Source organism: Vibrio anguillarum (assembly GCF_003390515.1).
In the GTDB taxonomy this organism is placed as follows: domain Bacteria; phylum Pseudomonadota; class Gammaproteobacteria; order Enterobacterales; family Vibrionaceae; genus Vibrio; species Vibrio anguillarum.
Map to the genome: position 1 here is coordinate 1,979,695 of NZ_CP031479.1, position 115,343 is coordinate 2,095,037.

Annotated in this window: 98 protein-coding genes, 1 tRNA gene and 1 other annotated feature (1 of these 100 running past the window's edge); of the genes, 44 read left to right on the forward strand and 55 right to left on the reverse strand. The window is 44.8% G+C overall.

What is annotated here, in order from left to right:
* Window positions 1-64 precede the first annotated feature (64 nt).
* On the reverse strand, window positions 65-1,162 hold the full coding sequence (gene serC / locus DD616_RS12535) for a 3-phosphoserine/phosphohydroxythreonine transaminase (RefSeq protein ID WP_208871745.1): 1,098 nt from the start codon (window positions 1,160-1,162) through the stop codon (window positions 65-67).
* A gap of 143 nt (window positions 1,163-1,305) precedes the next feature.
* Entirely contained in the window at window positions 1,306-2,565 is a 1,260-nt protein-coding gene (locus DD616_RS12540; RefSeq protein WP_208871746.1) for a DUF945 family protein, read from the reverse strand.
* Between the two features lie 174 nt (window positions 2,566-2,739).
* On the opposite strand from DD616_RS12540, the gene DD616_RS12545 reads away from it, so the two are divergent.
* The 3 genes from DD616_RS12545 (at window position 2,740) to DD616_RS12555 (ending at window position 5,924) form a co-directional block, all read left to right on the forward strand.
* A complete protein-coding gene (locus DD616_RS12545; protein ID WP_208871747.1) occupies window positions 2,740-4,665 on the forward strand; it encodes an ATP-binding protein in 1,926 nt (641 codons plus the stop codon).
* A gap of 30 nt (window positions 4,666-4,695) precedes the next feature.
* Entirely contained in the window at window positions 4,696-5,193 is a 498-nt protein-coding gene (locus DD616_RS12550; RefSeq protein ID WP_026027604.1) for a response regulator, read from the forward strand.
* 182 nt (window positions 5,194-5,375) lie between these two features.
* Complete coding sequence (locus DD616_RS12555; protein WP_026027603.1) at window positions 5,376-5,924, forward strand: hypothetical protein; 549 nt, start codon at window positions 5,376-5,378, stop codon at window positions 5,922-5,924.
* A gap of 100 nt (window positions 5,925-6,024) precedes the next feature.
* On the opposite strand, the gene DD616_RS12560 is transcribed toward DD616_RS12555, so the two are convergent.
* Window positions 6,025-6,612, reverse strand: a complete 588-nt coding sequence (locus DD616_RS12560; RefSeq protein ID WP_094129391.1) for a TfoX/Sxy family DNA transformation protein — start codon at window positions 6,610-6,612, stop codon at window positions 6,025-6,027.
* Between the two features lie 370 nt (window positions 6,613-6,982).
* Here DD616_RS12560 and DD616_RS12565 point away from each other — a divergent pair, with 370 nt between their 5' ends.
* The 5 genes from DD616_RS12565 (at window position 6,983) to DD616_RS12585 (ending at window position 12,340) form a co-directional block, all read left to right on the forward strand.
* A complete protein-coding gene (locus DD616_RS12565; RefSeq protein ID WP_026028035.1) occupies window positions 6,983-7,903 on the forward strand; it encodes an HDOD domain-containing protein in 921 nt (306 codons plus the stop codon).
* A gap of 23 nt (window positions 7,904-7,926) precedes the next feature.
* Window positions 7,927-8,832 (forward strand): LysO family transporter, encoded by a 906-nt coding sequence (locus DD616_RS12570; protein WP_017047741.1) that lies wholly within the window; start codon window positions 7,927-7,929, stop codon window positions 8,830-8,832.
* A gap of 86 nt (window positions 8,833-8,918) precedes the next feature.
* The gene (locus DD616_RS12575; protein WP_017044636.1) at window positions 8,919-9,431 is read left to right on the forward strand and encodes a hypothetical protein; all 513 of its coding nucleotides are present in this window, start codon (window positions 8,919-8,921) and stop codon (window positions 9,429-9,431) included.
* A gap of 99 nt (window positions 9,432-9,530) precedes the next feature.
* Entirely contained in the window at window positions 9,531-11,174 is a 1,644-nt protein-coding gene (panP, locus tag DD616_RS12580; protein WP_088721145.1) for a pyridoxal-dependent aspartate 1-decarboxylase PanP, read from the forward strand.
* A gap of 311 nt (window positions 11,175-11,485) precedes the next feature.
* Window positions 11,486-12,340: a MurR/RpiR family transcriptional regulator gene (locus tag DD616_RS12585; protein WP_010320194.1), complete on the forward strand. Its 855-nt coding sequence runs from the start codon at window positions 11,486-11,488 to the stop codon at window positions 12,338-12,340.
* A 57-nt stretch (window positions 12,341-12,397) separates the two neighbouring features.
* Here DD616_RS12585 and DD616_RS12590 read toward each other — a convergent pair whose 3' ends face one another.
* A complete protein-coding gene (locus DD616_RS12590) occupies window positions 12,398-13,639 on the reverse strand; it encodes an iron-containing alcohol dehydrogenase (protein ID WP_017049895.1) in 1,242 nt (413 codons plus the stop codon).
* A gap of 294 nt (window positions 13,640-13,933) precedes the next feature.
* Between DD616_RS12590 and DD616_RS12595 the strand changes: the two genes are divergently transcribed.
* The 3 genes from DD616_RS12595 (at window position 13,934) to DD616_RS12605 (ending at window position 17,474) form a co-directional block, all read left to right on the forward strand.
* On the forward strand, window positions 13,934-14,200 hold the full coding sequence (locus DD616_RS12595) for a GrxA family glutaredoxin (protein ID WP_010320195.1): 267 nt from the start codon (window positions 13,934-13,936) through the stop codon (window positions 14,198-14,200).
* 185 nt (window positions 14,201-14,385) lie between these two features.
* Window positions 14,386-16,068 carry an aspartate:alanine antiporter gene (locus DD616_RS12600; RefSeq protein WP_013857120.1) on the forward strand — a complete coding sequence of 561 codons (1,683 nt, stop codon included), beginning with the start codon at window positions 14,386-14,388 and terminating at the stop codon, window positions 16,066-16,068.
* Window positions 16,069-16,370: 302 nt separating this feature from the next.
* Entirely contained in the window at window positions 16,371-17,474 is a 1,104-nt protein-coding gene (locus DD616_RS12605; RefSeq protein ID WP_017044633.1) for a phosphoribosylaminoimidazolesuccinocarboxamide synthase, read from the forward strand.
* A gap of 50 nt (window positions 17,475-17,524) precedes the next feature.
* Here the strand turns inward: DD616_RS12605 and DD616_RS12610 are convergent, their stop codons facing one another.
* Window positions 17,525-17,902 (reverse strand): hypothetical protein, encoded by a 378-nt coding sequence (locus DD616_RS12610; protein ID WP_026028036.1) that lies wholly within the window; start codon window positions 17,900-17,902, stop codon window positions 17,525-17,527.
* 438 nt (window positions 17,903-18,340) lie between these two features.
* On the opposite strand from DD616_RS12610, the gene DD616_RS12615 reads away from it, so the two are divergent.
* The 3 genes from DD616_RS12615 (at window position 18,341) to DD616_RS12625 (ending at window position 21,137) form a co-directional block, all read left to right on the forward strand.
* Window positions 18,341-20,029, forward strand: a complete 1,689-nt coding sequence (locus DD616_RS12615) for an NAD-dependent malic enzyme (protein WP_013857124.1) — start codon at window positions 18,341-18,343, stop codon at window positions 20,027-20,029.
* 62 nt (window positions 20,030-20,091) lie between these two features.
* On the forward strand, window positions 20,092-20,415 hold the full coding sequence (locus DD616_RS12620) for a DUF3392 domain-containing protein (protein ID WP_208871748.1): 324 nt from the start codon (window positions 20,092-20,094) through the stop codon (window positions 20,413-20,415).
* Window positions 20,388-21,137, forward strand: coding sequence for a SanA/YdcF family protein (locus DD616_RS12625; protein WP_026028037.1), 750 nt, complete (start codon window positions 20,388-20,390; stop codon window positions 21,135-21,137). Before DD616_RS12620 ends, DD616_RS12625 begins: the two co-directional genes overlap by 28 nt.
* A gap of 55 nt (window positions 21,138-21,192) precedes the next feature.
* Here the strand turns inward: DD616_RS12625 and DD616_RS12630 are convergent, their stop codons facing one another.
* Together DD616_RS12630 and DD616_RS12635 are read right to left on the reverse strand one after the other, a co-directional pair.
* Window positions 21,193-22,431, reverse strand: coding sequence for a cysteine desulfurase-like protein (locus DD616_RS12630; RefSeq protein WP_088732229.1), 1,239 nt, complete (start codon window positions 22,429-22,431; stop codon window positions 21,193-21,195).
* On the reverse strand, window positions 22,406-23,062 hold the full coding sequence (locus tag DD616_RS12635) for a 2OG-Fe dioxygenase family protein (protein ID WP_208871749.1): 657 nt from the start codon (window positions 23,060-23,062) through the stop codon (window positions 22,406-22,408). Before DD616_RS12635 ends, DD616_RS12630 begins: the two co-directional genes overlap by 26 nt.
* A 520-nt stretch (window positions 23,063-23,582) precedes the next feature.
* On the opposite strand from DD616_RS12635, the gene DD616_RS12640 reads away from it, so the two are divergent.
* From DD616_RS12640 to cydC, 4 genes are all read left to right on the forward strand, one after another.
* A complete protein-coding gene (locus tag DD616_RS12640) occupies window positions 23,583-25,613 on the forward strand; it encodes a GGDEF domain-containing protein (protein ID WP_088732225.1) in 2,031 nt (676 codons plus the stop codon).
* 133 nt (window positions 25,614-25,746) lie between these two features.
* On the forward strand, window positions 25,747-26,706 hold the full coding sequence (gene trxB, locus DD616_RS12645; protein ID WP_029189734.1) for a thioredoxin-disulfide reductase: 960 nt from the start codon (window positions 25,747-25,749) through the stop codon (window positions 26,704-26,706).
* A 137-nt stretch (window positions 26,707-26,843) separates the two neighbouring features.
* Complete coding sequence (gene cydD, locus DD616_RS12650; RefSeq protein ID WP_208871750.1) at window positions 26,844-28,631, forward strand: heme ABC transporter permease/ATP-binding protein CydD; 1,788 nt, start codon at window positions 26,844-26,846, stop codon at window positions 28,629-28,631.
* A complete protein-coding gene (gene cydC, locus DD616_RS12655) occupies window positions 28,624-30,345 on the forward strand; it encodes a heme ABC transporter ATP-binding protein/permease CydC (RefSeq protein ID WP_208871751.1) in 1,722 nt (573 codons plus the stop codon). The genes cydD and cydC overlap by 8 nt, the downstream gene beginning before the upstream one ends.
* A gap of 230 nt (window positions 30,346-30,575) precedes the next feature.
* Here the strand turns inward: cydC and DD616_RS12660 are convergent, their stop codons facing one another.
* From DD616_RS12660 to rnm, 4 genes are all read right to left on the reverse strand, one after another.
* Window positions 30,576-32,066, reverse strand: a complete 1,491-nt coding sequence (locus DD616_RS12660; RefSeq protein ID WP_094147831.1) for a putative bifunctional diguanylate cyclase/phosphodiesterase — start codon at window positions 32,064-32,066, stop codon at window positions 30,576-30,578.
* Window positions 32,067-32,342: 276 nt separating this feature from the next.
* Window positions 32,343-33,386, reverse strand: coding sequence for a 23S rRNA pseudouridine(2605) synthase RluB (gene rluB / locus DD616_RS12665; protein WP_013857138.1), 1,044 nt, complete (start codon window positions 33,384-33,386; stop codon window positions 32,343-32,345).
* Between the two features lie 121 nt (window positions 33,387-33,507).
* The gene (locus DD616_RS12670) at window positions 33,508-34,128 is read right to left on the reverse strand and encodes an L-threonylcarbamoyladenylate synthase (protein ID WP_094124084.1); all 621 of its coding nucleotides are present in this window, start codon (window positions 34,126-34,128) and stop codon (window positions 33,508-33,510) included.
* Window positions 34,125-34,994, reverse strand: a complete 870-nt coding sequence (gene rnm / locus DD616_RS12675) for an RNase RNM (protein WP_017042022.1) — start codon at window positions 34,992-34,994, stop codon at window positions 34,125-34,127. The genes DD616_RS12670 and rnm overlap by 4 nt, the downstream gene beginning before the upstream one ends.
* Before the next feature lie 64 nt (window positions 34,995-35,058).
* Here rnm and trpL2 point away from each other — a divergent pair, with 64 nt between their 5' ends.
* The 13 genes from trpL2 to DD616_RS12740 all read left to right on the forward strand — a co-directional run bounded on the left by trpL2 (window position 35,059) and on the right by DD616_RS12740 (window position 46,139).
* Window positions 35,059-35,196 (forward strand): tryptophan operon leader peptide, encoded by a 138-nt coding sequence (gene trpL2, locus DD616_RS12680; protein ID WP_010318233.1) that lies wholly within the window; start codon window positions 35,059-35,061, stop codon window positions 35,194-35,196.
* Window positions 35,143-35,245, forward strand: a sequence feature (Trp leader region). (Overlaps the previous gene by 54 nt.)
* 124 nt (window positions 35,246-35,369) lie before the next feature.
* A complete protein-coding gene (locus tag DD616_RS12685; protein ID WP_208871752.1) occupies window positions 35,370-36,935 on the forward strand; it encodes an anthranilate synthase component 1 in 1,566 nt (521 codons plus the stop codon).
* 5 nt (window positions 36,936-36,940) lie between these two features.
* Complete coding sequence (locus DD616_RS12690) at window positions 36,941-37,531, forward strand: aminodeoxychorismate/anthranilate synthase component II (protein ID WP_013857142.1); 591 nt, start codon at window positions 36,941-36,943, stop codon at window positions 37,529-37,531.
* Window positions 37,532-37,551: 20 nt separating this feature from the next.
* Window positions 37,552-38,550: an anthranilate phosphoribosyltransferase gene (trpD, locus tag DD616_RS12695; protein WP_013857143.1), complete on the forward strand. Its 999-nt coding sequence runs from the start codon at window positions 37,552-37,554 to the stop codon at window positions 38,548-38,550.
* Between the two features lie 5 nt (window positions 38,551-38,555).
* Entirely contained in the window at window positions 38,556-39,965 is a 1,410-nt protein-coding gene (gene trpCF / locus DD616_RS12700; protein ID WP_208871753.1) for a bifunctional indole-3-glycerol-phosphate synthase TrpC/phosphoribosylanthranilate isomerase TrpF, read from the forward strand.
* A gap of 131 nt (window positions 39,966-40,096) precedes the next feature.
* Complete coding sequence (gene trpB, locus DD616_RS12705) at window positions 40,097-41,287, forward strand: tryptophan synthase subunit beta (RefSeq protein WP_013857145.1); 1,191 nt, start codon at window positions 40,097-40,099, stop codon at window positions 41,285-41,287.
* On the forward strand, window positions 41,287-42,093 hold the full coding sequence (trpA, locus tag DD616_RS12710; RefSeq protein ID WP_088732213.1) for a tryptophan synthase subunit alpha: 807 nt from the start codon (window positions 41,287-41,289) through the stop codon (window positions 42,091-42,093). The genes trpB and trpA overlap by 1 nt, the downstream gene beginning before the upstream one ends.
* A 326-nt stretch (window positions 42,094-42,419) precedes the next feature.
* Window positions 42,420-43,679, forward strand: a complete 1,260-nt coding sequence (locus DD616_RS12715; protein WP_038171785.1) for a dicarboxylate/amino acid:cation symporter — start codon at window positions 42,420-42,422, stop codon at window positions 43,677-43,679.
* A 228-nt stretch (window positions 43,680-43,907) separates the two neighbouring features.
* Window positions 43,908-44,159, forward strand: a complete 252-nt coding sequence (locus DD616_RS12720; RefSeq protein WP_017044617.1) for a hypothetical protein — start codon at window positions 43,908-43,910, stop codon at window positions 44,157-44,159.
* Between the two features lie 102 nt (window positions 44,160-44,261).
* On the forward strand, window positions 44,262-44,828 hold the full coding sequence (locus DD616_RS12725; protein ID WP_017042013.1) for a septation protein A: 567 nt from the start codon (window positions 44,262-44,264) through the stop codon (window positions 44,826-44,828).
* A gap of 131 nt (window positions 44,829-44,959) precedes the next feature.
* Window positions 44,960-45,361 (forward strand): acyl-CoA thioester hydrolase YciA, encoded by a 402-nt coding sequence (gene yciA, locus DD616_RS12730; RefSeq protein WP_013857152.1) that lies wholly within the window; start codon window positions 44,960-44,962, stop codon window positions 45,359-45,361.
* Between the two features lie 90 nt (window positions 45,362-45,451).
* Window positions 45,452-45,748, forward strand: a complete 297-nt coding sequence (locus DD616_RS12735; protein WP_208871754.1) for a YciI family protein — start codon at window positions 45,452-45,454, stop codon at window positions 45,746-45,748.
* A gap of 1 nt (window position 45,749) precedes the next feature.
* On the forward strand, window positions 45,750-46,139 hold the full coding sequence (locus tag DD616_RS12740; protein WP_017047758.1) for a GspS/AspS pilotin family protein: 390 nt from the start codon (window positions 45,750-45,752) through the stop codon (window positions 46,137-46,139).
* Between the two features lie 90 nt (window positions 46,140-46,229).
* Here DD616_RS12740 and metE read toward each other — a convergent pair whose 3' ends face one another.
* On the reverse strand, window positions 46,230-48,524 hold the full coding sequence (gene metE / locus DD616_RS12745; RefSeq protein WP_208871755.1) for a 5-methyltetrahydropteroyltriglutamate--homocysteine S-methyltransferase: 2,295 nt from the start codon (window positions 48,522-48,524) through the stop codon (window positions 46,230-46,232).
* Between the two features lie 311 nt (window positions 48,525-48,835).
* Here metE and metR point away from each other — a divergent pair, with 311 nt between their 5' ends.
* Window positions 48,836-49,747: an HTH-type transcriptional regulator MetR gene (gene metR / locus DD616_RS12750; protein WP_038148387.1), complete on the forward strand. Its 912-nt coding sequence runs from the start codon at window positions 48,836-48,838 to the stop codon at window positions 49,745-49,747.
* A 73-nt stretch (window positions 49,748-49,820) separates the two neighbouring features.
* On the opposite strand, the gene DD616_RS12755 is transcribed toward metR, so the two are convergent.
* The 3 genes from DD616_RS12755 to DD616_RS12765 form a co-directional block, all read right to left on the reverse strand.
* The gene (locus DD616_RS12755) at window positions 49,821-50,021 is read right to left on the reverse strand and encodes a DUF4250 domain-containing protein (protein WP_010316942.1); all 201 of its coding nucleotides are present in this window, start codon (window positions 50,019-50,021) and stop codon (window positions 49,821-49,823) included.
* Window positions 50,022-50,090: 69 nt separating this feature from the next.
* Complete coding sequence (locus DD616_RS12760) at window positions 50,091-50,771, reverse strand: HI_1241 family integral membrane domain (protein ID WP_017047761.1); 681 nt, start codon at window positions 50,769-50,771, stop codon at window positions 50,091-50,093.
* Window positions 50,772-50,841: 70 nt separating this feature from the next.
* Window positions 50,842-53,316, reverse strand: a complete 2,475-nt coding sequence (locus tag DD616_RS12765) for a sensor domain-containing phosphodiesterase (RefSeq protein ID WP_208871756.1) — start codon at window positions 53,314-53,316, stop codon at window positions 50,842-50,844.
* A gap of 380 nt (window positions 53,317-53,696) precedes the next feature.
* Here DD616_RS12765 and DD616_RS12770 point away from each other — a divergent pair, with 380 nt between their 5' ends.
* Both DD616_RS12770 and DD616_RS12775 read left to right on the forward strand, forming a co-directional pair.
* The gene (locus DD616_RS12770) at window positions 53,697-55,334 is read left to right on the forward strand and encodes a S1 family peptidase (protein WP_231140390.1); all 1,638 of its coding nucleotides are present in this window, start codon (window positions 53,697-53,699) and stop codon (window positions 55,332-55,334) included.
* 213 nt (window positions 55,335-55,547) lie between these two features.
* A complete protein-coding gene (locus DD616_RS12775; protein ID WP_208871757.1) occupies window positions 55,548-57,854 on the forward strand; it encodes a YgiQ family radical SAM protein in 2,307 nt (768 codons plus the stop codon).
* A 44-nt stretch (window positions 57,855-57,898) separates the two neighbouring features.
* Here the strand turns inward: DD616_RS12775 and DD616_RS12780 are convergent, their stop codons facing one another.
* The 9 genes from DD616_RS12780 to htpX all read right to left on the reverse strand — a co-directional run bounded on the left by DD616_RS12780 (window position 57,899) and on the right by htpX (window position 65,048).
* A complete protein-coding gene (locus DD616_RS12780) occupies window positions 57,899-58,426 on the reverse strand; it encodes a DUF3833 domain-containing protein (protein ID WP_208871758.1) in 528 nt (175 codons plus the stop codon).
* Entirely contained in the window at window positions 58,423-59,001 is a 579-nt protein-coding gene (locus tag DD616_RS12785; protein ID WP_017047766.1) for a chalcone isomerase family protein, read from the reverse strand. The genes DD616_RS12780 and DD616_RS12785 overlap by 4 nt, the downstream gene beginning before the upstream one ends.
* Window positions 58,979-59,476, reverse strand: a complete 498-nt coding sequence (locus tag DD616_RS12790) for a DUF2878 domain-containing protein (RefSeq protein ID WP_208871759.1) — start codon at window positions 59,474-59,476, stop codon at window positions 58,979-58,981. The genes DD616_RS12785 and DD616_RS12790 overlap by 23 nt, the downstream gene beginning before the upstream one ends.
* Window positions 59,476-60,723 carry an SAM-dependent methyltransferase gene (locus tag DD616_RS12795; protein WP_208871760.1) on the reverse strand — a complete coding sequence of 416 codons (1,248 nt, stop codon included), beginning with the start codon at window positions 60,721-60,723 and terminating at the stop codon, window positions 59,476-59,478. Before DD616_RS12795 ends, DD616_RS12790 begins: the two co-directional genes overlap by 1 nt.
* A 57-nt stretch (window positions 60,724-60,780) precedes the next feature.
* A complete protein-coding gene (locus DD616_RS12800) occupies window positions 60,781-61,521 on the reverse strand; it encodes a DUF1365 domain-containing protein (RefSeq protein ID WP_208871761.1) in 741 nt (246 codons plus the stop codon).
* Window positions 61,521-62,795, reverse strand: a complete 1,275-nt coding sequence (locus DD616_RS12805; protein ID WP_208871762.1) for an NAD(P)/FAD-dependent oxidoreductase — start codon at window positions 62,793-62,795, stop codon at window positions 61,521-61,523. Before DD616_RS12805 ends, DD616_RS12800 begins: the two co-directional genes overlap by 1 nt.
* Before the next feature lie 30 nt (window positions 62,796-62,825).
* Window positions 62,826-63,548 (reverse strand): SDR family NAD(P)-dependent oxidoreductase, encoded by a 723-nt coding sequence (locus DD616_RS12810; RefSeq protein ID WP_208871763.1) that lies wholly within the window; start codon window positions 63,546-63,548, stop codon window positions 62,826-62,828.
* Window positions 63,545-63,964, reverse strand: coding sequence for a nuclear transport factor 2 family protein (locus tag DD616_RS12815; RefSeq protein WP_026028585.1), 420 nt, complete (start codon window positions 63,962-63,964; stop codon window positions 63,545-63,547). Before DD616_RS12815 ends, DD616_RS12810 begins: the two co-directional genes overlap by 4 nt.
* Before the next feature lie 220 nt (window positions 63,965-64,184).
* Entirely contained in the window at window positions 64,185-65,048 is an 864-nt protein-coding gene (gene htpX / locus DD616_RS12820) for a protease HtpX (RefSeq protein WP_013857168.1), read from the reverse strand.
* A 306-nt stretch (window positions 65,049-65,354) separates the two neighbouring features.
* Here htpX and DD616_RS12825 point away from each other — a divergent pair, with 306 nt between their 5' ends.
* Window positions 65,355-65,522, forward strand: a complete 168-nt coding sequence (locus DD616_RS12825; RefSeq protein ID WP_017041998.1) for a hypothetical protein — start codon at window positions 65,355-65,357, stop codon at window positions 65,520-65,522.
* Window positions 65,523-65,626: 104 nt separating this feature from the next.
* Here the strand turns inward: DD616_RS12825 and DD616_RS12830 are convergent, their stop codons facing one another.
* Window positions 65,627-68,521, reverse strand: coding sequence for a DNA translocase FtsK (locus DD616_RS12830; protein WP_017044601.1), 2,895 nt, complete (start codon window positions 68,519-68,521; stop codon window positions 65,627-65,629).
* Window positions 68,522-68,708: 187 nt separating this feature from the next.
* On the reverse strand, window positions 68,709-69,203 hold the full coding sequence (lrp, locus tag DD616_RS12835; RefSeq protein WP_010317439.1) for a leucine-responsive transcriptional regulator Lrp: 495 nt from the start codon (window positions 69,201-69,203) through the stop codon (window positions 68,709-68,711).
* A gap of 156 nt (window positions 69,204-69,359) precedes the next feature.
* Here lrp and ald point away from each other — a divergent pair, with 156 nt between their 5' ends.
* Window positions 69,360-70,484: an alanine dehydrogenase gene (gene ald, locus DD616_RS12840; protein WP_017041996.1), complete on the forward strand. Its 1,125-nt coding sequence runs from the start codon at window positions 69,360-69,362 to the stop codon at window positions 70,482-70,484.
* Between the two features lie 59 nt (window positions 70,485-70,543).
* Here the strand turns inward: ald and DD616_RS12845 are convergent, their stop codons facing one another.
* Together DD616_RS12845 and cysB are read right to left on the reverse strand one after the other, a co-directional pair.
* A complete protein-coding gene (locus DD616_RS12845) occupies window positions 70,544-71,740 on the reverse strand; it encodes a methyltransferase (RefSeq protein WP_208871764.1) in 1,197 nt (398 codons plus the stop codon).
* A gap of 79 nt (window positions 71,741-71,819) precedes the next feature.
* The gene (cysB, locus tag DD616_RS12850; protein WP_010317444.1) at window positions 71,820-72,794 is read right to left on the reverse strand and encodes an HTH-type transcriptional regulator CysB; all 975 of its coding nucleotides are present in this window, start codon (window positions 72,792-72,794) and stop codon (window positions 71,820-71,822) included.
* Window positions 72,795-73,093: 299 nt separating this feature from the next.
* Here cysB and DD616_RS12855 point away from each other — a divergent pair, with 299 nt between their 5' ends.
* Window positions 73,094-73,858, forward strand: a complete 765-nt coding sequence (locus DD616_RS12855; protein WP_013857174.1) for a hypothetical protein — start codon at window positions 73,094-73,096, stop codon at window positions 73,856-73,858.
* A gap of 80 nt (window positions 73,859-73,938) precedes the next feature.
* On the opposite strand, the gene pyrF is transcribed toward DD616_RS12855, so the two are convergent.
* The 13 genes from pyrF to tig form a co-directional block, all read right to left on the reverse strand.
* Window positions 73,939-74,634, reverse strand: coding sequence for an orotidine-5'-phosphate decarboxylase (gene pyrF / locus DD616_RS12860; RefSeq protein WP_038170096.1), 696 nt, complete (start codon window positions 74,632-74,634; stop codon window positions 73,939-73,941).
* A gap of 87 nt (window positions 74,635-74,721) precedes the next feature.
* On the reverse strand, window positions 74,722-75,891 hold the full coding sequence (gene lapB, locus DD616_RS12865; RefSeq protein WP_026028046.1) for a lipopolysaccharide assembly protein LapB: 1,170 nt from the start codon (window positions 75,889-75,891) through the stop codon (window positions 74,722-74,724).
* A gap of 19 nt (window positions 75,892-75,910) precedes the next feature.
* Window positions 75,911-76,186 (reverse strand): LapA family protein, encoded by a 276-nt coding sequence (locus DD616_RS12870; protein ID WP_013857177.1) that lies wholly within the window; start codon window positions 76,184-76,186, stop codon window positions 75,911-75,913.
* Window positions 76,187-76,327: 141 nt separating this feature from the next.
* The gene (gene ihfB / locus DD616_RS12875) at window positions 76,328-76,612 is read right to left on the reverse strand and encodes an integration host factor subunit beta (protein WP_010317449.1); all 285 of its coding nucleotides are present in this window, start codon (window positions 76,610-76,612) and stop codon (window positions 76,328-76,330) included.
* A gap of 76 nt (window positions 76,613-76,688) precedes the next feature.
* Window positions 76,689-78,359 (reverse strand): 30S ribosomal protein S1, encoded by a 1,671-nt coding sequence (gene rpsA / locus DD616_RS12880; protein WP_013857179.1) that lies wholly within the window; start codon window positions 78,357-78,359, stop codon window positions 76,689-76,691.
* A gap of 103 nt (window positions 78,360-78,462) precedes the next feature.
* A complete protein-coding gene (cmk, locus tag DD616_RS12885) occupies window positions 78,463-79,143 on the reverse strand; it encodes a (d)CMP kinase (RefSeq protein ID WP_013857180.1) in 681 nt (226 codons plus the stop codon).
* 163 nt (window positions 79,144-79,306) lie between these two features.
* On the reverse strand, window positions 79,307-79,606 hold the full coding sequence (locus DD616_RS12890) for a ComEA family DNA-binding protein (protein WP_017044597.1): 300 nt from the start codon (window positions 79,604-79,606) through the stop codon (window positions 79,307-79,309).
* A 136-nt stretch (window positions 79,607-79,742) separates the two neighbouring features.
* Window positions 79,743-81,602, reverse strand: a complete 1,860-nt coding sequence (gene ppiD, locus DD616_RS12895; RefSeq protein ID WP_208871765.1) for a peptidylprolyl isomerase — start codon at window positions 81,600-81,602, stop codon at window positions 79,743-79,745.
* Between the two features lie 158 nt (window positions 81,603-81,760).
* A complete protein-coding gene (gene hbs, locus DD616_RS12900) occupies window positions 81,761-82,033 on the reverse strand; it encodes a non-specific DNA-binding protein Hbs (protein WP_026027116.1) in 273 nt (90 codons plus the stop codon).
* 195 nt (window positions 82,034-82,228) lie between these two features.
* On the reverse strand, window positions 82,229-84,580 hold the full coding sequence (gene lon / locus DD616_RS12905; protein WP_088728763.1) for an endopeptidase La: 2,352 nt from the start codon (window positions 84,578-84,580) through the stop codon (window positions 82,229-82,231).
* Window positions 84,581-84,700: 120 nt separating this feature from the next.
* Window positions 84,701-85,981, reverse strand: a complete 1,281-nt coding sequence (clpX, locus tag DD616_RS12910; RefSeq protein WP_013857185.1) for an ATP-dependent protease ATP-binding subunit ClpX — start codon at window positions 85,979-85,981, stop codon at window positions 84,701-84,703.
* Between the two features lie 83 nt (window positions 85,982-86,064).
* The gene (clpP, locus tag DD616_RS12915; protein WP_010317461.1) at window positions 86,065-86,691 is read right to left on the reverse strand and encodes an ATP-dependent Clp endopeptidase proteolytic subunit ClpP; all 627 of its coding nucleotides are present in this window, start codon (window positions 86,689-86,691) and stop codon (window positions 86,065-86,067) included.
* A gap of 105 nt (window positions 86,692-86,796) precedes the next feature.
* Window positions 86,797-88,098 (reverse strand): trigger factor, encoded by a 1,302-nt coding sequence (gene tig / locus DD616_RS12920; protein WP_013857186.1) that lies wholly within the window; start codon window positions 88,096-88,098, stop codon window positions 86,797-86,799.
* A 581-nt stretch (window positions 88,099-88,679) separates the two neighbouring features.
* On the opposite strand from tig, the gene DD616_RS12925 reads away from it, so the two are divergent.
* On the forward strand, window positions 88,680-90,467 hold the full coding sequence (locus DD616_RS12925; RefSeq protein ID WP_208871766.1) for a sensor histidine kinase: 1,788 nt from the start codon (window positions 88,680-88,682) through the stop codon (window positions 90,465-90,467).
* A gap of 49 nt (window positions 90,468-90,516) precedes the next feature.
* Complete coding sequence (locus tag DD616_RS12930) at window positions 90,517-91,857, forward strand: sigma-54-dependent transcriptional regulator (RefSeq protein WP_208871767.1); 1,341 nt, start codon at window positions 90,517-90,519, stop codon at window positions 91,855-91,857.
* Between the two features lie 49 nt (window positions 91,858-91,906).
* Here the strand turns inward: DD616_RS12930 and DD616_RS12935 are convergent, their stop codons facing one another.
* The 7 genes from DD616_RS12935 to DD616_RS12965 all read right to left on the reverse strand — a co-directional run bounded on the left by DD616_RS12935 (window position 91,907) and on the right by DD616_RS12965 (window position 100,718).
* A complete protein-coding gene (locus DD616_RS12935) occupies window positions 91,907-93,268 on the reverse strand; it encodes a TRAP transporter large permease (protein ID WP_013857190.1) in 1,362 nt (453 codons plus the stop codon).
* Window positions 93,269-93,271: 3 nt separating this feature from the next.
* Window positions 93,272-93,958 carry a TRAP transporter small permease gene (locus tag DD616_RS12940; protein WP_026028632.1) on the reverse strand — a complete coding sequence of 229 codons (687 nt, stop codon included), beginning with the start codon at window positions 93,956-93,958 and terminating at the stop codon, window positions 93,272-93,274.
* A gap of 133 nt (window positions 93,959-94,091) precedes the next feature.
* Window positions 94,092-95,087, reverse strand: coding sequence for a TRAP transporter substrate-binding protein (locus DD616_RS12945; protein WP_017044592.1), 996 nt, complete (start codon window positions 95,085-95,087; stop codon window positions 94,092-94,094).
* A 458-nt stretch (window positions 95,088-95,545) separates the two neighbouring features.
* Window positions 95,546-96,799, reverse strand: coding sequence for an ABC transporter substrate-binding protein (locus DD616_RS12950; RefSeq protein WP_026027514.1), 1,254 nt, complete (start codon window positions 96,797-96,799; stop codon window positions 95,546-95,548).
* A 146-nt stretch (window positions 96,800-96,945) separates the two neighbouring features.
* On the reverse strand, window positions 96,946-98,400 hold the full coding sequence (locus tag DD616_RS12955; RefSeq protein ID WP_170888657.1) for an ATP-binding protein: 1,455 nt from the start codon (window positions 98,398-98,400) through the stop codon (window positions 96,946-96,948).
* A 2-nt stretch (window positions 98,401-98,402) separates the two neighbouring features.
* A complete protein-coding gene (locus DD616_RS12960; RefSeq protein WP_026028047.1) occupies window positions 98,403-99,131 on the reverse strand; it encodes a response regulator in 729 nt (242 codons plus the stop codon).
* 117 nt (window positions 99,132-99,248) lie between these two features.
* Entirely contained in the window at window positions 99,249-100,718 is a 1,470-nt protein-coding gene (locus DD616_RS12965) for a protein adenylyltransferase SelO (RefSeq protein ID WP_170907098.1), read from the reverse strand.
* A 123-nt stretch (window positions 100,719-100,841) separates the two neighbouring features.
* On the opposite strand from DD616_RS12965, the gene DD616_RS12970 reads away from it, so the two are divergent.
* Entirely contained in the window at window positions 100,842-102,209 is a 1,368-nt protein-coding gene (locus DD616_RS12970) for an L-serine ammonia-lyase (protein WP_064624912.1), read from the forward strand.
* 47 nt (window positions 102,210-102,256) lie between these two features.
* Here the strand turns inward: DD616_RS12970 and DD616_RS12975 are convergent, their stop codons facing one another.
* Window positions 102,257-103,030 (reverse strand): hypothetical protein, encoded by a 774-nt coding sequence (locus tag DD616_RS12975; RefSeq protein WP_208871768.1) that lies wholly within the window; start codon window positions 103,028-103,030, stop codon window positions 102,257-102,259.
* Window positions 103,031-103,354: 324 nt separating this feature from the next.
* On the opposite strand from DD616_RS12975, the gene DD616_RS12980 reads away from it, so the two are divergent.
* Both DD616_RS12980 and DD616_RS12985 read left to right on the forward strand, forming a co-directional pair.
* Complete coding sequence (locus DD616_RS12980; protein WP_026028635.1) at window positions 103,355-104,593, forward strand: DEAD/DEAH box helicase; 1,239 nt, start codon at window positions 103,355-103,357, stop codon at window positions 104,591-104,593.
* A gap of 197 nt (window positions 104,594-104,790) precedes the next feature.
* Window positions 104,791-106,572, forward strand: a complete 1,782-nt coding sequence (locus tag DD616_RS12985) for an alpha-amylase family protein (RefSeq protein ID WP_208871769.1) — start codon at window positions 104,791-104,793, stop codon at window positions 106,570-106,572.
* 97 nt (window positions 106,573-106,669) lie between these two features.
* Here DD616_RS12985 and DD616_RS12990 read toward each other — a convergent pair whose 3' ends face one another.
* The 3 genes from DD616_RS12990 to DD616_RS13000 form a co-directional block, all read right to left on the reverse strand.
* On the reverse strand, window positions 106,670-108,205 hold the full coding sequence (locus DD616_RS12990; protein ID WP_019280837.1) for a BCCT family transporter: 1,536 nt from the start codon (window positions 108,203-108,205) through the stop codon (window positions 106,670-106,672).
* Window positions 108,192-109,091, reverse strand: coding sequence for a homocysteine S-methyltransferase family protein (locus DD616_RS12995; RefSeq protein WP_094125702.1), 900 nt, complete (start codon window positions 109,089-109,091; stop codon window positions 108,192-108,194). Before DD616_RS12995 ends, DD616_RS12990 begins: the two co-directional genes overlap by 14 nt.
* Window positions 109,092-109,305: 214 nt before the next feature.
* Window positions 109,306-110,637: a ferredoxin reductase family protein gene (locus DD616_RS13000; RefSeq protein WP_208871770.1), complete on the reverse strand. Its 1,332-nt coding sequence runs from the start codon at window positions 110,635-110,637 to the stop codon at window positions 109,306-109,308.
* A 332-nt stretch (window positions 110,638-110,969) separates the two neighbouring features.
* On the opposite strand from DD616_RS13000, the gene DD616_RS13005 reads away from it, so the two are divergent.
* Window positions 110,970-111,383 carry a VF530 family protein gene (locus DD616_RS13005; protein ID WP_013857204.1) on the forward strand — a complete coding sequence of 138 codons (414 nt, stop codon included), beginning with the start codon at window positions 110,970-110,972 and terminating at the stop codon, window positions 111,381-111,383.
* A 116-nt stretch (window positions 111,384-111,499) separates the two neighbouring features.
* On the opposite strand, the gene DD616_RS13010 is transcribed toward DD616_RS13005, so the two are convergent.
* The gene (locus tag DD616_RS13010) at window positions 111,500-112,606 is read right to left on the reverse strand and encodes a M23 family metallopeptidase (protein WP_094163476.1); all 1,107 of its coding nucleotides are present in this window, start codon (window positions 112,604-112,606) and stop codon (window positions 111,500-111,502) included.
* A gap of 233 nt (window positions 112,607-112,839) precedes the next feature.
* Window positions 112,840-112,916: transfer RNA gene (locus DD616_RS13015), tRNA-Arg, on the reverse strand.
* 201 nt (window positions 112,917-113,117) lie between these two features.
* Between DD616_RS13015 and folD the strand changes: the two genes are divergently transcribed.
* Window positions 113,118-113,978, forward strand: coding sequence for a bifunctional methylenetetrahydrofolate dehydrogenase/methenyltetrahydrofolate cyclohydrolase FolD (gene folD, locus DD616_RS13020; protein WP_106439501.1), 861 nt, complete (start codon window positions 113,118-113,120; stop codon window positions 113,976-113,978).
* A 105-nt stretch (window positions 113,979-114,083) separates the two neighbouring features.
* On the opposite strand, the gene DD616_RS13025 is transcribed toward folD, so the two are convergent.
* Window positions 114,084-115,343 carry the 3' portion of an Ig-like domain-containing protein gene (locus tag DD616_RS13025; protein WP_208871771.1) on the reverse strand. It continues 1,281 nt past the right edge of the window, so 1,260 of the gene's 2,541 nt are visible here — the last part of the coding sequence; its start codon lies beyond the right edge, outside the window; the stop codon is at window positions 114,084-114,086.

The following is a 115,343-nucleotide window of genomic DNA, read 5'->3' on the forward strand; positions in this document are numbered from 1 at the left end:
TTAGTGGGCTTTGTTTTTTAAGGTCGTATTTTATGTTATATCGTTTTTGATACCATAAAAAACGTTAGGCGTATTGCTGTTCAAACTCTTGCATAAAATCAACTAAGGCTTGAACGCCTTCCAGTGTCATCGCATTGTAAATCGAGGCACGCATACCACCCGCGACTCGGTGACCTTGCAGCGAGACTAAACCACGTGCTTCAGCCAACTCTAAAAACGTACTATCCAACTCTGGTTTCACTAATTGGAAAGGCACATTCATCAGTGAACGGTTGTTTGGGTGAATGGTATTGCGATAGAAAGGTGACTCATCAATTGCGTTATAAAGCAGCGCTGCTTTCTCGCGGTTGATTTTCTCAATCGCAGCGACACCACCCTGCCCTTTTAGCCACTTGAACACGAGACCCGACAAATACCACGCAAACGTAGGCGGCGTGTTGAACATAGAATCTTGTTCAGCTTGCACTTTATAATTCAATATAGTCGGTAGCACATCACTGGCTAAATCAAGCAAATCATCACGAACAATCGCAATACAGATCCCCGCTGGCCCAATGTTTTTCTGCGCTCCCGCATAAATGACTCCGTACTTTGAGACGTCTATTTGGCGCGACAAAATCGTAGATGACATATCAGCTACAATCGGTTTGTCTGTATCTGGTAAATCATTAATCTCAATACCATCTATCGTTTCATTCGGACAAAAATGCACGTAAGCCGACTCAGGATCGATTTTCCATTCGCTGGCTGGTAATACCGCTGTTTTGCCCTCTTTAGTCACTTTGGCGTTGAAAACATCGATTTCACAATATTTCTTCGCTTCTTTGACCGCACTTTCAGCCCAGTAACCCGCATCAATATAGGTCGCTTTAGTCGCATCGCCTAATAAGTTTAAAGGCACCGCCGCAAACTGAGCGCGCGCTCCACCCTGACAAAATAATACTTTGTAATTACTCGGGATATTAAGCAAATCTCGCAGATCTTGCTCCGCTTCTTGAGCAACGCGAATAAAAGGTTTACTGCGATGACTAATTTCCATAACGGACGTGCCAAGCTCGTTCCAGTTAATAAACTCGGCTTGCGCTTTTTCCATCACGGCTTTAGGTAAGGCTGCTGGGCCTGCGCTGAAATTATAGACTGGGCCCGCTTGATTTGATTCCATGAGTTCCTTGCTCCTGCTATCGACAATTAATGTGATTAATACCACTTTTTGATGTGGATAAAAAGCGAGAAAAGAGCTTCTATCGGCTCTTTTCTCTTACTGATTGCTAAAACTCGCGAAATCGTTTGCTTGAGCGCCGTTCGCTATCGCATCAATGCCGGAAGTAATAGTGTCAATAGCGGCATTTGGTTGCCATTTTCAAATTCCAAGTTGCCCTCTTTAAGTTCAGCTTGGAGTCGATATCCTTGATCGGTTTGCTGCATAATTTCCATCACAACAAGCTCATCAATACCTTGCTGGATAAAAGGAAAATCTTCAACCAGCTGGTCAGAAATGAAGGTATCAATGTGGCCGGTTAAGGCTGGTAAAATGGTACTCGGATCTTGCACCACATTATTTGTCCCTTCAGGAACCGCTATCTTCCAGTTTGATTCAAACTCACCTTGGCCAACTTTTAGCGCCATTTTATTCATCGATAGATAAAAACCTTTCTCGAATAATGATTGCACATAAGGTAGTGCTTGCTGAATGTCCTCATCAGAAAGTTCTGGGCTGTTTTGGTAAAGCGTTGAGAGCTTCTCAAAAGCGTCACCATCTAAATCACCCAAGGTAAAATCAAGATTGAGGTCCTTCACCTCGCCTTCGCTATAAGTTAATTTATCCATCTCAATCAAGTGATTACTATCAAAACGAGAAGGCTCTCCTTTTAATACCGAATCAAAGGAATAACGCATGTTGTCCATACTCAGCGTATTTTCACCTAGGCCATCGACAAGATTAATTTTTGCTAACGCCAATGACTGTTGTCCTAGCCAGAAGCCTTTATCTTGTTTACCTATACCTTGACCAGTTAGCTGTGAAAGCATCATTTTTTCACCACTGGTAAAATCCAACTCAACAGAAGGAACATTCAGTTGATAAGTGATTTCACCTAGCACCGAAATATCACCTTTCAATGTGGCGGGCGTTGTCGAGAACGTCATCTCGCCATCTTCACTTTGGTAGTGCCAACTGTCTAGCGCCACAGTGTATTGAGTATTGCCATTCAACTGCGTGATACTGGTCATCGTCAATGGTAGATTTTCTTGATCAGCAATAACGGATGTTGCTGTTAAACTCAACAGGCCATGCTTAACTTCGCTATTGACTAAAACTTGGGTCGGTAAACCATCGGCAACAAACTGTTGTTTGAGCGTTTTATCTGCAATCTGATAGCGGGTTTGCACGGTTGATGAAAAGTAACCACGCTTATAACTGACAATGTCCGCCTCGATTGAACCTGAAGAGATATTTGCAATACCGTTAGTGATCACCTTTTCACCGATTTGCCCGACAGCCAACGGCCAACATGCTGCTAAGAAGATAGCACCACCAACCGCACCAATGATTTTTAACTGTTTCATAGTGTTCCATTCCTGAAGATTTTACCCAGTCTACCGTAAACAATTGAAAACCAAAACATGGAGTTAGGTCAGAGTATTGCTAAGATGTGATGAGAAATTCTAAAACCTAGCTCTCAAACCCACTGCGTAATACTTGCTACAGTAGTCAAAACAGCGATGACAGTAGAGGCTTGTGTGAACCATTACGCACTACTTTGTTTAGACAATAACCCAATCAGCACAGAACAGTTGCGAGCTGAGTTAGCTCCGTTCGCCACTAAATTTGATCTTCATACAGCGGACACCATAGATGAAGCTGAGCAAGCCCTAGAATATTTGCACGAACAGCAACAAACGATTGCATTGGTCATTGCCAGTCACCATGAGCAGTTTGATGGTGCGGATTTTTTGACTCAACTCGATAAATCAATCCACACGCGTTCAGCGCGGAAAGTGCTGATAAGCTGCGGACAAGATATTCAAGCCATTCTCACCGCCGTCAATGAGGGGCGATTAGATCACTGCCTCACTAAGCCACTACAAAATAACGTGCTCTATAAAACCGTCCAAAAAGAGCTCACGACCTACATCTTAGATCACGATAAAGACAACATTCTCAACTACAGCACCGTACTTGATCAACAGCGCATCTTACGCGCGCACATCGATAATAAGATGCGCAGTTATCGAGATGGTTTTATCTCCGATTACCACAAGCTTTCTGATACAGAACTGGCTGAACAAGTAATTGGTGCTTTACACCAATTTTTTGAAAATGAAGATGAAACTCGCGCCTGCCGTACATACTCCACTAATCACTTTCTTACCAAAGAGGGAGAAGAGAACCGCTTTCTTTGGTTCATCACTGAAGGTGAAGTGGCCCTGTATAAAAAAGATGATTTAGGGCAACAAAGAGAAGTGGTTCGCCACAAAAAAGGCAACATTGTCGGTGGTATGTCTTTTGTGACTGGTGAGAAATCTTTTTCTACTGCCGTCACCCTGACTAAAACCGATGTGATTAAACTAGACCGAGATGTGTTTGCAAAAGTCATGCATTCGGATACTCGGCTATTGCCCCTATTTACTAACTTGCTGCTCCGCCATTTTAACCGCCGCTTACAACGCAGTATTAACACTAAATTGCAACTACAAAAAACGCTCGAATCACTTGAGTCAGCTCATCAGCAATTAATCGAGCGGGAAAAAATGGCCATGCTCGGTCAGCTTGTTGCAGGCGTAGCTCATGAACTAAACAATCCTGTCGCCGCAATTTTACGTGGAACCGAAACATTGTCAGACAAGATTGAGCACTTAGTCCAAGAGACTGAACATAAAAATCTGCAACATAAAGGCAGCCAACTATTAAGGAATGCACTTTCAGCCAAACCTACTTCTACATCAGAAGAGCGGGCACGCGCTAAAGCCATAGAAAATGAAATTCATCATCGTTTGATCGCGAAAAAATTGGTCAAACTCAATCTAGATGATGATCTTGCGCTCCGACAATCGGCTAAGCACGATCCTGAGAAAACGTTAGAAACACTGGAACAATTAGAAAACTATTTCCTAACAGGTAGTACACTTCGTTCTATCAATGTTTGTGCACAACGCATCGCCGATATGGTACGAAGCCTTAAAGGGTATGCTCGCCCTGATGATGAAGCGCTGCACAAGGTCAATATTCATGAAGGTATTGAAGACACTCTGGTTATTTTCGAAAATCGTCTTAAGCGCCACAAAGTTGAGAAAGAGTATGCCGACTTACCTTTGATTACCTGTCAGCCGATTGCATTACAACAAGTATGGACAAACCTCATTTCCAACGCTATTGATGCCTTCCCAGCCAATGGCGTACTGCACATTGCAACCACATTAGCAAAACAGGGTAATCAATCTTTTGTAACCATCAGTTTCACGGATAATGGTTGTGGGATCCCGTACGAGCAGAAAGAGCGTATCTTCACATTAAATTACACGACGAAAAAAGAAGGTAACTTTGGGCTCGGTATTGGGCTTTCTGTCTGCCAACAAATAGTCCACCAGCATCAAGGTTGGATCGATGTTCAATCTGAACAGGATAAATACACGACAATGACGGTATGGCTGCCAGTTAGTCGATAACTTGTCGTGCTGATGATTAAGGAGAATATCATGAACAAATTTTTGATCTTATGCGTGGACGATGAACGTGAAGTATTGGACAGCGTCATACAAGACCTCGACGAATTTGAAGAGTTTTTTATCTTAGAAGCCGCAGAATCTGTTGCAGAGGCAAAAGAAGTGATTGCCGATCACCAAGCTCAAAATATCAAGCTGGCTTTAATTTTGTGCGATCACATTATGCCCGAACAAACAGGCATTAGTTTCTTAATTGAATTAAGCCACAATGAAGAGACGCAACATACACGCAAAGTACTACTAACAGGCCAAGCAGGGCTAGAAGACACCGTAGAAGCGGTGAATCATGCCAGCCTACATTTTTATGTAGCCAAACCTTGGGATGGGAACAAACTTCGCGATGTTATCAAAGATCAATTAACACAATATATGATTGAAAACGAATCAGATTTAATGCCTTGGGCCAGAGTCTTGGATGCCGAGAAAATCTTCAATGCGATCGCACAAAACCGCATCAGTTTTGGTGAATAAAATATCCTAACGAAGAAATGGCACTCTCTTTGCTTATTTTTTGCGAAGACAACAAAAGAATGACACTTTTTAATGGCGACAATGTCAATCTATGCACTATGATGTCTAAATTCTTTAATGTCACCGCGGGTATTCCGCGACTGACCATGGAAATAAACTAAAAATATAGGTTTATAGTGACTATGCGTAAAACAATCATTGCAGCCGCTTTGCTGCTAGCATCAGGCCAAACACTGGCAGAAATAGACCGAAATAGCCCATCCGTCATGAGCAATTTTAGTTACGACTATATCGAAGCTCGTATTGGAGCAAGTCCAGTCACCTTTGGTGCTGCGATGAGCAAATCAATTCACCCAAATGCACATGTTATTGGTCGTATAGACTCTGAGTTTGAAGGTGATTTTGACGCAGCCGCAGGTTTTGGCTTTCATGCTCCTATTAACAACTGGGCTGACTTCACGGGTGAAATGCTATTACGCGTCGTAGATACCCGCGATAATAAAAGCGCCGATACAGGAATGGAATTAAACCTTGGCGTACGTCAATGGCTTGGACCACAGTTGGAAGTTGGTGGCAAAGGTGGCTTTGTCTCTATCGATGACAATGATGACTGGATTGCGTCTGTTTATGCCCGTTTTCATTCTACAGAACTGTTCTCTCTCGGTGCCGAAGCTCGTATCAATGATGCTTACGGCGATCAGCTGATGTTTACGACTCGTTTTAAGTTCTAGGTGTAAGCTAAATACAATAAAAAGCCGAGTCTTACGTCTCGGCTTTTTATTTGATAACTATCTTTATTTATTTAATAACAGTGCTACAAAACTGTCAGCGTCATGAGCAGCTTTCTAATAATTGACGCTTGCGAGGCTCTTGCAGCAATTTCCAATGAATGCCTTCGATCGCACCAGCAAACTTCCACAGTAGTTTTACATCGACGTCACTACCGTACGTTTTTCTCACTTTAGAAAATATCGTAGGAGCACCTAAGCGCATGAACGTTTCCACATCATTAATGCCCGCTTTTTTAACCATACGCTCTAACGTTAACTGCATGTTTGGTAAGTCACGTAGTCGACGGCTTGCAGAGGATTTTTGAAAGCTACGTTGCTCAACAGAATAGCGAATGGAACGTTCAATGATCGTATCTAGGCTCTCATGATTGCTCACAAAAAGCTCAGTAATATCATAATAATTAACGGTTGCTGTGGTCTGCTTTTTAACGTGTTTGTATTTTTCGCAGCCTAATTTTGTGAGTGCATCATCGAGCTCTTCACCTCCACGAATAAAAACAGACTCTTCACTAATCAGTGAATACATCGCTTCTTTTTGGAAAAGCCCAACACCGCCAAACATTGAACGCTTTTGAAATGCGCCAAATTTAATAACGTAATTGAAAAATGCATGCTCAATCATATCCATTGATCCTTAATCAAGTTCCCCGATTAATAGTGATCACCAGATAGCAGCGTATTTTTGCGAATAAAAAGAGTAAGTTAGCAACAAGCTTGTAGTAGTTTAGTATTAGCTTGCTTAATATGGGTACTATCATAGTTAACGATACAAAATAAGTCTGGGCATACATCACATCAATAGACATATCTCAGCAGAGTTATGAGATAGAAATCACATCATTGTGTTTATGAATAAATTTTTTTGACACATACGCTTTCCATTAACGTATTAAGATTAATACATCAAGAAAACAAATTAATGCGATTGACGGTGAATTGATTGCTTATTTGGGTTAGCAGACGGTAAAATGCCTTCAGTACAGATCGAGCACAAAATTATGAATCATCTATCTTTTTACTGGCTTCCAGATCATCATCAAATGCTCATCCAAGGGTTAGAAAGTGAATTTTCTCAATTGGTTGAACACTCACTCAGCACAGGAAAAATTTCACTTCCTCCTATTCCTGATGTTGTTCTAAAAATACAGCGCTTATGTACATTAGAATCTACTGAAATTTCAGATGTCGCCGATTGTCTACTTGAAGATCCCGGACTGACTGCAATTGTAGTACGCGTAGCAAACTCTGTTGTCTTTAATCGTCGAAATATTACCTGTACGGATTTAGTCACGGCTGTATCACGCTTAGGCATACTACGAGTACGCGACATTGTAACAGCCCAAGCGATTGAGCAGTTAAAGCACTCTGTAAACTTAAGCAAAGAATGCAATAAAATATTGGTTAATAGCGCCACCATATCGCGAGAGCTTGGCGCAACCATGGTGATGGTAACTCACGCATTTAAACAACTAGAACCAAGCCGATATCAACATTTAGAGCAGGAAAAAGCCTTACTTGTCGGTCTACTTGCGGATATTGGCTTGTTTTGTCTGGTACACGAATATCATTTATATCTTGAGAAAGGCAACTATCTCGATCAAGACATCGCCCTACAGATTTTTCAGTCGCGATGTTCAAAAACCAGTCAGCTTGTGTTAAGAAGTTGGGGGTTCGACTCAGATTTCCTTGAAGTAGCAGGAAATCAATCTTTAGTCGCATCTTCTCACGAAGTCAGTTACCTTGATGTGGCACGTATTGCTCACCATCTTTTACTGTTTCGTCGTCAAGATGAAGAGATTGAAGAGCATGACGTCGAAATAAATGCGACCGGAGCTGAGGTGCTATACAACTTAAGTAACCTTAGTGAGCTTGAATTCAAATCAAAACTCAATGATGTGATCAACGCAAGCGGCTTCTAAACCCAAAATAATCAGAGGATGAGATGTTCTCAGGGATGTTATTTATTTTTGCCCCACTAATAGTGGGGTATCTATTTTCTATTGCCAATCAACAGTGGCTAGCAGCATTAAATAAAGCCACGTCTTGGTTAGTTTACGTCATTCTGTTTCTGATGGGTTTAAGCTTGGCAGCCCTCGATAACTTGGGCAGTAACCTACAGTTGATACTCAAATTTACCACCGTATTTTTCTTGATGATCGGTGCTTGCAACTTGTTGGTCTTGCCTTTTATTGACAAATTCCTACCCATAAAAACCGATGCGAACCATTCAAAACTGCCACTATCTAGCATGGCGTTAGAATCCGTAAAGCTGATTGTGGTTGTCGGTGGAGGATTGGCGCTTGGGGTTGTATTAGGATTCGATTTAAGTTGGGTGAGCACTGCCAGTGAATGGATCTTGTTCGTATTACTTTTCTTTATTGGTATTCAGTTGAGAAATAGTGGTTTAACTCTACGACAAATTTTGCTCAATAAATACGGAATGGTCATCGCATTAGTCATTATATTGACCTCTTGGATTGGGGGGATCATTGCGGCCATGATTCTTGATATCCCAATTTATCGAGGACTAGCCATGGCTTCCGGTTTTGGATGGTATTCACTTGCCGGGATTTTAATGGGTGATGCTTTCGGCCCCGTCTATGGTGGTGCCTCTTTCATGATAGAGCTACTTAGAGAACTGGTTGCTTTAGTGATGATCCCCATGCTAATCCGAACCAAACCTTGCTCTGCCATCGGCTATGCTGGGGCAACCGCGATGGATTTCACCTTGCCCGTGATCCAGACAACTGGCGGGGTTCGTTGCGTACCGATCGCGATTGTCAGTGGGTTTATTCTCAGCCTACTGGTGCCTATTCTTATGCTGTTCTTTGTATCACTTGCAGGCTAGATCTCAGGAATCACTTTAGCCTTCATTTAAACTAACAATAGGGAGTAGAAAACTCCCACACAATAACAAAGCCCAAAGGAAGATTTATGAAACGTGTTATCGTTGCCCTACTGCTCTCAACTTCAGCGAATGTTGCTCTCGCTGCTGATAACCAATGCTTATCCGAAAAATATGACGCTTATGTCGACGCGTCTCTCCATTGGTATAGTGATCTCGCAGACTTAACGACCGCGCAATATCCTGAACTTACTGAAGTTAGCCAATGGTTTCTGCAAGGACGCCAGCATCACTTTGAATTAAGCCGTGCGGCAGTCCACTATTACCTAAGCAACGATCCTTCTAAAGTCGCCACCTCGCAACCTGTAGAAGCTTGGTTAAAACTAGAACAGCACGACATTAAAGTATTGGCCTCACGCAGTGATGATCTCGGCCACATTGCTAAAATCACCTATGAAGATCGCCAAGCAAAGCCTAACGAAAAAAACTATGAATTACGTTCAGCTTTAGCCGAATTGCTCAGTCATCCGAAGCAGATCGAAGCTGCGTTGAATAAATATAACGATGCCATCGCCTTGATCGAAAAGAAAGTCTGTAACTAGTCGCCGCCTCTACTCTAGCCGAATTAAGACGGGACAACTGTCCCGTTTTCGTTTAGATTGTGCCGCCCGCATTCCATAAAATCAAAATAACGAAGCTGTATGGTATCAGAACAAAAAACTGCAAATGTGAGTTTCGAGAGCTTGTTACGGATCTTCACTGTGCCCGAAGGCCCCGACTCAACACTGACAAAAATAGACCAAGAGCTATCGCGCAATTTGAACCTCTTCTTGCGTGAACATATTGTCGCTGAAGAAAAACCACTCAAAGAGATCGAAAAAGATTTCTCTAATCCGCAAATTCCAGAGTCACCGGAGTTCGTTTCAGAACATACTCAGCATTTGTTGGATAATTTAGTCGCTCATTCAGTGCATACCTCGGCTCCTAGCTTTATTGGTCATATGACATCTGCACTGCCATATTTCTTGATGCCGTTATCAAAGATCATGATTGCGCTGAATCAAAACTTAGTCAAAATTGAAACGTCAAAAGCGTTTACACCGCTAGAACGGCAGGTTTTGGGTATGTTGCATCGTTTGATCTATCAAAAAAACGACGCTTTTTACAGCCAATGGATGCATAGCGCTAATCATTCGCTCGGTGCATTTTGCTCTGGCGGAACAATTGCCAATATCACGGCATTGTGGGTGGCTCGTAATAATGCTTTGAAAGCCGATGGTGATTTCCAAGGCGTCGAAAAAGAGGGGCTGTTTAAAGCCATGCGTCATTATGGTTACCACGGGTTAGCCATTTTAGTGTCTGATCGTGGCCATTACTCTTTAAAGAAAGCCGCTGACGTATTGGGTATCGGCCAAGAAGGCTTGGTTTGTGTAAAAACCGACCACAACAACCGCTTATGCCCACAAGATTTGAAAGCCAAAATGGCACACCTAAAAAGCCAGAAAATTAAACCTTTTGCGGTTGTTGGCGTCGCCGGAACGACAGAAACGGGCAACATTGATCCCTTAAGAGATATCGCCAATATTTGCCAGCAAGAAGGTTGTCATTTTCACGTAGACGCCGCTTGGGGCGGTGCAACATTAATGTCGAATAATCACCGACACTTACTCAATGGTATTGAGTTGGCTGACTCCGTCACGATTGATGCACATAAACAGCTCTACATCCCTATGGGTGCAGGCATGGTACTATTCAAAAAGCCTGATGCTATGCATTCAATTGAGCACCATGCACAGTATATTTTGCGGAAAGGTTCAAAAGATCTGGGTAGTCATACGTTAGAAGGTTCTCGCTCAGGTATGGCCATGTTGGTGTACGCTAGCATGCACATTATTAGTCGCCCTGGCTACGAATTATTGATTGACCAAAGCCTAGCTAAAGCTCGCTATTTCGCCGATCTAATTAAAGAACAAGACGATTTTGAGCTGATTTCTGAACCCGAACTGTGTCTTTTAACCTATCGCTATATTCCTGCTTTCGTTCGCCAAGCACTGCAACAAGCCTTGCCCAATCAAAAAGCAGAACTGAACGAGTTGCTAAATGAAATCACCCAGTTTGTGCAGAAAAAACAAAGGGAAACGGGGCGTTCATTTGTCTCTCGAACCCGTTTAAACCCAGAACGCTGGGACAAGCTTGATACCATCGTATTCCGCGTGGTACTAGCCAACCCGCTAACGACACATGCTATCTTGCACTCGATATTAGATGAGCAGCGACATATTGCCACGCTAGCCCCTAATTTGATGGCCAAAATTGAGCGGCTTGCTCAAAGAATCATCAGCTAGAATCCCTGTAAGTTACAGCGAATTGAAAATTTATTTCTTTTTGCTGTAACTAATACATCATTAATGAGCTGGAAATTTCCATTAATCATCGATTTAAATCTAAATTCTGTAGTTTTCATGAAATTTTGTTTGAGGCTTGTCATGTTCTCATCAATTGTTAACTTGAATTGTTACGGAAATCTACATCCTAGGTTTATACTCATTGCATGGCGTTGGTTTAACTTACCTTTTTGGAAATGTGTTATTTCCAATCCCCCCAAAGGGCGACCGGGTAAAACCAACGAGTTGTTCTCTTCGCCCGCGTGAACACTATGAATACATTAGAAAAAATTCAAAAAAATCTGGAAAACTTTAGCAAGTCGGAACGTAAAGTCGCCGAAGTAATTATGGCTTCGCCCCAAACCGCGATTCACTCAAGTATTGCGACGCTCGCCAAAATGGCCGATGTCAGTGAACCAACGGTAAACCGCTTTTGTCGACGACTCGACACCAAAGGCTTTCCCGACTTTAAGCTTCATTTAGCGCAAAGCCTTGCTAACGGAACTCCGTATGTAAACCGAAATGTTGAAGAAGATGATGGTCCAGACGCCTACACCCATAAGATTTTCGAATCGACTATGGCGTGTTTGGATGTGGCTAAAAACAGCTTGGATCCAATGCAAATTAACCGTGCAGTTGACTTACTCACACAAGCAAAACGGATCTCTTTCTTCGGTTTAGGAGCATCTTCTGCTGTAGCAAAAGATGCCCAAAACAAATTTATTCGCTTTAACATTCCGATCACTTGCTTTGAAGATATCGTGATGCAACGCATGAGTTGTATCAACTGTACCGATAATGACGTAATTGTTTTAATTTCGCATACAGGTCGTACTAAAAGCCAAGTGGAAATCGCCAATCTTGCGCGCGAAAATGGTGCGACTGTCATTGCGATTACGGCAAAAGATTCACCGCTGGACAAAGCAAGCTCGTTGTCGATCTCTCTTGACGTACCTGAAGATACTGACGTCTATATGCCCATGGCAAGCCGTGTGGTGCAAATGACGGTAATTGATGTACTGGCTACTGGTTTCACCCTGCGCCGTGGCTCTGGTTTTCGTGAAAATCTTAAACGCGTCAAGGATGTACTAAAAGACTCGCGCTACGATAAGCTGTCACAGTTCTAAGATAATCGCGATCCTAAAATAATCGTTAGAACGGAGCTCAATTGCTCCGTTTTTTTATCAACTTTGCTTGCTACTTTCAGGCGCGACTGGATCATGCCTAACTTCTACCTGATTGGATGAATTCGGTTGCCACTCCTCACACTCACCTTGGCACTCGCAAACTTGATTTAATATATGGATTAACCTTTCTTGTGTTAAAGGCAAAGGGTTACCTTTAATCGCGACCGACTTTAAAGCATCTAACGCCACGCGCTCAAACGACGTATTGCACACACCAAACTGGTTGAGTTTAGGCAGTTGCAATTTATCTAACATCATTTTCACCCACAGCACGCCATCTTCAACGTGAACATTTGTTCTGCCAGTCACGATTTGAGCGATTTTTTTATAACGTGTAAGTACATCATTTCGCCCTGCTTTTTGCGCTGCTCGAATGTTTTCTCGCATAACATGAGGGGCTAAACGCGCCGTGATCACGCTGTGTGGGGCATCAAGTTTTCCTCCCAATGCCGATGCCAAGCCATGTGCAGCGCCAAGCTTTGCATTGGTAATTGCCATTCCTCCAAGCATTGCTGCAAAAGAGAGATCCGCTCGCGCTTTATGATCATCTTTTCGGCACGCTGGCAATATAGAACGACTGAGTTTGCGCAGCCCCTCTTCACACACCATATCGGTGAGTGGATTGGGTTCACCACACACATAGGCTTCCATTAAATGCGTAAAAGCATCCATTGCGCCTCTGCCAGATGTGTAACTGTCGGTACCATAGGTCAACGTGGGGTCAACAATCGCAACATCTGCCAGCATATCTGGGCTGCGCAAGCTTACTTTTACTTTGTCTTGTCCCGATTTCAACACAGCATTACGCGTGACTTCGGATCCCGTACTGGCGGTGGTTGGAATAGCAATAAATGGCAGCGGTTTTGTCTTTAACGGCACATTTCGGCCAACCACTTCCACATAATCATAAACGTTACCTTGGTTAGGAATGATTGCCGCGAGTGCCTTGCCCATATCAATCACACTACCGCCACCAATAGCAACGACCATGTCCGGTTGAAAACGTCGGCCTAAAATGGCCGTTTCCTCCACCATGGTAATATTAGGTTCACCAACAATAGCTACATGCTGATAGCGCATATTCTGCATTTTCAGGTATTGAACAATAGGGGAAGCTCGTTGTTGTTCTTTTCCCGAAACCAGCAGTACGCTATAACCATATTGGTTGAGAACAGAAAGTGAATTCAATAACGCTCCTTCTCCAAAAATGATCCGCGTCGCCGTCATAAATTGGAACATGAATAACTCCCTTTTCTCTCATCTAGATTAGCTCTGTTTAGAGTGCACCTATCGTTAAAAAAATTTTTTGATGCAGTGCAATGTGGAGTAAATAACCACATAAAAAACACAAGTTTATGCGGCATGTCACAGCCAAGCCATTGTTGATCTATTCCCAACACCATCGAGAGGTAAGCTTGCTTTGATTAAGGAATAAGCAATAGCTTTTACCTATTGAAGTAACTGGTGAATGCCACTTTATTTCCGACCTTGAATCGGGCATAGTTGCATGCAACAAGAATGAAGGAGAAAGCTATGTTCGTTGTTATTTTTGGCCGCCCTGGTTGCCCCTACTGTGTTCGCGCAAAAGAACACGCTGAAACATTGAAATTAAAACGCGATGATTTTAACTATCGTTATGTCGATATTCACGCGGAAGGCATCAGCAAAGCTGATTTAGAAAAGACAGTGGGTAAACCAGTTGAAACTGTGCCACAAATCTTTATTGATCAAGAACACATCGGTGGTTGCACTGATTTCGAAGCTTATGCGAAAGAACATTTAGGCTTATTCGACGAATAAAACCAAGAAACATAAAAACCCGCTGATTTTTAGCGGGTTTTTGCTATTTATAGATAAATGGCTCTTTCTCTCAAATTAAGTCAATGAAATGTCAATTGTCACAAATTTCACTTATCTTTTTGCAATATTCAGATACAATTCCCACACTTTACCTACCCCACTTGGCACACATAACGAGTTGAGCCGTGAATATCGACGTCGTACTTTTGCTTGATCAGAACCCTATTCTTCTTATTTTTGTTGTCTTAGCGATTGGCCTTGGTTTTGGCAAAATTCGTTTTGGTAGCTTACAACTGGGCAACTCTATTGGGGTGTTAATTACATCACTCATCATGGGGCATCTCGGTTTTTCCTTCAATGCTGAAGCCTTAACCATCGGTTTCATGCTGTTTATCTATTGTGTCGGCATTGAAGCTGGCCCTAACTTTTTTGGCATATTTTTCCGTGACGGAAAACATTATCTCATATTAAGTTTAGTGGTGCTCATTACCGCCACTTGGATTACCTATTTTGGCAGTTATTATCTCGGCCTCGATTTTGGCTTAGCTGCTGGTATGATGGCAGGCGCATTAACCTCCACCCCCGTATTAGTAGGCGCACAAGATGCGTTAAACTCTGGGCTAGCCACCATTCCAAGAAATATGGATTTATCCCTTATTTTAGATAATGTTTCGGTGGGTTATGCGATGGCTTATCTAATTGGCCTTATCAGTATGATCATGTTTGCCAAGTTACTGCCTAAGCTGCAAAAACAAAACCTCTCTGATTCTGCTCAACAGATTGCTCAAGAGCGTGGATTAGGTGGTAGCGGTCAACGCAAAGTCTATTTACCCATCATCCGTGCCTATCGTGTTGGTCAAGAGTTGATCAACTGGATTGATGGGCGCAATCTACGTGAGCTTGGTATTTATCGCCAAACCGGTTGTTATATTGAACGCATTCGACGTAATGGCATTCTTGCCCATCCTGACGGTGACGCCATCTTGCAAGAAGGGGATGAAATTGCACTGGTCGGCTTCCCTGACAGCCATGCAAGGCTAGACCCTAGCTTTCGAAATGGCAAAGAGGTGTTTGATCGCAACCTACTTGATTTGCGCATCTCTGAAGAGGAAATCGTCGTAAAAAGTGACAGTATTGCCGGTAAACGCCTATCTGACCTGAATTTATCCGAATATGGCTGTTTTCTGAACCGAGTAATACGAGCACAAATTGAAATGCCGATGGACTTAGACATTGTGCTTGCTAAAGGCGATGTATTGCAAGTCAGTGGTGAAAAAAGCCGTGTTCAAGGCTTGGCCGATAAAATCGGTTTCATCTCTATCCATAGTCAAATGGCCGATTTACTCGCCTTTTGTAGCTTCTTTATTCTCGGCATTTTGTTTGGTTTGATCACCATGACCTTTGGACAAGTCTCCTTCGGTTTAGGCAACGCGGTTGGGCTACTGCTTTCTGGCATTATGCTTGGTTTTTTACGAGCCAACCACCCCACTTTCGGCTATGTACCGCAAGGGGCATTAAATATGGTGAAAGACCTAGGTTTGATGTTCTTTATGGTAGGCATTGGCTTAAGTGCTGGCGGGAAAATGTTCCAGCACCTCTCAGAAGTGGGCGTACAAGTGATCGGCCTTGCATTTTTAGTCAGCGTGGTGCCAGTCGTCTTTGCCTATTTGGTCGGTGCGTACATTTTGAAAATGAACCGCGCGCTTCTATTTGGTGCGATTATCGGGGCACGAACTTGCGCACCAGCGATGGATATCGTTAACGACTACGCAAAATCGACCATTCCCGCATTGGGTTATGCCGGCACCTATGCTATCGCCAATATACTGATGACACTGACAGGAACTATTTTAATTTTACTCAGCTAAACCTAATAATCCTCAGTGCTACTCGCCCAAAGTCACATGTGTGGCTTTTGGCGAGCTATCGCCCCTCTATTTACTTCGCTTTTATCTCAATGTTTGCCGCTTTGTCGGCTCAGAACTGCATCTTTTCTCCTGAATTCAACTCACCACTTCTTAATTTTCCAAACGGAAGGCAATCGTTTGCTTTTTATCTGGCAGCAGAAAATAGTTCTGGTATGATGCGCACAGTTTATCGATATCCTTACTAGCGTTGAGCTAAGCGATATCTTCTCTGTATGACGTTTGAAAAAGATAGGAATGTCTAAATGAGCCTTGCTGATCAAATCCTTGCCGTCAATGACGACCTCCCAATTCGCACTCACCAACCTGTTCATAGCGGCAAAGTTCGCTCTGTTTATTGGCTAACTCCAGAAGATAGCCAGCGTTTGATCAAAGAAAAAGGTTACAACGTTGCTCCTGATGCACCTTTAGCCATTATGGTAATCAGTGACCGTATTTCCGCTTTTGATTGTATCTGGCATGCCGAAGGTGGCATCAAAGGTGTACCAGGTAAGGGCGCGGCATTGAACGCGATTTCAAACCACTGGTTTAAGCTATTTCAAGAGAACGGGTTAGCCGATAGCCATATTTTAGATATTCCCCATCCTTTTGTATGGATTGTGCAAAAAGCCAAGCCAATCAAAATTGAAGCGATTTGTCGCCAGTATATTACCGGTTCAATGTGGCGTGCTTACGAAAAAGGTGAACGAGATTTTTGTGGTATTCAATTACCAGAAAGCTTGCAGAAAGATAAAAAACTGCCAGAACTGCTCATTACACCATCAACCAAAGGCATCTTAAAAGGCATTCCCGGTGTTCCAGAAGCCGATGATGTCAATATCTCACGTCATAATATTGAAGAAAATTTTGCCGCTTTTAACTTCAGTCGTGTCGAAGATATTGCCTTGTACGAAAAGCTATTAAAAGAAGGCTTCAGCGTCATTAGCCATGCACTCTGCCAAGTAGAGCAAATTTTCGTCGATACCAAGTTTGAGTTTGGTTATGTCACCGATGCCAACGGCGTTGAGAAACTCATTTATATGGATGAAGTGGGTACGCCGGACTCTTCTCGCATCTGGGACAGTGCTTCCTATCAGCAAGGACGTATTGTGGAAAATTCGAAAGAGGGTTTTCGTCAATTCTTGCTCAACTACTTCCCTGACCCAGATATTTTACTCAACAAAGAACGGATGGCTGAGCGAGAAGCGCTTGCACGTGATAATGCGCTGCCTTTGGCTGCATTAATGGATATTTCCAACACCTATCTTGCGATTGCAGAGAAAATTGTTGGCCAACCGATCGTATTAAGCCAAAACCCAAAGCAAGAGATCATTACGATCCTGCGTTCTCAATATGGCTTGATTGACTAGCACTCAACAATAACGGGGCATTAAATATGCCCCGTTATCTGTTTATACCCTTACAGGGTGATAAGAAATTCATCTGGTTTTGTATTTTTTATCAAAGATTGGCTTTTATTTTGAATCAATTGGATCTGTTCAGAATCCAACGCATACGGCATCACTAATTTTAGCTCTTCAATCCCCTCTAATTTCGCCAATCTCACCAATGAAATTAAATTCGCTTCATCACTACGGCGTGTTGATAACGACTTCAACGCCATTTCCCATAGGCGATCCTCTGGGCTTGATAATTCTTTAATGCTGTCTTTCCATACCGTACCAAAAATCGGTGCAAATGACGTCATGGCTTCGAGGAATGTCCATTTCTTATTACATGACGCGCCAAGAAATGTAGTGTAATCAAACACCACCCGTCTCCTTTCTTGTGTATTCATTTTGTCCCCCGACAAATTGGCAGCACACTGTACTCAATATCATCCATGATTGTTCATATAGCAATAGGATATAAAAAAACAGTCTTTTATGCCTTAAAACCGAATGGATTGGCTATATCAAAACCAGGTTTGTAACAAGGCATAAACAGACTTACTGACATATGTGTCTGATTGATTAATATTTCAAACCGTGAACAAAAAGTCGCTTTATCACTTAAAGTGATCATCGCTCAACACTACTTTTGAAATCTCTGCTTAAGGAGACCAATAGACAAAAATGTGTACATTGGTGCCCTCAGCAATTAACACGGAGAATTCTACCGTTTTTATCGGCATTCTTCAGTATTCTGTGCCATGTGTCGCCGCTCGTCTATTTACAATCTCATGAGTAAACCGTTATCATTTTTGAGTTCCCTTCTACCCTAAAATAGGCCGACAATGAATAATGATAAACGCCCTCTTTATATTCCCTATGCGGGCCCCGCTCTACTCAGCACGCCTTTGCTCAATAAAGGCAGTGCATTTTGTGCTGAAGAGCGCAGTTCCTTCAACTTAGAAGGCCTGCTTCCTGAAACGACGGAAACGATACAAGAACAAGTTGTTCGCGCATACCAACAATACTGCAGCTTTGAAAGTGATATGGATAAGCATATCTATCTACGTAATATTCAAGATACCAACGAAACCTTATTCTATCGTTTAGTACAAAACCACATCACTGAGATGATGCCCATCATCTACACACCAACGGTGGGTGCCGCGTGCGAAAACTTTTCAAATATTTATCGTCGCGGCCGCGGTCTGTTCATTTCCTTTCCGAATCGAGATCGCATCGATGACTTACTCAATAATGCAGCGAACCATAACGTAAAAGTTATCGTAGTGACCGATGGTGAACGCATTCTCGGCTTGGGCGACCAAGGAATTGGTGGCATGGGTATTCCTATCGGCAAACTGGCACTTTATACCGCATGTGGTGGTATTAGCCCTGCTTATACTTTACCGGTCGTGCTCGATGTTGGAACCAATAACCCACAGCGCTTGGCTGACCCGATGTACATGGGCTGGCGTCACCCTCGGATTACTGGGGCTGAATATGATGCATTTGTAGAAGAGTTCATCCAAGCGGTGCAACGTCGCTGGCCTGATGCACTTATCCAATTTGAAGATTTTGCACAAAAGAACGCAATGCCACTATTAGAGCGTTATAAAAACCGTATTTGTTGTTTTAACGATGACATTCAAGGCACTGCGGCGGTGACTGTAGGTTCGCTATTGGCCGCATGCAAAGCCGCGGGCAGTCAACTCTCCGAGCAGCGTATCGCTTTTCTTGGTGCGGGCTCTGCAGGCTGTGGTATTGCCGAAGCAATCATCGCGCAAATGGTGTCAGAAGGTATTTCAGATGCTCAAGCTCGTTCTCAAGTCTATATGGTTGACCGCTGGGGCCTGCTGCAAGAAGGAATGCCTAACCTACTTGATTTCCAACAGCGCCTCGTGCAAAAAAACAAAGACACACATGATTGGAACACAGAAGGTAATGGTTTCTCATTATTGGAAGTAATGAAAAATGGCAAACCAACGGTGTTGGTCGGTGTTTCTGGGGCTCCGGGATTATTCAGTGAAGAGATTATCACTGAGATGCACAAACACTGCCCACGCCCGATTATTTTCCCACTATCGAACCCAACCAGCCGTGTTGAAGCGACCCCCAATGACATTATCCGTTGGACCAACGGTGAAGCACTCGTCGCCACAGGCAGCCCGTTCGATCCCGTGTTGCATAACGGTAAAACCTACCCAATTGCACAATGCAACAATAGCTATATTTTCCCTGGTATCGGCTTAGGCGTACTGGCGGTCAATGCGCGTCGAGTTACTGATGAGATGCTGATGGAATCAAGCCGCGCACTCGCCAACTGTTCACCTCTGGCGCTTAATGGGCATGGTGCGTTACTTCCACCACTGGAAGCCATTCACTCCGTTTCCAAGAAAATTGCGTTTGCGGTAGCGAAAAAAGCAATTGAGCAAGGCGTTGCACTGGAGATCCCAGATGATGTGTTAGAAACCGCCATTGAGCAGCATTTTTGGCAGCCAGTATACCGCCGCTACAAACGCACTGCTTTCTAAGCTCCTACTCTGCTGTCCCCTAAGCTTCGGCTGATGTTTAGGGGCTTTTTCTGTGAGTCAATATGATGAACTTTTTAGCGCCCGCAGGGCATTACTTATCACCGTATTTAATGGAGATATCAACCGCATTGATCGCTTGTTTGCTCGTAATGCTCGGTGGGGAGATTAACGCCGCGATGCGCAAGCTAATGCGCAACCAACACTTTGTCGTTCGCACATTTACGTTTATATTGATTAACGCTTTCGGCTACGGTTTGGTGATCATCAAAGCGAGCCCTTACCTTGCTCGGACACTTTCGCAGTTAGAATCAGGCATGATGTTTAGCATTATTATGCTCTGCTTTATTGCTATCGGGATCTGGGCACAAAGGAACCGTCAAATTTAGTGTTAAAATTTTCATCTTCAAATCACTCTCGCCCTGTTTGGAAAAAGCGGGTTCACACGCTGCTTCGCTACGTGTCTGTACTGTTGTTCATTTCAAGCCTTTTTGTGCTTGGCATTGATCGCTGGGTCAGTTGGCAAGCCGAAAAACAAATCGTCACCGAGCAAAATCAAGTCGGTCAATTCCAAGTCGCTGTTGTACTTGGAACCAGTAAGTACTTGGGTAAAACGCTCAATGACTACTATACCCACCGAATTGAAGCCGCGATCGCTTTGTATGAGCAAGGCAAGGTAAAAGGGTTTTTACTCAGTGGTGATAATGCTCACCGTTCGTACAATGAACCGTGGACGATGAAACGCGATCTGCTGCGCGCTGGGATCCCGAGCGAACATATTTACTTAGATTATGCAGGGTTTCGTACTTTGGACTCCATTGTTCGCGCAAAACGTATTTTCGAAACCGACAATTTTTTGATCATCTCTCAACAATTTCATTGTGAGCGAGCACTCTTTATTGCCAACTACCATAACATTAATGCTCAGTGTTTAGCGGTTGCAGGGCCAACAACTCGTTCTGGTTTTAAAGTGAGGCTGCGTGAGGTCTTTGCTCGTACGAAAGCATTCTTAGATCTCTATATCACGAATACTCAACCTAAATTTTTAGGTCCCAAAGAGCCAATTGTGATCGAAGAGTTACCCTTAGAGCCAACCGAAGATGAAAGCTAAAAAAGGCACTGTGCCCCAGAAACCTTTCCTTCGACAGATTTCCGGGCCACTTTGGTTACGCTAGTGTGGATAAGACATCAAACAAAGCGTCAATTTCACTGCGCGTGTTGTAGTGCATAAAACCGATACGGACAACTCCACCGCTGTTTTCAAGATCTAACTGACGCACTAAACCAAGCGCATAGAAATGCCCATTCCACACACAAATATTATGCTCGCCCAATGTTTTGGCCACAAATTCTGGGTGGTGATTAGCTAAGCGAATGGCAAAGGTCGGTGTACGTAGTTCACTGTTAGCCTTGGTCAGGCCATAGAGCTTAGCCGAACTCAATCCTTTAAGTTTATACAGAAAATACTCACTTAATTGGCGTTCATGCTGGTTGTATTGAATGAAACTATCGATCAAACGCTCTCTTAACGAGCCACTCGCGTCTCCCCATTGCGCCAAATATTCCACTGCAGCAATCACGCCTGCCAAACCTTCAAAACTCTGCGTACCCGTTTCAAAACGTCCCGGACCAATATTGGTTGCAGGTTCAACTTTGTAGGGTTTAAGTGCATGTAACCACTGCGAAGCGATATAAGCGATACCAACGTGTGGACCAAAAAACTTATATGCCGAACAGGTTAAAAAATCACAGCCTAATTCTTGTACATCAATCAAATGGTGCGGAGCATAGTGAACGGCATCCACATACACCATCGCGCCGACTTGATGCGCCGCATCCACAATGCGTTTAACATCGACAATAGATCCTGTGGTATTCGAAGCATAAGTGACCGCGACCAGCTTTGTTTTAGGGTTGAGCAATGACAGTAGGTGCTCAATATCCAAAGTACAATCTTGTTGGTTCACCTTTATCTGGTGCACTGTAACGTGCTTATCCTGCGCCGCTTGCTGCCAACTGGAGACATTGGAGTAATGGTCAAGCGCAGTAACAATCACTTCATCGCCCACTTGCCAATCTCGGCTAATGGCTCGACTTAGCTGAAAAGTCAACGAGGTCATATTCGCGCCAAATACAATATTTCCTGATGACTCAGCGTTCAGAAGCGCTTGCACCGACTCACGAGCCTGCTGCATTAAATCAGTGGTGATTTGGCTTGAAAAATAGTGTCCGCCCAAATTAGAGTTAAAATGGCCCAGATATTCACTCATTTTTTCTATTACCGACTTAGGTACTTGCGAGCCACCTGGACCATCTAAGAAACTCACTGACTTACCATGATATTTTTGCGACAAAGCACTAAACTGCGTACGCGCTTTTTCAGGAGTGAAGATCATTTCGGCCATCCTTAGCGGTTAACACAAAAACATCCATATGACCTTCTTGCCCATGCTCAATCGAGCGAATAGGACAAGCGTTATGCCATAACTTACTGTCCGCGAGCATCGCAATCTCACCATTTTCTAACACTTTCCGAAAGAAAGGGGCTTCATTGCAGTCTTGATAAAGCATAATTTCACCGCCGACGATGTTGTGGCGATTCACCCCCACCAACGCAATATGATCAAAACCATCTTGATGGACACCTTCTGGCGCGACTTGCGTCTCATCAAACACAGCAGCAATTCGGATCTGATGGATTTCAATCTCTTGCCCATTAGGCAGACCATTCGTACTCACAAACACCTCGCACACTTCTCTCATCCCTTCACTTTGTAACGTAGAGGGTAAAATAGGATCGAAATGACGCTTAATGTTGCCTTGAAAATGATTGATTTGATCGGTTTGCATAAAGTCATGCTTGTCCAACGCCTCGACTTTCCCTTTGCTAAATTGAACCACAGAGTAGCGCCGTAAACGATACTGACCATCAGCATGCTCCGTATGTGGTAATTGCGCAAAGGAGGGAGCAAGTTGTTGAATCGCTTTTTGACTTAATTGCGTAATCTGTAAAGTGTTTTCGTGTACAGCTAACATCACCAGCTCCTTAATCAAATGATTGGATACATTAAATTAACAATTAATTTACATTAAGGATACGCACTAATATTGCACATTCAAGTAAAAATGAATGTTATATCTGTATGTGACTAGCAATATAAAATTTAATACTTAAATAATCACAAAAATAAGAATTAACATCCAATAGCGAGCATGACACATAGCGATTTTTAGACAAGCTCACTACTTCAAGGTTAATAAGCTTTTAAAAACAATGAATTACCAACATTAGGATGATGTAGGAATGGTATGTAGACCATGGGCGGGTTTAAAGGAAATATCAGTAACTAATTTATCAGCTCGATTCGACTAAATTTAGCAAGTATTAATCCATGAGCCATATAGCATCTCATTAACTCGAAATTAGCACCATTTAAGTAGTAAGCCATACCAAAAATTAGACTAAAGTTAATACTAGATCATCAAACTAATTGATATATTTGACTATTAAGACTTAGTTGAAACATCGCTCAACTGATAAGGAGATCCTCAACTCGTGAACTCTAGTATTAAAGTCACACTGTGGACTTTCATCGCATTAGGTTTCAGTGTAATCAATGCCTATGCGGCTATGGATCCTAAAGATAAATTTCTCCAAGCATTGGAGGGCATTGAGCAGATCACCTATTCACTACCGATCAAGGCAAAAGCACAAATTAGTGAACTAGAAGAAGACTACATCATATTGTCACAGCCTTCCGCTCTCGTTGTACGTTACTATTTAGCCAAAGCCACTGTATATGGGCTACTAGAGGAGTATGATAGAAGCTTAGAAGCGGCACAATTAGGATTAAAGCGAACAGAACACACCAACGTTGAAACGCTCACTCTCAAACTAAGAGAGATTCAAGCTTTACGGCACCAAAAAGTCGACGTGTTGCCGAAACTTGACGCACTGTTAGTTGAAGCAGGAAACGATCACAATGCACAAATCGAATCAGAAGTATTACTAGCTAAAAGTCTCTATTACCAAGAGCAAGGCGAGTTTAAAAAATCGTACGCCGCAATAATGACCTCAATTGATACAGCAAAATCCATTGATAACAAAGAGTTAATGGAGAGAATATCTCACGGTCTAGGTCAAATACTGGTTCAGCTACAAGATTTTGATCGTTCACAACTGTTACTTGAAAATTCCTACAGTTACTTCAAGCAACGTAAAATGTCTTATAGCCAATTGGTTAGCTTACTCGACATCTCTAAGTTGCAAGAGTCACGTAATCAAATCACGGCGGCGATCGAAACCTATAAAACCGCACTCAAGCTGGCACAAATACTGGGTGACGGGCGACATCGCTTTCGTATTAACATCGAACTTGCACGGCTTTATCGAGATACCAACAACCGAGATCAAATGCGCTTTTTCTTGAAAAAAGCAGAGGAACTGCAGTACAGAGAAAGCCAACCAGGCTACCTTGCCACTTTTCAGCTATTACAAACACAAGATCTATTGGAACAAAAACGCTACGGTGAAGTGATTGAATTTGTAGAACCACTCATTGCGCATATCAAACAAAGATCAAATCTACTTATTCAACAGATAGAGTTGTTAAAAGTGGCAGCACAGGCTTATGCTGGGCAAAATAACTACAAACAAGCCTATGAAACTTATGATTTTTATCATTTACGATCGCTCACACTTCGCAATGTTGAACAGATAGAGAACTTACAGAGACAACAAATGTTGTTTGATCTTGAGCGTCTACAATATGAAAATCAGGATCTAAACTGGAACAACGTACTTCAAAAGCTAGAAATTGAAAACCATCAGAAAACGTTTCATCTATTAGGTGAGATCGTCTTTTTCCTTGCTCTTGCATTAATCGGATTATTGGTCATATTTATCTGGGCCAACCGCTCTCGCATCAAAATGGGCATGCTTGCCAAAACGGACACCTTGACTGGCTTGTATAATCGACGCTACATGGAAGAACGATTTGCAAAACATCAATCCAAATCTTACCAAAATAGTAGCGAAGCGCTTATTAAACTCGCACAACGGATTTTGATGTGGCAACAGACTTGGTTCAGAGGTCAATCTGCACCTAAAAAAAACGCCGAACCATTCGACTCAGCTCAATTAGACGAACAGATCCAACATAATGAAGATGCAAAACCGATTAGCCTTATTTTGACCGATATTGATTATTTTAAAGTCATTAATGACACTTATGGTCACGCCTTCGGCGATCAAGTATTAGTGGAAATTGCGGCTATCTTTAAGTCATCGGTACGCTCTTCCGATGTTGTCGCTCGCTACGGTGGGGAAGAGTTTCTCATCTTACTACCCGACACTGACTTAAGCGTCGCTAGCGAAATTGCCGAAACCTTACGCCGAAAAATTGAAGACCACGATTTTGTAACCGAATCACGAGAATCGGTATCCGTCACTTCGAGTTTTGGCGTGTTGACCGCAACGAATACTGATTTAGACCTCCAAGCATTGTGTGAAGAAGTCGACCAACTGCTTTATGCAGCTAAAGCCAGCGGCCGAAATTGCTTAAAAACACGTTGGCTGACTTATTAGCCAAGTCCCATCATTGCTTAGTTTGGCTATATAACGATTATTTCTAAGCTAGCCCATGTAATCGCTTTAATTGACTCGAGATATTCCCTACAATCGTGTTAAATTTTCGAGCATTTTCGATACTGGAGTCCCCATGAGCAACGTGAAACATTGCAAACTTCTTATTCTTGGTTCAGGCCCGGCTGGTTATACGGCAGCCGTTTACGCAGCTCGCGCTAACCTTAATCCAGTTCTCGTTACCGGTATGCAGCAAGGTGGTCAGTTAACGACCACTACAGAAGTAGAAAACTGGCCAGGAGACGCCGAAGGCCTCACGGGCCCTGCTTTAATGGAGCGAATGAAAGAGCATGCCGAGCGCTTCGAAACTGAGATTGTGTTTGATCATATTAATGAAGTTGATTTTTCACAGCGGCCATTCCGCCTTAAAGGCGATAGTGCAGAATATAGCTGCGATGCTCTGATCATTTCAACAGGTGCATCCGCACGTTACCTAGGTTTAGATTCAGAAGAAACCTTTAAAGGACGAGGAGTTTCCGCTTGTGCTACTTGCGATGGTTTTTTCTATCGTAACCAAAAAGTAGCCGTTGTAGGTGGCGGCAATACCGCTGTGGAAGAAGCGCTTTATCTATCTAATATTGCGGCACAAGTTCACCTCATCCACCGCCGTGATTCGTTCCGCGCAGAAAAAATTCTGATTAACCGTCTGATGGATAAAGTCGCAAGCGGCAATATAGTGCTCCACACTGACCGTACCTTAGAGGAAGTCTTAGGTGATGAGACTGGCGTGACGGGTGTTCGTATGAAACACACCCAATCAGAAACGACAGAAGATCTGGACGTGATGGGCGTCTTTATCGCGATTGGTCACAAACCGAATACCGACATGTTTGCTGGTAAGCTAGAGATGAAAGAAGGCTATATCGTGGTCAGATCTGGCCTTGATGGTAATGCAACTCAAACTAGTATTGAAGGTGTGTTTGCTGCTGGTGATGTGATGGATCACAACTATCGCCAAGCGATCACTTCGGCAGGAACAGGTTGTATGGCCGCCTTAGATGCGGAACGTTACCTAGATAGCTTGAACGATAAGTAGGCATGAACGACAAGTAAGCAAAAGGTTATTTTCCAGTTTTATAACAAAACCCTACAGCCCGGTGGTATATCCATCGGGCTTTATTTTGTATACTACCGCCCTTCCGTTTACATAATAATTCTCATTAAGCCTTCGAAATGGATAAGAAAAAGCAACGTAGCTTGAATAATTGGCTCAAACAGCAAAGTAAACTGGCAAAACGCTGGTTAATGATTGCTGTTGGCCTTGGCGTATTATCAAGTGTGTTTTTGCTGGCTCAGGCCGCACTCCTCGCCTCCATTCTGCATCAACTGATTATTGAACAAGTTGATAAAGCAGAGCTCATTCCCTATTTTCTTGGTTTGGTGGTGACGATTGCCGCACGTGCCGCGTGCGCATGGGGGCGTGAAATTGCGGGTTTTCGCTGCGGAGAGCAGATCCGCATTTATATCCGTCAGTTAATACTGGATAAAGTTCGCGAGTTGGGCCCTGCTTACATTAAAGGTAAGCCTGCCGGTGCATGGGCAACATTACTGCTTGAACAAGTCGAAAACATGCAGGACTTTTTTGCGCGCTATTTACCGCAGATGTCATTATCTGTGTTGATCCCGTTTATGATTTTGATTGTGGTCTTTCCCGTCAACTGGGCGGCGGGTTTGATTTTCTTAATCACCGCACCCTTAGTGCCGCTGTTTATGGCCTTAGTCGGTATGAAAGCAGCCGATGCTAATCGTAAAAATTTCAAAGCTCTGCAGCGGTTATCTGGTCACTTTTATGATCGCCTGCAGTCGATGACCACAATACGCCTATTCAACCGCACACAAGCCGAAGCCGATCAGCTTAAAGGCGCTTCTGAAGTCTTTCGCACTCGCACAATGGATGTATTGAAAATCGCCTTTCTATCATCAGCAGTGTTAGAATTTTTCACCTCGATATCGATCGCCATCACCGCCGTTTACTTTGGTTTTAGCTTTATTGGCGAGTTGAATTTCGGCTACTACGGTACAGCCGTAACTCTATTTTCCGGCCTATTTATCTTGATCCTTGCGCCTGAGTTTTATCAACCATTACGTGATTTGGGCACCTTTTATCACGCCAAACAACAAGCTGTCGGCGCGGCTGAAAGCATTGTCGAGTTTTTGGAAACAGACATCAGCAAAGTGAAATCAGGATCTATCTCGCTCGACGGTGCACAGCAGATTGGCATTGTAGCGCAAGATCTCGAAGTGTTTAGTCCAGAAGGAAAACGCTTGGTCGGTCCAATTTCATTTACGTTAGATAACCATTCAACCACTGCGCTTGTCGGGCCAAGCGGCGCAGGTAAAACCAGCTTAGTAAACGCCATTTTAGGCTTCATGCCTTACCAAGGCAGTTTGAAAATTAATGGTATTGAACTGAGCGATCTTGAGCATACCAGCTGGCGTAAGCAGATCAGTTGGGTTGGGCAAAACCCACTATTGGTGCACGGAACCATCGTTGAGAATATCAGCCTCGGCAAGCATGACATGAGTGACGAAGCGCTTCATTCGGCTTTAGACAATGCCTATGCAGCTGAATTTGTCGACAAACATGGTTTGGATTACGCCATCACCGATCGATCCGGTGGATTATCTGTCGGACAAGCTCAGCGAATTGCACTTGCTCGCGCACTGCTACAAAACGGCAATTTTTGGCTACTTGATGAACCAACCGCCAGCTTAGATGCACGCAGCGAACAGTTAGTGATGCAAGGTTTGAACCGCCAAATTCAACACCACACCGCTTTAATCGTGACGCACCAATTAGCACCATTAAAATCGGTGCAACAGATTTTGGTGATGCAAAATGGGGCGATAGTTCAAACAGGCGATTACAACACACTCAGCCAGCAAAAGGGTCTGTTTTCCGATATGTTACAAGCTAATCAAGCGCTTGATGAAGCCAATAAGGGGAACCTTGATGCGTGATCTCATCCCTTACCTTAAATTGTATAAAAAGCACTGGTTTGGTTTATCTCTCGGTATGCTGCTGGCCTTTTTAACCCTGTTTGCCTCGATTGGTCTACTGACCTTATCCGGCTGGTTTTTATCCGCAGCGGCCATTGCTGGCTTAACCATTGCTCGTGAAACATTCAACTACATGCTACCGGGCGCGTTTGTACGTGGGTTTGCCATGGGACGCACTGCAGGACGTTGGGGTGAGCGTGTTGTCAGCCATAATGCTACATTCAAGCTGCTGACGGATCTGCGTATTTTCTTCTTCCAAAAACTCGCGCCACTGATCCCAGGACGTGTGTCAAACCTCCGAGACGCTGATTTACTCAACCGTCTAGTGGCAGATATCGATGCTATGGATCACGTCTATTTACGCTTAATCAGCCCAGTAACCGTGGGTGTACTGGGCATTAGTGCGTTAACGGCATTCTTATGTTGGTTCGACCCTGCCATTGGCTTAACCCTTGGTGCAATTCTTCTGACGCTACTGCTCGTGTGGCCTGTCCTCTTTTATAAACTGGGTCAGCGTAATGGTGCCGAGCTCACCCAGCACAAGGCGGATTTGCGTATTGCAACGCTTGACTGGTTGCAAGGCTACAGTGAACTGACCCTGTTTGGTGCAGAAAACCGTTACCGTGAAGCGATTCTTAGAGCGCAGCAAAAATTGCTGGTCAATCAATTGGCTAACGCTCATTTTTCTGGCCTTGCACAAGCACTGCTCATGCTCGCTAATGGCTGGACGCTTGTGTTAGTGATCTGGCTTGCCGCCGATGGTGTGGCAGGTAATCAACCCGACCCGATGATTGCACTGGTGGCTTTTGCAACTATGGCAAGTTTTGAACTGCTGATGCCGATTGCTGGTGCATTTCAACATTTAGGACAAACACTCACTTCTGCTCGCCGCCTCAACGATATTATTCTGGCTGAGCCTGAAGTCCAATTTCCTACCGCTTCAACTCAGCACTCAGGTCAATTCGATATTGAATTTTCAGACGTAACCTTTCACTATCCTGACAGCAGCCAAGATGTGCTACGCAGTGTCAACCTCCATATTCCCGCAGGGCATCGCGTTGCGATAGTGGGGCAAACAGGCTCTGGCAAATCGACCTTAATGCAACTGCTGTCACGCTATTGGGATCCACAGCAAGGTAGCGTCTCCATTGCAGGTACCCACTTAACAGCGTGGAATGAGAGTGAACTTCGCCAAACCATCAGTGTGGTTAGCCAACGTGTAGATGTACTCAATGGCACGCTGCGAGACAACCTCGCGATGGCCAATCCAAGCGCAAACGATCAACAGTTGGCTCACGCCTTAACGCAAGTCGGTTTACATACTCTGTTGGACGATCTAGGTTTGGACGCATGGCTGGGTGACGGCGGCCGTCAGCTCTCTGGTGGAGAGAAACGCCGCATCGGTATCGCGCGCGCACTGCTCCACAACGGTTCAATTTTATTACTCGATGAACCCACGGAAGGCTTGGATAAACAAACAGAGCAGCAAATTCTGGCCCTGTTTCAACAGCATTTTGCGCATAAAACGGTCCTCTTTATTACTCACCGCTTGGTCGAGTTAGAAACAATGGATGCTATTTGCCTGATTGAACAAGGTGAAATCGTGGAATACGGTAGCCACCAAGCGTTATTGGCCAAACAAGGCCGCTATTTCCAACTACAGCAAACCTTGTAACCATAGTTTGTCATTTGCTCGTTATGAGACTTATCTTTTTTAGGAACACTATGCTGAATTAGGTAACTGAAGCTTGGTATGAAAAATCTTCGCCCTCTTGCTTTGAGAGTCAGCACATGAGGGTGAAGAAGCTGCCTTACAAAGAAGCGGCAGTCAACCAAACTCGCTAAATACGTACCTCATCAGCTTAATAAGTACTGAGCGTACTACTCATTTTATAGGTGAGATTTTTAATTAATATTCAAAGATAGATGGTTAATAAGATCTTCCACTGGCATTGGGTGTCCTAGGTAGTAGCCCTGCACTTGTTGGCAGCCCATTGCCTGCAAAATTTTCAATTGGTTGGCTGTCTCTACGCCTTCTGCCACAATATTGATGTCAAAACTTTGCGCCATAGCAATAATGGCATTCACTATCGTTCTTGAACGATCATCATGTTCTACTTCAGAGACGAAACTGCGGTCAATTTTGATTTCATCTACAGTAAGATCTTTGAGCATGGCAAGTGACGTATAACCAGTGCCAAAATCATCGATGGAAAAAGTAATCCCGTTAGATTGCAGATTAGAAATAATTTCAACACTCTTTTTCATATCGGTAAGCGTTGCTGTTTCCGTAATTTCAATGCGTATGTATGAGTTCAAATTCTCATGCTGCTGAATAAATCGCGTGAGTTCATACATCTCATCAGCATTATTGAACTCAGTCGCGGAGACATTAACAGCAACGTGTTTAATTTGTGTCCCCAATATTCCTGAACGCCCCAGCTCCTGTGATACTTTTCCAACCACAAATTTGGAGATAGCGCCCGTCAAGCCATTGTCCTCGGCTAATGGGATAAAAACATCAGGCGGGATAGCGCCTTTAACAGGATGGTTCCAACGAATCAGTACTTCGACACCGTTGACTGTTAATGTTTTTAGGTCATATTTAGGTTGATATACAACCGTTAAGCTATCGTCGTCGATCGCTAAGCGCAGGTCGAGGACCATTTGCCGGCGCTGCATCGCTTTTTCTGTTAATGTTTTGTCATGATACTGAATGGCATTCTTTTGTTTCTTTGCAACATTAAGAGCCTCAGTCGCGGAAACCATCAGTTCTCTGGCACTGATACCATCGGCTGGGTAAATGGCAACACCTATGCAGCAAGTTGTTTCAATATTGTGTTGCTTGGCCCGATGGGTATACAGACGTTGGACGCTCCGAACATGAGAATCCATATCTACAGCGTCACTCAACTTTACAAAACTGGCAAACTGATCGGCATGTAAGCGCGATACTAATGAGCCGGGCAAAGCCATTTCGTTAATATCGTGAGCTAAATCCTGCAAAAATGCATCTGCACGCTCAAACCCCAGAGTTTCGTTGATACTTTTAAAATCGTCGACATCAAGGTAACAAAGAATAAATCGCTCATTAGACTTTAATTTTTTGATCGTGATATTGAGAGTACGCACAAACATACTAAGGCTGTGCAGCCCAGTGAGGCTGTCCATATCATTGGCCTTTTCTAGTAAGCGATTCCCTCTAAGCACCAACATGAGCAAAAGTAAGGCGGTAATAATGACAAACATCAACCCCTTATAGGTTTGAGCGAGAGCGCGCAACTGGGCGTTATCTAGCAATAATTCGACTGTCATATCCGAGAATAATATCCAGAGCACGGCAAATGTTGCGTAGATAAGTGCCACTTTAACGGCTGAGATGCCTGCTCTATCCATGTTTAACTGACTCCAAATGTACCCGCTTATGATCGTAACATTGTAGCATCACTAAAATTTAGTCAACCATACCATACATGCCACATGTAGCCTGTTTCTTCACTCTACTCACTTAAATACCAGAAAATATGAACATAGGGATGTCAATCATGCACAAGCGCTCAATACCAACTCTATTGTTTTAATTTTTATTTTATTATCAATGTATTAAACGAAAAAATCCCGAGCTTAGCTCGGGATTTTAATATCAATTAACAGGCAATGAGAAAGTTTCGCTTATCGACGTGGCGCTTTCGCTTTACCAGTTTGAGGCCGACCAGTGCCGCGGCTACCATCTGCACCACTGTTACGGGTACTTGAAGCAGGCTTGCGACGGCCAGTAGTTGTGCCATTGGTTGTCGTACCGTTAGTTTTTTTACCATTCGTCGTTGTACCATTGGTCGTACGACTTTTAGGCTTGCCCGTCGTCGTTACGCGCTCTTCATGGCGCTTAACGGCACGGCGAATTTTTTGGCTACGCGCACGCTCACGAGTACGTGAAGTGTTGTCTTTGCTCAAATCTAGCATCGTCTCTTTTTCAGGACGCAGTTCAACCAATTCACGTAAATAGTTTACATCTTTAAGATCCAGTTCCATCCAACCGCCGCGTGGCAGTTTTTTGTCCAAATAGATCTCGCCGTAACGAACGCGTTTCAAACGGCTCACTGTGGTATCTTGAGATTCCCAAAGACGACGAACTTCACGGTTACGGCCTTCGTTAATCGCGACGTAGAAAGTATGGTTCATACCTTCACCACCAGCGTAAACAATATCTTCAAAGCGTGCCAAGCCATCTTCTAGCTCAACCCCTTTAACGAGGTTACGCACTTTCTGCTCGTTCACTTCGCCAAAAACACGCACTAAATATTCGCGTTCTACTTGGCGGCTTGGGTGCATAAGGCGATTAGCCAATTCACCATCGGTAGTAAAGAGAAGTAAGCCTGAGGTGTTGGCATCTAAGCGGCCAACTGAAATCCAACGCGAACCACGAATTTTAGGTAGACGATCAAATACCGTCCGACGACCTTCTGGATCATGACGGGTACAAAGCTCACCTTCCGGTTTGTAGTAAGCAAGCACTCGACAAATAACCTCTTCTGGCGCTTTAACGGAAACAGCATGTCCATCAATACGCACAACTGCGTTATCATCTTCTAGACGCTCGCCCAACATAGCTACCTTGCCATTAACACTGACACGTCCTGCTCTAATCAAAGCTTCTAACTCACGACGAGAACCATGACCAGCTCGTGCTAAAACTTTTTGTAACTTTTCGCTCATTTATCTACCTATGTGTCGTCTTCACAGACGTCGAATGAAAAAATGCGACCCCAAAATCGCGGCCGCATAGTATCTCAAATTCTACGCCAAAAAGCACTCGTTTTGATGGCCTACTCAAAAGCTATTCAAAAGGTGTTGGATCGCCCGCTCCCACGCGAGCAACCACCATATCATCTTCACTGAAATCAATCACTGTCGTCGGCTGTTCACCTAAATAACCCCCGTTTAAAATGACATCCACGGCGTGCTCAAGGCGATCCCGAATCTCTTCTGGATCCGATTCTGTATGGGTGTTGCCGGGCAAAATAAGTGAAGTGGACATTAGCGGTTCACCTAACGCTTCAAGTAAATCAAGTGCAATACGGTTATTAGGCACGCGGATACCGATCGTCTTACGCTTCGCATTCATCAACCGACGTGGCACTTCTTTGGTCCCTTTAAAAATAAAGGTATAAGGGCCAGGTGTATTATTCTTGAGCAAGCGAAAAGCGGTATTATCCACACGCGCATAAAAAGAGAGCTCTGACAAATCACGGCACAGCAAGGTAAAATTATGCTTATCATCAAGGCGGCGAATTTGGCAAATACGCTCTAATGCTTGTTTATTTTCTAGTTGGCAGCCTAGTGCATAACCAGAATCCGTTGGGTACACAACAACTCCGCCATTGCGGATAATGGCAACCGCTTGAGTAATCAAGCGAGTCTGCGGGTTTTCTGGATGAACGTAAAAAAACTGGCTCATTGTAATTCCTCATTATTGAGTCTATCTACAGGGCTTAAACCCCAATCTTTCCAGACAGGATCGACGCCAGAAGGCAACCAAAGATTTCGCCCCAGTTCCATCCAAGGTGAGGGGTAATGAAAGTCACTGCCTTGAGAAGCTAATAGATTGTATTGTATGGCATAATCGGCCAAATTACGTCTTTCTTGTGGCGCTTGTTGTGGCTGTGCCACTTCCATAGCGTCACCACCCGCTTCTACAAACGCCGTTATTAAGCGCTTGAGCCACTTGGTCGTCAAGTCATATCGTCCAGGATGCGCTAATACCGCTTGGCCACCAGCGGCGTGTATTGCTTCAACGGCATCGGTCATCGAGCACCAACTTGGTGGTACATACCCGGGATTATCGCGGGTGAGAAACTTTTTGAACACCTGCTGCATGTTCTTCGCAAAACCCTGTTCAACCAGCCATTTTGCGAAATGCGCACGAGTAATCGGTGCCTCTCCGGCGATGGCTTGCACCTCTTCTAACACCCCTTCACGTGTCACTTTTTGCAATCGTTGCGCAATCAATTGTGCGCGCTGCACACGATGTGCCTTTTGCTGCTCAATTAACTGCTGCAAAGCTTGAGCGTTTGAGTCGATGTTGAGCCCAACAATATGAATATCTTTATTTTGCCAAACCGTGGAAATCTCGATGCCATCGATCAAGGTGATGGGTAATTGTTGCTGATTAATATAGTCATGAGCAATAGTTAATGCATCAGTCGTATCGTGATCAGTGATCGCCAATACCTCAATATCAAAGCTTAGCGCCCTATCGATTAACGCTTGCGGCGATAACCTGCCATCTGAAGAAGTGGTGTGGCTATGTAGATCAATTCTCATAATTTTATTTTGGCCATCTTTTAGGCTTGACTTTTCACTCTCGCACTAGTTAACTAGTACACAAATGCAAGGCACGTATTTGAGGTTGACCATGTTACAAGAATTTAACCAAAACCATAATCACAATTTAAGCGCAGCTTCATCTGAGCTCAATTGGTGGCACACTTGGACAAGTTCTTGGTGGGCAACCGTGTACTTTTAAAATAGAACACGAATTCACAAAGCCCGCCTCAATGAGCGGGCTTTTTATTTTGTCGAATGGCTCACATTACATTGCGCAATAAAACAGCAAAACCCCCAAAGTGAAGATTGGGTCTCTAAGAGGATTATGCGAGTATGGACGACAGGAACATTAAAATTCATCAAGGAGGTCTTGTGAATAAGACCATTGAAATTAAAAGCTTAGGCCAAATTGACGTAATCAATATGTCCGTGCCTTATACCCAAGATCCAACACGTCTATTTCATACGCTATGTGAGTCAAAAACAGATTGTTTGCTATTAGAATCCGCCGAGATCGACTCAAAACAGGATCTCAAAAGTCTATTATTGGTTGATGCTGCCGTGCGCATCACTTGCTTTGGTCACGTTGTCACTTTTCACGCATTGACAGACAATGGTCAACAGCTCATCGAACATCTACAGCGTAATATTAAAACGGATATTGAACATCAGTTACAACAAAATACCTTAACACTTCAATTTCAAGCACCATGCGACACGCTAGACGAAGATTCTCGCCTACGCGAAGCCTCTTCTTTTGATGCACTACGTCTCGTGCAGCACAGTTTCGATCTTCGTCATCACGATAAACATGCCCTCTTTCTAGGCGGTTTATTTGCCTACGATTTGGTGGCCAACTTCGAACCGCTAGGAAATGCCGATACGACTAATCAGTGTCCAGACTACGTTTTTTATATCGCAGAAACCTTGTTGGTGATTGACCATAAAACTGAGCATTGTCAGTTGCAAGCCAGTGTTTTTAACCCCACGCCAACAATGCGCGAAACATTAATTACTCGTTTACAAGAGATCGCGCAGCAATGTGCCGCACCCAAATTACTACCGCAAGCCAAAACCGTAGCTAACGTAAGCGTGACAACGAATATTTCTGACCAAGAGTTTTGCAAGACCGTTCAAGCGTTAAAAGAATTTGTCGTGAAAGGCGATGTTTTTCAGGTGGTGCCTTCTCGCCGATTTACTCTGCCTTGCCCTTCACCACTTGCTGCTTATAAAAAACTAAAAGAGAGCAATCCAAGCCCTTACATGTTTTATATGCAAGACGAACGCTTTACTCTGTTTGGCGCTTCTCCTGAAAGCGCATTGAAATACGCCACCGAAACCAACCAGATTGAGATTTACCCTATCGCAGGGACTCGCCGCCGTGGTAAACGCGCCGATGGTTCAATTGATTCTGATTTAGATAGCCGCATTGAACTTGAGCTACGTTGCGACAAAAAAGAGAACGCTGAACACATGATGTTGGTCGACCTTGCGCGCAACGATGTCGCACGTATTGCACAAGCAGGAACGCGCCACGTCGCTGATTTATTGAAAGTGGATCGCTACAGTCACGTTATGCATTTGGTTTCTCGCGTGGTGGGTCAACTCCGAAGCGATCTCGATGCACTGCACGCTTACCAAGCCTGCATGAATATGGGCACACTCACTGGTGCGCCGAAAATTCGCGCCATGCAGCTTATCCGTAACGTGGAAAAAGCCCGCCGTGGCAGTTACGGTGGCGCGGTAGGCTATCTTACCGGGGAAGGCGATTTAGATACTTGCATTGTGATCCGCTCGGCTTATGTCGAACAGGGTATTGCGCAAGTTCAAGCGGGCGCTGGGGTCGTTTATGATTCAGACCCTCAATCGGAAGCCGACGAGACACGTGGTAAAGCACAAGCCGTGATCTCTGCAATTCAAGCCGCGCATCAGGAGTAGCAGACATGGCCAACATTATTTTTATCGATAACTTTGATTCCTTTACCTACAACCTTGTTGATCAATTCCGCTCACTCGGCCATACGGTGACAGTTTATCGCAACAACATCGCCGCACAGAGCATTGAACAAGCGGTCTTTCAATTGGATGAACCGCTGCTGCTACTCTCCCCCGGACCGGGCGCGCCCGCAGACGCGGGATGCATGCCACAATTAATCCAACGCCTTAAGGGCAAAGTGCCGATCATTGGCATCTGTTTAGGTCACCAAGCGATTGTTGAAGCTTACGGCGGCACCGTCGCGGGTGCTGGCGAAATTATCCATGGCAAAATCTCGATGATGGAACACCAACATCATCGTATTTACCAACAGCTACCGTCACCACTAGCCATTGCTCGTTATCATTCCCTAGTGGCTACTGAGGTTCCAGATAGTTTAACCATCACGGCTGAGGTTGATGGGCTCGTGATGTCCGTGGTGCAAGAGCAAGATAAAGTGTGCGGCTTTCAATTTCATCCAGAGTCCATCATGACTACTCATGGCGCAGCATTGCTTGCCAATGCGATCGATTGGGCTTTAGAAAAAAGCACCCACTAACGGATTTATAGGGATATTTTATGGAAAACATCATTAATAAACTTTACGCACAGCAGTCGCTCTCACAAGCAGAAAGCCAGCAACTGTTTGATGTCATCATCCGTGGTGAACTCGACTCTATTTTGATGGCAGCGGTATTGACGGCACTGAAAATCAAAGGTGAAACACCCGATGAAATTGCTGGCGCAGCCAAAGCATTATTGGCTAACGCGGCCCCGTTTCCAAGGCCAGACTATGATTTTGCAGACATAGTCGGCACTGGTGGTGATGGCTCAAATACTTTTAATATTTCAACCACCGCAGCATTTGTTGCTGCTGCCTGTGGCGTAAAAATTGCCAAACATGGTAATCGTGGAGTATCGAGCAAATCAGGCTCTTCTGATCTACTGGATTCATTTGGTATTAACCTTGCGATGAGCGCTGAAAATACTCGCCAAGCCATCGATGATTTGGGCGTCGCTTTCCTATTTGCGCCGCAATATCATGGTGGCGTGCGTCATGCGATGCCCGTGCGCCAAACCATGAAAACGCGCACTATCTTCAATATATTAGGACCGCTAATTAACCCTGCTCGCCCCAACATTGAACTGATGGGTGTTTACAGTAAAGAACTGGTTCTGCCTATTGCCCAAACCATGTTACAAATGGGATTGAAACGTGCAGCGGTCGTTCATGGCAGTGGTTTAGATGAAGTGGCGATTCATGGTGAAACCTTAGTGGCTGAAATTCGTGATGGACACATCATCGAATACACCTTAACACCTAAAGATTTTGGTGTTGAAAGCTACCCACTCGAAGCCATTCAAGGTGGTGAGCCTGCGGAGAATCGCGCCATTATCACCAACCTGCTGACTGGGAAAGGCACGCCAGCGCAACTGGCTGCCGTCGCTGTCAATGTGGCGCTGCTGCTGCGTCTTTTTGGCCAAGAAGATCTCAAAGCCAATACACAACAGGCCATTAGTGTAATGAACTCGGGCAAAGCCTATCAGCTTGTCCAACAACTGGCACAAAGAGGTTAAGCCCCATGCCTGAGCAACTTTCTGACCACATTTCAACCCAGCATACTCAAATGGCTGAAGTGTTGGCCAAAATCGTCAATGACAAATATGAATGGGTCGAGCAGCGTAAAACGCAGCAACCATTGGGCAGCTTCGAACACTTATTAACCGCATCGGATCGCTCGTTTTATGATGCGTTAAATACGGGTAAAACCGCTTTTATTTTGGAGTGTAAAAAAGCGTCACCTTCCAAAGGGCTCATTCGCCAAGATTTTGATTTGGATTATATCGCCTCGGTTTACCATCAATATGCAGACGCCATTTCAGTTTTGACTGATGAAAAATATTTCCAAGGCAACCTCGAATTTCTGCCACGCGTTCGCGCGCAAGTAAGCCAACCTGTGATTTGCAAAGACTTTATGGTTGATGTTTATCAGGTTTATTTGGCTCGTCACTACAATGCAGATGCCATTTTATTGATGCTGTCCGTCCTTGATGATCAACGCTATCAAACGCTAGCCAATGTGGCTCACCAACTGGGTATGGGTATTTTAACCGAAGTGAGCAATGAGGAAGAGCTGCATCGGGCAGTCGCCCTGCAAGCGAAAGTTATTGGCATTAATAACCGCAACTTGCGCGATCTCTCAACCGATCTAAATCGCACTAAACAGCTGGCACCTTTACTCCCAGAAGGAACCATGATCATCTCGGAGTCTGGTATTTATACTCACCAACAAGTGCGTGAACTTTCGCAATACGCCAACGGATTTTTAATCGGCAGCTCGTTGATGGCCGAAGAAAATTTAGAGCTAGCGGTACGCAAAGTGACGCTCGGCGAAAACAAAGTGTGCGGCTTAACTCATGCTGACGATGCGGCCAAAGCCTATCAAGCTGGAGCCGTGTTTGGTGGCTTAATTTTTGTGCCGCAATCCAAACGCTATGTCGACTTGGACAATGCACGTTTGACGATGATCGGCGCGCCGCTGCGCTACGTGGGCGTGTTTCAAAATCACACTATTGAAGCCATTACGCAGATTGCTACGACGTTAAAACTCTTTGCGGTGCAACTGCATGGCGAAGAAGATCAAGCCTATGTTGACCAATTGAGAGCTCACTTACCTAGCCAGATTGAAATCTGGAAAGCTTATGGCGTGAGCGACTGCCTACCGACCAAGCTTGAGCGCCACATTGACCGTCACTTATTCGATGCCAAAGTAGGAACGAAATCTGGCGGCACTGGCCAACGTTTTGACTGGCAATTACTAACCGAGGTAAACGATGTCATGTTGGCGGGTGGCTTATCCCCTGAAAATGCTCAGCAAGCAGCAAACATCGGTTGTTTAGGGCTCGATCTCAATTCAGGTGTTGAGAGCGAACCGGGGAAAAAAGACTTACACAAGCTAACCCTAGCGTTCGACGCTATTCGGCAGTACTAACACTAAATCGATTCCCATTGGCTTGAAAAGCGAGTGACTCACCCAGCCGCAAGGTCAAGTAGCAAGGGATAACAACAGATTCATTACCGCTGAATCACTCAGCAGTAACACAGAGACTAAGGATACGAATCATGGCAAAACTCGATGCCTATTTTGGCGAATACGGTGGTCAATACGTTCCACAAATTTTAGTACCAGCGCTTGACCAATTGGAACAAGCTTTTATTGATGCGCAGGAAGATCCTGAATTTCGTGCTGAATTCATGACGTTACTACAAGAGTATGCAGGTCGGCCAACGGCGCTAACTTTGACGCGAAATCTCACGAAAGGCACAAAAACCAAATTGTACTTAAAACGTGAAGACTTATTGCACGGTGGCGCACACAAAACTAACCAAGTACTTGGTCAGGCACTGCTTGCTAAGCGTATGGGTAAACATGAAATTATTGCCGAAACAGGCGCAGGGCAACATGGTGTTGCAACGGCGTTGGCCTGCGCACTACTGGGGCTAAAATGTCGCGTTTATATGGGTGCAAAAGATGTTGAACGCCAAAGCCCCAACGTGTTTCGTATGAAGCTAATGGGCGCAGAAGTGATCCCCGTTCATTCAGGATCAGCAACACTTAAAGATGCGTGCAATGAAGCGCTACGTGACTGGTCTGCCACCTATGAAACCACCCACTATTTATTAGGTACTGCAGCGGGGCCTCACCCATTTCCAACTATAGTCCGTGAGTTTCAACGCATGATTGGCGAAGAAACGAAACTGCAAATTTTGGCTCGCGAAGGTCGTTTACCAGATGCGGTGCTTGCTTGTGTCGGCGGCGGTTCGAACGCGATTGGCATGTTTGCTGACTTTATTGAAGAAAAGAATGTCCGTTTGATTGGCATTGAGCCAGCAGGAAAAGGCATTCATACCCACCAGCATGGCGCGCCATTGAAGCACGGCAAGACAGGTATTTTCTTCGGCATGAAATCACCTTTGATGCAAGATGAAAACGGGCAAGTGGAAGAGTCTTACTCGGTGTCCGCTGGGCTTGATTTCCCTTCTGTTGGCCCTCAGCACGCTCATCTTTATGCGACAGGCCGCGCTGAGTACGAAAGCATTACCGATGATGAAGCACTCGATGCTTTCCAATCGATCGCACGTAACGAAGGCATTATTCCCGCGCTGGAATCATCACATGCGGTTGCTTACGCCGTGAAGATGGCGTATGCCGAGCCAGAAAAAGAGCAGTTATTGGTCGTAAATCTATCCGGTCGCGGCGATAAAGATATTTTCACCGTCCATAAACTATTAGAAGAGAAAGGAGCGCTGTAATGGATCGCTATCAAACCCTATTTCAGCGTTTAGCTGACAACAATCAAGGTGCGTTTGTTCCATTTGTGACCATCGGGGACCCAGATCCAGAGCAATCACTGCGCATCATGCAAACGCTAGTGGAAGCAGGAGCAGACGCATTAGAACTCGGTATCCCTTTCTCTGATCCGCTCGCTGATGGCCCAACCATCCAAGGGGCGAATATTCGTGCACTGGATGCAGGGACGACTCCAGATATCTGCTTTGAGTTGATCACCAAAATTCGCGCGCAATATCCTGACCTGCCTATCGGGCTGTTGATGTATGCCAACCTCGTTTATTCACGCGGCATCGAAAACTTCTACCAACGCTGTAAAAATGCGGGTGTGGATTCAGTATTGATCGCCGATGTTCCGACTAATGAAAGCCGTGAATTTGTCGCGGCGGCAGACAAATACGGGATTCAACCCATTTTCATCGCACCACCCACCGCCAGTGATGAGACCCTGGCCGCGGTCGCCAAACTTGGCCGTGGCTATACTTATCTACTGTCTCGATCTGGTGTGACAGGAGCAGAAACAAAAGCCAATATGCCAGTGCATGCCTTGTTGGAAAGACTGAACCAATTTGCTGCCCCACCCGCATTGCTTGGGTTTGGGATATCAGAACCTGAGCAAGTCAAACAGGCCATCACCGCCGGTGCCGCTGGCGCAATATCGGGATCCGCAGTGGTGAAAATTATTGAACAACGACTTAATCAGCCAGATGAAATGTTAACGACTCTCAGCCATTTCGTTTCCAGCATGAAAGCAGCGACGTTGAAATAAATTGGTTTACAGTAAAAACCAACCCGATCGATTTCTGAGTCAAACCAAGAAATCGATCTTTTTTTTAACATTTACGCCTCGCCAAATTCATTCACAAAACACAAACCAACCACTCATTGAATTGACAAAACAAATAGCAAACGTTTTCTTTTTGAAAAAACCACGTTTCATGTCAATGAACTATCAATAATCTTGTCAATTTACCTTGTTACCATATTGCTAAATGTAAAATATCCGTGTAAAAAGCTAGTCGAAATATTTATCCACCGATTGATATTTATGTAGTGGGTAACACTAGGAATTTACAATTAATTAGCACAGAGGTTATGGAAGTGTTAAACAAAAAGAGTTTATTAAGCAACATTGGCGTGCAAGTCGTCATTGCAATGATCATTGGTACTGCCGTTGGTGCCATGATGGGACACGATGCGGCCGTCTTTTCGCCACTGGGTGTTATTTTTATCAACCTAATTAAGATGCTGGTGATCCCACTGGTGGCCGTTGCGCTTATTTCCGGTGCTGCGGGCCTTGGTAATAGCCACGCGGCGGGTAAAGTCGGTTTTGTCACACTCAGCTTTTTTGCAGTCACTTCCGCACTCGCCGTGACGCTGGCACTGGTAATGGGCGAAGTCTTCCAACCGGGTATCGGCGTCGATATTTCGGGCGTTGAAGGTATGTTTTCTGCCGAATACGCAGCAAAAGGTGAACTACCTACTTTTTGGGCAACCATTACGGGTATGATCCCAACCAACGTTTTCCAGTCACTGAATAATGCCAACATTCTACAAATCCTTGTTTTTTGCTTGTTCTTTGGCATTGCCATTTCTAAACAGAGCAAAGAAAAACGTGACCCGATCATCAATGGCGTAAACACCATTGTTGATGCCATGGTGTGGATGATCAACAAAGTGATGATCATCGCGCCTATCGGTGTATTCGGTTTGATGGCTGAAGCCGTCGGCACGTTTGGTTTTGGTGCATTGATGGTGGTATTTAAGCTGTTTGTCGTTTATGTCGCGGCCATTTTAATTTTCGGCTTTATTGCTTACCCGCTGATGATTCAGGTCTTAACCAAGACGTCGGCTAAGAAATTTATCCTTGCGATGAAAAAGCCTCAAGCCGTAGCCCTTTCAACCGCGTCATCAATGGCGACACTCCCTGTCACTATGGATACCGTAGAACACGACCTTGGCGTACGCAACTCAACTGCCGCCTTTGTTCTGCCGTTAGGTGCCACCATCAACATGTCTGGCAACGCCATCTATTACGGTTTAGTTGCGATTTTCTTCGCCCAGCTATTCAATATTGATCTCTCGATGGGCGCTTACATTGCCATCATCGTAACAGCGACACTGGGCGCCGTCGGTCAGGCTGGTGTTCCTGGTCCTTCTTTCCTTGTAGTAGCCGTTTTGCTAGCGGCTGGAATTCCAATTGAAGGTTTACCACTACTGTTCGCCCTAGACCGTATCTTCGACATGATCCGTACCGCGCTCAACATCACAGGGGATGCCGCGTGTGCCGTTATTGTTGATGCTTTGATTGAAGAAGAAGCCACTGAGGCCTCATTGAAGCAGCAAAAAGCCTAACTCATCACAGAGCATCATTGATCCAATACAAGCCGCATTCTATGCGGCTTTCTTTTTGCGTCGCAATTTGCAAAAAAAACAGTTCTCATACTAAAGTTAATCATTAAAGCGCCCTATGACTGACGATAAAGTTGGCATTGCGATTGCTATAATAAACGACACCTCTTTCGTGCCACATAGCAGCGGCAAACTTTTGGCGTTAGCACGAATCGACTTGGAGTATGAGTAATGGATATTCATCGTGATACTTATTATGGTTTGATTCACCACGGGATCCGAGAATTGGTTATCGATCGGATTGGCCATTTCAGTGAATTTGAATACCACCAATATCTAGGCTTAATTACTGGCAAAGATTCCTGTTTTTCAATGACAGATGAAGAATTGCAGATAGCTGTCGCCAATTTAAAAAGTGAAGGCTATTTAGAAGATATGAAACGAGCAATACCACAACTTGAAACCAGCGGCTGGGAACGCTGATCCATTTCTAGTTAATTTGTTTCGAATTGTCTCTTTCTATTTAGCTCTGACACGGTTTTGGTTAGACTGTGCGCAACGTTTAAATCGGAAGCATAAATACGAATGAAGCAACTTATTGATTTTATACCACTTATCATCTTTTTTGCCCTTTTCAAGATGTACGACATCTATGTCGCCACAGGGGCACTTATCGTGGCCAGTGCGGTACAGATTGCCCTGACCTACGCACTGTATAAGAAAGTTGAAAAAATGCAGATCATCACGTTTTTGATGGTGACTATCTTCGGTGGTATGACGATTTTCTTTCATGATGACAATTTCATTAAATGGAAAGTCACCATTGTTTACGTTGTGTTTGCCTTGGGCTTGACCATCAGCCACATCATGGGCAAATCAGCCATTAAAGGAATGCTTGGCAAAGAGCTAACCTTACCTGAACACGTATGGGCAAAAATCAACTGGGCGTGGGTTTTCTTTTTCAGCGTTTGCGCTGTACTAAACATCTACATTGCATATCAACTGCCATTGGATGTTTGGGTCAACTTCAAAGTATTTGGCTTATTAGCCGCAACTTTTGTTTATACCTTATTAACGGGTGTTTTTATCTACAAACACCTGCCAAAAGAGAAGCAAGTTTCCGAGAGCAAACCCTCCTCGCACGAGCACTGATTACACTAACCTTCTCGCTAGGATTCATTCAGAGGACTCTTTGAGTGCAAAACAGGCTGTCTTTGGTATAATCCGTCCCTATTTTTCAGCGACCACTTTGGTCGCTGTTTTGTTGTTGTGGATGTCGAAAAATGAATCAGGAAAATAGTGCCCCAAGAGGCCAATTATTGCTACGCACCTTAGCCATGCCAGCAGATACTAACGCCAACGGTGACATTTTCGGCGGTTGGATCATGTCTCAACTCGACTTGGCTGGCGCAATTTTAGCCAAAGAGATCTCATTTGGCCGCGTTGTCACTGTGTCTGTTTCTAGCATTACGTTTAAAAAACCCGTCAAGGTAGGTGATGTGGTGTGTTGTTATGGTGAATGCACCAAAATTGGCCGCACTTCAATGTCCGTCAATCTTGAAGTATGGGTAAAACCCATCAAATACGACAGCGTGGGAGATCGTTTCCAAGTATGTGAAGCAACCTTCAATTATGTCGCCATTGATACCGATGGCCGCCCTCGACCGATTAAGCCTAGCAACTGATCACAGAAATTCAGTTTGGTTGCTTTCAATACGCGCCAGTTTCAGTACAGTAAGGCCTCGACTTCATTATCAAACAATAAGGATATCAATATGTGGTACGTTATTTTCTCTCAAGACGTAGAAAACTCGTTGGAAAAACGCATGAGTGTCCGGCCAAAACATTTAGAGCGCTTACAAACCTTGCAAGATGAAGGTCGTCTATTAACCGCAGGGCCAATGCCAGCAATTGATTCGGAGAATCCAGCAGAAGCTGGGTTTACGGGGTCAACAGTCATCGCTGAGTTTGATTCTTTAAGACAAGCTCAAGCATGGGCGGATGCCGATCCTTATGTTGCTGCCGGTGTGTATCAACATGTTATCGTTAAACCCTTCAAGAAAGTGTTTTAAGATGAAAGTCATTCTCTGTGCTCTGTTTACAACGCTGGTACTGGTGGGTTGTAGCTCGAATGGTGATCAGCAAAAATATTTGGAAGCCGTAGCCAGTAATCGCGCGAATGTGATTAGCGCTGAGTTACCCTTAGAATTTGGGCCTTTGTCCGTGATGCGTGCCAGTGCTAAAGGCAGTACGGTGGAAATTATGATGATTTACAATGAGGGTCAAAAAGGAGCAAAACCGATTGATCAAGTGTTGAAAACCAGCATCAATACCTACTGCTCGGATTCAACCACACGTGCTAACCTCGACCTCGGCTTGACTTATCGAATTAAAATGCGCAATACGCGGGGCCAACTTGTTGTGGACCAATTCATTAGTAAAGCAACTTGTTCGGCACAATAGTCCTCCCCTTATTAGTGATGACCACTCATCAACCACTTTATTCGGAAAAACAGAGGCTTCATTTGAGGCCTCTGTCAAGATTAATGTGGCTTAACTTTGCTGGGGTTTAAGCTCTTTGCGCAGCGCTTTAGCGGCTGACACTAAGTTGGTCAGTGCTGCCTCCACTTCATTCCAATTGCGCGTTTTTAAACCGCAATCAGGGTTAACCCATAATCTCTCTGCTGGAATTTTTTCCGCCGCTTTACGCAACAAACCTTCAATCCACTCTTGAGAGGGAATGTTTGGCGAGTGAATATCGTACACACCTGGGCCAATTTCATTCGGGTAGTTAAACTCTTCAAACGCTTTGAGCAATTCCATATTCGAGCGAGAAGTTTCAATCGTAATCACATCGGCATCCAGTGCAGCTACTGAGTCAATGATTTCATTAAATTCGCTGTAACACATGTGAGTGTGGATCTGCGTTTCGGGTTTCGCACTCGCCGCCGCAATTTTAAATGCTTCAACCGCCCACGCCAGATATGCTTGATGGTCACGCTTCTTCAATGGCAACCCTTCACGAATCGCAGGTTCATCAATTTGGATGATGTTAATGCCCGCTTGCTGCAGGTCTGCCACTTCATCACGCAAAGCAAAAGCCAACTGCTGAGTGATAGTTTGACGAGAAACATCTTCACGAGGAAACGTCCAGCATAAAATCGTTACAGGCCCAGTCAACATTCCTTTCATTTGCTTCGCAGTCAATGATTGAGCATAAGTAGACCACTCCACCGTAATCGGTTTTTCACGTTCAATATCGGCCACCACGATAGCCGGTTTTACGCAGCGTGAGCCGTAACTTTGCACCCAGCCAAATTGTGTAGTCTGGAAACCGGCTAAGTTTTCGGCAAAGTACTCCACCATGTCGTTACGCTCAGCTTCACCGTGCACTAACACATCGAGATCAAGTGCCTCTTGACGTTTTACTGCATCGGCAATGTGCCCTTTCAATGCATTGATATAATCAGCGTGTGCCAGTTTACCTTGACGGTAAGCACTGCGCTGATGGCGGATCTCACTCGTTTGAGGGAATGAGCCTATGGTTGTCGTTGGCAAAAATGGCAACCCTAACACTTCAGCTTGGTGATGAGCGCGCTCTGAATAAGGTGCACTGCGCTCAGAGAGTGCCGCCGTTATGCTGTTGACTCTCGCCTGTACATGCGGTTTATTAACGTGAGTTGCCGTTTTACGTGCAAGTATCGGTTGGCTATAAGTTTCACAGGCCAGAATCGCCGCGTCATCACCGTCCAGTGCCTTACCAAGTAAAGCAACTTCTGTCACTTTTTGCTTGGCAAATGCAAACCAGCTTTGTACTTCATCACTGAGCTGCTGCTCAAGATCTAAATCGACCGGGCTATGTAAGAGTGAACACGAGCTCGCAATCCACAGACGATCCCCCAGTTGCTGCTTCACTGGCTGTAAACGAGCCAATAACGTCGCAAGATCGGCGCGCCACACATTGCGACCATTGACCACACCTGCCGAAAGTACCCAATTTTTTGGCAATTTCTCTAGTACCGCGTTCAATTGATCGGCAGAAGCAGAGAGATCGATGTGCAATCCATTTACTGGTAGCTCAATGATTTTATCGAGCGTATCAAGCACCGAATCAAAATAAGTAGTCAGTAACAGTTTTACATCACCAGCGATCACTTGATAAGCCAACTTAAATGCATCTTGCCACTTTGTTTCTAGCTCTAACGCTAAAATAGGTTCATCGATTTGTACCCATTCCACTCCTTGTTTAGCAAGCTTAGCTAAAATTGCTTGATAAGCGGTCAATAAACGAGGCAGTAAGGTCAGGCGATCAAATCCCTCTTCGACCTCTTTACCCAAGTAGAGGTAGCTCAGCGGGCCAAGCAGTACAGGCTTAACTTGGTGGCCTGCTTTCGACGCTTCATTGACTTCCTCAAACAGTTGAGGCCAGCTGACTTCGAACGTATCGTCTTGACTGAACTCAGGCACAAGGTAGTGATAATTGGTATTAAACCATTTAGTCATATCAGAAGCTGCACTTCCGCTACAGCCGCAACCCGCTTGTGATTGACCACGTCCAACGCGAAAGAGTGTATCTAAATCAGGAAAGCCGTTTTTATGGCGTTTAGGAACGTGTCCAAGGAGCAATGTGGTTGTGAGTACGTGATCGTACCAAGCGAAATCGCCTACGGTTGAAAAACTCAGACCCGCTTGTTGCTGCTCAGCCCAGTTTTTCTGACGAATGTCATGCCCTACTTGCAGTAACTGCGCTTGATCGCTTTCGCCACGCCAATATTTTTCTAACGCAAATTTCAGTTCGCGTTTTTCACCAATGCGTGGATAACCTAAGATGTGAGTCGTCGTTGTCATGTCCCTAGTCCTTTTGCTGTTGATCGTGTCTGATTCTTTATCGCATTAGATAAAGATGTCTGGATGGCCAGACTATCCATCTAAACTGACCCACAGACAAGGTGCAATTATTCAACTTGTTTATTAAAAAAATTCATGTTGATTGCAGAGAGCTTTAATTGACATCAAGATAAATAGACGTCTAGATGTTTACAGCTCCATATTAAAAGCGTAACTTAGCTCAGAACAGCAGAATGGTCACCGTGTTGATGCGACCCACGATATTGGTATCAACCACCGTTCTCTCAAAGGAATGAAGGAAAATAATGGCAATGATTGAACTTAAGCATCTGAAGACTTTAGTTTCTTTAAGGGACAGCGGCTCACTCACCTCAACAGCTACCGCGCTCCATTTGACGCAATCGGCCCTTTCACATCAGATTAAAGATCTCGAAACACGCATTGGCGGGCCACTGTTTCTACGTAAAACTCGCCCAGTGAAATTTACCTCAGAAGGAGAGATCCTACTGAAACTGGCCGACGAGATCCTGCCAAAGCTGGCCAGAGCTGAAAATGACTTGGCCAGTTTGAAAGAAGACGTCAATGGGCGCTTACACATGGCGATTGAATGCCACTCTTGCTTTCAATGGTTAATGCCAGCGCTGCGCGAATACCAGCTTGCTTGGCCAAGTGTGACGTTAGATTTTTCGTCCGGCTTTGGCTTTGAACCTTTACCCGCATTGCTGGCAGGCGAACTTGATTTGGTCATCACTTCCGATATTTTGCCTCGCTCAGAGGTACATTACGAACCACTCTTTGATTTTGAAATGCGCCTTATCACCTCTACAACTCACCCACTTGCGGGAAAATCGGTGATTGAACCAGAGGATCTCGCCTCACAAACGATGCTCACTTACCCCGTACAAAAGCAGCGTTTGGATGTGGTGAAACACTTTCTACAACCTGCTAGTGTTGAACCCGCGAAGTGGAAACAAGCCGACAACACTTTGATGCTAGTACAAATGGTCTCTGCTGGATTAGGTGTAGCAGCACTGCCAAATTGGGCCATCAGCGAGTTCTCTAGGCAGGGGCTTATCACCAGCAAACCACTAGGGAAAGGTTTATGGCGTCGACTATTTGCCGCAACACGCCACAGCGAAAAAGATCGCCACTATTTACAAGCTTTTTTTGCCACCGCGCGCCAACAATGCAAAAGCCACCTTGACGGGATCAAGATGGCTTAAACTATTCGTCGTATCGACATGGCTATTTGAATGACAGTACGGTTGGTTAACTGTCACTGCACGCTGCTTAGCACTAGCGTTGGTTCGCTTTAAATTGGTTGGTCAGTGGGTCGTATTGGTAACCTAAAACATCCAGCTTACCGACTACATTTTCTCTATCCATTTCATACATACTGGCAAGCTCTTCGAAGCTGTCACACTCTAAGCGTAGCTTCTCATTGACGATGCCAAGTAATATATTGCTATCAAAACGGCTGACGTTACTCAAATCCATGGCTCACTCCTATAGCAAAGAGACCACTAAAGACTAGCGGTAAAATTCGCACTAAAGAGTGACCCAGGTCTAGAGATTAAACAAACCTTGAAAACAAATACTGGCTGCCAGCATCAATAACAAGGCTGCCGTTAATTGAATTTTCTCAGCGCTTTTGGCAAACAGGATATGCCAGCACCACACGATAATACCTGCAATCATGAAACCGAATGTCGTTAGTAACGGCAATGTTGCTTGAGCCAACGTTTCATCATCTAACCCGTACGCGTGCGGCACAACGCATAAAGCGATCCCCATCGAGCAGAGAATGCCCACAACGGGTAGAACTCGATGGAAAGCTTGTAAACGCGAGCGCGCTATCGTTAGTAGAAGGTGCGAGAAACTCGCGCCCAACAAACCAACCAACAGCAACATGGCGATAGAAGCTGACCAATGACCCTGCTCTGATATCTGAATCGCGACATAAGCCAGGGCAAGGCCATTCGCCAAATACAGTGCCCATAACGGGCCTTCATCTCGAGTTTTCTTGGTTTGAACTTGTGAATAGAAATAGAAGATGGAAAAGACGACCAAAAAGGCTTCAATTTTTAGTGAAGCCACTGCCAACCAAAGCACACCAATGGCTGGCAATACGCGATGAATACGGCCACGTTGTCCAGGACAAATATCCCCTTTGACCAGCACTAACGTCAGTAAGATTTGCGCACCGAGCAGCATGGGTGAAAAAACAGAAAGTAAGGTTTGAATCATAATCTAAACATCATCTGGAAACATCTGGGCGCGATAATAGCAAAGAGTAAGCGCGGATGCCCAGAGAAGGTTACTGACTTTCGGCCAAATACCTCAGCACGTCCGCTTGAGTCAATAAGCCTTTGTAACGAGTGTTATCGACCAGTACCCATGGAAACGCATGTCCTTTTTCGATCAAATTCACCACTTGATTCAGCTCGGTGTACGCGTCAAGCTGAGTGAAATGAAATTTCATGATCTGATTCACGGGCTTACGCCATACGGCCGCTTCACGCGTGGTTTCAAGATCGGTCCCCATGTTCGGCGTCAGATATAAATTGAGTGAGGCTACATCGACGATGCCGACACACTCTCCTTGATTGACGACTGGCAGCACATCAACTTTAGTCGCTTTAATATACTGATAAACAAGAGAGATTGGCTCACTGGGATCCAGATGTGGTTTCCCCTCTTTGAACAGATTGAGCAAACAGTTGGGCTTTCGCTCTTGTTCCACTTTAGCGCCTGAATACACAAAACGGTTACGATACTCCTTGGCCCGAACCAGTTCCTTAAGCGGTAGTGGTTTTGAAAAAATATAGCCTTGTATGTAGTCAATGCCCAATGATTTAAGCACCCAAACCTCATGCTCTGTTTCCACCCCTTCAGCAACCACTTTCACGCCGAGTGTGTGCGACAGCTCAGTGATCATTTTAACAATGCTGTACTTATTGCTGTTGACCTGAATGTCCGTGACAAACTCGCGATCTATTTTTAAATAATCAAAATTGCAATCACTGAGGTAGGTAAAAGAGGAATAACCCGTACCAAAATCATCAATCGCAACCGTTACGCCACGCGATCGAAGAGCATTGAGGGCATCAACCTGATGAGATTGGCTATCAAAATAGGCGCTTTCAGTTAGCTCAATGGTGACTGATTGAGGCGTATCCGTGTAGCGATCAATGATCTCCATGGTATTGGTTAAAATCTGCGTCGCATCCATTTTGGTATTGAAAGAGCGGTTGATCGTTACCCCAACACCTTGGCCAAACAAGGTTTTTATCTTTGGTAAATCTTGCAAAGACAAGATACTGACACAACGATCAAGCTCGGCAATCAAATCCAGATCTTCCGCGATACCAATCATTTCTTGCGTGGTAAAAGGTAAATCGGGCACAGGCTTAAAACGGCATAACGCTTCGAATTTCGCAATGTTCCATGTTTTAGTATCGACAATCGGTTGGTAGTGTATCTCCAAGTCCTTCTGCGCAATCGCTTTAGCGACTCTGTCTTCCAAGTTTTTTCTACGTTTCACTTGTTGATGTATTTCACTGTGATAGAAACTGATGTTACGCGCTTCCCCTGCATGTTGTTCAAGCATTGCTTGCATCGCATGCGTCACCATTCGAGCTGGCGTTTTTGCATCGAACCCTAAAACAGACACACCAATTCGGCCATTAATAATCGCGGTATGTGAGCTGGATTCGTTCTTTAACTCTTTCATAAAGCGACGGATCGCATGCTGGATGAGACGAAAATCTGTGTTTTTTTGGCACTCTGAACAACTCAAACTCACTAAATAAATATCTTTTCCCACATAGCCCACCAACTTAGCTTCTTTACAGCGCGCCAAAAAACTGGAAAGCATTAAAGTTTCTACATGGTGTCGATCTGATTCAAACGCAGGTTGAAAAGCCAAAACAATTTGTGTTTGGCCTTTGGGGTACTCCATGCAATATGTTTCGAGCAAGGCTTTAAACTTTTGTTCGGTAGGCAGTTGCGTCAAAAGATCGATATCCCCAAGTGCCGTATCGGCTACGCGGTGAAGATTATCGGCTAAATCAAGCGTCATCCCTACAAAGAACACTCGACCATCTTGCAGTACGATTTTTTGAATAGTTAATTCTTGTGGTGCAACCAGCCCAGATGCCCGACGATTGAGAATGACACCGCTCCAATGATCTTTGGTGTTAATGTCATGCCACATCGATTGGTAAAATTCTTTGGAATGCTTGCCTGCATTAAATAGGTTGGCTTTTAACCCAAGTAGCTCATTTTGTTTGAAACCTGAATGCTGCTCAAAATAGTGGTTACAAGCCAAAACCCGCGTTTGATCGTCGGTTAGGATCAAACCATGATGTGTATTATCAAACACTCCTTCAAAAAGCTTGGCCACCTCTTGCAATGACTCAAGTTTGAGCAGCGGTCGAATCGTACCTTGCAACTGCGTGAGAGAAGTACGCTCGATAAAAATTTCCACATAAGTTAACGCCTGATCCGAAATAACAAGGTTGCAATTTAAAGCATGGCTTTTGCCACTTTCAATCACATACTTGAAGCAGCGCTTCATCTCTGCAGCTTTGCTCGGCGTCATATAACGCAAGAGTTCTTGGATATTGGCTATCGAAACACTGGAATGAAATAACGCATTCGCCGCTTTCAGATCACAAATAAACTCGGAAGTCGTTAGGTTAAACGACCAATCAATCGCATCATATCGAGCCACTGGCGGTTCTCGAAGCACTGCCTTTTCTCGTAGCTCTTGAGACTTCACCTGTGTCATATAGACTCCAACTCATTCAAATGATTTACCATTAATGGCACAGCATAGAGCAAAACTTAATCACAAGCCGTGAGTTAGCACTAATGATGTAAATGCAGTTGCTTATTTATTATTTTAGGCCAGACAAGCCATATAAAAAACGCCGAACATCAATACACCTCAAAAGGAGTAGCCTAGAACTATCGTAATCGAAAGAAAATAATGAACATGAAATGACCAACACGTTCATTTTATAAGCTACTGAAATACATTAACTTGCCTTATTTGATTAATATATCTTGTCGATATGATAATTATTACTGATTGACCAGATTCATTAGCCCCTATATGGTACCGTTCCCACACCCAAGAGGTGCTGGAAAAACTAATCCGAGGTACTCATGAACAAACCCCTTTTTTCAGTCGCGCTAGGAGCGCTTCTGTTTACATCTTTTCAGTTCAGTGCTTCTGGAACGGAATCCGGAATATCAACTAGAATCATCAATGGAACCCCTGCTGACGCGGGTAACTTTCCCTTTATGGTTGCCTTACACTATTCAACTCTTAAAAGCTCTTTTTGTGGTGGCAGCTACTTGGGTGATAAGTATGTACTTACCGCCGCTCACTGCGTAGCAGGAAAAAACCCGCTCAATGCAGAGGATATTGAAGTGACGGTTGGAGCGTATGACTTACGTACTAATGCTGGTCGCCGGGTAAAAGTCAAACAAATCTATTATCATGAAGCTTATGATGATGAAACTCATGCTGACTATAACGAAAGATCCAACGACATCGCGATTCTTGAATTAGAAAACTCATTACCAATACAAGCAGTCACCCGACCTGATGCTGGTGCACTTAATCTGCTACACGCTGGCACGGTTTTAGAGATCATTGGCTTTGGGGCAACGAGTTACAATCAACTGTTGAATAAATCGAGCAATCCTTCTCAAGTATTACGTAAAGCAGAAATATCGTTAATGGATGCTGCAACGTGTCAAGCTTTAGGTGGTAGTAACTACCCTCGTATAAGAAATGACGCTTTTTGTGCAACCAGTTACCCGCAAGATACCTGTCAAGGTGATAGCGGTGGCCCCGTTTTTATCAATGACGGCGGTAATTTCATTCAATATGGTGTCGTTAGTTGGGGGCGTGGTTGCGGGTTAGAAGGCGCAGCTGGCGTTTATGCCAAAGTCGACCATTTTAATGATTGGCTAACTAAAAGAACGTCTAAAGTTTCTTTCCGACAAACTCAAATCAAAGACGAGATTAAGTATGGAACTCATACCCATCGCTTTCATTTTGTAAACGGCTCTGATGAGATGATTACCGCAAACAACGTCACACTATCTCCAGCTTCTGCAAATATCACAGACCAAAACTGTTCGCTAGGATTGGCTCCGAGTAGCCAATGTTATGTTGATGTTTCTTATACCATTGATTCAATGACACCTGCTGATGTGCGCTTAGAGATTGACACTAACAGCCTACTAAATTTAGGAACCGTCACCTCATCACTAAAGCTCAATACGGTTCTACAACCTGCTGCAAAATCACTAGAGGGGTTAATTACCATACCCAATAGCAGTATTAGTGTGAATGTAAACCCTTGGCTAGAAGAAGGTGGTTGGCTACGTTCTGCCGTTATGAACGATAAAGCGAGATCGGTTTTGTTTCTTGAAAACGTCCCCAAAGGAAAAGTAAGTTTTGATTTCCAAGTCTCCTCTACTTTTCTTTATGATTCCTTAATTGTGAAAGTGAACGGTAGCACTTACATAATCGAAGATGGTGAACGTAGTGGCAACAGAACGTTATATTTGAATGATGAAGTCAACGATATACGCTTTGAATACGTAAAGACATCAAATACAGCAACTGGCAATGATGCGGCTTATATCAAAAATTTGAAATATGAAAAGCCTTACTCCTTTACCTTACCCCCAGTTTCAGGAGGTTCAGGCGGCGGTAGCACTGGTGGAATGACTTTATTGTCAATGCTGGCAGCCTTATTGATTCGACGTCGTTACATGAACCACTAACTCTTGTCTAAAGGTCAACCCGTTTTATTACTGGTTGACCTTTTTACTATTGCTGCATCCTTCTTATCACATATCACTTAGTATCTCTCCGACACACTTATCACTCACTTTATTAATAATTTTCTTTATAAATAGAACGCAAAGCCAATGTTCCGCTAGATACTACCAGTGCAAGTCGTTATAATGCGCGGCTCATTAATCAGAGGTCAAAATATGCACAGCAACGTCACTCCTATTCATCAATATAAAAAATACTGGGCAGAGTGCTTTGGAATCGCACCTTTCCTGCCAACCAGTAAAAAGGAGATGGATGCCCTAGGATGGGACAGCTGTGACATCGTGATCGTCACGGGTGACGCTTATGTGGATCACCCCAGTTTTGGTATGGCGATCATTGGCCGTTTACTCGAAGCGCAAGGCTTTCGCGTTGGGATCATTGCCCAGCCGCAATGGCAAAATAAAGACGCTTTCATGGCGCTGGGAAAACCTAATCTGTTTTTTGGCATCACGGCCGGCAACATGGATTCGATGATCAACCGCTACACCTCTGACAAAAAATTACGTCATGATGATGCGTACACACCCAATAATGAAGGTGGCAAACGTCCAGATCGCGCCACGCTTGTCTATTCGCAGCGTTGTCGTGAGGCTTATAAAGATGTGCCACTGGTACTCGGTGGTATTGAAGCAAGTTTGCGCCGCGTTGCCCATTATGATTATTGGTCAGACAAAGTGCGCCGTTCTGTGCTGTTTGATGCCAAAGCCGACATACTGCTGTTTGGTAACGCAGAGCGCGCATTGGTTGAAGTAGCGCACCGCTTAGCCAATGGCGATAATATCGCTGATATGACCAATATTCGCGGCACAGCCGTGAACCTGGCCGCTGAGCCTGAACATTACACCATCATTGACTCATCACGCATTGAGAAACCGGGTAAAGCGTTTGTTCCTGTGAACCCTTACGCGGTGGAAACGCAGTGTGAAACCAATCAAGAAAAAGAAGCCGAAGCAAAGCCAATCACCATTCGTCCTTCTCGCCATGATGCCGCGACAACAGCGGTTCGTTTGCCTGCTTTTGAAAAGCTCAATAATGACCGGATTTTATACGCGCATGCAAGCCGTGTACTGCATTTAGAAACCAACCCCTATTCCGGCCGGGCGCTGATTCAGCGTCATGGCGACCGTGAGTTGTGGGTCAACCAAGCCCCGATCCCACTCACCACAGAAGAGATGGATTACGTGTTTGGCCTGAGCTACGCACGCGTGCCTCACCCTATGTATGGCAAAAGTAAAATTCCTGCTTATGACATGATCAAAACCTCGGTTAATATCATGCGCGGCTGCTTTGGTGGTTGTTCATTCTGCTCGATTACCGAACATGAAGGGCGCATTATCCAAAACCGTTCAAAAGAGTCGATTTTGAATGAGATGGAAGAGATCCGCGATAAAGTTCCCGGCTTTACTGGAACCATTTCGGATTTGGGTGGGCCAACGGCGAACATGTACCGTTTAGGTTGTAGTGATCCTAAAGCTGAGATGAACTGCCGCCGCCCATCGTGTGTTTTCCCCGGAATTTGCCATAAGCTCAATACCGACCACAAACATACGATTGATCTCTATCGTGAAGCGCGCAAAGTCAAAGGCATTAAAAAAGTGATGATCGCCTCTGGTGTGCGTTATGACTTGGCGATTGAATCTCCTGAATATGTGCGTGAATTAGTCACGCATCACGTAGGAGGCTATCTCAAGATCGCCCCAGAACATACCGAGAAGAATCCGCTCGATCTGATGATGAAACCGGGTATGGGCACCTATAATCGCTTCAAAGAGATGTTTGAGAAGTACAGCGCTGAAGCAGGTAAGAAACAGTACCTCATCCCGTACTTTATTTCCGCGCATCCCGGTACAGAAGATGAAGATATGCTCAATTTGGCACTGTGGCTAAAATCAAACAATTTTGAGTGTGATCAGGTGCAGAACTTCTATCCATCGCCAATGTGTAATGCAACCGCGATGTATTACTCAGAAACTAACCCGCTCAAACGTGTGAAATACAAAAAACGTGAAGAAGTGACTGTCGCGAAGGGAGAGCGTCAACGCAGGCTGCACAAAGCGCTGTTACGCTACCATGACCCATTAAACTGGCCGATTATCCGTGAAGCCTTGATCAACATGGGTAAAAAGCATTTGATTGGTGATAAACCTAACTGCTTAGTGCCTGCGAATGATGTGGATGCACTCACGCCTGCGCAGCGTCGTAAATCTGGCCGTCACGGAGCGAACCGTTTTGCGACCAAACACACCAAAACTCAGCCGGGCTTTGATGCTCTTAATCCGCGTAAAGAGAGCGCTACTTCACCAAGCAAATCGCCAAACAAACCACGCGCTAGCAGCGCGGCAGACAACGGTAAGAAAAACCAAGGCGGCACATCTAAACCTGCACACTCTCGCCCGACAAGTAAAGGCAAACCGTTTGCTCAAGCCTCTAAGCCAAGAGCGCCACGTGCAGAACAGAGATAATTCCAAAGCCATATGATCAGCACAATAAGGCTCCGAAAGGAGCTTTATTGTTTTTCAAAGAACAGCGTTAGTTTACCGACCTCGATACCAAATTTTTTAATTTTAGTCAGGTTAAACACCCGCTTTTCATCTTGCCGGTAAAGCCAGTCGTCAAAGGTAACGGTTAGCGTAGAATCATCATAAGGTAAGGAAAAATCATATTGCCAACGCAAAGCGTTACCCACTTCTTCCCCTTGGGCTTGGCCTAATACATCATCCGCTTTACCGATATATTTTCCATCAGCAAAACGTTCAATCACCCATACTCTTTGACTTTTTTCACCATCATCAAAATTGAAGTCTTCAACCAAAGTGAGTTTATTCCCCTCAACTGTTCCGTCGATGGCAACCTCGAAACGACGCGTTTGCATCCCCGTATAATCTTGCACCATCCCCCATGCGAACGTTCGACCAGAGAAGTATTCAAATAGATCAAACTTAGGTTGCGTAGATTGGTATTGAGTGAGATCAGCGCTGCACCCCACTAACCAAAGTAGAAGTAACAGATAACTGCGTCTGGCTATCGCTTTCATGGTTGCATTCCTATCAATTGTTTGCGTAAGTGTGGGTATTGCGTCTGTGGCGACAACCATATAGCGAGAAAAGCGTCATTTAACGCTTCGTCGACTACGGTACCAACCTGCGCTTGAACACCGTTCTTAGGATGAAAAATAAAAGCGCCCTGCTGCCCATCGGAGGTGTAAATCAAGCGATCGCCCTCAGTAACGCTGGGGAAAATGGACGATAGGTGCACCAGCCACGGTGCAATTTGTTGCTCGGTTAGTTTGAGTTTTTGCCACTGCTCTGCAGTCGATTCCACCAGCTGTTTACTACTGATGTCGCGCTGATATTCAATTTCAAGCGCCAAGGGATGGGGCGATAAATCGCTTCCTTGCTCGTACTGCCCTGATGGGGTACGAAGCTGCGAGGAATAAATATCTAGCCATAACCAGCTTAAATTCGCTTGGCCAATCACTGGCCAAGTTTGCCACTCGGCCAGTTTATCGTCTGCCACCGCCGCAAAAGCGTTATTCACCAAGCTGTGAAAGGCAATCACTATCAGTAACAGGTTGAATTTTCTTAGCCTATTTCTCTTTGCTAACATCATCGCTAAATACCCTAAGTATCAATGCACCGATCATCACCCACTGCAGCCACAAGATGGCCATAGTCAAACCCAATGGCCAATCAAAATGTACAGCGCCTAAACGTTCTGCCGCCCAATAACTTAAACTACCTAACACGCCGACCACCAAACAAATGAGTTTGGATGGATAACGTTTCATCAGCACCACTAAATGGGAGGCATACCAAGAAAAAGCGCCCCACAACACCATTAACCAAATGGGAAAGTCATTGGTAGCAAAGCGTAATAATCCGAAATACTGATTAAGGGCATCGATAACAATACCCACTATGGTTAACGCAATCACCCTTTCCAAAGGATAAGAGAACTGCCGCAAGGAAAACATCAATGCGGCTAACATCATGGCCAATGCCAACCACTGCAAACGTTCTGTCCCCAACACAGCAACAAACCAGATCGCTTGAAACCAAAGAGAGACAGCAAACAGCGTTTTCATTACATCGGTCTTTGCAAAGTCATATGTACAGTGCTGATGGATTTTGCTAAAAATCCACCCTCGCAGTAGCAGAAATAGTAACGCCACATACGCGTGAATCGCTCATCATACCCAAGTTGTGAAACCTGATGTTTTGCAAGCTCAAAACGGTGACGCCAATGAGCAAGCGTATGTGCATAGTCAGGACCAAGATCAAACAGGTTGCGAACCACTAAATCACTGTGCTGTGTCGCCGCCGTTGTCAATGCGGTGATTGAGGGTAAAAAACCGCCGGGGAAAATGTATTTCTGAATGAAATCGACATTATTGCTGTAATAATCATAACGTTGGTCAGCAATGGTGATGGCTTGAATCGCCATCAAACCATTGGGTTTTAGTAGTGACTGGCACTTTTCAATATAAGAGGCGAGGTACTCTTTACCGACCGCTTCGATCATCTCTATCGAGACTAATTTATCGTACTGACCTTGTAGCAGGCGGTAATCTTGCTTAAGCAAGGTGACTTGACTCTCCAGCCCCTGCCGCTCTATTTGCTGTGCGGTGTAGTAATGCTGCTCTTCAGAAATGGTCGTCGTCGTGACCTGACAGCCGTAAGTTTTGGCCATGTAAATCGCCATCGCACCCCAACCGGTGCCAATCTCAATCACGTGGTCGCTTGCTTTGAGTTGTAACTGCTGGCACAAACGTTCCATTTTATTGATTTGCGCCTGCTCTAACGTTTCATCTGGATGTAGAAACAACGCGCTGGAATAGAGCATATTGCTGTCTAAAAAGGTGTGGTAGAGATCATTGCCTAGATCGTAGTGGGCATGAATATTCTCTTTGGCTTTATCGATTGAATTTCGATTGAGCCAGTGGCTGACTTTATAAAAAAGTTTGGTCAACACACTACTGCGAGCTTCAATGCCATCTAATGCACTGACATTACGAGCCATCAGTTCCATTAGGCTGGTCAAATTCGGGCTATCCCACCAACCATCCATGTAAGCTTCACCCGCTGCAATACTACCCCCTTTTAATAAACGAGCATAAAAATGAGGATGATGTATTTCAATCGTTGCATGGGGTTGATGCTCTTTAAGTACACCAAAAGTCTCCTGACTGGACGCGCCTTCATTGGAAAAGGTTTCAATGATGGTTAAAGTGCCGACGTCTAAACGCTGTAGACAGCGAAAAATGAAGCTTCTTGCACTCTTTTGCAACCCTGTCAGTTGCTTGGGCAACGCGAGAGTTTGTGAATTAAGCATTGAGCGTTCTCCTTGTTATTGTTATTTAGACACTGTCTCTGTGTAGATCTTGCGTATTTATGAATGTGGATTGGAGTAGAAAGGTGCTCCTTTAAGCCACAGCTTTAAAGCATGCCAGTAAATACCTATTGTCACTTTTACGGCCATCACGGGTGTTTTGATCAATAACTTGAGTAAATTTTTTGAATTAAATGGTTGTGCCTTCATCGATAAAGTCGCATCGAAAACTTTACCTTCTTTATGGCATTCCAAATGTACACTCAATGACGAACCAAGCGGCTTCAACTTCCAATGATATTGCTGATCAATAGGATTGAAGGGAGAAACATGAAACGCCTTTTGATGACGCCACTGTTGCTGCTCTTCTCCCGCTTGTGCTTTCACCGCGTAGTAGTGCCGTTGATTCCAAGGTGTATTACTCACTTCGGCCAACAAGTATTGCCATTCACCTTGTTGATCATAAAGATAGTAGAAATTAACCGGGCTGAAATAGATTCCTAAATAACGAAGGTGACATACTGCTATCACCTTTCCAGAGCAGCGGTCGCCCGTCAGCTCATGAACTTTATCTTGTATGCACTGTTTTAAATCCCCTTCACCAAGATAATCGGCGCGCTGAAAACGCGCCCAGTGCCACCATTTTTCGCCAAACCCCCAAACTGAATCACTCAGTTGCTCCAGTTCATCGAGATCAATACACGGCATAAACAATGGATAATTGAGCGCATGTTCAATCGGAGTAAATCGTCGATGACGTACCATGCCAACCATCAAACAACTGTTGGGCTCAGTCTCCATCACGCCGCGCCTTTTAACTGCTGCGCTTGCGCTTCAAGTTGTGTCACCACATCCAGCGCACTGGTCACGCCATCTTCATGAAAACCATTGCGCCAATAAGCGCCACAGTACCAAGTGTTATTCACACCGTTAACTTCAGGCTTGCGTTGCTGAGCCGCGATAGATTGCGTGGTGAATACCGGGTGGTGATAAGTAAACTGTCGTAAAACTTTCTCATCAGAAATGCGGTCACCGCTGTTGAGCGATACACAAAAAGTATGAGCGCCTTTAATATGCTGCAAGATATTCATATTGTAGGTCAGCGCTGGTAAACGCGACTCTTGATCTGGACTGCCATCAAGCCAATAGTTCCAAGCTGCCCAAGCGGCTTTTCGCTTAGGTAGCAGTGATGTGTCGGTATGTAAAGTGACTTCATTGGCTTGATAGTGCATTACGCCGAGCACCTCTTGTTCAGCCTCTGTCGGTTGCTCTAACATACCTAATGCCTGATCGCTGTGACATGCAAAAATTACATGATCAAAGTGGTGTGATTGCCCATTAACAATGAGCTCGACACCTGCCGAGCCGCGTTTGACTTGTGTAACTGGGCTATCAAGATGAATCTTATCTTTAAAACCTTGCGTCAAGGGTTCGATGTACGCGCGCGATCCGCCTTCAACCACATACCATTGTGGTCGGTTAGTGATCTCTAGCAGGCCATGGTTGAGGAAGAAACGCAAAAAGAAACTTAACGGAAAAACCCGCATATCAGCCAAGGAAGATGACCAAATTGCCGCTCCCATCGGTAAAATATAATTTTCACAAAAATAGTCAGAAAATTGGTGCTCAAATAAGAAATCACCTAAGGTTTGCATTGATTGATGCGCTTGTTCTGCTTGCTGTTTCGCTAACCGATTGAAGCGAATGATTTCAAAAATAAAGCGATAAAAGACAGGGTTTAACCAGTTCCGCTTTTGTGCAAACAACGTAGTTGCGGTATGACCGTTATATTCCAGCCCATTCTCATCATTACGCACACTGAAGCTCATTTGAGTCGGAATGCCTTTTACGCCAATTTCATTCATCATTGCGATGAAGTTTGGGTAGGTCCGGTCGTTGTACACGATAAAACCAGTATCAACCGCGTGATTTTGACCATCGAGCTCAATATCGACGGTGGCGGTATGCCCACCAATGTAATGATTGGCTTCAAACACGGTAACATCATGATGTTTATGCAAATAATAACCGCATGTCAAACCGGAAATACCGCTACCAATAATGGCGATTTTCATACTCAATTCCTTTAATTACAAAACAGCTCGTTATTTAAGTAATGCCGCAACTAATTTGCCTTGCCATGCGTAAGGTAAGCTGCCAATCAAACGTAATAGGCTCGTAAAACGGGCCGGAAAATAGAGGGTGGTTTTGCCTTTTTCCAACCCACGGCGAATCGCCTGCGATGCATACTCGGCACAGACCATCATTGGCATCGAAAAACTATTTTTATCAGTCAAAGGCGTGGCAACAAACCCAGGATAGATCATCGTCACAGCAACACCTTGCGCTCGCCAATCTTGCATGAGCGAGCGTGCTAGGTAACTAACCGCCGCTTTAGAAGCGCCATAGGCTTCTGCTCTTGGCAGCGCGATTTCACTGGCGATGGAACCAACGATCGCCACACGGTGGTTAGCAACAAAGTGATGCTGTATCGCCTCAATGCAATGAGCTAAACCCAAAACGTTTACGTCAAACACACGCTTAAACCGGAGTGAATCCATTTGACCATGATCGATGTATTCGCAATCGCCAGCGTTGAGGATCCACAGTGAAGGAGTAAAAGGCAGTTGCGATAAAGCCGATTTCGTTTGCTCAAAATCGGTAATATCAAACGCAATGCCTTGGATCTGCGGATACTCTTGATGCATTTGATTAAGCTTGGCTTGGTTACGCCCACAAGCAATAACTTGCCAACCCGTTTTTGCATAATCAACAGCTAGCTGATAACCAATACCAGAAGTGGCTCCCGTGATAAGTACACTCTTCATTGTCCTAACCTCTGTTTGATCGAACGAATAACACTTCCCAGCAGCGGAATGTGTTCATAGAGCATTTCTCCCAAGTCGAAGTAATCACGGTGATAAATGACTTGGTTGTCTTGAAACTTGAGATGGCTCATCCCTTGCACTTGTATAAGTTTTCCACGAGCTAGCCGAGGATGCTGCAAAGACATAGTCCATGTGAGAAAGCCGCAGTCACCGACTTGCTGGTGATCATGGATGGTAAAATCACAACGCTCTACGTTCTGATACAAACGAGCAAAATAATCCGATAGCGCACGCCAACCTTCTATTCGATGAGCGGCATCCTCAAAAAGGACATTGTCGTGATAAACCTGACGTAATAAAGGCAAGTTCTCTTTGTTGAGTTGACGATAAACTTGAGCAACCGATTCGACATCCATTGTACGTTTCCATAAGTTATACAAAAACTTCACATGTACAAAATAGTACAAGTCACTTAGTTATACAAAATATTTCTTGTATAACTTTGTATCTTTTCAATGCATACGTGGTTGCAAGGAATTAAGATCAAAAAAGAAAATAAAGACTAAAATTCCAATAGTTACGACGATCAAAAAGGCCAGCGTAATTCGCTGGCCTTCTCTTTTTAGTTAGCTTAGATTAACTATTGCGCAAAGCGGCGATGCGTTTATCAAGCGGCGGGTGACTCATCAATAATTCCGTCATTGAACGTTTACCGTTGATACCAAAAGCCATCATGGAACCTTCTAATTGAGATTCTTGCCCCATTTTTAAACGCTCTAACGCCGCAATCATCTTGTGTTTACCCACAAGCTTTGCTGCACCTGCGTCGGCGTGGAATTCGCGATGACGGCTATACCACATCGTAATAAAGCTCGCGAGGAAGCCAAATACCAATTCCAGCACCATAGAGATGCCAAAATAAACCATCATATTGCTACCGCCACCCTCTTCTGAATCTCGAGACGACACGATGTTTGCGATAAAGCGCGATAAGAAAATAACGAAGGTATTAACCACTCCTTGCATTAAAGTCATCGTAACCATATCGCCATTGGCAATGTGGCTCACTTCATGCGCCAATACCGCTTCGGCCTCATCACGCGTCATGCTGTGCAATAGCCCCGTTGAAACAGCGACGAGAGAATCATCACGTTTAGCGCCTGTTGCAAAAGCGTTGATGTCCGGTGAATCATAAATTGCTACCGTTGGCATACCAATACCCGCTTGCTGAGCTTGACGACGCACCGTTTGCACTAGCCAATGCTCAGTTTCGTTACGTGGACTTTCAATCACCATTCCACCTACCGAGCGCAGAGCCATGCTCTTTGACATCAATAATGAAATAAATGAGCCGCCAAAACCAAACAACGCGGCCATGACGAGCAAGCCAGATAAACTGCCCGGCTGCATCCCCGTCACAGCATAAACAATATTTAATACAAGGCTAAGAACCAGAACCACCGCAAGGTTGGTTGCTAGAAATAACATGACTCGCTTCATTACTTATCTCCGAATGAAAAGCTTATTATGAGTGTAGGCTGCAAGCGACGCTAGCATGAACCTACACAATTTTTCATATACATATAGTCTAAGATTTGAAAAACAAGGTTAAGCGATAAATTGAAACATTTAATGTCTGACGCCGAGTTTTCTAAAATCTGTTATTGAACAGCAAGATGGTTAACCTACCCTTACAGCACTTGATAGGCAATTGAACGCATAAGACTTTGGTCGTATTGAGAGTGCCAGCTAAAGTGACTACATTGCATGGGAAACAGACATTTTCGACGGACAAAGGACAGCATCATGGCTGAAACGAGCAACTATCAAATGGCGATTGATTTACTGTGTTGCCACTTAGGTCTCTCTGAAGATGAAGCTAAACAACAATTGGGAATTGGCAGCACACCATCCGCGCAGCAACAAATATCTGACACGCAACAAGCACTGATGGGGCTGATGCAAGAAAAATAGCCGTTAGCAAGGCTGGCGAGAGTTTATGCTAGCTAAATTGAAACAGCGCCGCTCATGGCATCATGGGTGGCGCTGTTTGTTTGTGTTGCCTACAATGACCGTGATTAATCTCGCGGCGGCGCTGGCGATAGTACTTCGCGATTACCATTATGGCCGGGAGCACTCACAATACCTTGTGCTTCCAGCTGCTCTACAATTCTTGCAGCGCGGTTGTAACCGATTTTAAATCGGCGTTGTACACCTGAAACTGAACCTCGACGCGTTTCCACTACATGTTCAACCACTTGATCAAATAGCGGATCCACTTCTTCATCACTTTCCATCTTCTCACCGGGTAGCAAGGCTTCTGGCCCTTGGTCACCATAAGTGATCTCTTCTATGTAGTTCGGCTTACCACGTGCTTTCCAGTTGTTTACCACCGCATGCACATCTTCATCCGAGGCAAACGCACCGTGAACCCGGATCGTGTGGCTAGAACCCGGTGGTAGATAGAGCATATCGCCCATACCGAGCAGTGATTCTGCACCACTTTGGTCCAAAATAGTTCTTGAGTCGGTTTTAGTCGAAACGGTAAACGCAACGCGGGTCGGAATATTCGCTTTGATTAAACCGGTGATCACATCAACCGATGGGCGCTGAGTGGCCAAAATAAGGTGAATACCCGCAGCACGAGCCTTTTGTGCCAAACGTGCGATCAACTCTTCTACTTTTTTACCCACCACCATCATCAGATCAGCAAATTCATCAACAACCACGACAATGTAAGGCAGTTTTTCCAGCAGTGGCGGTTCACTCTCCATACTGTCCCCTTCTCTCCACAAAGGATCGTGGATGGGGTGGCCAGCAGCAGCAGCCATTTTTAGCTTATCATTGAAGCCTTTGATGTTACGCACACCAAGCACAGACATTAATTTATAACGACGTTCCATTTCACCCACACACCAACGTAAAGCATTTGATGCGTCTTTCATGTCAGTCACGACTTCAGCTAACAGGTGAGGAATACCCTCGTAGATCGATAACTCTAACATTTTCGGGTCAATCATAATAAAGCGAACGTCTTCTGGGCTCGCTTTATAAAGCATGCTGAGGATCATCACGTTGACCCCAACCGACTTACCTGAGCCTGTTGTACCAGCCACCAACACGTGCGGCATTTTGGCTAAATCCGCGACCAATGCTTCGCCTGCAATGTCTTGCCCTAAAACGATGGTCGTGGGTGATTTCGCTTCTTGGAATTGACGGCTTTTTATAACATCTGACAAATAGACGGTTTGACGACTCATGTTTGGCAGTTCAAGACCAACATAAGGTTTACCGGGGATCACTTCAACCACCCTCACCGCCATTGCCGATAAAGAACGCGCCAAATCCATCGATAGGCTAGAAATACGGCTCACTTTTACGCCTGGAGCTAAATCTAATTCAAAACGAGTGATAACCGGCCCCGGAAAGATATCAACCACTTGCGCTTGGATTTTGTAATCCGCTAGTTTAGATTCAACCAAACGAGCAACCTCCTCTAATGCCTCTCGGTCAATAAAGTGTTCACGCTTTTCTGGGTGATACAGAAGCTCTAACGTCGGTAGTGGCTCCGTCGGTTTAGGCAGGTTAGTTTCTTTTTGCATTAAAAATGGGTTTTGCTTGGCCGCCATATTGGCCTGAGCCGAAGACACCATGTTCTGAAAAGCCGTCACATCGCTATCTTGCTGGCCTAACGGTGGCTCGTCATCTTCTGACATCACATCAAGATCAGCAGCCAACGCTTGATCTGATTCATCTTCATCCAGCACATCCAAATTGGAAATAACCGGTTCAACACGCGACACTTCAAGATCAACTTCTGTCATCGTAAGCGACGGATCGCTTACCTCTTCGTCCTCTGCCCATGCATATTGCTGAGCTTCTTGACTGGCATCGAGGTCGGCACTGGCTAATGCTTGATGCTCATTATGCTCATTAGCTCTTTCATCTACCCAGTCTGCCGATGAAAGAGCAAGGTCATCCTCTTCCAACGCAACAGATTCTAACTCTTCAATCGTTGCACTAAGTTGCTTGCTGCGATCAAATGGCGCTTCATCTGAGTGAGTGTCACTGAATTCAGGGGAAGTGTTAGCCTGAGTTTTGGCCGCTGGCATGTGAATATTAAAACGTCTTGGCGAGTGAGTCTGTTCCAGCTCTTCTTCAACCTCTACCGCAGGCGTGTATTGCTCGGCCCCAAACGCATCGAGGGCTGATTTGACATATTCTTCATTTGGCGAACTAGACTCAACAACGGCTAAGTCTGCGGATGATGATTCAAGCGGCGACAATTCCATTGGCGACAAAACGGGCGCAATATCTTCATCTTTCTCACCACGTAATCGATTGATCAACGCAACGCCAAGAGAAATACTCATCGTGCCTAACCATTCCACGATGCTTAGCCAGGAGATACCCGTTAGCAGCGTAAAACCAGCGCCCCATAAAAAGAGCAATACTAAGGTTGAGCCTAGTAAATTAAGCGTTGGCAGCGCCAAACTGGTTAAGACATCCCCAATCACACCACCAGATGAAAAATACCAAATATCGTCAAAGTTGATATCCGCAAGGCCACAACTGGTCAAAATCAAGATGGTTAAGCCGAGTAAACGCGTTCCCCACAGCACAAAATCAAGGGGTTCATTCTCTTCTCTTTTACGCAGAAAAACCCATGCTAGCACAGTAATCATGAGCGGTATTGGGTAGGCCAGCGATCCAAAAATAAAGAACAAGGTATCGGCAATCCATGCGCCAATAATACCGCCTGCATTTTCAATATCGCCTCCCCACGCGGTTTGCGACCATGAAGGATCGGCGGGACTAAATGTTAATAAAGCGATGGAAAGAAGCACAGAGGCAAGCACAGCGACAATAAGCCCGCACTCTTTCAGACGTTGCGATCCATTGAGGCGTGAAGACTGAGGCTCTTCGCTGGTCTTAATAATGGTCTCAACTTTATTTTGGTTCTCTTTGAACATAAACCTAGATTCTGATTAACGCCAACACTCAAGGTTTATTGCGGCTTGATGCGTTGGTTTGGGTGAAAACAGTCCGAGCGGCAAAAGCCGCTCGGTTTGTTGTGTGATTTAACCACATCAAGGTTAAAAACCCAATTGGCGAACGTCAGAATGTGGAAAGAAGTACCACTATTCAGACAATCTGGCGTTATCGAGTTTTGATAACCAACTGGTTACTTTGCTTCACTTCTTCCATCACAACATAAGTGCGAGTGTCATTGACTCCGGGCAAACGCAATAGCGTATCACCCAACAATTTACGATACGCCCCCATGTCAGAGACTCGAGTTTTGAGAAGATAGTCAAAATCACCCGAAACAAGATGGCATTCTTGAATGTCATCCAGTTTTTGAACCGCAGTATTAAACTGTTCAAACACATCAGGTGCACCGCGATTCAATGTAATTTCCACAAATACCAACAGCGAAGCATCAAGATATTGTGGATTCAACAACGCGGTATAACCGGTAATGAAACCTTGACGCTCTAAACGACGTACACGCTCTAAACAGGGGGTTGGAGATAAACCCACTCGTTTTGATAATTCTACATTCGAAATACGACCATCTTTCTGCAATTCATTCAAAATATTGCGATCGATACGGTCTAAATCCTTGGACGGCCTTTTATAGTTGTCTGCCATTTTTTATTCCACCTTATTACTTCCTTGCAAAAATATATACTACAACTTTTTAATATTCAGTATCAAATTTTACACATTCACATCTATACTAGTCACAAATTCGAAACAACAACCCTACATATAGTTATAACAACCAAAAAAACCTAAGGAGTCAGGATGATCATTGGAGTTCCTAAAGAAATCAAAAACCACGAATATCGTGTGGGCATGATTCCCGCAAGCGTGCGCGAACTTGTCTCACACGGTCACCAAGTTTATGTTGAAACAAATGCCGGTTCCGGCATCGGCTTTTCAGACGATGATTACATCGCTGTAGGCGCATCCATTCTTCCTACTGCTTCTAACATTTTTGCGAAAGCAGAAATGATTGTTAAGGTCAAAGAACCTCAGGCTGCTGAACGAGCAATGCTCCGCGAAGGCCAAATTTTATTTACCTATTTACATCTAGCTCCAGATTTTCCACAAACTGAGGAGCTAATCAAGAGCAAAGCTGTCTGTATAGCCTACGAGACTGTAACAGATAATATGGGTCGCTTGCCACTATTAGCACCAATGTCTGAAGTCGCTGGTCGAATGTCTATTCAATCAGGTGCGCAGTGTTTAGAAAAATCACACGCGGGCTGTGGTTTGTTACTGGGTGGTGTACCCGGAGTCGCACCAGCAAAAGTGGTGGTGATTGGTGGCGGTGTAGTCGGTGCCAACGCAGCCAGAATTGCCGTCGGAATGCGTGCTGATGTGACGATTCTCGACCGAAGTGTTGATATGCTGCGTAAACTCGATGAAGAATTCCAAGGCCACGCTAAAGTCGTATATTCGACAAAGGATGCGATTGAAAAATACGTCCTCGAAGCCGATTTAGTAATAGGCGCAGTACTGATCCCCGGAGCAGCAGCTCCTAAACTCGTAACTAAAGATCTGATTTCTAGAATGAAACCTGGCTCTGCGGTCGTTGATGTGGCAATTGACCAAGGCGGCTGCTTTGAAACCTCACATGCTACCACTCATGATGACCCGACCTATATCGTTGATGACGTCGTTCATTACTGCGTCGCAAATATGCCAGGCGCTGTGGCTCGCACATCAACTTTCGCCTTGAATAACGCTACGTTGCCTTACATTGTTAAACTGGCCAATAAAGGTTATCAACGTGCATTATTAGAGGATAAAGGATTCCTAGAAGGTTTAAACGTGATACACGGTAAAGTCACCTGTAAAGAGGTCGCCGAGAGTTTCAACCTTGAATATCTTGACCCATCTGAAGCTATCGCTCTGTTTAACTAACGATAACAATTTGCGGTAAAGCTCTCAATTCTTAGCCAAGTGCGTCATGCGCTTGGCTTTCATTTTTTATAAGCGTGAACCAATATATTGCGTGGCGTTACTTTCCTAGCGCAAAACTGCTCAATCTGCACCTCATAGCCTTGCTCTTGAAGATAAAGTGCCTTATCCAATACCAACCAAAGCTCAATCATGCGGCGAAATGCCTGTTGTACTAAGCCTATCCTTTCCATCTGCCAAAAACGCTGCTTGCCTTTACGTTCATAAGCAGGCCAATCCACTTCTGGTAATACGATGCCTTTTTGTGCCGCCGCCCAATAACAAAAAGCTAAAAATCCTTCGGCTAGTTGTGATTTTTTGAGGCTCGGAATTGGGCAATATTGATGATGCCCAAGCTCAGATCTTAGCAACAAATCAAAACCCAAACGAAACGTCATTTCTTGCAAACGATGACGGCGAACCCGCTCTCCCCCCGTAACGGTTTCTTGCAGCGGAATACGCAGCTCTTCTTTGGACAGGGCAAGAGAAGAAGTACGACCGTAGCTGGACATGGGTTGGTAGCTATCGGCTTTGATTAAATGGTAGCAACATGGTGAAAACGTAATCGCAGGCAAGCGATGAGCAACGGAATATTCAAGTAGGCGGACATGGAGATCACCACAGGCATGTAAAGCGACGGCATGTTGATTGGTATTGAAAACGCCAAACGCTTGCGGCTCAAAAGCGTCCCCTTGAATAAATTGCATCGGAAGATCATGTTCATCGGCACAAGCTTGTCCTGCATGACAGAGCTGCGACTGATATTCAAAACTAGTGACTTTTTGTTTTGACTGCGCTGCGATAATTCGACCTAAAAAGCCTTTACCCGCGCACCACTCTAGCCATTCCGTTCCTGAATGCCTAGAGAGGAGTGATTCGCTCATTAAACGAATTTGTTCTAGCTTTCTGCCAGGGATCCCCTGCTCTAAGTAAGGGCTGAGTGCTTGCTGAGTATTACGAGGGGCATCTTGAAGCCTAATCATGATATCCGCTTCTTTTAACCCCTCGATATACGGATGAAGTTGCTCAATGAGCACTTGCGGCGATGACTTTAAGCTATCGATACTGTCCAAAGATAGCGTTTGCAACCACTGATCCAGCCTATGGTCTGAATGTTTCCAAGGTGAACTGTCTAAGCCACTATGATGAAAGGGCTCAAATCGCCAAAAACGTTGATTTTCAATTAAAAAAGCATCGATATGTTTGAAAAGCGCGCGCATACATCCCCCCTAGAAAGGCCAATTCTAGGAGGTGATGGTTTAATTAGGAAGTGTTTCGTTTTAAATGATCAAAATTTGCTTAACGAACTGGCAATTCAATGTCTTTAAACATCTCTTCTATTTCGATATTCGATTTTAACGAGGTAGCCCGTTCGACGACAGGGCGAGTAAGATGAGGCGCGAAACGTTCCATAAAGTCAAACATATAAGAGCGCAGGAATGTGCCTCGGCGAAACCCAATGCTAGTCGTGCTAGCACCAAAAAGATGGCTGGCATCAATCGCGATAAGATCGGTGTCGCGTGATTTATCTATCGCCATACTTGCGATAACACCCACCCCAATTCCCATTCGGACATAAGTTTTTATCACATCCGCATCGGTGGCGGTGAAGACAACTCGCGGCGTTAACCCTACGCGATTAAATGCAGTGTCTAACTCTGAACGACCAGTAAAACCAAACACGTAAGTGACCAATGGATACGCGGCTAAATCCTCAATCGTTACCCGTTCTTTTTTTGCAAGAGCATGATCTTTAGGCACAACAATAGAACGGTTCCAATGATAACAAGGTAGCATGATGGCATCTTGGTACAGATGAAGCGCTTCTGTTGCTATCGCAAAATTAGCGGTGCCTTTTGCAACCGCTTCCGACATCTGACTTGGAGTACCTTGGTGCATGTGTAACGACACTTTCGGATAACGCGCAGTGAATCCTTTGATTACATCAGGTAACGCGTAGCGAGCTTGTGTATGAGTCGTTGAAATATTCAGCGTACCCATCTCAGGGTGCGTATGCTCCCCAGCCACGGCCTTAATGCTTTCCACACGTGAAAGGATCTCTTGTGAGATACGAATAATATCTTCACCTGCACCCGTGACTTGTGTCAGGTGCTTACCGCTACGCTCAAAAATTTGAATACCCAATTCATCTTCGAGTAAACGAACCTGTTTACTAATGCCTGGCTGAGAGGTATAAAGGCTTTCCGCAGTTGCTGAGACATTCAGGTTGTGATTAACCACTTCAACAATATATTTTAACTGCTGTAACTTCATTATTGGCCCCGTAATCCATTATCAAAGATCCAGATCTTTCAATCATAGTTTATAATTATTAGTTATAACGCTTAACACTCTCAATTCAAAGCTTGATGATTCAAGAGCGAAGAAAAAAGTAAGTATTTTGCGTAGCTGACTAAATTTTTGCCAACTATCGCCCAATCTAAGCAATAAAAGGCAGTTTTTAGGGGTCAAAACAGGAATAATAAAAATAGTCAATTTGAAGGTGTAGTGATAACTAAGGATCGTGTATTCTTAATTGCTAGCCACTGAATTCTAATAAAGATACGGATTATATGAATATAGGTTTAATCATTGCTCTTGTAGCAGTTTTGCTGGTGTTAGTCCTTGGCTATAACATCATGCTTCAATACAAAGTAAAGGTCGAGTCAGCTAAAAAGCAGGAGTCGACTCGATATATCGCCATTATTGATGCGACAGAAGACCTTATCGGCAACGCACACCACATGCCGTTTAGTAAAGAACTCTTAGTGTGTTTAAATACCCGTATCCTTGATGCCCTACTTAGTATGTATGAGCTTGACCCGAAAAATAAGCAGTTGGCACAACGCATTGAGCATATGAAAGGGCAAATTAAGCATTTACAAGAAAACCACCCAGGTGGTGACAGTACAACGTTTAAAGTACCCACCAGCGATAAACAAGCTTTGATTATGCTTAAACTAGTGAAACGTTTAAGAGACACGATTCGTAGTGAGCACAATAAAGGACGTTTTGAAACACAATCTTACGTCGCTGAAAATGCGCGTCTAGAAACAATACAAATTCGAATCAACATTGAAAATGTTGTTAAGCGGGCAAATGATTCGATCGTTCGTGGGCAACCCGGAACTGCGATTCAGCTATTGCGTAAAGGGATCGATGTTCTGAGCTCAAAAAATGATGCTTATTCCAATCAAGCTCGTGAAAAACTTCAGTCAATGTATGATGACCTAGAAAAACGACGCCAAACAAAAAGTGCAACGGATCTTCAACAAATTGAAGATAACGAGAGAAATAGTGATATGGAAGCACTGTTTGGTGAAAAGAAAAAATGGTAGCCCATTATTTTTGCTTAGGAAGTATTTTTAAGGTCGCATAAGCGACCTTTTTCATACAACAACGTAAAGAAAACATTAAGTTAAATTAACGTATCATTTATCGCTTTTAGGACTTCATCCGGTCTTGTTGCCTGAGTAATTGGGCGACCGATGACTAGATAATCTGAACCAGCTTTTATAGCCTCACTCGGAGTCATAATACGTCTTTGGTCTCCTGTTTCAGAACCAATAGGACGAATCCCTGGCGTAACTAATTTAAACTCTTGACCAAGATGGCTCTTAAGCATGTGCGCTTCTTGAGCTGAGCATACCACTCCATCTAACCCTGCATTTTGAGTTAGGCTAGCCAGACGCATTACATGCTCTTTAGGTGCAACATCGATGCCAATACCACGAAGATCAGATTGTTCCATACTGGTTAGTACTGTGACAGCAATAAGTAGTGGTCTATCGTTACCATAAGGTTCAAGAATCTGGCGAGACGCCGACATCATTCTCTCCCCACCACTGGCATGAACATTCACCATCCATACCCCAAGCTCAGCCGCCGCACGTACGGCTTTAGAGCACGTGTTGGGAATATCATGAAACTTTAGGTCTAAGAATACCGAAAAACCTCTTTTGTGTAGCTCACGCACAAAATCAGGACCAAACAGGGTAAACATCTCCTTGCCCACTTTTAATCGACAGCTGTTGGGGTCAATTTTATCAACAAAAGCTAACGCTTCCGCTTGTTGCTCATAATCCAACGCGACAATTACTCTCTGGTCTTTCATTTTCACTCCTAAAATAATTAAGCTAAAAAAATGCAGCTTTCATAAGCTGCAGTTTTCGAGTCGATCAGTAACTCCAGTACATGAACTCTATTCACCATCCAAACCACGGATAGGTTTAATTGAACCCCAATTCTTACATGATGGGCAGTGCCAGTAGAGAGAATGGGTTGAGAAACCACACTTTCTGCATCGGTAGTGAGGTTTTACTTTTAGTTGCTCACCTACCAATTTTTGCAAGGTCGACAAGCTCTCTTTCGCTCGACCTTCCTCCGCTTCGATGAGATGGTAGTCAATTAAACGATAGAAGCCCTTCATAGTCGGATTTTTAACCAATTGCCGTGTCAAAAGTTCCTGCGCAGCTCCAGCACCATCATGTTGTGCCACCAACTGTGCGAGCATCAGTTCAGCTGACACTCCAGCTTCATTGATAATGCACTCGCGTAAAAACTCAACAAGTTCACCCTCTTTCCCAATATGGTGATAGCACTCAGCAAGCGTCGGCAATACCTCGCCGATAAAATCAATGTCCTGCTCCAAGACCATCTGCATATACTGGATTGTATGACGGTAGTCATCATTTTCAAGATACAGCTTACCTAAAGAGATCGTTGCGCGTACACATTTCGGATCTTCAGACAGCGCTTTTTTAAGATATTGAATCGCTTTGCTATCGCGTCCTTCAGCCTTCTCTTGCATTGCAAGTTCACACCAAAAATGGGCTATAACACTGTGCATCCTTTTTCTGCCTAATTTGACCAACGCATAAGCGTAATCGATAGCTTTATGCCACTCTCGAGTCTGTTGGTAAATAGAAACCAATTGTTGTAACGCCGCTTCTTTGTGTTCGGGCTCTTCAATCAGTTGTTCAAATATTTTTTCAGCGCGGTCGAGAAAGCCTGCCACCATATAATCTTTTGCCAATTGTTGTAAGGCGAGATTTTTTTGGTCAATAGTAAGACTTGAACGAGATATGAGATTTTGATGGATGCGGATAGCACGATCAACCTCTCCTCTTGAACGGAATAAGTTGCCCAGCGCTAAGTGGGTATCAATCGTTTCATTGTCTACTTGGAGTAGCTCAATAAAATGGTCAACGGCCTTATCTGATTGATCAGAAAGCAGTAAGTTAAGACCCGTCACATACTGACGAGAAATTTGGTGAGAGTGTTTCTGCTTGTCTTGCTGAGCACTGCGATTTCCCATATACCAGCCGTAGGCGGCGGCAATCGGTAATAGCAAGAAGAGAATTTCTAACATCAAGTCAGCCTTTATTTCACTACGCTTTACTTGTTACAGCGTTGTTCTCTGCTGTTTGCTTTTTCAGTTGCTTATTCAACTTTCTAACTTGCAACTGAGACTTGAAGTAGAAGCTACTGCCAAGCAAACAAGCAAGTAAAAAACCAGAGACAAAGACAGTGCCAAGTAAAGTAGACAGGTGAAATTCGCCTTGAGCGATCAAATAGTTAAACGTCACAACTGCTTGATTTTGAGCCCCTAATGCTAAAGCAATCAAAAAAAGTGCAAGAATTAGAACGATTTTTATAATTTTCATATGCCACTACCTATCCAGTATTGATCTGGTCTGATTATGCAGGAAAATGGCCTTACAAACCATGTCTATTATGGATTCCTTTCTTAAAAAAACGGCATACTTAAACTGTATGCCGTTTTTTAGAATACTCTCTAAATCGCTTTAGATATTCTCATTAACTCGCTCACGTAACTCTTTACCTGGCTTGAAATGAGGGACGAATTTGCCATCCAACACCACTTTATCACCGGTTTTAGGATTACGACCTACTCTAGGCTCACGATAGTGCAAAGAGAAACTACCAAATCCGCGAATTTCGATTCGCTCTCCGCTTTCTAAAGTTGATGCCATATGTTCAAGAATATCTTTCACAGCGTCTTCAATTTCTTTAGCAGATAGGTGCGTTTTCTCAGCACAGAGTCTTTCTATCAATTCAGACTTAGTCATAGTTTCCCTCATTACTTATCAAAGTAGGCACTAACTGAAAAAAAAGGAGCCTTACGGCCCCTTTTAGCGAGTTAGATTATTCGCCTTTAGCAGCCTTGAATGCATCAGCCATAGCATTACCAAACGCACCTTCATCAGCTTTGTTCAGTGTAGCCATTGCTTCTTGCTCATCAGCTTCATCTTTAGCTTTGATAGATAGGTTGATTACGCGGTTTTTACGGTCTACACCAGTAAATTTCGCTTCAACGCTGTCACCAACGCTTAGGACTAGAGACGCATCTTCAATACGGTCACGAGATGCTTCAGAAGCACGGATGTAACCTTCAACGCCGTCTACAAGTTCAATTGTAGCACCTTTCGCGTCAACTGCAGTAACAGTACCGTTAACTAGAGTACCTTTTTTGTTATCAGCAACATATGCGTTGAACGGGTCGTTTTCCATTTGCTTAACGCCAAGAGAAATACGCTCACGCTCTGCATCTACTGCTAGAACAACTGCAGAGATTTCATCGCCTTTCTTGTAATCACGTACCGCTTCTTCTCCAGGAACGTTCCAAGAGATGTCAGATAGGTGAACTAGACCGTCGATGCCGCCGTCTAGACCGATGAAGATACCGAAGTCAGTGATAGACTTGATCTTACCAGTAACTTTGTCGCCTTTAGCTTGCGCTTCAGCGAATGACTGCCATGGGTTAGCTTTACACTGTTTAAGACCTAGAGAGATACGACGACGCTCTTCGTCGATATCAAGAACCATAACCTCAACTTCGTCGCCAACATTAACAACTTTAGATGGGTGGATGTTCTTGTTAGTCCAATCCATTTCAGAAACGTGTACTAGACCTTCAACGCCTTCTTCGATTTCAACGAAGCAGCCGTAGTCAGTTAGATTTGTTACACGGCCAGATAGTTTATGACCTTCTGGGTAACGCTTAGCGATAGCTACCCATGGATCTTCGCCAAGTTGCTTAAGACCTAGTGATACGCGAGTACGATCACGATCAAACTTAAGAACTTTAACTAGGATTTCGTCACCAACGTTAACGATTTCTGATGGGTGTTTAACGCGTTTCCAAGCCATATCTGTGATATGTAGAAGACCATCAACACCACCAAGGTCAACGAATGCGCCGTAGTCAGTAAGGTTCTTAACGATACCTTTAACTTCAGTGCCTTCTTGTAGAGTTTCAAGAAGTTCGTCACGTTCAACGCTGCTTTCTGATTCGATAACAGCACGACGAGAAACAACAACGTTGTTACGTTTCTGGTCTAGTTTGATAACTTTGAACTCTAGCTCTTTGTTTTCTAGGTGAGTAGTGTCACGGATAGGACGCACGTCAACAAGAGAGCCTGGAAGGAAAGCACGGATACCGTTTAGTTCAACAGTGAAGCCACCTTTAACTTTACCATTGATAATACCAATAACAGTTTCAGCTTCTTCGTAAGCTTTCTCAAGAACGATCCAAGCTTCATGACGCTTAGCTTTCTCACGAGAAAGTTGAGTTTCACCGAAACCATCTTCAACAGCGTCTAGAGCAACGTCTACTTCAGAACCAACTTCAACTTCAAGTTCGCCAGCAGCGTTCTTGAACTGTTCAGCAGGGATAGCAGACTCAGACTTAAGACCAGCGTCAACAAGAACGAAACCATTCTCGATAGCGACTACAGTACCTTTAACGATTGTACCTTGTTGAAATTGTGTTTCGTTTAAAAACTCTTCAAAGAGTTGAGCAAAAGATTCAGTCATTTATTTAATCTTCAATAATTAAACTTCCATGGGTATCCTACCGCATGGGGTTATTAAATTCGCCAGTCATCATCCTTGCGACCGACGCTCTTACCTAGCAGAACTACTCTGCCAGCTTAGATTCTACATATTGTAATGCTTCTTCTACAACTTCGTCGATAGACATTGAGGTTGAGTCAAGCAATAGCGCATCCTCTGCAGGGCGTAATGGGGCCACTGGGCGGTTACGATCTCGGTCGTCACGCTCTTGGATCTCGCTTAAAAGGGCGTCAAATTTAACATCTAGCCCTTTGAGTTGCAACTGCTTAAAGCGACGTTGGGCTCGCTCTTGCGCGCTGGCATCGAGGAATATTTTCACTTCTGCTTGAGGAAACACAACTGTGCCCATATCACGTCCATCAGCAACCAGTCCCTGCCCTTTCGCAAAGGCTCGTTGGCGACGTAATAATGCCTCACGAACTCTAGGCAATGCCGCTACTTTTGATGCCGCCATTCCTGTCTCTTCTTTGCGCAATTCTTTCGATACGTCCTCACCTTCAAGAATCACTCTAACCAAGTCGCCTTCTGCGATAAATTGGACATCTAAATGTGTCGCCAGAGGAACAAGCGCTTCTTCCGACTCCGTATCCACACCGTGGTGAATCGCCGCCAATGCAAGAACGCGGTAAATAGCTCCAGAATCGAGCAAATGAAAGCCTAATTTCTTAGCCAACAACATACAAAGAGTGCCTTTACCTGCACCACTTGGTCCATCTACGGTAATTACCGGAGTGTGAGAGGACATGATTTACTCCACTTAGTTTTTATGCGGCTTGCTTGCTCGCTTTTGTCGGCGACAAATTATAGTGCTTATCCGTTACAGGCGCTAGGAAGGAATGGTGATATGACTGAAATTTCACAGTGATACAAGCGTCGCTTTTAGGGGGCGACGCTTTTGATAGAGACTTTTATAAAATGATACGCTCAGCGTTTTGCCTGACAGTAGCGGCACCAATGCCTTTCACCAAGCTCAGATCTTCTTTGGTTTTAAAATCGCCATTTTGTTGACGATATTCAACAATCGCTTGTGCTTTTTTAAGTCCAATACCTTTCAACAAAGTAGCAATTTCCTCAGCGGAAGCCTGATTTATATTAACCGTAATTTCAATGCCTTGGTGCGTTTCTACCACCTTTTCTTCTGCTAATGTCGGTGAAAGAGGCAATACGATACTTAGAAGTAACAACCCGAGTTTTGTTTTCAATTTCATATGAACATTTCCTTGTTTATTAATGGGTACCAATATTAATTGAGCTTGGAAATGAGAGGGAATCAAAAAGGTAGAAATTGAAATGGGCTGCATAAGCAGCCCATTTTGAGTTTCATATCAATTACATTACTAGCCTTTATTGGCTCACAACATAATATTCAATGTCTGTATTTTTACGCAAAGTTGTAAGTATCGCAGCCAAATCACGTTGGCTACCGATGCGCTCTAACTGAGCCGTAATTTGATCGTTGTACTGAGGTGTGACTTTAGCCTCAACCTTATGTAGTTCAACAAGAACAATATCACCGTTCATTGCTTTCGCTTGACCGTAAACCACACTATCTGTAGCGGGTTTAGGGAGAGAAAACACCGTACTCGCCAATGGAGAGCTACGATCAATCATTTCCAACTCAGCAAATTTTAACCCACGCTGTTCCAATAGGGATTGGTCACCTTGCTTTAGGGTATCAATCAATTTTGTGGCTAACTCAATCGCTTGTTGTTCGCCTTTGACTTTAGAAAGCTGAGCAACCACTTGCTCTTTCACTTCAGCCAAAGGAAGAACCATTTGTTCCCGAGCATCATCAACACGAACAACGATAACGTGTTCTGGGGCAACTTCTAATACCTCAGAATTGAGCCTATCTTCTTTTACCTCTGGGCTTAGAATAGCTTGAAGAACAGCTGGATTTTTAAGAATTTCAGGCGCATCTTGCTGAGAAATAAAATCGGTTTTCTGAACCTTAGCTGAGATAGCGTTTGCTGCTTCATCCAGAGAGTCAGGTGATTCAAATGCCACTTTTTCTAGCTTAGTCTGCAACTCATAAAACTGATCAGCGGCCTTTTGGTCTACCATTTCAGCTTTGATTTCAGAGGCAACCTGTGCGTAGGGCTGTGCGATAGGGGCTTTAACATCATCAAGACGGATAATGTGATAGCCAAATTCAGATTTGACCAACCCTGTGATATCCCCTATCTGTTCGATAGCAAAGGCTGCTTGTTCAAAAGCTGGGTCCATCACATCATGTTCAATCCAACCTAGCGAACCACCCTCTTCTGCGCTTCCTACGTCTTCTGATTTTTCTTTCGCTAAAGTCGCGAAATCAGCGCCAGCATTCAGTTCATCGAGAATTGCCTGTGCTTTAGTTTTATCATCACCTTGAACCAAAATATGGCTTACTTTACGTTGTGCTTGAGTGGAGTATTTGTCTAAATGCTCTTGGTAGTACTGCTCGGCCTGTTCATCAGACACTACAATTTGGTCTTTCAATTGTTGGGCAGAAAGCTCGATATAAGCCACTTTAACCTGCTCTGGACGGGTATAGCGCTCTGCATTTTGTTGATAATATTGAGTAATTTCTTCATCACTCAACTCAACATTTTTAGCAAAGTCGCTGAGTGACAATGTGAGCGCACGGATATCACGGGTTTGAGAGAGCAGTTCACTTTGCTGATTAACTTCACCCTGCAACGTAAATTCACTACCTTGGATAGCACTAAGTAACTGGTTACGGATAAGATCACGACGTAGATATTCTGCAAAGCTTTCAGCAGAGAAACCTGCACGGCGAAGAGCCGCTTGATAGATTTCTTGGTCAAACTTACCGCCAGTCTGGAATTGAGGCATGTCTAAAATCATTTTACGAACCTGATCATCGCTCACTCGTAAACCTAGTGATTGTGCATGCTGCTCCAACAATAAATCGTTAACCATACGATCAAGCACTGACTTACGAAATGACTCGACATACTGAGGATCAGCGAGCAAGTTAGCAAAATAATCCCCTAATTGGGATTGCATGCGATTGCGCTCGTTCTGGTACGCTTGTTCAAATTCACCACGGCCAATCTCACTATTGCCAACTTTAGCCGCAGCATTACTGCCACCGCTGACCAAGTAGCTACCGACACCTGCGAATACGAATGATAAGATAATCATTCCTAGAATAATTTTCACCGCGATGCTGTTCACGCCTTCGCGTAATCGATCCATCATAATCTAACTGCTCTCCGGATAAGAAGCTTCACACTTCAGCCTAAAAATTGAATAGCGCGATAATATCAGAAAAAGAAATGCGCATCAGTAGGATGCGCATAATTTCAAAAGGTTCGAATTAATTTTGCGCTTAAGCCGCAAAAAAATAACGATTTTGATTAGTTACAAGCGTCTTTAAGCGCTTTGCCTGCTTTGAAAGCAGGTACTTTTGCTTCTGCGATTTGGATCTCTTCACCCGTTTTAGGGTTACGACCCGTGCGCGCTGCACGAGTGCGAACGCTAAATGTACCAAAGCCAACAAGCGCTACTTGATCGCCAGATTGAAGAGTGCCACTAACGGCTTCGATGAATGCATCAAGAGCACGGCCTGCCGATGCTTTAGAGATGTCAGCGTTTTCTGCGATTTTTTCTACTAATTGTGTTTTATTCACTGTGATTCCCCTTTGCGTCACCCATTATTATTTTTTAACGGTGACTTTTCGTTCCATTAAGTTCCCAAACTAGCTTGAAGCCTTATTACATCTGGGCTGCAAGCTATAGGGGCTTACGTTAGCGCCCAAAAAAAACGCTGACAAGCCTTTTTAAGCCTATCAGCGTGATCTTTTACTTATTTTTGCTGCACATCACTATTTTTTAGCTTCAAATTCAACCCCAGAAGGGTCTCGTTCAAGTGCGATCTTCAAAACTTCATCAATCCATTGAACGGGAATGACTTTTAGATCAGCAATCACATTTGCAGGGATCTCTTCCAAATCACGCTCATTCTCTTTTGGGATCAATACGGTGGTGATACCACCACGATGTGCTGCGAGCAGTTTTTCTTTCAAACCGCCGATAGGTAATACTTCACCACGCAACGTTATCTCACCCGTCATCGCGACTTCCGCTTTCACAGGATTACCCGTCAAGCTAGAGACAAGCGCCGTACACATAGCAATACCCGCGCTTGGGCCATCTTTTGGTGTTGCGCCTTCTGGCACGTGAACGTGAATGTCACGCTTTTCATAGAAATCAGCGTTAATCCCTAATTTCTCGGCGCGTGCGCGAACCACAGTCATCGCAGCTTGAATGGATTCTTGCATCACCTCGCCCAGAGAACCAGTTTGCGTCAACTTGCCTTTGCCAGGCATTGATTCGGTTTCAATAGTCAGCAAATCACCGCCTACTTCTGTCCATGCTAAACCCGTAACTTGGCCAATTTGGTTACTGTCGTCGGCTTTGCCAAAATCACAACGTTGCACACCTAGAAACTCTTTTAAATTCTCTTGGTTGGCTACCACGGTTTTTACGTCTTTATTCAACAAGATTTTCTTCACCGCTTTACGGCAAATTTTTGAAATCTCTCGCTCTAAGCTTCGTACGCCCGCCTCACGTGTGTAATAACGGATAATACCAATAATGGCTGAATCTTCGATAACAATTTCATGAGGCTTCAAACCATTCCGCTCAACTTGCTTAGTCACTAGATGGCGTTTAGCAATATTCAGCTTTTCGTCTTCTGTATATCCGGAAAGGCGGATAACTTCCATACGGTCAAGCAGCGGACCTGGGATGTTCATTGAGTTTGATGTCGCAACAAACATGACATCAGACAAGTCATAGTCCACTTCTAAATAGTGATCGTTAAAGGTGCTATTTTGTTCAGGGTCAAGCACCTCCAACAATGCGGAAGATGGGTCACCACGCATATCTGAAGACATTTTGTCGATTTCATCAAGCAGGAACAGTGGGTTTTTCACACCAACTTTCGCCATTTTTTGAATCAACTTACCCGGAAGAGAACCGATGTAAGTACGGCGGTGACCACGAATTTCTGCTTCATCACGCACTCCACCTAACGCCATACGGGTATATTGTCGACCTGTTGCCGCCGCTATCGAGCGGCCAAGAGACGTTTTACCAACGCCCGGGGGACCAACAAGACACAAAATTGGCCCTTTCAGCTTGTTGATACGACTTTGTACCGCGAGATATTCTAAAATACGCTCTTTGACACGATCTAAACCGTAATGATCGGCATTTAAAATCTCTTCAGCTTTTGCCAAATCTTTCTTAACTTTTGAACGTTTTGCCCAAGGAACATTGACCATCCAATCAATATAGCTACGCACAACGGTTGCTTCTGCAGACATTGGAGACATCATCTTTAATTTCTGCAGCTCTTGTTCCGTTTTTTGGCGCGCTTCCTGCGGCATTTTAGAATCGTCAATTTTCTTCTTCAGCATTTCAAATTCATCAGGTGCGTCATCCATCTCACCTAATTCTTTCTGAATCGCTTTCATCTGCTCGTTGAGGTAATACTCACGCTGAGATTTTTCCATCTGCTTTTTAACGCGACCACGAATGCGTTTTTCAACCTGTAATAGATCGATCTCCGCTTCCATTTGTCCCATTAAAAATTCCAAACGTTCACTGACATCAACAATTTCGAGAACTTTTTGTTTTTCAATCAATTTCAATGGCATGTGAGCGGCGATGGTATCAGCCAAACGCGCTGCTTCATCAATCCCATTTAACGACGTTAATACTTCAGGCGGGATTTTCTTATTGAGTTTGATAAAACCATCAAATTGGTTGATTGCGCTACGAACGACGACTTCCTGCTCTTTATCATCCAACTCAGGAGTGACAAGATACTGCGCTTCTGCGGAGAAAAATTCACGCTCGATGAAGCGATCAATTTTCGCTCGCTGTTGGCCTTCAACCAACACTTTCACGGTACCGTCAGGTAATTTCAGAAGTTGTAAAATCGTTGCAACTGTCCCGACTTCAAAAAGATCTTCAATTTTCGGTTCGTCGGTTTCCGCTTGCTTTTGTGCCACAAGTAACACTTGCTTGTTGTTATCCATCGCCGCTTCAAGGCATTGGATGGATTTTTCTCTGCCAACAAACAAAGGAATGACCATGTGAGGATAAACCACCACGTCACGTAGAGGTAGTACGGGGATCTCGATACGCTCGGAACGTTCCAAGTTCATATTATTCTCTCTTCCGCTTCAACTGATTACCGAGTATATGGGGGCTAACTCACTGGATTCAATAACAGAATAAAAAAAAGGAGGTATTTGCTACCTCCTTTAAATATTTCTGATTGAGATTTACTCTGCGCCAGCCGCTTGGCTCTCATTTCCGCTGTAAATTAGTAGCGGTTGTGATTCACCATTAATGACTGATTCATCGATAACCACTTTGCTGACATCGTTTACCGATGGCAGTTCATACATGGTTTCGAGTAGTACACCTTCCAATATTGAGCGTAAACCACGTGCGCCCGTTTTGCGGTTCATTGCTTTTTTTGCAATGGCGCGCAATGCGTCTTCACGAAACTCTAGGTCAACGTTCTCTAACTCAAACAAGGCTGCGTACTGTTTCGTCAGCGCGTTTTTCGGCTCACACAAGATTTGAATCAGTGCTTCTTCATCCAGCTCTGTCAAGGTAGCCGTTACGGGAAGACGACCGATAAATTCAGGGATCAACCCATATTTTACCAAATCTTCAGGCTCTACTTGATTGAACAACTCACCGATAGTTTTGGTTTCATCTTTAGAGCGAACTTCCGCACCAAAGCCAATACCTGAACCTGTCGCAACACGTTGTTCAATCACTTTATCTAGGCCCGCAAATGCACCACCACAGATAAAGAGGATTTTGGATGTGTCTACCTGTAAAAACTCTTGTTGTGGATGCTTACGGCCACCTTGCGGCGGAACCGAAGCGATAGTGCCTTCCACCAATTTCAACAGCGCTTGCTGAACCCCTTCACCTGAGACATCTCGGGTAATTGAAGGATTTTCTGCTTTACGAGAAATCTTATCAATTTCATCGATGTAGACGATACCACGTTCCGCTTTTGCAACGTCATAATCACATTTTTGCAGCAGCTTTTGGATGATGTTTTCAACATCTTCGCCGACATAACCTGCTTCAGTTAATGTGGTGGCGTCTGCCATTGTGAAAGGTACGTCTAGGAAACGAGCTAATGTTTCTGCAAGCAGTGTTTTACCACTACCTGTTGGGCCAATAAGAAGAATATTACTCTTACCTAACTCAACCCCATCGCTCGTTTTATCACCGTTTCGTAAACGCTTGTAGTGATTATATACGGCCACTGCGAGCACTTTTTTTGCATGTTCCTGGCCAATCACATAGTCATCAAGATGTTCACGGATCTTATGCGGCGTAGGTAACGCCTCAGATTCCTTTTTTGGCAGAACATCCTTAATCTCTTCACGAATGATGTCGTTACATAAATCAACGCATTCATCACAGATGTAAACAGAAGGACCGGCGATCAGCTTGCGAACTTCGTGCTGGCTTTTGCCACAGAAAGAGCAATACAACAGTTTACTACTACCGCTCTCTTTGCTTTTGTCTGTCATTCGCTAACCTCTTAGCCTTTACTTTTAATCGTCTGAGTGTAACTCAAATTACGCCAAAATGCGTTAAACAATTCTGAGAACTGTTATTCGCCGCGGTGACGCAAGACTGCATCGACTAAACCGTATTCCACAGCTTGGTCAGCAGACATAAAGTTATCACGGTCGGTATCACGCTCGATAACTTCAAGCGGTTGGCCTGTATGCTCAGCAAGCAATTTGTTGAGTTTTTGCTTGATGGTAAGGATCTCTTGAGCATGGATCTGGATATCCGAAGCTTGGCCTTGGAAACCACCTAACGGCTGATGAATCATCACGCGTGAGTTAGGCAACACATAACGTTTCCCCGGAGCGCCACCAGCCAATAGGAATGCTCCCATTGAACAAGCTTGGCCCATACAAACAGTGCTAACATTCGGCTTGATGAACTGCATGGTGTCATAAATTGACATACCTGCAGTCACACTACCTCCTGGCGAGTTGATGTAGAGGAAAATATCTTTATCAGGGTTTTCCGATTCTAAAAACAACAGCTGCGCTACAACAAGGTTAGCCATGTGATCTTCAACTTGACCCGTTAAGAAAATCACTCGTTCTTTGAGTAGGCGAGAATAAATATCGTATGAGCGCTCACCGCGGGAAGTCTGCTCAACCACCATGGGTACTAGCGCGTCAAAAATTGGCGACATTGCGTTTTTTTCTTGGTAGCTCATATTGTTATGTCCCTAAAATAAATGGCCCGAATGATGGGTATCACACGGACCATTGTTAGCAGAATAGTTAACCTGTAGTCAACCACCTACGCTACATATTGCTTATTAAGCAGGTTGCTGGTTCATTAGCTCATTGAAGCTAACAGCCTTTTCAGAAACCTGTGCTTTAGCAATGATCGCGTCGATTGCTTGCTCTTCTAGAGCAAGGTTACGCATGTTGTTCATCATTTGCTGATTTTGAGAATAGTATGCCATTACTTCAGCTGGATCTTCGTACGCTGTTGCCATCTCTTCGATCAATGCTTTCACTTTATCTTCGTCAGCTTTTAGCTCTTCAGACTTGATCACTTCACCAAGAAGTAGGCCAACCACTACGCGACGTTTTGCTTGTTCTTCGAACAATTCACGTGGTAGTTGAGCGGCCGCTTCTGGGTTACCGCCAAAGCGTTGTGCAGCTTGTTGACGCAGTACGTCGATCTCTTGATCGATCAGTGCAGAAGGAACATTGATATCGTTCTCTTTTACTAGACCTTCAATCGCTTGCTCTTTAATGCGGTTTTTTACTGCTTGCTTAAGTTCACGTTCCATATTCTTGCGAACTTCAGCTTTCAGCGCTTCAACGCCACCTTCAGCGACACCGAATTTGGCAACGAACTCGTCGTTTAACTCTGGTAATTCACGCACTTCAACTTTGTTGATTTTAATTGCGAATTTCGCCGCTTTACCTTTTAGATTTTCCGCGTGGTAATCTTCAGGGAAGTTAACGTCGATTTCAAATTCCATACCTTTGGTTTTGCCAACGATACCGTCTTCAAAACCAGGGATCATGCGACCTGCACCCATTTCTAGAGGGAAGTTTTCAGCTTTACCGCCTTCAAACTCAACGCCATCAATAGAACCAACGAAATCGATCGTCGCGCGCGAACCCGCTTCCGCAGCTGCGTCTACTTCTTTCCACGTTGCTTGTTGCTTGCGTAACGTTTCTAGCATCTCAGCAACGTCTTCTTCCTTCACTTCAACCGCTGGTTTTTCAACAGTGATGTTTTCTAGACCTTTTAACTCAACTTCTGGATATACTTCAAAAGTTGCATTGAAAACAAGGTCTTGGCCTTCTTCGATAGAAACTGGTGCGAATGTTGGTGCGCCTGCTGGGTTGATTTTCTCTTTTACGATAGCTTCAATGAAGTGGCGTTGCATCACTTCGCCCATGACGTCTTGACGTACCGCTTTACCGTACATTTGCGCAACCATTTTCAAAGGCACTTTGCCTTTGCGGAAACCATCGAAACGACGATTCTTAGCGATATTGCGTAGCTCTTTTGTAACTGCATCTTCGATGTTAGCAGCAGGAACAGTAATATTCAGACGGCGCTCTAGGCCTTCTAGCGTTTCAACAGTAACTTGCATTATTTATAAACCTCAAAACTGGCCCAGTATTTCTGAGCAATATGAGCCGCAACTTAGGCGATGCCTTGTGCTTGGCTGCATCCTTGTGTTGTGCTCTATCCGAACACTTATATTAAAACCAGCATCAACATTGGCCAAAAGACCCAATATTGGACTAATAAGCGATATCTTTAGAGACTCTAATGCATCACAAAAGGTATCTCTGATTAGTCTCAGGACAGAAAATTTAGACGCGTCATTCTACCGACCAGAATCAGTGCTGTCGAGCCAATCACCGCAGAGAGATGATTCCGTACCCTAAATTGCTTTCTAAGTGCTAAAAATTCCACCAACGTGAAAAATCACAGTTTTGAAATGGGGACAATAAAGGCTTTTTCAAGGGAATCGAGGCTTTTTTTACCCCAAAAGCGTAAAAAGAGATCTTGCTCCTGTTTTGCACCCCACAATTGCGCTCTTTTTAAACATCACCCAAAGGAAAACCAGTAGAATTATGAGTCAATGCTGGGAGCATTATCACTTGCAAAAATGGATATCTCTCGCAAAAGAACTGCCCTTGTCGCGCCGCTGAACATGGAGAAAGGATGCTACATATTCGCCGAGTAAACCTTATTTTTATAACGTTATTCCTTTTGTCTACAGCGGCTGGGGCGCATTTTGTTTGGCGACACAACTACCAAAGTTTATTGATTGAACATCAAGCTCAGCTAGAGCGATTCTCTAGCCACATCACCACAAAACTTGATAAATATGCACATATCCCAAGATTGCTAGCCAAAGATAAAGAACTCATTGACGCTTTACACAGCCCCAGCAATAGCGCCCAAATTGAAATAACTAATCGCTATTTAGAACAGGTCAATGAAGTGATTCAAGCCGCTGACACCTACCTCATCGACCAATATGGCAACACGATCGCAGCAAGTAACTGGCACCTCACTCATTCATTTATTGGCCGAAACTTCGCTTGGCGGCCTTACTTTAAAACGGCCATAACTGGGCAAGAGAGCCAATATTTTGCGTTAGGATCAACATCGGGGCAACGAGGATATTACTACTCCTACCCTATCGTTTATGCCGCGGATGTCATTGGCGTAGTGGTAGTGAAAATGGATCTTTCCGCGATTGAGGAAAACTGGCAGAGCAAACAAAGCTATTTTGTCGCCACCGACAGCAACAACATTATTTTCATGTCCAGCCAACCGGAGTGGCTGTTTAAAAGTGTTGCCATGCTGAGCGAAAGCGATCGAATTGCGGTTCAAAATAGCCGCCAATATCTTGATACCTCCATTCGCTCACTCGGATTGATCGGCGATTTCAGCGCATCCGTTGCCGAATGGGAAAATCCTTATCAAACTTGGATTAAAGGCGATTTCATCGTTTCAACCAAACCGCTGCCCAGTATCGGGCTAAACATTCGGGTTTTATCGCCCAAAATAAACATTTTCTGGGATAGCTTTGGATTTACTCTGATCAACAGCATGCTGTTTGCCATCGTCTACTTAGGGCTATTACTGGTTCATCACCGCCAACTCAAACAGCGCCAAATCGAACAGTTACAGTCTGAAGCAAAACAAAAATTAGAGTTTCTGGTGATGGAGCGAACCTCTGCACTGCACGCGGAAATTGCGGAGCGAAGTAAAACAGAGAGCATGTTACGCCAAACTCAAGATGAATTGATCCAAGCTGCGAAACTGGCTGTGCTTGGGCAAATGTCCGCCAGTATTAGTCACGAGCTGAATAACCCACTGGCCGCTATCCGCAGTTTTGCCGACAATGGGCGGCGTTTTTTAGCCAATGGTAAGCCGGAACGGACCGATGACAACTTGACTCGCATTTCAGCGCTCACTGAACGCATGGCTAAAATCAGTGAACAGCTCAAATCGTTTGCGCGAAAAAGTAACACCGATGAGAAAGCGAACGCGCAATTATTACCGATTATTTTGTCGACAAAAGAGTTGGTGCAACCGCAATTTAAATCAAATTTGATTCAGTTTGAAATGGAATTACCCGCGATGGATCTTTGGGTGCGTGTCAATCCAATCCAACTAGAACAAGTCTTGATTAACTTGCTAACCAACGCGATGCAGGCCCTTGAGGAACAACATCAAAAATGCGTTCGTTTGAGCACTGAGTGCAAGGCCTCTCAAGTGTTGATCCATATTGATGATAACGGCCCGGGAATTACACAAGAAAAAATAGCCCATCTTTTCGAACCGTTTTTCACCACGAAAAAAAATGGCTTAGGCTTAGGCTTGTCGATTTCACAGCAGATAATACAAAGCATGGACGGTGAGTTAACGATGACCAGTTCACCGCAGTGTGGGGCGCGATTTTCAGTCTCTCTACCGATCGTTACGCCAAGCGTGTGATTTACAGACAAAGTATGGTTTAAAGATAAAAAGCAGTTAAGGACAACCAATGTGTGATGTATTTTTTATCGATGATGAGGCGGATATCCGTATCGCCATTGCGCAAAGTTTCGAGCTCGCCGACCTCACAGCGCGGTTATTTTCCAGTGCGGAAGAAGCCTTACTGGCGGCCAAAGCCGACGGGCTGCCTCTTGTGGTGGTGAGTGATATTTGCTTACCTGGCCTCAGTGGCCAGAGCTTACTCAACTCGATTCATCATCAAGATGCTGAGGTCCCTGTTATTTTGATCACAGGACATGGCGATATTTCGATGGCCGTACAAGCGATGCACGATGGCGCATACGATTTTATCGAAAAACCTTTTGCTACTGAACGCTTGATAGAAACCATCCACCGCGCGATAGAAAAACGCCACTTAACGTTAGAAAATCAGCAGCTAAAACGCAGCTTAAAAGCGAGCCAAACTCTTGGACCACGCATTATCGGTAATACTGGCAACATCCAAGCGTTAAGGGACACCATCACTCATGTCGCCGACACTCAGGCTGATATTCTACTGTTTGGCGAAACTGGTACAGGAAAAGAGCTGATTGCTCGCTCGTTACATGAGCAGAGTTCTCGCCGCGAGCTCAATTTCGTCGCACTGAACTGCGGCGCAGTGCCTGAAAATTTGATAGAAAGTGAACTTTACGGCCATGAAAAAGGCGCCTTTACTGGCGCTGAAACCAAACGCATTGGCAAATTTGAACATGCACAAGGCGGCACCTTATTTCTGGATGAGATTGAATCAATGCCGATGCAGGCGCAAATTCGTTTATTACGCGTATTGCAAGAAAGAGTCATTGAACGAGTTGGATCCAATACCTTGATCCCTCTGGATATTCGAGTCATCGCCGCAACAAAAGTCGATTTAAAGCAAGCAGCTCAAGCAGGCACCTTTCGTCAAGATCTCTACTATCGCTTAAACATTGTCACATTAGATATTCCACCACTTCGCCAACGTAAAGAGGATATTCCTGCGCTTTTCCATCATTTTTTGTTAGTGGCCGCGGCTCGTTACGGTAAAGCGGCAACCGCACTCTCTCAACCTGAAATGCAGCGCTTAATCAGCCATGACTGGCCGGGAAACGTGCGCGAACTACGCAACGCCGCAGAGCGCTATGTGCTATTGGGGAAACTGGCTCAGTTAGACGACAGCGAGCCATCACAAAAATTACCCACCCATTTAGTCGAACAAGTGGCCGAATTTGAAAAATCCGTGATCGAACAAGCATTGATTGAGTGTGGTGGGCGTATCAATGAAACAATGGAAAGGCTCAACGTACCGCGTAAAACGTTGTACGACAAAATGCAGCGTTACGGATTAGACAAAGAGCTCTATAAAATATAGAGCTCTAATAACATGCCGCAGCCATAGAAATTTCAGGTCAGCATTTTGATTACTTAGTGATGATTTCCGGCCCCATTAAGGTGGTTGGTAACCAAGTGGAAATCCAAGGCACGTAGGTCACAATCATCAAAAATAGGAACATAATCGCCACCCACGGTAGCGCCGCTTTCACCACATTCATCATCGACATTTTGGCAACCCCTGCGGTGACAAACAAGTTTAACCCGACGGGCGGTGTGATCATCCCTATTTCCATGTTCACCACCATCATGATCCCAAGGTGAATGGGGTCAATACCGAGTGCGATGGCGATGGGGAAGACCAATGGAGCAACAATGATCAGCAGCCCTGATGGCTCCATAAACTGACCACCAAGTAGCAGTAATATGTTGACTACAATCAAGAATGTTATAGGCCCGAGACCGGCGGAAAGCATCGATTCGGCAATAATTTGCGGAATGCGCTCTTCGGTCAGAACATGTTTCAATATCAATGCATTGGCGATAATAAACAGCAGCATGATGGTCAATTTGCCTGCATCAAACAAAGTCGCTTGCGTATCTTTATGGAAAAAGGCTTGCACGATTTTGACCAAGGCTGGTTTGGTATTTTCTTTGTCGGCGAACGGCCCCATATCTTTGTAAACAAAATTGGCAATCAAGAAAGCGTATACCGCTGCCACCGCAGCCGCTTCGGTTGGCGTAAAGATACCACCGTAAATCCCGCCGAGAATGATCACCACCAGCAACAAACCCCAGCTGGCATCTTTGGCGGCGAAGATCGCTTCTTTCCAACCCACAAAAGGTTGTTTCGGTAGGTTTTTAATTCGTGCAAAAATGTAGATAGCAACAATCAGCATCAAACCCGCTAATAAACCTGGGATCACACCGCCTAAAAACATGCGCCCTACCGATACATCAGTAGCAGCGGCGTACACGACCATCACAATCGAAGGTGGGATCAAGATGCCCAATGTGCCAGCATTACAAATAACCCCAGCGGCAAACTCTTTGCTGTAGCCATTTTTGACCATTCCAGCAATAACAATACTGCCGATCGCCACCACTGTCGCCGGTGAAGAACCTGACAGCGCTGCAAACATCATACAGGCCACTACCGAAGCAATCGCCAGCCCTCCCCGAAACCAACCCACCATAGCGATAGCGAAACGGATAATGCGTTTTGCCACACCTCCGGTTGACATAAAGCTGGAAGCCAAAATAAAAAATGGAATCGCAAGCAAAGTGTAATGGCCTTCAAAAGCGTTAAACAAGGTTTGAGCCACTGACGCTAAAGAAGTATCGGAGTGCCAAAGTAGGAACAGAACGCTGGATAATCCGAGCGAGATAGCAATGGGTACACCGACTAGCATAAAGCCGATGACCATAACAAACAGCAGTAAAATATCCATGAATTAACGCTCCTTGCGAGAATCAATAGGCGGGGTCGCTTCGCGGTTCGGCTCTAACATGGTCTCGCTCACTTGTGCCATTTCCGCTTTCAGCGCTTCAAGATCTTCCTCGGCTTCATGGCCAGAAATCATTCTGTCTAACTTACCGCTGAGAATTTGATAGGCGATTTGTAAAAAGCGAAAAGTGAGTAATCCCATTCCGATAGGCAATGCCATGTATGGAATAAAGCGCGGCATTTTTTCATAGCGCTCCCCTTCATTGAGCCAATCGGAGAGAAATTGCAGCATTTCCGGCATAGGAATATCGTCGGTTTCATACCAAGCACGCTCAGTCGCAAACGGATACCAGTAATTCCACGAACCGATGAGCAGTAAAATAGAAAAGGTTAAACAACAAGCCACCGCGACCAGTGCAGATACTTTTCGCATGGTTGCAGGCACCATGTTAATAACCACATCAACTCCGATGTGAAAGTGTTTCTTTACCCCATAGGACGCACCAACCAGTACCATCCATGCAAACATGAACACGGTTAATTCCAATGCCCATAAAATGTTGCCGTTAAAAACATAGCGATAAACAACGTTAACGAACGTTAATAAGGTCATCGAGCCCAAGAAGAATGCAATCAGCATTTCTTCAATCGCATCGGTAAATCGGCCGACTTTAGAGAAAAAAGAGTGTTCCATGTGATACATCGCTCTCATAGTAATTATCGGAATTGACTCAAGGTCACCGCACGGCTTCAGGTTAGTTATCAATGAGACGAGCAATAAACGCGTTGAGTCCAACCCCACCACGCAAGGTGGGGCTGGAGGCTGATTATTTGTTTGAAGCCAGCGCTGCCTCAATCAAATCTGAACCGATGTCTTTTTCAAATTTCTGCCACACAGGCTTCAGCGTTGTAACCCATTGCTGGCGCTGTTCAGGTGTGAGAGTGCGGATCACGCCTCCGGCTTCCAACACGTATTGTCTATTTTGGAGCTCGACTTTATTTGATTCCGCATTACGCGCTTCAGTGACTTCTTTTAAAATGGTCGCGAACTGGTCACGCACGTCGGCTGGTAGGCTGTCCCACCACTTGCTTGATGTCACCACTAGGTAGTCCAAAATGCCGTGATCGGTTTCGGTAATGCCATCTTGCACTTCAAAGAATTTCTTACCGTAAATGTTGGACCATGTATTTTCTTGACCATCAATAACTTTGGTTTGCAAACCGCCATACACTTCTGCAAAAGACATTTTTTGCGGGTTTGCACCAAGCTGCTCAAACTGAGCCACCAGTACATCAGATGCTTGCACGCGGAACTTTAATCCTTTTGCATCCGCCGGAACGAGTAGAGGTTTATTGGCTGACATCTGTTTCATACCGTTATGCCAAAACTCCAACCCTTTCACACCACGACGTGTCATTGAATTTTTCAGTTTTTCACCGTCAGCCGAGTTTTGGAAACGGTCAACTGCGTCCACATCCTCAAATAGGAATGGCAGGTCAAAAATACGGAATTTTTTGGTGAATTTTTCAAATTTTGATAATGAAGGCGCCGCTAGCTGCACATCGCCGTTTAGCATGGCTTCCAATACTTTATCGTCATCGTATAAGGTTGAATTAGGGAAAACTTGTAGGCAAGCCTTACCATTCATCTCCTTATTAACACGCTCTTCAAGCAGCGAAGCCGCAATACCTTTAGGGTGCTTATCTGTATTCGTGACGTGGCTAAACTTAATGACGATTTCGCCGGGGTCGCAATTTGCGGCCGCATTAAAACTGGTTACAGCAAGAATGGAAGCGGTCAGCAAAGTCAGTGGCTTTAACATTATTATTCTCCTTGATTGAACATATCAGCCCCATCAATGGGTGCTGGTTGTTTTCTATAAGGCAATTAACAAGCCAACATGACACATTTCATTAACAAGCTAGTAACCATAAGGTGTCACCAGCTATTCGGTTAACAACAACCCATAGAATCTTATGATAGAAAGCAAAAATGGGTAGAAAATGACCCAAGGAATATGAATTTTGGGTGGGAAATGACACCCAGCTAAATCCATCAGAGGGTGGCGATGAGAATGACGAAAAAATGTGAAACAGGAAGGAAGCGCACCCTCCGCCCAAACAGCAAGCCTAGTTTGGGCACTCCCCCCGAGCTCTTTATCGGAGAGCGCGCTAATTGGTTAGAACCGACAGATTATGTTAGTAGCACACAGAAAGTGGTGTGCTACAAGAAGAGGGTGAGCAGGCAGGCTAAAAAACCTACCCACTCTGGGGGTTAGGGCTACATCGCAGCTTTCACCGCTTTCGCTAGTTTTTGTGCTGCTTGTTTTGGATCCGCTTTCGGATCATTGAAAAAGTTCGTTACGACATCAAAAATCGCGCCTTGGGCATAGCTGGTTGTCGACATACCATGGGCAATACTGGGCACAAGGTTGTTGGACTTAGCCGTCGCTTTAAAGGCCGCCATTGAGTCCAACGCGCACTGGTCAAATTTTGACATATTCATATCTGTGCGTACCGGGATCGAGCCTTTGTTGAGGTTAAATACCTCTTGGAATTTAGGATCTAGGATCGTGGCGGCTAGCGCTTTTTGCGCCTGCTTATTGTCTGCATCAGTTAGCTCAAAAAAGACAAAACTATCGACATTATGGATAAATTGATCGGCCGTACCTGGCGCGGCCACGCACAGGTAATCTTTACCCGCAACTTTGCCCGCTGCGGTAAACTCACCTTTTGCCCAGTCGCCCATGATCTGCATCGCCGCTTCACCATTTATCACCATTGAAGTCGCAACGTTCCAATCACGGCCTGGAGAGTTAACATCAATGTAGTCATGAACTTTTTTAAACTGGCTAAACACGTCAACCATTTTGTCGCCCGCGAGCACAGCCATATCAAGCTCAACAAACGCTTTCACGTAATCTTGTGAGCCAAGAACGCTCAACGCCACCGTTTCAAAAACCGTCGCGTCTTGCCAAGGTTGGCCACCGTGCGCCAGTGGCACATAACCCGCGGCTTTGATCTTATCGCCCGCAACAAAAAACTCGTCTAACGTAGTTGGCACTTTAGCACCCACTTTAGCCAGTACCGCAGGGTTAACCCACAACCAGTTGACGCGATGCACGTTAACTGGCACGGCCACATACTGGCCATTCCACTTCATGACATTGGTGATCATCGGTGGTACGACTTCATCCCAACCACCCTGTTTGGCTACATCATTAAGATTCGTGAGAAAACCAAGCCCCGCCCATTCTTGAATATCGTGTCCTTTAATTTGAGCCGCCGACGGTGGGTTACCCGACACCGCGCGCGTTTTCAATACCGTCATGGCACTTTCACCACCACCACCTGCGACAGCGAAATCTTTCCAACTATGGCCTTGCTGCTCCAACATTTCGGTGAGCACAGCTATCGACTTGGCTTCGCCACCGGAAGTCCACCAATGGAGTACTTCCACTTCACCAGCGTGAGTCGAAGGGATGAAAGAGACAGAGAGGAAAGATAAAGCAAGCAGAGTGTTATGAAATTTCATCATCATCTTCCTTGGTTTTGATTCGGCAAACCTGATTCGCAAACTTTTATTAACCATTAAAGTGCTGATCGTTTACCTACTAGTCTAATCAAAGAAAATTTTTTCGTTGAAACAAACCGTAATTTTAACGTAACGAAAGCGTTACACTACACCGCTAACGTAGGTGGGATAAAGACTTGTGCTTCCAGACCACCATGAGCTGGATTGCGTAAAATGAGATCTCCGCCGTGTCCATGTAAAATACTTCGGCATATTCCAAGGCCAAGACCGTGGCCTTGGTCATCATCGGCAAGGCGAAAATAGGGCTCAAAGACCGCTTCTAATTTATCTATCGGGATCCCCGGGCCTTGGTCTTGGATGGTGATAATCACCCACTCTGGATTTTCTTCCAACTTCACCCACACTTGCTGACCATACTTCACGCCATTGCCAATCAAGTTTGTCAATACTCGTTGAATAGCTAAAGGCTTAGCGATTATCGGTTCAAGCTGTGTAGGCGTAAAATGGACCACTTGGCGAGTTAAGTTGTACCCTTCAGCAATCGTCTGAATCATCTCATTGAGATCAATACTGCTGTTATTTTCGTGTAAATCGGTATCTCGCACGCACTGCAATGCCCCTTTAACCATCATCTCTAGCTCATCGAGATCGCGGTTAAATTTTTCGCGCTTAACATCGCTTTCGAGCAATTCAGCCCTTAGGCGTAAGCGGGTGATGGGTGTTTTTAAATCATGAGAGATGGCCGAAAACAGATGCTCTCTATCGGCCACGTAACGTCGAATTCGTTGCTGCATACGATTGAATGCGCGGGTCGCTGTGATCAATTCTGTCGCCCCCTCTTCACGCAAGGGACGCTGGGCAATATCCATACTCATCTCATTCGCCGCTTTGGCTAAATTTCTCAGTGGCCGAACTTGGCGGCGCATAAGCAAGTAGGTCAACGCTAACAAAATGGTGGTGGAAAAAAAGAGAAATAAGATCTGCTCTTTTCTTAGTAGAGTGTCATCCAATTTCACGTATGGAGCGGGAAGTAGCGCCGCCACGTAAACCCATTCATGGCTTGAGAGTTCAATTTGCACCACCAGCACTGGCGGGTTTAACGGTTCAAGTGTGAGTGTATGGTAGGCCCAGGACTTGGGTAAGTCGCTGAGAAAAATATCGTTTTTTAGTAACCGCAAATGTTCTGGTTTGGTAAATTCAACTTGAATACTCTCAACGTTATTGAGCTTTTGTTGCAACACTTCCCTCACTGCATCGACTGAAGCTCGCTTGAGCGGCGTATCGATAATCGGCTCCACAGTCAATGGCTCTTTATTGAATGAGACAAAAAAACGGGTTCCCCCCATATTGCGAATTTGATCCAGCACGATATGCCGATATTTGACGGGTAGTGATTGAAAAAAGGTCACGGTGGAAGCAAACATACCTGCCATGCTAGAAGAAACGGAACTTATCCCTTCCAACTCTTTTTGTTTAGATTGGCTGTACCAAATCGCCGTTGCAATGCCCTGCGCTATCACCACCGCCAACAAAGTCAGCAGCAGTGTTCGTGAGACAAGAGAGTTGGGTTTTAAGCGTGAAAAGAGACGTCTTAGCGTCATTTTTAATGGCCGTAACTGACCGGAACGGCCAGAATATAACCGTTGCCACGCATGGTTTTAATATAGTGAGGGTATTTTGCACTATCACCCAATCGCTGACGTAAACGGCTAAGTTGCACGTCGATACCTCGCTCAAAAGGGAGCGCTTCACGTCCACGAGTAGCAAATGAGATGGTATCGCGATCAAGCACTTCCTTAGGCCGGGTTAAAAACAGCATCAGTAGTGCAAAATCACTGCCCGACAAGTCATGCTCATCGGCACGCTCTAGATGTGTAATTCGGTGTGACAAGGTATCGAGTTGCCAATCACCAAACGTAATTTGTTTGGGCAACGCATCGGTTGTTTTTTCATCATTGACTTGTACCCGGCGCAGCAAAGCCTTGATGCGCGCCATTAACTGACGCGGGTTAAAAGGTTTCGCCACATAATCATCCGCGCCAATTTCTAAACCAATGATTTGGTCAGTTTCATCAGAAACCGCGGTCAACATAATGATAGGAACGTTCGAATGACGACGGATTTTTTGGCATAAAGTAAAACCATCGTCTCCGGGCATCATCACATCCAACAAAATAAGATCGGGATAACTGTTACGTTCCAAATAGGCTAATAGCTCGATGCCATCCGCGGTGGTGACGATATCAAAACCAGACTTCGTCAAGTACTCATCTAATAATTGCCGAATCTCTTCGTCATCATCCACGACTAGAATGCGCGTTCTTGCCTGCATGTCCACTATCCATATTTTCAACTGATCGGCCTAGTGTAGCTATAGGTCATTTTTTTGATTATTGATATTTATGTAAAGTTTGAATTCTGTCTAGATAGAGATCACAAAATGCGTTACTTATGAGGAACAACTGATTTCCATTTTTTTCCCCCATTCAGGAGGAAGCTGGGCAAAATGACTCTTTTCCGGCTGCTCGGCATAAGGGTTGGCTAACAATTGTGCTAATTGGTGCACTTGTTGGTAATCACCCTGTTCTGCTTTATCAATCGCTTGTTGAGCCAAATAATTACGCAAAATATATTTTGGATTCACTTTTCTCATCTCTGCGCAGCGCTGCTCAATCGAAATCGCGTTCCCCGAACTGTCGATTTCTCGCTCACAACGAGCTAGGTACTGTTCAAGCCAAGACTGAGCGGCAGCGCGGTCAATGAAGAGATCCAATACTGGTTGCTCCCCTTCTCGATCCAAGTTGGATAGTTGCCGGAAAAAGCGAGTGTAATCGGTGTGATTTTTGGTTAATAACTCAAACATTTGCTCAAACAACACAGAATCACCGGGCAGAGAGGTCAACAACCCCAATTTACGACGCATTTGCTGGCTAAAATAACGGCCGAGCTGCGCTTCAAACTGAGCGAGAGCCGCTTCCAGATCGCTTCTTTCAACTAACGGTGACAATGCATGTGCTAAAGCGGATAGGTTCCACAACGCCACGCGCGGCTGCTGATCAAACGCGTAGCGGCCTTGATAATCGGAATGATTGCCAATATAAGTCGGTTCATAATCGTCGAGAAACGCAAAAGGACCGTAGTCAAAGGTTTGACCGAGGATAGACATGTTGTCGGTATTCATCACACCATGGGCAAATCCAACCGCTTGCCAATCGGCAATCATCTTAGCAGTACGCTCAACAATGTGACTAAACATGGCCGCATAAGGTTTTTCTTGTGTAAGGCAATCAGGGTAATGCCACTCAATCACTTTATCAGCCAGTTGCTTTTGCTCTGCTAATTGGTTGGTATAGAAAAAATGTTCAAAATGACCAAAGCGAATATGGCTCTGCGCTACACGTACCAGCAGCGCACCTCGCTCTTGTTTTTCTCGATAAACGGGCGTGTCACTGCTCATCATCGCTAATGCTCTTGTGGTTGCAATCCCAAGACCCGCCATCGCCTCACTACACAAGTATTCGCGAATAGTGGAGCGCAGTACGGCGCGTCCATCCCCCATACGCGAATAAGGCGTAAGCCCTGCACCTTTCAAATGCAGATCATACACTTCACCCGTTTTACTCTCGATTTCGGCCAACAGTAACCCACGGCCATCACCTAGATCAGGGTTATAAATACCAAATTGATGGCCCGCGTATTTCATCGCTAATGGCTTAAATTGCGCGGGAATAACTTGGCCAGACAGGCTGTGCAGTAGCTCATCATTAGGTTGTGTTGGTAAAGACAAATCGCCAGCCAGTGAAGCATTCCAAGCAACCCAACGCACATTGTCTAAAGGCGCTGGGTTCACTTGAGAATAAAAAACCGAGGGTAATTCACCATAGCGAGTGTGCAGTGTTACTTGATCCCAAATCGACATGCGAAGTCCTCATAATATGGTTTTTGGTTAGACTTTTGCACGTTAGCAAATACTTGAGCTCTAGACTAGGGTATTATTAGGCAAAGTTGTCACCTATTACAGGTCACATTCAAGGTGAAGTCGATGTTATCCATTTTTGATATTTTTAAAATTGGTGTGGGCCCTTCTAGCTCACACACCAATGGGCCAATGATTGCAGGCTATCAATTTAGCCAAATCATTGCTGATTTAACGCAAGTGGCAAGAGTGCAGATTGACCTTTACGGTTCATTATCACTTACAGGACGTGGCCACCACACTGATCGCGCCGTGATATTAGGTCTGCTGGGCAATAAGCCTGACACCATCAAAATCACCAGCGCCAATCAAGCGCTAGCGCATGCTATTGAACACGGCGAGCTTAATTTAGCGGGAAAACAGCTCATTCCATTCCAGCTAAAAACTGACCTCCTCTTCCAAAATACTAATCTTCCCTTACATGAAAATGGTATGACGATTACCGCTTTTGGAGCGCAAGGAGAAACGTTAGCCTTTGAAACTTACTACTCGGTGGGAGGCGGTTTTGTTGCTACCGCCAAAGAGTTGGAACACGGTAGTGCAAATGCACCCGTGGAGGTCGAATTTCCTTTTACTTCTGCTGATGAATTACTCTTTAAAGCCGAAAAACATGGCTTAAGTTTAGGCAGTCTCGTTTTGCGCAATGAAATAGCATTTCATGACCTTGAAACGATTAACCACAAAGCCGATCAAATCTGGAAAGTGATGTCGCTCTGCATGCAGCGCGGCTTTGAAACGGAAGGCATTCTCGAAGGTGGGTTGCATGTCACGCGCCGCGCACCAGCACTGCTCAAAAAGCTGGAAGCTAACGCGGCGATTGAAAGTGACCCAATGGAGATCATGGACTGGATTAACCTGTTTGCTTTCGCGGTCAGTGAAGAAAATGCAGCGGGAGGGCAAGTGGTTACCTCGCCAACCAATGGCGCGGCAGGAGTGATACCCGCCGTATTAATGTATTACCACCGCTTTATCCGAGAGCTTGACACTAAGCAGTTGAAAGATTTTCTCGCCGTGGCTGGCGCTATTGGTATTTTGTACAAAACCAATGCTTCTATTTCGGGGGCCGAAGTAGGCTGTCAAGGAGAGATTGGAGTCTCTTCCTCAATGGCAGCGGCAGGGTTGACCGCGCTAAGAGGTGGCAGCAACGAACAAATTTGCATGGCGGCTGAAATTGCCATGGAGCATTCATTGGGTATGACATGCGACCCAATGGGTGGCTTAGTTCAAGTCCCTTGCATCGAACGCAATGCAATGGGAGCTGTGAAAGCGATTAACGCTTCACGCATGGCCCTAAAACGGACCAGCAAATGCTTAATTTCTCTAGATAAAGTGATTGAGACCATGTACCAGACGGGGAAAGATATGAATCGGAAATATCGTGAAACCTCATTAGGCGGCTTAGCGTTAATCCACCTATCACCACCTTGTGAATAGTAATACCGTTCAATCCTCATCAAGCCCTGTGTGAATACAGGGCTTATTTAAGCGGTAAATTCAGGAATGCGTAACTCTTGGTTCTGGGTAATCGCTTCTCGCTGCACAATCCACTGAAAGCTGAGCGACAACACACAAATCTCAACCGCACAAACCACTAGCCAGACGAGTGACAATAGTAATGTCAATGGCAGAAAATGCAGATTAAACAAGGGCTGTAGTAGTGCGTTGATAAGCATGGGGATCACACCTATCAGCACAAATAGTGCTTTGGCGTGGGGCTTTGACATTTGCCACGCGACACTCAAACCTCTAGGTTGATGATCTAGTGCTGTTGCTGGCAAAACTAATGACCAGCGGGAGATAAACCAGCCAATAGGCAGCATTGCGGCATAGGTACAAAGCTGGATTAACCACATTGGCATAGTCACTATATTTGCCAGCGAGCCAATGATAAACATGGGTATGATTAGAATGGCAAACAGTATGGCGCCTAAAGCAGCCCACCATCCAATAAAGCGCAATTCACGCGAACTTAAGTAAAAAATCGTGCTCAAACGGCAAGATTTTTCACCCAGCAGAACCAAACGATGCAAGCGCACTGTCGCCATCGCCGCCGTTACCGTATAAAGCACATAAACAATCACATTCGTTAATGTAAACAACTGTTGTGGATCATCAAAGTCAACAACACCAATCGTGAAATAGAGATTCACAACCAAAAAAGGTGAAGATTGCAGCATGAGAGTCAGCCAATTTTTTTGGACTAATTTTAACGCACTCACCACAGTATACTGAATCGGTAGCTGCTGATATTCCATGAATCTATTCCCTGACAAATAAGTAAGGTTAATATATCGAAAATAGATCCCACTTGTTCTAAAAGCTCTGTGATGCCAATCCAACTCCACGCACTCATTGATAACAATCTTATTGGTATCTCATATTAGTGACTCGGCAACGAGGCGCTATTCTGAATAAAGAGACGATCGCTGACACTGAGGTATCTCACCGCATTTGAAAAGTTCATGCTAGAATGCGCCGAATTTGCGATGAGTTGCACTCAAAGTATTAGGGCGTAGCGCCTTACGATGAGAAAGCCATCGCTTGCTAACTGTTTTGACTTTTTAACTCTGAGAGCCCGCATGCCATTTTCCAACCTAGGATTGAGCGATCCAATCTTAAAAGCCGTTCACGAACTCGGCTATTCTGCCCCAACACCGATTCAAGAACAGGCAATCCCAGCCATTTTGACGGGTAAAAATGTCATTGCGGCAGCGCAAACCGGCACGGGTAAAACCGCTAGCTTTGTACTGCCCATTTTGCAGATGCTTAGTCAAGGAACAACTCAGCGCGCCAAACGTGTTCGCGCATTAATTTTAGCGCCCACTCGCGAATTGGCTCTGCAAGTGGAAGAGAACGTCACTCAATACGCAAAGTATCTGCCCTTAACCTGCCTTGCGATGTACGGCGGTGTCGATTCGCAAAAACAAAAACAACGCTTGATTGAAGGGGTGGATATTTTGATCGCCACGCCGGGGCGCTTGCTTGATATGTATGGCCAACGCGCCGTTCATTTTGATGAGCTTGAAGTGTTGGTGATGGATGAAGCTGACCGCATGCTCGACATGGGTTTCATTGAAGACATCAATAAAATTGTTGATCGCCTGCCACTAAACCGTCAGAACTTACTGTTTTCGGCGACCCTTTCTCGCCCAGTGCGTGAGTTGGCTAAATCAGCCATTAATGATCCGATTGAAATTGATGTCGCTGGTTACAACCGCACGCCAAATCAAATTGAGCAGTGGATTATCACTGTCGATAAAGATCAAAAATCTGCACTACTGAGCCATTTGATTACTGAAAACCAATGGCAACAGGCGATGATTTTCATCGAAACCAAACACGGTGCGGCAAAGCTGGCGAGCCAACTGGAAAAGCGTGGCATTGCAGCAGAGGCGTTTCACAGTGGCCGTAGCCAAGAAGTTCGTGAAAAATTATTAGCCGATTTCAAAGCAGGTAAACTGCAATTTTTGATTGCAACGGGCGTTGCTGCGCGCGGTATTGATATTGATAACTTAGAAAGAGTGGTGAATTACGACTTGCCTTATCCTGCGGAGAACTACATTCACCGTATTGGACGAACCGGTCGTGCTGGTGCAACCGGTGAAGCAATTTCTCTCGTATCACGCGATGATTTTAAAAACTTGTGCATGATTGAAAGCCGCTTAGGACATTTGCTTGTGCGTAAAGAAATTGAAGGTTTCACACCGAAAAAAGACGTGCCTATTTCCATTTTAAATTACCACTTGAAAAAGCGTGATAACGAGCACTCAAGTGCACCGCGTCGTAGCCCTCGCCCTAAACAAGAAAAACGCTCATAAGCATAATGCTTTTTTACAAATCCTACCGCCCGGTGGGATTTTGTTGACTAAACCATTCCCGCATCACACTTTTACGCCTTCTTTCTCTCTACGCCCCAAAATCACTACTCAAGGATGATTCTGTCTTCATCAACTTCTATTAGCCTGCAACTCATCTCCTATTTCTCGCATCCCATCATCGCTTAGGTTGACACGTTATGGCTTACAACAAATACACTATCTATCAAGTTTTCACGCGCTTATTCGGTAATACAAACCGTTGCAACACACCTTGGGCAACGAAAGAACAAAATGGTGTCGGTAAATTAAGTGACTTCACTGACGATGCACTCAATGCAATTCATCAACTTGGGATCACTCATATTTGGTATACCGGTGTTTTACATCACGCACTGGTGGGTGATTACCGTGCATGGGGAATAGAGAATGATCATCCAAGTGTTGTCAAAGGTAGAGCGGGCTCGCCTTACGCCATTAAAGACTACTATTCGATAAACCCTGATTTAGCCGACGACCCAGCTCAGCGTAATCACGAATTTGAAGCCTTGATTAAGCGTACACACCAAGCGGGCATGAAAGTCATCATCGACATTGTCCCTAACCACGTGGCGCGCCAATATCAAGGGCTCAATAACCCTGTCGGAGTCAATGATTTTGGTGAAAATGATGATACCAGTGTGCAATACGCCAGGGACAATAACTTCTATTACCTACCCGACACCCCCTTTAAACTGCCAGATATGCCCACCTCATTGCTACCGTTGGGCGGTGAATGCCACCCAGATTTAGCCACCCCGTTTTACGAACACCCCGCAAAATGGACAGGCAATGGATCTCGTTTAGCCAAGCCGAACATCGATGATTGGTATGAAACCGTCAAAATAAACTACGGCATCAAACCTGATGGAAGCAAAGATTTTACCGAACTTCCGCAGCAATACCGTTTTCTATCTCACCTTGAACACGCCGTTTTCTGGCAAGACAAAAGTGTCCCGGATTCATGGCGTAAATTTCGAGATATCGCTCTTTATTGGATCGATAAAGGCGTGGATGGCTTTCGTTATGATATGGCCGAAATGGTACCGATTGAATTTTGGAGCTATCTCAACTCGGCAATTAAACTACACAACCCCGATGCTTTTTTAATGGCAGAGGTGTATCAGCCAAATTTATACCGCGATTACATCCAGATCGGGAAAATGGACTATCTGTACGACAAAGTCGACCTTTACGATAGTCTCAAAGCCATCATGCAAGGACACGGCTCTACCAAAGAGATTGGTCGTATTGAATATCAACTGCGCGACATTGAGCATCACATGCTGCATTTCTTAGAAAACCATGACGAGCAGAGAATTGCCTCACCTGAATTTGCAGGGGAAGCACATAAAGCACGCCCAGCCATGTTGATTTCAGCCTGTTTATCCAGCTCACCAACCTTGCTTTATTTTGGGCAAGAAGTGGGCGAACCTGGAGCGGAACATGCCGGCTTTGGCCAGCCTTCTCGCACCTCTATTTTTGACTATATCGGTGTTCCACAACACCAAAAATGGATGAATAACGGCGCATTTGATGGTGGCCAATTAAACGAGAGCGAGAAGCAGCTGCGCCATTTCTACTCAACATTACTGAATTTAGTCAAACAGAGCCCCGCACTGACCGGTGAATATCATGATCTGTACGCCGCCAATGTTGAACACTTCTCCGACAAACAAGATTGCTTATTTGCCTTTGCTCGCTCTAACCCGTCACAAAAGCTGATCATCGCAGCGAACTTCAGTGCCACAAGTGGCAAAACCGTAAAACTGCATTTACCTAAAGCATTGACCACTTATTGGCAGTTAACCTGTGGTGAGCACACTTTATTCGATCCGCTAAATCAACAAACGCTGACGCTCTTCGTCAACGAACAAGAGAGCTATGTGATGATCGACTTCACCCCACTTTCGACCCATTTCATGGTTCTCAATAATATTTAAACCTCAAAGAGAGTCATTGGTCTTCTTTCAATACAACAAGCCAGCATCTTCATCGTGCTGGCTTGTTTTGCTAAACGCTATAAGGTTAAGGCTTGCTTTAAGTGACTTTCATTAACACGGGCTCTTGATCAGATTCCCGCTTATGCTGATTGGGCAAAATGCCTAAAGTATGTAAAAAGGTTTTGAGCATGATGGCGTAAATGAACATCATAGGAAGGCCTGCGACCACACAAAGCGACTTAATGGTTTCAATCCCTCCCCCAGCCAAAAATACACTTAAACTGATCAGCCCAATCGCACAGGCCCAAAGCAATTTTACTCGGTTATCGGGATCACCATTCAAAGCCAATTCATTGGTGGTGAGCATCGCCGTCGCAACACTCGCACTGGACATAGTGGTCAGCATCAATAAAAACTGAATGAGCAGAAATAGCCCAAGCACCCCATTTCCCCCAGGCAAGGTTTTTATCAATGAAACCACTGCGTAGGTTAAGCCACCTTCTGCCATCCAGCCCTGAACGGGTAAACCGCCCAGCATTTGAGCCCACACCGCATAGCCACCAAAAATGGAGATAAAAAATGCGCAGCCCAAAGCGCCCATCGAGATGGTGTACAAAACCACTTCACGAATCGTTCGTCCACGAGAAATTCGCGTGATGAATAGGCCCATCATAATCAAGTACGCGTAATACCAAAACCAATAGTACTGAGTCCAGCCTTGTGCAAAACCACTTTGCTGAACAGGGTCTGTCCACAATGACATTCTAAAGAAATTATCCAACATCACGCCCAGCGAGTCAGTGAAACTATTAAGAATGAAAGAAGGTTGAGTCGCCAATAATACAAACAGGGCAAACAACACCGCCATGCTGACTGTCCAGTTAGAAATCATGTTGATGCCCTGATTAAAACCAACCCCCATCACAACCACTAACGCAGCCACAAAAAGCACAATAATTGTGCCTTGTAAGCCAAGGCTATTCTCAATCTGTAACAGCTCTGCCACACCGGCGCTAACCAAGGTCACAGTTAAGGCTAGCGAGCTAGCAAACGCGGCCAACGTACCAAAAATCGACAATAGATCGATACTTTTTGCCACCAAAGGATGGTCACCCACTACCGAAGAACACAAACTGGAAACTTTTAACGTGCGTTTTTTTTGTACATAAAATGCATAAGCAAACGGAATCGCTGGAAAGCAGTAAATCGCCCAGCCTGTAATGCCCCAATGAAAAATAGAGTAAGTAACGGCCCATGCCGCAGCAGGATAACTATTAGGCTCAGCAAATAACGGCGGTGATTGTAAGTAATACATCGGTTCACCTATCGCCCAGTAAATGAGTGACGCCCCGACGCCAGCGGTAAAAATCATCCCGCCGTAAGAAAAATTACTGTATTCGGTTTTTTCTTCACCTAAACGAATGCGGCCGTATTTCGAACACGCCAGCCACAGTAAAAAAACCACTAACGCCAAACTTGCCATCTGTACTAACCAGCCAAACCAGTGGCTCACCCAGCCCATAGCTTGCGCCGCCATCGCTTGAGAGGTGGCTGGATAAAGCGCAGAAACCGTCAACAAAACAAGTACTAACGCAATCGCAGGAAAAGCCAACCCATAATTAAGATTTTTCAAAACTGCGCCTCCATTCATAAAGTGCTTGAATATGGCGAGGGGTGATGCCACAACATCCCCCGATCACAGTTGCACCGAGGGCATACCACTGCTTGGCAAATGCGAGATAATCTTCTGCACTAAACTCACGCATGGCTTGTACGGTTTGGTTAGCGGCGTGATCCGATTTAATCGGCGTAAAACTGTTTGCATAAACGCCGATTTCAATCTTTTGCGCTCGGCCTTCCAACACCATTTTCGCCTGTTGAATGGCATCAGCCATCACCTCAGGTATTGAGCAGTTAAAGAAAATACCCGCCCCACCCGCAGAATAGATTTGTTCTGCGGCTTCAGACACTGACTGCCCAGAACGCAATTGTGCGATATTAGAGTCATCTTTCAGAGTCAGTGCGTAATAGCAAGGCTTCGTTGATGAGGCAAACACCGATTGAATCATGCTCAACTCTTCTAAACTGGCAATCGTCTCCGCTAACCAGACGTCCACATAAGGATCTTGTGCTTGATACAAAGTGAGTGAAATCGCTCGTGCGACTTCGGCTTGAAAGAGATCAGGCCGATAGCTTCCCATAGCCGGTGGCATAGAACCCGCCACTAAAATCGGACGTTCTGACTGTTGTGCTACTTCCGCAGCAATCTGCGCGGCTAAGTTCGCTAACCTTGCACCATCGGTTTGATATAGTGACTCGCCCAAGTGAAAAGGGACACACGCATAGCTATTCACCGTGATAATGTCGGCACCGCTATCAATAAATCCTTGGTGAGCTAAACGAACATGTTGTGGAGATTCAATCAGCGCTTGCGCGCTCCAAAGTGGCTGAGAAAAAGGAGCGCCAATTCTTTTTAATTCACGCCCCATGCCACCATCAAGAAGGGTTAATTTGCTCATAATATCGTATCCATAATGCTTTATTGGTCAGTGCCATTGAAGCATACTGTGAGCAAGATCATAGTGAATAACATTGAAGTGCAATATGAATTTTATTCAAGTAAGTGACTTGATTTATCTATTCTTTTTCGCAAGGTCACTATCTGTTGTTCATGCTGTCATTCGTGCTGTAATTCTTAGAAAACATGGGGCTTGGTCATTTCACAACAAATACTCAACGCATCATAAACAACTCTTCATGGAACTGAGTTTCAACGTCTACATGGTAAGGCTTCAACGCCTGTTTTAAAGTCCGTGAAAACGCAACAGGGCCACAAAAGAAAAACTCAAAACCACTTAAATCACCACACTGGCGAGCAATAGTCTCGGCAGACAAATGCGGCGCAATGCTTGAATCAATCACTGTGAGGGAGACACCTGCACGCAATGCTTTCTGCTTAAGCTCATCACACAGGGCTTGCTCTGCATGGTGGCAGCAGAAAAACAGATAAGTAGCCGGATGCGCTTTTACCGTGTGTAAATAATCTAACCCAGCCATAAATGGAGCGATGCCGACACCGCCACCAATCCAGACTTGTGGCCTATCACTATAAAACTCAATTCGTCCATATGGACCTTCGACCTCAATCGGCTCACCCACGGTAATTCTCTTATAAAGGCCTGTGGTAAAATCGCCGAGCTCTTTGATCAAAAATCGCAGCTCATTAGCCTCATTGTACGAAGCAATAGTAAACGGATGTGGCTCTTCGCCAACAAAACTCAAATAGGCAAACTGCCCTGCTTTATGCCCGGGCCAAGGTTTCTCCATCTTAATTCTTAAATCTAACGTTTGGCTCGCTGCGCAGTAGTGGTATGCGCTAACCTTCGCTGAATAACGTGCATTTCGGCCCACAAATCCAAGCAAACTGTAGACTGCTGCCGCGGAGCCAAGCGCAATAAACATCAACACTAACCAATAAATCGGCCAGCCCCAATACGCCTTTTTCAACAATAATACCGAATGCCCAGCCAGCAAAAGGTACACCACCGCCATCAAACGGTGCGATAAGCGAAACGGTTTGTATTTAATGGTTAGCCACAGTGATACACCCACCAGCAGCAATAATGAGTAGAACCCCCATTCGCCAATGGCTAACCCAATCGGGCGCATCTCTTTTACCCAAAGCGCAAAACCCGACAAGTTCCCCTGTGGGCCAGAGCCATTGAGCCGATTAGGTTTAGTCAGGAGCTCAAGTGCGATCATCCATTTCGGTATCTGGTAACAAAGCCAGTGAAATAAACCAAGCAACGTGGCCGAAATGCCCAGCCATTTGTGTATCCGATAGCCTTTATCGATTCCTTGTGTCCACTGCTCAACAAGGGGCAAACGAAGCGCCAGCACCATAGCCAATGACATCGCCACAATGGACAAAATGCCCGACCACTGGATAAAAGCCGATCTCCACTTGAAGAGGTTTTCAGACACCAAAAGCGTTGGCTCGGCTTGCATCCATAATACCGAGACAACCACTATCACAATCAATACCGTTTTGCTTACTCTGCTCATCACAATAACCACTTAAATAGAAAGGTTATCTAAGAGTAACAAGCACAACGTAAAGTAGATGAAGTAACAAGTAAATCTGTGTAAAGACGGCAATCCAAGCTCTTTAAGCGCTATATCCTTTTTATTGAACGCAGAAAAATCTGACCAATCAAACAACGCTGATCTTCCGCACGATAATCTTAGGGAGGGTCACTGAATTCTGTTAGAATGCGGCCCCTTCAACTAGCGTGTTAAGAGATGATCATTCGTGATGCCACGTTGTTTGAATAAAAAACCAACGAAAACCATACACCCCTGCTGGCCTCGGTTAGTGAACTACTTAGGAACTCGTTATGATGACTGAAGAAGAAAGAATTGAATTACAAAGAAATAACCCATTACACGGTCTTAAGTTAGAAACATTACTGCAAGAACTAGTGGATTTTTACGGTTGGGATATTCTCGATACGGCAATGCGTTTTAACTGCTTCCATACCAACCCATCGGTTGCCAGCAGCGTGAAATATCTCAATAAAACCGATTGGGCGAGAGAGAAAGTAGAAAACTTCTACCTATATCGCTTTAAACGTATGCCACGCGCTTCAGCTGAAGAATATGATCTGCCACCGCGCGCGCGCACTTTCCCACATGGCCTCAAACCTAAAGAGCCAATGGAGCTGACGGTTGATTCCATTTTAAACTCACAGGCTAAAGCGGCTTCTGCCCATAAAGAGCGTTCCGCACGTAACCGTTCGTTTCGTCGTTAAAGAACGATAAGTCAGTGATCGGCTCACGACACAACAAATCGGTTGAGCACAAAATGAATGTTGGTGTAAGAGAACCTTGCACCAACATTTTCCATCACAACATTTCAGCGTGAACCTTAATTATAAATAGGTTGCCATAAGCAGACTTTCTGCTGCTTACGTTGGTCATACAGCCATGTATATTGGCAATGATTATCGTAACTATATCGCCCAGTCTGAACCTTATATGGCCCAAAACTCACACCTTGTAAAGATTGAAAACGCCCTTGATAAAGCAATGAGAAGTGCAAGTGAGGACCGGTGGACGATCCACCTTCACACAAAGCAATGGAGCGCTGGTTAGCATAAACACCCAACTTACTGTCTTTCGTCACCCACTGATTATTCGCGACTTGGATTCCGTCCATATGGTAATAGTTCGTCGCCCAACCGTTTGGATGCGTCACGCGCAGTTGGCACCGAGACATCACCGACACGTAGCCATCATGCGCGGCCGTTACACTGTAAGTTGGCGCGCCCCAAGCTGGCCAATCGTAAGAAACGTCGATTGAAGAAAGCGGAAAACCTGAACCACTGTGCGCATGCGTACCGTTAGGTATCCACTGATACCCTTTGCGCCATGGCCACTGCATAAACCCCTCACTAGGCGAAGCAATGAGGTTTCCCATACGCATAGGAGCTGGTGTGTTTTGTGGTTCGCTGAAAGCACCAAACCAAAGCTCATATTGCGATTTCCATAATGCCCAATCATCCACCCGATTCAATTGCTGCATGACCGCTAACGTCGCAGCATTGTATTGAAGAGCCGATGAACTTTCTTGATAGTGATAGAAACGCTGAGACAGTTGATTCGCAATATCTTTGATCTGCCGCTGTCTATCGTCCAAGCTTTGATCCAAAGCACTCTCTTGTTCTAATAACGCTAAAGTGGTCAATAACACTCGAGGATCAACCCCCGTTGCCCCAGCCCAATGGCTAACTGACTCGACAAGCTCAAGCCAATGTGGCTGATGGGTACCAATAAAATCTTCAATATTGAAAGGACGTTGATGAGGTCGAAAAACAAACTCATCATCGCTAATCAGAGAAAATGGCAGTTGACTCTCTGCAAGCTGCGCTTCGTTAAGCCGTGGAGTATCGACATCAGGATACAACTGATGGCTTACCACCATTGGGCTAAAACAGATAAACCATGTCACTAAAGAAGATTTGGTTAGATTCATTACGCACCCTCCATATGAATTAAATTTCACATAGAGTGTGGCACAAAATATTCGTGGGATAGCTAAGAAGGTGCGTTTTGCGAGGCCAGTAGGAGCAAGATGTAATAAGATGAAAGCGATGAAATTATCAACACTCTGCACAAAAGTACCATCGGAGTAAAAAACCGAACGGATGAACATGAAAAACAAAAGCCCCGACAACTTTTTGAGTTATCGGGGCTTTCTTGAATAAATGGCGCGCCCTGTAGGATTCGAACCTACGACCACATCCTTAGAAGGGACGTGCTCTATCCAGCTGAGCTAAGGGCGCGCTACAGGGACAGGATTATACGAGTTGAACTCCGTAAATCAATCGCTTTCTCTAACATTCTGTTTCAAATGCCTAAAAAACTGCCATTCGCTAACCATGTGACGAAAAACAGAACAAAGCAAACGTTTGCTTATAGATGTTACTTTAAATATCTGCGACAATGCGCCCAAAAATATTTGCGACCAATGTGTAAGGAAAGCCATGACTGCTCAAAATATTGATGGGACACTCATCTCCCAGACGGTTCGCTCTGAAGTAGCGGCGCGGGTAAAAGCTCGCACTCAAGTGGGTCTTCGAGCTCCGGGGCTAGCGGTGGTGCTGGTGGGAGAAGATCCTGCGTCACAAGTGTATGTCGGCAGCAAACGTCGTGCTTGTGAAGAGGTGGGTTTTGTTTCTAAATCCTATGATCTTCCGGCCACTGCAGGTGAAGAGGAACTACTGGCGTTAATCGATAAGCTCAATGCCGACCCTGAAATTGACGGCATTTTAGTGCAACTGCCCTTACCTGCCGGGATTGACACAACCCATGTGCTTGAACGCATTGTTCCTGAAAAAGATGTCGATGGTTTTCACCCTTACAATGTGGGCCGTTTAGCCCAACGCATTCCTAAACTGCGCTCTTGCACACCCAAAGGGATCATCACTTTGCTTGAGCGCTATAACGTTCAACTGCGTGGTAAGCATGCGGTGATTGTGGGCGCATCCAATATTGTCGGCCGACCAATGACGTTAGAGCTGCTACTGGCTGGTTGCACCACAACCACATGCCATCGCTTCACTAAAGATTTAGAGCACCATGTTCGCCAAGCTGATTTATTGGTGGTAGCCGTTGGTAAACCCAATTTTATTCCCGGCGCATGGATTAAAGACGGTGCCGTAGTGATTGATGTGGGCATCAACCGCTTGGAGTCAGGCAAACTGATTGGCGATGTCGAGTACGATGTAGCGCGCACCAAAGCAAGCTTGATCACCCCTGTTCCGGGTGGTGTCGGGCCAATGACGGTGGCCAGTTTGATTGAAAACACCCTGTTGGCGTGCGAGCAATTTCACCCCAATAACTGATCTTGTTATTGATTATTGCTAGTGGTTATTGATAGCTATGATCAGCGAGCCAAAAAGAACCCCAGCACTGCGCTGGGGTTCTTGCGTTATAAACCAACTTAGCCTTTATTGAGCATTATTCATTTGCGTCAGTTTGTTGCCTATTGGCGTAGAGAAATTGTAGCCATCGTGTTCGTCCCAGTTAATAGACCATGTCATCACACCACCGTAGTTAGGGTAGTTGAAACTCGGTTTCACCGTCGCGCAAGAGGTTCCCTTGGTTAAGCAGTCCAACGCATCAAGAATGTTTTGCGTGGGCGCTTGCCCAGAGTTGGCAGAGCTCGGGCCAGAAGGCAAACCGATTGCAACTTGATCGTCACGCAGTGGTTCAAAGCGTGAACCATCGGCCAAATCAAACCCTTCTAACAGCATTTTTGATTGAGCGACCATCATATCCACCGAACCTTCAGGAGCTGCACCCGGTAGATAAGGGTTTGGTAACCCACCGTTGTTATAAAGCTGAACATGAAGTAGATCGAGTGTGTCACGAACCTCATTGATGATAGGAATATACGCACCCCAAATGCCGCTATAAGCCACCATTCCGCCTTGAACATAAGGGTGTTCTGGTGCCATGGTCAGGTACATATCACCGCCGATGTTGGCTTCAATTTGCTTTAATGCCCGGCCCAAGCGCGCTTGAATTTGCGAGCCATGCATTAAGTTAGAACCACTTTCTAAATCAACATCCAAGCCATCAAAACCCCACTCTTTGATCAACGCCGTCAAACTATCAACAAAGTGCGCTTCATCACTGTCAGTATTGAGCGTAATGTTGCCTTCCGCGCCACCAAGTGACAAAACAAAAACTTTGCCTTTGGCTTGCAAGGCCGCCATATCTTGCTTGAACTGGGTAGCATCTAAGGCGGGACAGCTACTATGCGCATCGCCTGCGAAAAGATTGAAATGCACGGTTCCATTACTGTTGCGGTCATTATCGGCAAATGCAATATCGATCACATCCCACGCATCAGACATATCAGCGAGACGCATTGGGCAGCCAGCAGCATTGACAAAATTATGCCAGTAACCGATCAATTTGTGCTTTTTCTGTGTCTGTTCAACCACCTTCACGGCAGCTGCGTCTGACAATACACTACTGCCTGCATCATAAGCTTGCGCAGCCACTGTGTATTCGCCGATAGCCGTAGGTGTCCAAGTGTAGGCATAAGGCGCACTGGTATCAGTTGCGACCACCGCTCCATTCACTAAGAAATCGACTTTAGAAACAGCACCAGTGAGTGACGTCGCATTGGCAGCAATATTGACTGGTTTACCTAAACCGACGGTTTGCCCTGACGTTGGCGATGTTAACGACACCACTAA

Excerpts from the sequence above, each read along its gene's own strand:
- DD616_RS13010 (WP_094163476.1), bottom strand. The coding sequence starts at position 112,606 with ATGAATCTAACCAAATCTTCTTTAGTGACATGGTTTATCTGTTTTAGC.
- DD616_RS12620 (WP_208871748.1), top strand. The coding sequence starts at position 20,092 with ATGATGAACTTTTTAGCGCCCGCAGGGCATTACTTATCACCGTATTTA.
- DD616_RS12925 (WP_208871766.1), top strand. The coding sequence starts at position 88,680 with ATGCTACATATTCGCCGAGTAAACCTTATTTTTATAACGTTATTCCTT.
- DD616_RS12565 (WP_026028035.1), top strand. The coding sequence starts at position 6,983 with ATGAATCATCTATCTTTTTACTGGCTTCCAGATCATCATCAAATGCTC.
- DD616_RS13005 (WP_013857204.1), top strand. The coding sequence starts at position 110,970 with ATGATGACTGAAGAAGAAAGAATTGAATTACAAAGAAATAACCCATTA.
- clpP (WP_010317461.1), bottom strand. The coding sequence starts at position 86,691 with ATGAGCTACCAAGAAAAAAACGCAATGTCGCCAATTTTTGACGCGCTA.
- DD616_RS12570 (WP_017047741.1), top strand. The coding sequence starts at position 7,927 with ATGTTCTCAGGGATGTTATTTATTTTTGCCCCACTAATAGTGGGGTAT.
- DD616_RS12785 (WP_017047766.1), bottom strand. The coding sequence starts at position 59,001 with ATGATGTTAGCAAAGAGAAATAGGCTAAGAAAATTCAACCTGTTACTG.
- ald (WP_017041996.1), top strand. The coding sequence starts at position 69,360 with ATGATCATTGGAGTTCCTAAAGAAATCAAAAACCACGAATATCGTGTG.
- DD616_RS12670 (WP_094124084.1), bottom strand. The coding sequence starts at position 34,128 with ATGAGCCAGTTTTTTTACGTTCATCCAGAAAACCCGCAGACTCGCTTG.
- DD616_RS12765 (WP_208871756.1), bottom strand. The coding sequence starts at position 53,316 with ATGACACAGGTGAAGTCTCAAGAGCTACGAGAAAAGGCAGTGCTTCGA.
- tig (WP_013857186.1), bottom strand. The coding sequence starts at position 88,098 with ATGCAAGTTACTGTTGAAACGCTAGAAGGCCTAGAGCGCCGTCTGAAT.
- DD616_RS12575 (WP_017044636.1), top strand. The coding sequence starts at position 8,919 with ATGAAACGTGTTATCGTTGCCCTACTGCTCTCAACTTCAGCGAATGTT.
- DD616_RS12725 (WP_017042013.1), top strand. The coding sequence starts at position 44,262 with ATGAAGCAACTTATTGATTTTATACCACTTATCATCTTTTTTGCCCTT.
- DD616_RS12585 (WP_010320194.1), top strand. The coding sequence starts at position 11,486 with ATGAATACATTAGAAAAAATTCAAAAAAATCTGGAAAACTTTAGCAAG.
- cysB (WP_010317444.1), bottom strand. The coding sequence starts at position 72,794 with ATGAAGTTACAGCAGTTAAAATATATTGTTGAAGTGGTTAATCACAAC.
- DD616_RS12935 (WP_013857190.1), bottom strand. The coding sequence starts at position 93,268 with ATGGATATTTTACTGCTGTTTGTTATGGTCATCGGCTTTATGCTAGTC.
- DD616_RS12995 (WP_094125702.1), bottom strand. The coding sequence starts at position 109,091 with ATGAGCAAATTAACCCTTCTTGATGGTGGCATGGGGCGTGAATTAAAA.
- DD616_RS12805 (WP_208871762.1), bottom strand. The coding sequence starts at position 62,795 with ATGAAAATCGCCATTATTGGTAGCGGTATTTCCGGTTTGACATGCGGT.
- DD616_RS12815 (WP_026028585.1), bottom strand. The coding sequence starts at position 63,964 with ATGGATGTCGAATCGGTTGCTCAAGTTTATCGTCAACTCAACAAAGAG.
- DD616_RS12975 (WP_208871768.1), bottom strand. The coding sequence starts at position 103,030 with ATGGAATATCAGCAGCTACCGATTCAGTATACTGTGGTGAGTGCGTTA.
- DD616_RS12770 (WP_231140390.1), top strand. The coding sequence starts at position 53,697 with ATGAACAAACCCCTTTTTTCAGTCGCGCTAGGAGCGCTTCTGTTTACA.
- DD616_RS12550 (WP_026027604.1), top strand. The coding sequence starts at position 4,696 with ATGAACAAATTTTTGATCTTATGCGTGGACGATGAACGTGAAGTATTG.
- rpsA (WP_013857179.1), bottom strand. The coding sequence starts at position 78,359 with ATGACTGAATCTTTTGCTCAACTCTTTGAAGAGTTTTTAAACGAAACA.
- DD616_RS12890 (WP_017044597.1), bottom strand. The coding sequence starts at position 79,606 with ATGAAATTGAAAACAAAACTCGGGTTGTTACTTCTAAGTATCGTATTG.
- panP (WP_088721145.1), top strand. The coding sequence starts at position 9,531 with ATGGTATCAGAACAAAAAACTGCAAATGTGAGTTTCGAGAGCTTGTTA.
- trpL2 (WP_010318233.1), top strand. The coding sequence starts at position 35,059 with ATGCAAGGCACGTATTTGAGGTTGACCATGTTACAAGAATTTAACCAA.
- trpCF (WP_208871753.1), top strand. The coding sequence starts at position 38,556 with ATGCCTGAGCAACTTTCTGACCACATTTCAACCCAGCATACTCAAATG.
- metE (WP_208871755.1), bottom strand. The coding sequence starts at position 48,524 with ATGACAACGACGACTCACATCTTAGGTTATCCACGCATTGGTGAAAAA.
- ihfB (WP_010317449.1), bottom strand. The coding sequence starts at position 76,612 with ATGACTAAGTCTGAATTGATAGAAAGACTCTGTGCTGAGAAAACGCAC.
- DD616_RS12660 (WP_094147831.1), bottom strand. The coding sequence starts at position 32,066 with ATGGATAGAGCAGGCATCTCAGCCGTTAAAGTGGCACTTATCTACGCA.
- cydD (WP_208871750.1), top strand. The coding sequence starts at position 26,844 with ATGGATAAGAAAAAGCAACGTAGCTTGAATAATTGGCTCAAACAGCAA.
- DD616_RS12595 (WP_010320195.1), top strand. The coding sequence starts at position 13,934 with ATGTTCGTTGTTATTTTTGGCCGCCCTGGTTGCCCCTACTGTGTTCGC.
- DD616_RS12810 (WP_208871763.1), bottom strand. The coding sequence starts at position 63,548 with ATGAAGAGTGTACTTATCACGGGAGCCACTTCTGGTATTGGTTATCAG.
- DD616_RS12755 (WP_010316942.1), bottom strand. The coding sequence starts at position 50,021 with ATGGATTTGAGTAACGTCAGCCGTTTTGATAGCAATATATTACTTGGC.
- DD616_RS12825 (WP_017041998.1), top strand. The coding sequence starts at position 65,355 with ATGGCTGAAACGAGCAACTATCAAATGGCGATTGATTTACTGTGTTGC.
- DD616_RS12740 (WP_017047758.1), top strand. The coding sequence starts at position 45,750 with ATGAAAGTCATTCTCTGTGCTCTGTTTACAACGCTGGTACTGGTGGGT.
- DD616_RS12955 (WP_170888657.1), bottom strand. The coding sequence starts at position 98,400 with ATGACGCTAAGACGTCTCTTTTCACGCTTAAAACCCAACTCTCTTGTC.
- trpA (WP_088732213.1), top strand. The coding sequence starts at position 41,287 with ATGGATCGCTATCAAACCCTATTTCAGCGTTTAGCTGACAACAATCAA.
- DD616_RS12945 (WP_017044592.1), bottom strand. The coding sequence starts at position 95,087 with ATGTTAAAGCCACTGACTTTGCTGACCGCTTCCATTCTTGCTGTAACC.
- DD616_RS12800 (WP_208871761.1), bottom strand. The coding sequence starts at position 61,521 with ATGGAGACTGAGCCCAACAGTTGTTTGATGGTTGGCATGGTACGTCAT.
- ppiD (WP_208871765.1), bottom strand. The coding sequence starts at position 81,602 with ATGATGGATCGATTACGCGAAGGCGTGAACAGCATCGCGGTGAAAATT.
- DD616_RS12980 (WP_026028635.1), top strand. The coding sequence starts at position 103,355 with ATGCCATTTTCCAACCTAGGATTGAGCGATCCAATCTTAAAAGCCGTT.
- DD616_RS12690 (WP_013857142.1), top strand. The coding sequence starts at position 36,941 with ATGGCCAACATTATTTTTATCGATAACTTTGATTCCTTTACCTACAAC.
- serC (WP_208871745.1), bottom strand. The coding sequence starts at position 1,162 with ATGGAATCAAATCAAGCGGGCCCAGTCTATAATTTCAGCGCAGGCCCA.
- lon (WP_088728763.1), bottom strand. The coding sequence starts at position 84,580 with ATGAACTTGGAACGTTCCGAGCGTATCGAGATCCCCGTACTACCTCTA.
- DD616_RS12630 (WP_088732229.1), bottom strand. The coding sequence starts at position 22,431 with ATGGCCGAAATGATCTTCACTCCTGAAAAAGCGCGTACGCAGTTTAGT.
- lrp (WP_010317439.1), bottom strand. The coding sequence starts at position 69,203 with ATGGCAGACAACTATAAAAGGCCGTCCAAGGATTTAGACCGTATCGAT.
- htpX (WP_013857168.1), bottom strand. The coding sequence starts at position 65,048 with ATGAAGCGAGTCATGTTATTTCTAGCAACCAACCTTGCGGTGGTTCTG.
- DD616_RS12940 (WP_026028632.1), bottom strand. The coding sequence starts at position 93,958 with ATGGAACACTCTTTTTTCTCTAAAGTCGGCCGATTTACCGATGCGATT.
- folD (WP_106439501.1), top strand. The coding sequence starts at position 113,118 with ATGACTGCTCAAAATATTGATGGGACACTCATCTCCCAGACGGTTCGC.
- DD616_RS12720 (WP_017044617.1), top strand. The coding sequence starts at position 43,908 with ATGGATATTCATCGTGATACTTATTATGGTTTGATTCACCACGGGATC.
- cmk (WP_013857180.1), bottom strand. The coding sequence starts at position 79,143 with ATGTCCTCTCACACTCCGGTAATTACCGTAGATGGACCAAGTGGTGCA.
- DD616_RS12635 (WP_208871749.1), bottom strand. The coding sequence starts at position 23,062 with ATGTTAGCTGTACACGAAAACACTTTACAGATTACGCAATTAAGTCAA.
- trxB (WP_029189734.1), top strand. The coding sequence starts at position 25,747 with ATGAGCAACGTGAAACATTGCAAACTTCTTATTCTTGGTTCAGGCCCG.
- DD616_RS12555 (WP_026027603.1), top strand. The coding sequence starts at position 5,376 with ATGCGTAAAACAATCATTGCAGCCGCTTTGCTGCTAGCATCAGGCCAA.
- DD616_RS12760 (WP_017047761.1), bottom strand. The coding sequence starts at position 50,771 with ATGATTCAAACCTTACTTTCTGTTTTTTCACCCATGCTGCTCGGTGCG.
- DD616_RS12735 (WP_208871754.1), top strand. The coding sequence starts at position 45,452 with ATGTGGTACGTTATTTTCTCTCAAGACGTAGAAAACTCGTTGGAAAAA.
- yciA (WP_013857152.1), top strand. The coding sequence starts at position 44,960 with ATGAATCAGGAAAATAGTGCCCCAAGAGGCCAATTATTGCTACGCACC.
- DD616_RS12960 (WP_026028047.1), bottom strand. The coding sequence starts at position 99,131 with ATGCAGGCAAGAACGCGCATTCTAGTCGTGGATGATGACGAAGAGATT.
- DD616_RS12845 (WP_208871764.1), bottom strand. The coding sequence starts at position 71,740 with ATGCGCGCGCTTTTCAAACATATCGATGCTTTTTTAATTGAAAATCAA.
- DD616_RS12605 (WP_017044633.1), top strand. The coding sequence starts at position 16,371 with ATGAGCCTTGCTGATCAAATCCTTGCCGTCAATGACGACCTCCCAATT.
- DD616_RS12870 (WP_013857177.1), bottom strand. The coding sequence starts at position 76,186 with ATGAAAATTATAAAAATCGTTCTAATTCTTGCACTTTTTTTGATTGCT.
- trpD (WP_013857143.1), top strand. The coding sequence starts at position 37,552 with ATGGAAAACATCATTAATAAACTTTACGCACAGCAGTCGCTCTCACAA.
- DD616_RS12790 (WP_208871759.1), bottom strand. The coding sequence starts at position 59,476 with ATGAAAACGCTGTTTGCTGTCTCTCTTTGGTTTCAAGCGATCTGGTTT.
- rluB (WP_013857138.1), bottom strand. The coding sequence starts at position 33,386 with ATGAGCGAAAAGTTACAAAAAGTTTTAGCACGAGCTGGTCATGGTTCT.
- DD616_RS12780 (WP_208871758.1), bottom strand. The coding sequence starts at position 58,426 with ATGAAAGCGATAGCCAGACGCAGTTATCTGTTACTTCTACTTTGGTTA.
- cydC (WP_208871751.1), top strand. The coding sequence starts at position 28,624 with ATGCGTGATCTCATCCCTTACCTTAAATTGTATAAAAAGCACTGGTTT.
- DD616_RS12560 (WP_094129391.1), bottom strand. The coding sequence starts at position 6,612 with ATGGATATGATTGAGCATGCATTTTTCAATTACGTTATTAAATTTGGC.
- DD616_RS12855 (WP_013857174.1), top strand. The coding sequence starts at position 73,094 with ATGAATATAGGTTTAATCATTGCTCTTGTAGCAGTTTTGCTGGTGTTA.
- DD616_RS12950 (WP_026027514.1), bottom strand. The coding sequence starts at position 96,799 with ATGAAATTTCATAACACTCTGCTTGCTTTATCTTTCCTCTCTGTCTCT.
- DD616_RS12965 (WP_170907098.1), bottom strand. The coding sequence starts at position 100,718 with ATGTCGATTTGGGATCAAGTAACACTGCACACTCGCTATGGTGAATTA.
- DD616_RS13000 (WP_208871770.1), bottom strand. The coding sequence starts at position 110,637 with ATGAGCAGAGTAAGCAAAACGGTATTGATTGTGATAGTGGTTGTCTCG.
- pyrF (WP_038170096.1), bottom strand. The coding sequence starts at position 74,634 with ATGAAAGACCAGAGAGTAATTGTCGCGTTGGATTATGAGCAACAAGCG.
- DD616_RS12775 (WP_208871757.1), top strand. The coding sequence starts at position 55,548 with ATGCACAGCAACGTCACTCCTATTCATCAATATAAAAAATACTGGGCA.
- DD616_RS12970 (WP_064624912.1), top strand. The coding sequence starts at position 100,842 with ATGTTATCCATTTTTGATATTTTTAAAATTGGTGTGGGCCCTTCTAGC.
- DD616_RS12930 (WP_208871767.1), top strand. The coding sequence starts at position 90,517 with ATGTGTGATGTATTTTTTATCGATGATGAGGCGGATATCCGTATCGCC.
- DD616_RS12610 (WP_026028036.1), bottom strand. The coding sequence starts at position 17,902 with ATGAATACACAAGAAAGGAGACGGGTGGTGTTTGATTACACTACATTT.
- DD616_RS12985 (WP_208871769.1), top strand. The coding sequence starts at position 104,791 with ATGGCTTACAACAAATACACTATCTATCAAGTTTTCACGCGCTTATTC.
- lapB (WP_026028046.1), bottom strand. The coding sequence starts at position 75,891 with ATGTTAGAAATTCTCTTCTTGCTATTACCGATTGCCGCCGCCTACGGC.
- rnm (WP_017042022.1), bottom strand. The coding sequence starts at position 34,994 with ATGAGAATTGATCTACATAGCCACACCACTTCTTCAGATGGCAGGTTA.
- DD616_RS12540 (WP_208871746.1), bottom strand. The coding sequence starts at position 2,565 with ATGAAACAGTTAAAAATCATTGGTGCGGTTGGTGGTGCTATCTTCTTA.
- DD616_RS12830 (WP_017044601.1), bottom strand. The coding sequence starts at position 68,521 with ATGTTCAAAGAGAACCAAAATAAAGTTGAGACCATTATTAAGACCAGC.
- DD616_RS12590 (WP_017049895.1), bottom strand. The coding sequence starts at position 13,639 with ATGTTCCAATTTATGACGGCGACGCGGATCATTTTTGGAGAAGGAGCG.
- DD616_RS12615 (WP_013857124.1), top strand. The coding sequence starts at position 18,341 with ATGAATAATGATAAACGCCCTCTTTATATTCCCTATGCGGGCCCCGCT.
- DD616_RS12715 (WP_038171785.1), top strand. The coding sequence starts at position 42,420 with ATGGAAGTGTTAAACAAAAAGAGTTTATTAAGCAACATTGGCGTGCAA.
- clpX (WP_013857185.1), bottom strand. The coding sequence starts at position 85,981 with ATGACAGACAAAAGCAAAGAGAGCGGTAGTAGTAAACTGTTGTATTGC.
- DD616_RS12795 (WP_208871760.1), bottom strand. The coding sequence starts at position 60,723 with ATGCTTAATTCACAAACTCTCGCGTTGCCCAAGCAACTGACAGGGTTG.
- trpB (WP_013857145.1), top strand. The coding sequence starts at position 40,097 with ATGGCAAAACTCGATGCCTATTTTGGCGAATACGGTGGTCAATACGTT.
- metR (WP_038148387.1), top strand. The coding sequence starts at position 48,836 with ATGATTGAACTTAAGCATCTGAAGACTTTAGTTTCTTTAAGGGACAGC.